The following is a 106,874-nucleotide window of genomic DNA, read 5'->3' as shown; positions in this document are numbered from 1 at the left end:
CGCTTGTTTCGCTTGTCGCTGTAGTCAATGTCTGGCCGATCAGGACGATGCTGGCCCGTCTGCCCATGTTCGCCCGCCGTGTTCTTCGTCTCCCGGCTGAAGCTGTTGCGCTTGCTGCGCTTGCCGCCGACGGCCTTCATGGCGCCGTTGGTTTTCCCGGGCACTCGTTCGCTGCCTTCTTGTTCATCCCAGCCTTCCTGGGCGAGGCGCTCGACTGACGCAGGCGCCAGAGGCTCGGAGATGGCAGCTTGGTCGAAATAGTACTGGCGGGATTTGCTGAGTAGAAAGAGGTACTCGTGGGCCTTGGTGCACCTGTCTCGGACGCTTTCTGGCATGGGGTTTGGCTTGTGCCAGATGATGTCTTGGCGCAGATACCAGCCATCGTCCTGCAGCGCGAAAGCCAGGCGCCAAGGCATTCCCATCAGGTCCTTGTGCTTCAGGCCTTGCGGCGGGCTTCGGCGACGGCCGTGTAAGACTGCGCCTCGCGTGGAGGCTGAAACCGTATCGTGCTTCCCCTTTGAGCCTTTGGGGGCATAGCCGCCAGCTACTGACGCGTAGCTGTCGCCCATGTTCACCCAGCAGGTGCCATCATCGCGCAGCACGCGGTGCACCTCTCGGAAAACCTCGACCAGTCTGGCTATGAAGTCGGACGGGGTTTCCTCCATGCCGATCTGCCCTTCCACACCGTAGTCGCGTAGGCCGAAGTAGGGCGGGCTGGTGACACAGCAGTGAACGGATCGGTCGGGCATCTGGCGCAGCAGCGACAGACAATCACCGACCAGTATTTGGTGGGAAGGCTTCATGCTTTCTCCAGGTCGTCCTACTCCATTCCGCTGGTGCGGATGGATGGGGTGGGTATGGGAGGGGGAAGGTCTAGCGGTGGGTGATGATGCATTCCCAGGTCCCGGCGCCCCGGACCAGGGTTCCGCCGAACTCTTCGCACTGGCCTTGTTACATCGTCCAGAGCCAGTAGACGACCACCATGAAGATGATCATCCCGAGGTCGAACCAGAGGCTTCGCTTCATTGGTCCTCCAGTGCGTTGAGTCTCGCTGCTTCGGCCGCGCCGGCCTGGTTGAGCTGCAGCGCTACGTTTTCCGATATCGTGATTTCGTGGCGCGGCACGACAAGGAACCGCTTGGCGCCATCTGGCCCCAACGCATGGATGTTCATGATCAACAGCTGGATGCACTCGGCTATCTCGCTGATCGCGCCCCAGCTCATGAGGTCCCGCAGCATCGCCAGGATGCCTGGCCGCACGCGGTGCCGGAGCTCAACCTCGCCGCGCTCCTTGCGCCGCGCTGCTGCGTTGGCTGATCGTTGCTGGCTGGTCTTGGCCATGGTCAGCGAGTCTCCGGGAACTGGATTTCGTACTGCTGGCAGACGCGCTTGAAGATTCGCGGGTCCAGCTCGCTCGCCTTGATGGCTTCCCGCCGGGTCAGCCCGATGGCCAGGTAGGCGCGAAGCTTGGCGGCGTGGACCTCATAGCGGGCCAGGTGGGCGCGCCCCCGGCCTTCGAGGAAGGTGATCTCGTGCTCTTCGGCCAGAGACACCAGCCGCTTTCTGCTGATGCCGGTCAGCTTTTCGATCTCGGTAATGCAGTGGGTCGCAGCCAGCTCCCGCACCTGGGTCATCTTCTCTTCGTCCTGTACGGCCTGGATCTGCCGCCGGCTCATGATTTCGATGTCCATCGTCTTGCCTTTGCGGGCCATCAGCTTGGCGTAGCGGCGAGGGAACTTGACCGGGTCGATCCCGGCGGCGCTCCCCAGCATGGCCACCTGCTGCTCGTGGCTACGGATGCATCCGGTGGAGAGCATCACGCCACCTGCTGCGCCCGGTGGCGCTTGAAGCCGAGCACGCACAGGTTGCCGCAGAGCTTGGCGAAGACCGGATCGGTGTAGCCGTGGCGGCGGGCGAGGGCGGCGGTGTCGCGGATGTTTTTGCCGGCGAACTCTTCGATTTCGTCGGCCTGGTGCTGGCGCTGCTGCATATCGTTCTCCTTTGCACTCAACAAAAAGGGCTGTCCAGTGATGCTGGGCAGCCCTGCCTCCGTACCTGGTTGTTCGTCTACTTCATGGCCATTCCCTCCGCAGTTGCACCTGGGTACCGGTGCCGCTCGTGCTCTCGTTGTTGCCCCGCGCGCGGCGTCATGCGTTGCGCGGTGGCGCCCCGTGTCGGTTCGGGGGATAGGTGCAGGCGGCAGGCGCTTCCCTGCTTGCATCTGGACTAGCCATTCCTGGCCCCGGACTCGCCTGCGAAAGCTTTCCGGTAAGTCTTGGTCAGGCCGCCGTCAACTAAGCGGCCCCGCTTGAGAAGGATGCGCGCCAGGGCGGCTCTGTCCTTCTCACTGCTGCCGGCCTGCCTCAGTAGTCCGAAGTAGCTGTTGGCGGTCTCCAGCAGATCCTCCTCAGGCGCCGTTGCGACGCGGCGAAGCGCCTGAGCCACCGACTTCTTCCTGGTGGTGCGCCGCCATGGCTTGATCACGTGCCCGACGAAATCGACGCCTCGATCAACGGGCTGGAGGATGGTCTTCTTGGGGTTCAGCTTCACACCCAGGCTCGGTAGGAACTCCTCGATCTGTGCGAGCCACTCGTTCAGTTGCCGCGGTGATTCGTGCAGCAACAGGAAGTCGTCGACGTATCGGATGTAGTGGCGGCACCGAAGTTGGCGCTTCACGAACTGGTCCAGCGCGTCCAGGAAGACGTTGGCGAAGAACTGGCTACTCAGGTTGCCGATGGGCAGACCCAGGTGAGCAGGTTGCGCAACGAGGCGCTTGTGCTGCGGCACTCTCGCGAAGAGATGGCGCGGGCTGCGCACCTCGTAGTTCTCGCGAGGTTCGTGCATCAGCACCTTTAGCGCTAGCTGCCGCCACCAAGGCTCTTCGATTCTCCTGGCCAACTGCGTCGCCAGCACGCGCTTGTCGATGCTGACGAAGAAGTTGGCCAGGTCGCACTTCAGGTAGAACACTGGCCTGGACCAGTTCTGCGTGGCGCTTCTGATCTTGTGCTCAAGGCGCCTTGCGGCGTACAGCGTGCCGCGCTCGGGGATACAGGCGCAGCTGTCTGCTACGAAGCTGCGCTCGATCCCTGGTCCTATACGGTTGTAGAGCAGGTGGTGGACGATTCGATCCCGAAAGTCTGCCGCCCACACTTCTCTGGCCTTTGGCCTGGTGACGACGAAGCAGATCGACTTCCCTGGTAAGTACGTACCGGCCTGCAAGTCCTCGTAGAGGGCCAGCAGGTTCTCTTCCAGGCGTTCCGCGAACTTCAGCGCGCTGGCGGTGTTGCTCTTGTGCCGGCGGCAGTCGTAGTAGGCCTGGACCAATTCTTCGAAAGGAAACATCGCAACACCTGCATCTGCGGACGGCGCGGACACGGAACTCGTTGTTCTTGTCGTTGTTGTTCGTGTTGCCGTCGGTGAAGTTCGTGTTGAAGGCGTTGTTGGACGAGTACTGCGACATGCCTTGCTATCTACGTCGCCCGGCCGAATGCTCAGCCGAGAAACTGCGCCGGACCTGCCAGTAGCTCTGGTGGTTTCCGTGGTGCGCATGGCGGTGCCCGAAGGCAGCGGCAAGACCAGATTCAGCGCGCAGGTGTGATAGCCGTAGCCATCACACAGCGGGCGCGGTTGCGAACTTCCCTTTCCAGGCGTTGGCCTGCTTTCCAATTGAGGCGGTGAGCTGCATCGCAGAGGCGTGTTGCTTGAGGCTGATGAAGCGCTGATTGGCCAAGGCTCGAAGCAAGTAATTCATCATCCAGATGCTCTCCAGCAACTGGTTCAGGTGAGGCACCTTGTCCTTTGCCATGTTGGCGCGCCCGATCAGCACCATGATCTGCAGAGCCTCGTCACGTAGCTTCGAGCCAATGACCTGTTTCAGGTCTCGCGGGATGTTGCGCACGAGATCGAGGGTGAGGCCGAGCAGGTCTTCGGCTGCTTTGTGGATCTGCAGTTCGGTGTGCATGGCCATCCTGGCCTCCTTGCGGTCGCTCCTGACCGAATGAATGGATTAGCGAATGAATCTGCGGACGGCGCGGACACGGAACTCGCCGTACTTGCCGCTGCTGCTCGTGTAGCCGCCGGTGAAGTACGTGTAGAAGGCGCCGTAGGACGAGTACTGCGTACTGCTCCAGTGCCACTCCTTGCTGAACAGCTCCGGCACGTTGACCCACCCCAGCATCAGCTCGGCCTGGGAGGGTAGGTAGAAGTCGGCATGGCCATCGGCCTCGACGGAAGCCGCGTACTCGGCAGCCGGGTGGCCTCCTTCCTCGATCAGGGCCGTGGTGTTCGCCAAGCCATCCCACTTGCTGGTGGCCTTGGATTCGTTGCCGTAGCCGCCCCACTTGAGGCCCGCTACATCGACCTTGGCGAAGATCAGGTAGTAGTCCGGCTGACCGTCACGACCCCGGCACAGCCCGCCGTTGATTCCGCCTTGCCCAGGCCACTCGGCTCCGATGGGCGGAACATCGGACGGCGCGCCCTGGTCTTGCTGATCTTCGAGTAGCGCCATCGCATACGTGGCGAACTGATGGTCGCTGGTGGTGATGGTGGTCCCGCCGGCGTTGATGGTTATGAGGCTCATGGCGACTCCAAAAAGGAATGAAGGAGCGAATTACTGAAGGATGAGAATCTTGCGGACGGCGCGGACACGGAACTCGCTGTCCTTGTCGGTGCTGCTCGTGTCGCCGTCGGTGAAGTGCGTGCCGAAGGCGCTGCCGGACGAGTACTGCGTGCTCGACCAGTACCAGCGTTCCTGGAAGCCTTCGATCTCGCCGGCCTGCTTGGCTGCGTACAGGGAAGCCAGTTCCAGCACGGAGGGGATGAAGACACCCTCGCCGATCTCCAGGGCCAGCTTGGCGATGGGACTGCCAGCCTCGGCCATGGCGATGGTGTTCGCAGCGCCGTCGCGGTAGGACTGGGCGCCTTCGACGTCCTGGCCGTACTCGCCCCATTCGCCGGAGAACTCACGATCCTTACCCAGATCAACCAGGGCGTACTCCAGGCCGTTGAGCCAGTAGCGGTTTGCGAAGATGCCGTCAGCCAGTGCTTGGCCAATAGCGGGAAGGTCTGCTGCTTTGATTTCAGTGATGGTCATTGCGGTTTCCTTGTCGGTGTTGGGCTACATCCCAAAGCCGCCTCGGCGAAGCGGCTTCAGTGATGCTTTCCGGTATGCGTACTGGCCGACCCGATCTGTCGGCAGGGCTTATTGCTGCATTGGCTGTTTCCTCCTTTGGGTTTGATGGTTGAGAGCTCTCCGGTATGGAGCAGGTCGATCCCTCTTCGGGGCCTGGACCTCGATTCCCCTGGGCCGTGGTAGCCGGTGAGACTCCGGCTTGTGTGCCGGCGGTGTTCTGCTGGCGTGATTAACTATCGCCGCCGGTAATATATAAGTCAATACCGGCGGAGATATAAATTCCGCCGGGTATGAAAAAGCCCGCTCGGAGCGGGCTTCTGTATCGGTAGGAGTTAAAACCGCTCAGGGGCAAGCACTGTCTCGCGCCAGTCTCGGAATTCGTATTTGGGCGGGACGACGCAGCGGAGGGTCAGCGGAGCCAGGCCAGGGCGAATGACCTGCAGCCCTTCCACCCGGCCGAGCACATTCAGGTCGGTGTCCTTCATCTGGTAGTGCCAGGCTCCATCGACCCAATCGTGCCAGATGATGCCGAGGCGGTTGTATGTCATCCCCGTGATGTGTCCCTCCAGGACGGTGCCCAGCAACTGGTCACCGTCCAGCAGCTCGTAGTAGTAGCGGGGGTTGAAGTAGACCTCTGCGGCGATCCCTTCCTCGACGTGGAACGAGTAAGCGCCCAGGGCGCGCGTGACCAGCTCCTGGCGATGTCCCAGGCCGATCACCCCGGAGTGGTAGAACTCGTCGGCTATGTCGAGCATGGCCTGGTAATGGGCGTCAGGGCTATAGCGAAAGGTGAAACTGTCATCGAGGGCGCCCTGCCATCTGTCGAGCAGGATTCGACGACGTTCTTCGAGGTGGCGTTTGTTCATGATGCGGAAAGTTTGCTGTATGGATATACAGTATCCGCCCGCCACCGCAGTTCGGCCACTCTCACCCGACGGGCAGAGGCTCCACCAGGTGTGCGCCCTGGTTGCGCACGTTGCCCACGGCGCGGTCCACCCGATACCACTCGAACACCTCAGGCCCCTCACCGGCGGCCAGCATCTCCTCGGCGCGTTCGCGCGGCGTGGCCGGGTCCAGCCATTCCCGGGCGAGGGCAGGGGAGAACGCCACCGGTCGGCGGTCGTGCACATCGACCATGCCGCCCAGGGCGTCGGCGGTGATTATCACAAAGCCGTCGTCTTCCCTGGGCTCTTCATGCACCTGGCCGATCGATGCGCACAGGGTCGGCTGCAGGTCCTTCCTGCGGATGAAGTAGGGCTGCTTCCGCTTCTCGCCCTCGTCGACCCACTCGAACCACCCCGACACCGGGCAGAGCATGCGATTCGGCCAGATGGCCCGGAAGAACGGCCCGTGCGCCACCTTCTCGGCGCGGGCGTTGATCGGTGCTGCTCGATCAGTAGCCCAGTGCGGCCTCCATCCCCACCGAACCGGTGCGACGCGCGCATCATCCTCGAGCGGCAGCACGACCTGCACCTGGGTGGTGGGAGCGACGTTGTACCGCGGCTCCAGCGGTGCACCTGGCGGCAGGCTGTGGATGTTCAGGAGGTGGTAGATCTCGGCCCAGGACATGAACTGGGCGACGCGTCCGCACATGGGATTCCCCTTCAGCGTGTGCTGGAAGGGTAGACCAGCGCCTGGTCTGAACGTGCTGGTTGAGGCGGCTGCAAAAACCGGTTGAAGCCTTCAACCGGCATGCGTCATCTTCGAAGCGTCAACCCGGCGATAGAGGTGCTATGCCATGAGAGGACCAATAATCGAAGAGGAGAATGGCTACCAGATCATCCAGCGCAATGATGGGTGGGTGGTATTCGGCGACGACGGCACAATCAAGGATCGACTGCCCAGCCTAGAGGCAGCAAGAAAGTTCGCTAGCAGCCTCCCAGCTTATAGGCGCAGAAGAGGCTGGTGAGAATGAAAAAGCCCCGCACTGGGCGGGGCTCATTCGGTCGTGCTCACTGGCTCTGCTTGGCCTTTATCTGCTCGAGGAGATACCTGGTTTCAGCGTTCTGCTGCTTCAATTCCTGAACGATTATCGAGGTCTCTCGTCCACTGTCAAAGCTTGACACGCCATAAGCCATGACGCCTATAACGATGCCAACAATTGCGATAACCGAAACAATAGAATTGATTAGAATGGTGGCCTTTATGCCTCGAAATGCAGACAGGTCTTTCTCTAGCAGCTGCAGAGAATGGTTCATCTGGGTTAGGCCATCAGACACCTTAGATTCAAAATCCTTAAGGCGTACATCGACCTTCAGGTCTTGATTCTGTAGGTGAGCTTTAAGCTCTTCGCGTGAAAAATCGCTCATATTCTCAGTATGTGGCGAAATCCAACGCGTGTCACGTATAGCCTTGAGGTCAGGCCTGCCTGCTGGCCCGACCTTTTCATTGGCTATATCCATCCAATCAGGCGTTTTTGGCTGCATCTTTATCGCCCTGTATTTCCATTCTCACGAAATAGTCGATGCGCGATGCATTAAAGAGTCTTGTATTCCCGCACTGCTGACAAAAAATCGGCAGCACTTGAAGAACGAGGCTCTGCGCATTCGTGCAATGCATCTGAAACAATGGATAGCTAGGGATGTGTGCCCAAGAGCTATGCCCGCATGCCTCGCACGGCCGTCTCGCCTCAACAGAGGACAGGAAACGCTCAATCACCTCGACTGGGAACGTTCCAATTGTTTCTTCGGCTTTTGCCAGCTCCTCATCAGACTTATCGTACATAATTCATCCGTCTTGTATGCACTCGTTCCATGAGCGAAGTGATCCTGGTTGTCACCCTGCCATCTCAAATCAAACATCCTGTCGCGAAGCTTTCGACAATTTATCCCTAGGCCTTTTTCGCATTCCAGATCAGCAGCACCCTGGCGTAGATGGTCACAGGTCGCCGCCGCGCCAGATCACTTGACCGATGACTTCAAAGCACTGCCCTTCTTCGTCCGCGAACGGCATGTCTTGATGCGCCTTTACCGACTTGTCAGGGTTGTCGCTTCGCAAAATCCAAGCCCCTTTCTCTTTCACGGCGCGCTTGACCAGGTTCTCACCTTCGCGGTTGCGGAAGGCGAACACACGGCCGTCCTTAAGCTCCCTCGACTCCTCATTGATGAGGAGAGCGTCGTAAGCATAGAAGGTCGGCTCCATGCTGGTTCCCGTGGCGAAGATCACTGTAAGGCGTGGGATTTTAAGTCCCTTGCGTTTGATCCATGACTTCTTGAAGGCGAGCGTTCCGCGGACCTCTACGTGCGGGTTCTCCTCGCCCTGGCCTGCGGCAACCTTCGCATCCAGCTGGGGGATGTAGACGTGCTCTTCGTCCTCGGTTATCGAGGACTCATTAGCTGAAGCGGCGGTGACCATCGTCACGGGAGCTGCACTGCTGACAACCCCGGTTTCGATCTCTTTGCGCATTTGGCGAGCCATAAGGCGGTGGCCGCCGTCGGCGATCTTGCCCTGGAGTACTGCGGCCTGAATGGCATTCAGGTCCTTGAGCATCTCCAGTTCCTCGACGTTCTTTGAGGTAAGGACTTTGGTTTCAATTGGGCGCGCCCCAGCGGAACGAGCCGCGTCAGCCTCGTGCCAGGCAATGCTCTCGAGCTCCTTGTGGAGTCTCTCGCTGAAGCTCCTAACAGGGACGCCTATCTCCCTGGCCACATAGGATGCGAAGCGCAGGTTAAGAGCGTTGTAGCCGTTCAGGTATGAGCTAACCGAGCCCTGACTCATGTCCAGCGCTTCCGCTATTTTCCCCTGAGTGAGCGAATCCTTCCGGCTCTTGCCGGCATTGAAACGCTCCAGCGCAGCCTTCAGCGCTGAGCACTCGTCCTTCTCTGACTGCGTCAGTTCCCGCTTCTTATCACTCATCCGCGAAGCATATTCCCGCCGGTAATAGTTATCCATTGCCGGCGGTATTGACTAATCCATAGCCGGCGGCAATACTTTCAGAAAGACCACCATGGAGTGTGAATCCATGCGACGCATGAAACTCAGCGATTTCGCTGCAGAGATCGGGCAGACCAAGGCAGCGGAGATGCTCGGCTTGACGCAGGGAGCGCTCAACAAAGCTCTGCGTGTAGGGCGGGAAATATTCGTGACCGAGCACGACGATGGCTCCATTTCCGCCGAGGAGCTTCGCCCATTCCCATCCCAGCAGAAAACCCAGGCCGCGTAGGAGGCAGTGATGATCGACCACGCCCCCCTGCTTGCGCTCTGTTTTGGTTCCCTATTTTGGCTTTCCTCGGCCGTTGCCTATGAGCGCGGTCGCCGCTCAGGCGGCGTTTTCCGGGTTTATCAGAATCGGCCGCTGACTTATGTCCAGTTCGATCCCGCGATGAGTCAAGAAGAAATGGTCGAGTTCCTTGAGGGAGTGGCTGCAAACATTCGAGCGAATGGCTTAGCCGAGTCCTATCGCGGCAAGGATGAGTGCGCCGATGACTAGTCCTGCAAGCCATTTTACAGCCGGGATGACCTGGTGCTTGTGTTCTTCCCAAGCTCTGCGAAGCGGAGGGCGAGTGATTCCTGCCCAGGGAATATCGCCGTCGGTGGTGAAGAAGTCGTCATCCCAGTGTTTTTCCTTCCAGCGCAGCCAGCGCCGCTTAATCCATTTCATGCCGGGCCTCCGTGGCATTCGTTCTGTGTGGAAACAAAACGATATCACGCGGGGCTCGGCTCCTTTTCCCTGTCAGGGAAAACCCCTGATTCAGTGACAACAGAATGGCGTGCCACGTAGCGCGCCGCCACGGAAAGAAGAGCGAGGTTTTACGATGGACAGGTTCCTGCGGTCTTGCCATGACACGGTGAAGGACAACGACGCGAAGCAGCTGGCGGCCCAGATGGGCCTGCCGCATGTAAGCCTTCTGCAGCGTGCCAACCCCGACAACGACGCCCACCGCCTCACGATCAACCACCTCTACACGATGCTGCTGCACACGCAGGACTTCCGGGCTCTGGCGGCTCTGGCCGACGAGTTCGGTTTCCGCCTGGTGCAGAAGGAAGAGGCCGAGGCGAAGGCACTGTCGAGCGCGGTGCTGAGCATGCACGCCGAGGTGGCTGACGTTACGCGCGCCGTGGCTGATGCCCTGGCCGACAACCGTGTCACCGAGCTTGAGAAGAAGATGATCCACCGGGAGATCACTGGTGCCCGTGAGGCGCTCGATGTCCTGGAAGCCTCGGTGAAGGTGGCGTGACATGGCCAACCAGTGGTTCCGCCTCTATTCCGAGTTCGCCAATGACCCCAAGGTCCAGATGCTGAGCGAGGCAGACCAGCGGCGTTACGTCATGCTGTTATGCCTGCGTTGCAGCAACGGCGATGTAACGTTACATGACGAAGCTGTAGCGTTTCAGCTTCGAATCAGTAACGAAGAGTGGTCCCGCACGAAGGCCGTTCTGATCGAGAAAGGGCTGCTCACTGAGGGCAATCAGCCCACCGCATGGGACAAGCGCCAGTATGCCTCCGACTCAAGCGCGGCGCGGGTTAAGGCCCATCGCGAGCGTAAGAAACAGGCATGTAACGTTACCGAAACGCCCCCAGATACAGATACAGATACAGAAAAAGAACCCCCCTTACCCCCCAAGGGGGAAAACGTCGTCCCGCTGCCGACAGCGAAGGACACGAAGCCCAAACGCAAGACCCGAATCCCTGACCCGTTCAACGTCACCGGCGAGATGCGCCAGTGGGCGGCCGACCGCGTGCCGGCTGTGAACCTCACGACCGAGACCGAGAAGTTCGTGAACTACTGGCGCGGCTCGGGTGGCACCAAGGTGGATTGGGTTGCCACCTGGCGTACCTGGATGCTCAAGGCTCAGGACGACCGCCAGCGTCACCCGCCGCGCTCTGCTCCGTCGGCTGGACCTGATTTCGAAGACTCGTCGTGGGCAAACGACCTGGGGGCTCTGTGATGCGTGAAGCCAAGGACATCATCCCTTCGCTGCAGCCGCAGCTCGCAGCTGAGCCTGCCCAGCCCACGCAACTCGACCAGGGCACTGTCGAGGTCGTGAACGGGCTGTTCCGTGAGCTGCAAACGATCTTCACCGGGTGGCGCCAGGCCTGGCCGGACGACAAGACCCTGGCCCGCGCCAAGCGCACCTGGGTCAAGGCGCTGATGTCAGCCAATATCAACCGGCTCGAGCAGATCCGATTCGGGCTGCAGCAGTGCCGTCTGCATGGCGGTGACTTCGCACCGAGCCCTGGCCGCTTCATCGCCTGGTGCACGCCTACTGCGGAGATGCTGGGCCTCCCCACCGAGGAACGAGCTTTTCGCGAAGCCTGCCGCAATGCCCACCCTGGGATGGCCGGTATCGGCAAGTGGTCGCACGACGTGGTTTATCACGCAGCCTGCGAATCGGGTTTCGCCAACCTCAACCGCCTGGGCATGGAAGACAGCCGCAAGCTGTTCTCCCGGAACTACACCATCGCCATCCGCCAGCTCGTGAGCGGGGAGAAGCTGCGCGCGATGCCCCTGGCCCTACCGGCGAAGGTAGACGGCCAGCGCACCCCGGAAGTAGGGCGTGCTGCCCTGGCAGAGATCCACAAGAAACTCAAAGGAGGCCGCAATGGCTGACCATCTGCGCTGGCGCCAGAAGCGCGACCGCGACAACAAGCCGATCAAAGACTGCTGGATCACAGAGTGCGGCTACACCGTCGCGCTGTGCCGGCTGCCGAACAACCGCTACACGATTTCCGCACCTGGTGGCAGCGCCCCGTTCGCTTACACCAACGAGCGCGATGACATCGAGGGGTTGATCCAGGCTCACAAGGAAGCCAAGGCGGTGCCGGCATGATGCAGGGAAGGGCAGTAACCGCCGAGCAGAAGCGCTGGCACGACAAGCTGGTGAGCGAGGTTGGATGCATCGCCTGCCGCAAGGACGGGCGCCTGGGCAACACCCACTGCAGCATCCACCACATAGACGGGCGCACGAAGCGGGGCGCGCACTGGAACGTGATCCCGTTGTGCGGCCCGCACCACCAGACCGGTGGCGAGGGCGTCGCGCTACATCACAACAAAGCGCGATTCGTAGCGCGCTACGGCAGGGAGGGCGACCTCCTCGCCGAGTGCGCCAAGATCCTCGCCACTGAAGGCCATGACATACCCGCCGGCTTCCTGGCCTGGCTGGATGGCGACGAGGTGATGGCGTGAGGCGCGGGCGCGGGATCAGCCCGCTGACTCACAAGCGCCACCCGGACGGCTACACGGTGAACCTGAAGATGCACGACCCGGAGCTGGTGGCGATGGGATGGGTGCGGGTGGAGCAGTACCGGCACGAGAAGCAAGGCCACTCTGTGACAGCAGAGTTCGGCACCCAGGACGGTTTCCCGTGCTGGATGTACAGGACCCGGATGGCGGATGGCCGAAGCTTTGGCGTCTTCCCTACCGCCATTGGCGCGGCCAAGTGGATCGAGCGCGAACTGGTGCGGGAGGTGGTCAATGCTGGCTAAGCGACGCCTCCAGGCTCTGGGCCGCCTGAAAGCCGGGTCCATGAACAAGACCGAGGCGTCCTACGAGTCGATGCTCAAGCAGCGGCTGCTGGCTGGTGAGATCCAGTGGTATCGCTTCGAGGGAGTGAAGCTCCGCCTGGCGAACAACACTTTCTACACCGCCGACTTCTTCGTGATGAACGCCGAGGGATTGCTCGAGGTGCACGAGGTCAAGGGATTCTGGACCGACGACGCCCGGGTCAAGACCAAGGTGGCCGCTGATCAGTACCCGTTCCGGTTCCTCGGCGTACAGAAGGCCAAGGGCGGCGGCTGGGCGATCGAGGAGTTCTGATGGCGATGATCCCGAAGCGGCATGGGCCGGACAGGAAGATCGGCGTGATCCCGCTGGGGCGCTGCGAGATCTGCCAGGGCCTGGGCGTCATCAAGGGGATTTTCTTCGAAGGAGCATGCGCGGCCTGCAACGGCTCTGGCCTGGTGAACCGGGACACAGGCGAGGCGCTGAGCTCTGATTCCATGGTGGTTCAGCTACGGCTCAGGCTCAACCGAGCCAACCGCCTACTCGCTCAGTACGAAGGCGAGAAGAAAGGTGGAGCGCACGAGGACTACACGGGAAGACACAACCCCGCCGGCAAGGGCGGCGGTAACTGGACAGGTGATTGAGGGGGTAACCATGGTTTACAAATCCGTTCTGGCGGCCGTCGTCTCTGCAATGGCATCCGAGGCGCTGGACAACACCAGCAAGCAGTCCTGGCAGAAGCTGATCGACCACATCAACCAGCCTGGCGGGCGCGGTGCATCGGTCAGCCCTGAGCTGCGCATGCAGATCGACTGCTGGGTGCATGCCAGGCTGCACAGTGAGCTCCCGTCTCGACTCTGGTTTGCGCTCGTGGCCAAGTACAGCACGCACCACGCGCGGCGGCTGGAGGCCATCGGTCGACTCGATGCGCTGATCGTGACGCCTGCGCCTGGGCTGTTCCGCAAGAAGGCAGTAGTGGCCTGGGCTGTTCCGCCCATGAAGGGCAAGCCGATCGGGGCTGATGGCCTGAAGCGGTCCACCCAGATCCTGGCCTTGCCGGCCAGCTTCTACGACATGAACACCTGGGACCTCGATGCTTCGCCAGAGCGCACCAAGCGCCGCTGGAGGTCCGGCATCTTCAAGGCTCTAGACGAACTGGTGAACCTGGCGCTGATCGAGGCTGGCGAGATCCTGGATCGTGAAGGGCTGCTGCCTGCGTTCAATGGGGCGGCGGTGGCTTGACGCAAATGGCCGGATGGCCGAGAGTATTTCCATCCTGTCGATCTTACGCGTTGCGAGGACCGACTCCGACAAAGCCCTGGCCATACCGCTGGGGCTTTTTCGTTTCTGGCGCATAGCGCCCCATCTTGCTCTGCGCTGCTCCCCTCATCAGCAGCAGCGCCCTTGCCCCGCCAGGGGCCTTTTATTCATGGAGTACCCGCATGGCAGAGCCGAGCCTCAGCGCCGCCCTTGGCGTGACCGCTGCATCCGGTGCGGTAGCAGGCGCGGCAGTTGTGGGGATGGACCTCAATGCGGTCGTGGGAGCCTTCGCGGGCTCAATGTTCTTTGTGGTGTTTGCTCGTGAGCTCGCAACCTGGGATCGCCTGGGTTACTTCCTCGTGAGCTGGATCGCTGGCTACTACCTGTCCGCTGAACTACTCGGCTACGGCTTCGCTCGAACCTCCGGGTGGGCGGCCTTCGTAGGCGCCCTGTTCGTGGTCACGCTGGGCGTTACTGCCTTAGAGTGGCTGAGGGGAGGCCAGATGCCCCAATGGGTACGCTTCCTCCTCGATCGATTCGGAGGTCGCAATGGCTGAGTTCTGGACTCTGGTGGCTGTGCTCTCGTGCGCCGTTACCTTCCTTCGCATCATCACTTGGCAGCCCGAAGGCGAGCGGTTTCGCATTGGCATGGGCTTGTGCGCCTACGCCTTGGCTGCATGCACTGGATGCTTCGTTCTCACTGCTGTGCTTCACCTGCTGTCCGGCGCCTCGGTAGATCCGGTGTCGCCTTGGCTTGCCCTGGTGCTGGCCTGGCTCGCGGTGCTGGTAGTTCTTGCCCGCGGCAACGTAGCCCGAATCGTCCAGCTCAACTGGTCCAGTCATTGGGACGGCACTGACCGCCGTCGGAGATAGTCATGCCCGCACGCTCCCTGAAGCCATGCGCAACGCCTGGCTGCCGTGAGTTGGTGCGTGGCTCTGCTCACTGTCCTCGCCACCAGGTGCTGGCCGACCAGCGTCGTGCTGAGCATATGAAGAAGGTGCACGCCGCCTACAACCAGCGGCGAGACGTGAGCGACAGGTTCTACAAGTCGAAGGCATGGCAAGCATGCCGGGCTCAGTTCAAGCGCGCGCACCCTCTGTGTGAGGAGTGCGAACAGCGTGGAAAGGTGGTGGAGATGGATATCGTCGACCACCGGGTGCCCTTCAAGGAAGCGCCTCACCTCGCGCTGGACTGGTCCAACCTGCGGTCCCTGTGCAGGGGATGCCACAACCGCGTCGGATGCCGGGTAGGCCTCACGGGAGGCCAGGGGGGAGGGGAAAAACTCTGATCTCTCCGAAGGCCGAACGACGGCGGGAGCCTTTTTTCCATTTCCACAAAATTCGGATTCCCAGAAATGGCCAGGCCACGCAAGCCGACGAACGTGCTTGAGCTGACCGGTGCGTTCAAGAAAAACCCAGACCGCGCCCGCGAGGATGCGCAGACCGTCGGTGCACTGTCAGCACCGCCGCCTCACCTGAACGGGGGCGCCCTTCACGCATGGAATGAGATTGCGGGGTGCGCCCCGCTCGATGTGCTGACCGACTCCGACCGCCTTGCGCTGGAGATCGCCGCCCAGCTGCTCAACCAGTTCCGCACCGATCCGGTGGAGTTCCCGGCGACCAAGCTGGTCCGCCTGGAAGCACTGCTCGGGAAGTTCGGCATGACCCCAGCCGACCGCGCCAAGGTGGCCGGCGGCAGCAAGAAGCCCAAGGGCAACGAGTTCGGAGAATTCTGATGACGACCAAGAAGACCTATCCGTTCGTGCGCGCGGCAGAGAAGTACGCGCGCGACGTGGTGGAGGGGAAGATCGTCGCCTGCAAGATGGTGAAGCTGGCATGCCAGAGACACCTCGACGACCGGAAGCGGAAAGCCTCGCCGTCGTTCCCCTACATCTTCGACCCTGCCAAGGCCGAGCGCGTGGCTCGCTTCCTCCAGAAGCTGCCGCACACGAAGGGCAAGTGGGCTGGCCGGAAGATGAAGGTCAAGCTGGAGCCCTGGCAGCTGTTCTCGGTCTGCATCCCCTTCGGGTGGGTGCACAGGAAGACCAAGTTCCGGCGCTTCCGCGTCATAGTCATCTTCGTCCCGCGCAAGAACGGCAAGAGCATCATCGCCGGAGGCGTGGGGCTCTACATGTTCTGTGCCGACGACGAGTTCGGCGCCGAGGTCTACTCGGGGGCGACCACGGAGAAGCAGGCTTGGGAGGTCTTCCGGCCCGCCAAGTTGATGGTCGAGCGCACGAATCCGTTGCGTGAGCACTTCGACATCGACGTTAACGCCTCGAACATGGTCCGCCTCGAGGACGGTTCCCGCTTCGAACCGGTGATCGGCAAGCCTGGCGACGGCGCCAGCCCGTCCTGTGCCCTGATCGACGAGTACCACGAGCACCACGACAGCTCGCTCTTCGACACCATGGAGACCGGCATGGGCGCCCGCGATCAGCCGGTGCTGCTGGTCATCACCACGGCCGGCTCAAATATCGGCGGCCCGTGCCATGAGCTGGTGCGCGACGCCGAGAAGATGCTGGAGAAGGTCCCCGGCGCCGACCAGCCCGATCTGTGGGCGATGCTCTATTCGATAGACAAGGGCGACGACTGGACCGACCCGGCCAACATGATCAAGGCGAACCCGAACTACGGGGTTTCCGTTGGAGCCGACTACCTGCAGGCCCGCCTGCGCGCCGCCATGCAGTCGCCCCGGAAGCAATCGGTGTTCCGCACCAAGCATCTGAACGAGTGGGTCGGGGCCAAGTCGGCCTGGCTCAACATGTTGCGCTGGGGCGAGGCGAAACCCCGCAAGTCGCTTGCGGAACTGGAGAACAGGCCCTGCTTTATCGGCCTCGACCTGGCGTCGAAGATCGACGTGGTGGCCGCGGTGCTCCTGTTCCCGCCCGTGGTCGATGACCCCGTTTGGCACGTGCATGGCCGCTACTACCTGCCGGAAGCGCGCGTCATCGAGGCCGATGACGTCAACGCCCAGCGCTACGACGAATGGGACAAGCTGGGATTGCTGACCCTGACCGACGGCGAGGTAATCGACTTCGAAGTCATCAAGGACGACCTCCGCGAATTCCAAGGGCGCTTCGACGTACAGCAGATCGGCTACGACCCCTGGCAGGCCACGCAACTCGCCCAGGAGATGGAGCGCGAGAGCATGACCATGGTCGAGGTGGGCGCCACGGTCCGCAACTTCAGCGAGCCGATGAAGGAGCTGGAGAAGCTGGTTACTCAGCGCCTCATGGCCCACGGCGGCTGTCCGGTGCTGTCCTGGATGGCGTCCAACGTCGTCGCGCAGATCGACGCCAAGGAGAACATCTACCCCCGCAAGGAGCGGCCAGAGAACAAGATCGACGGCATCGTCGCCTTGATCATGGCGCTTGGCCGGGCCCTGAGCACGATGGACGAAGCGCCCATCGATGACTTCCTCAACCGACCGATGAGCATGTGATGGCCGATACCGACTACAGCATTGACCTGCGCACCCGCAGCCCCATCTGGGCGCGGATGGCGGCCTTCTTCACGGGAGGCCGCCTGGTGACGCCGGAGAAGGGGTCACAGACCGGCCCCATCTCTGCGAGCGGCGCCGTCGGCGAGTCCATGGTTACCGACGAGCGCATCATGCAGATCTCGACGGTGTGGGCTTGCGTCCGCCTTATCAGCACCGTAACCGCCAGCCTGCCGCTGGATGTCTTTGAGACGGTGAACGGGGAGCGCAAGAAGGTCGGCCTGGATAATCCGCTGGCTCGCCTGCTGCAGTACTCGCCGAATATCTACATGACGGCCCTCGAGTTCCGAGAGGCCATGACCATGCAGTTGGCTGTCTACGGAAACGCTTATGCGTTGATCGAGCGCAACAGTGTGGGTGGCGTCGTTTCGCTGATTCCGATGCTTTCCGCGAACATGGATGTCCGCCTGGAGAACAAGCGCGTCGTCTACAAGTACCGGCGCGACAAAGAGTATGCGGAGTTCAGCCAGAGCGAGATCCTCCACTTGAAAGGATTTGGCTTTAACGGCCTGGTTGGACTTTCGCCGATTGCCTTCGGGGCCAAATCCTCCGGCGTGGCAATCGCAATGGAAGACCAGCAGCGCGACTTCTACGCCAACGGCGCCAAGTCCCCGCAGATCCTCATGACCAACGGGACCACGCTGGGCCGCGAGCAGCGCGAACAACTGGACGAGAACTTCAAGGAGATCGCCGGCGGCCCGGTTCGTAAGCGCCTGTGGGTGCTTGAGGCCGGCTTCACCACTCAGGCGATCGGCGTCAGCCCGCAGGACGCCGAGACCATGGCGGCCCGCAAGTTCCAGGTCAGCGAGTTGGCCCGCTTCTATGGCGTACCTCCGCACCTGGTTGGTGATGTGGACAGGGCTGGCGGCTGGGTAACCGGTCTGGAGCAGCAGAACCTCGGTTTCCTGCAATACACCCTCGCGCCTTACACAGGACGTTGGGAGGCCTCGATCTGGCGCTGGCTGGTGCCGCCGAAAGAAATCACCCGCTATCACGCTGAGCACAACTTGGACGGGCTGCTGCGCGGAGATTCTGCTGCCCGAGCTGCATTTATGGGCGTCATGGTGGACAAGGGGCTCAGAACCATCAACGAACTGCGACGCCTGGACAACCTGCCGCCACTCCCCGGCGGCGATGTCGCGACGCGACAGTCGCAGAACGTACCGATCACACAACTCGGCAACCCAAGCCCCGCACCCAGCGGGGCTTAGTTTTTCTGGAGGCTGTAATGCCCAACATCCACAAGACGCTGGCCTTCGAGCACGCCGAGTTGAAATTCGTCGGCGCTTCCACCGAGGGCGTGTTCGAGGGTTACGCCTCGGTCTTCGGCGTGACCGACTCCGACGGCGACATCATCCTGCCCGGGGCCTTCAAGAACGCCCTGGCCAGCCAGACCCGAAAGGTATCGATGTTCTTCAACCATCGCTCCTGGGAGATCCCGGTGGGCAAGTGGGACAGCATCGAGGAGGACGCCAAGGGGCTGTTCGTGCGTGGCTCTCTCACCCCAGGCCACTCCACGGCGGCTGACATCAAGGCGGCCATGGCGCACGGCACCGTCGACGGCATGTCCGTCGGTTTCGCCGCCGGCCGCGACGACTTCGAGCTGATCAGCACCGGCCGCGCGTTCAAGAACGTGCAGCGCCTGAGCGAGATCAGCATCTGCACCCAACCCGCCAACGAGGCAGCGACCGTCGCGTCGCTCAAGAGCCTCGGCGGCCAAATCACCATCCGCGACGTGGAGCACTGGCTGAGGGACTCGGCTGGCTTCTCCAAGTCCGAGGCGCAGGCGTTGATCGCCTGCATCAAGTCCGCAGTTCGGAGCGATTCCGAAGGCGGCGACGACATCGCCGCGCTCGTTGCGCGCATCCAAAACTTTGAACTGAGGACTTGAACATGAGCGAACTTGCTCAAATCCAGAAGGCCATCGAAGAATCCCAGACCCGAATCCAGGGTCTGTTCGATGCCCAGAAGAAGGAAATCGAATCCAACGGCGCTGTCAGTAAGCAGCTGCAGGACGACCTGGCCAAGGTCAGCGATGAGCTGAAAACCGCCGGTACCCGCCTGTTCGACCTGGAGCAGAAGCTGACCAAGGGTGCCGACGATCCGGCCGTCACCAAGTCGTTCGCCGAACGCACCGCTGAAGACCTGATGAAGGGCTGGGACGGCAAGTCCAGCAAGGTCGACGTCAAGACCTTCCAGAAGGCTATCGGCAGCGGCAGCACTTCTGCTGGCGCCCTGGTGCAGCCGATGGCCATCCCCGGCATCCTGATGCCCGGCCTTCGCCGCCTGACCATCCGCGACCTGCTCGCCCAGGGTCGAATCTCCAGCAACTCGCTGGAGTACGTGCGCGAGAACGTGTTCACCAACAGCGCGGCGCCGGTGGCTGAGGGCGCTCTGAAGCCCGAGTCGAACCTGACCTTCACCAAGGAAACCGCGAACGTGAAGACGATCGCGCACTGGGTGCAGGCCAGCCGCCAGATCATGGACGACGCCCCGGCGCTGGAGTCCTACCTCAACAACCGCCTGCTGTACGGCCTGGCCCTTGCCGAGGAAGCTCAGCTGCTCACCGGCAACGGCACCGGTGACAACCTGCTGGGCCTGAAGCCGGTGGCGGCTGACTACGACACCGCCCTGAACGCCACTGGTGACACCAAGGCTGACCAGATCGCCCACGCGATCTTCCAGGTGTCCGAGTCCGAGTTCGAGGCCAGCGGCATCATCCTCAACCCCCGTGACTGGCACGCCATCGCGCTGCTCAAGGACGACCAGGGCCGCTACATCTTCGGCGGCCCGGCTGCCTTTGCGGCCCGCGTGATGTGGGGCCTGCCGGTTGTGGCCACCAAGGCGCAGCCGCAGGGCCAGTTCACTGTCGGCGCCTTCGATCTGGCTTCCCAGATCTGGGACCGCATGGACGCCACCATCGAGGTCAGCCGCGAGGACCGCGACAACTTCGTGAAGAACATGCTGACCGTTCTCTGCGAGGAGCGCCTGGCGCTGGCTCACTACCGCCCGGCCGCGATCATCGACGGCGCCTTCACCACCCCCACTCCGTAAGGATTGGCGGGACCACCCAACAGCAACGAGGCCGGGGCGGGCAACCGCTCCGGATTGACGCATGGCTACGAAAATCAAAGCGCTGAGGCAGTTCTCTCACTATCACCTCGGGACGGTCGATGCCGACGAGGTGCGCAGTGTTCGCGACGACATCGCCGAAGCCCTGGTGGGCATGGAGTTGGCCGAGGTCGTTGAAGAGCCCAAGGAAGAGAAGAAGCCGAAGGGGTCGAAGTAAATGGTTGCCCTGGAGCTCGTGAAGCAACACCTCCGGGTCGAGCACGGCGAGGAGGACGCGTTGATCCAGGGCTACCTCGACGCAGCCAAGGCGCACGTGGAGAAGTATTGCGACCGCGAGATCGTTGCAGAGCCTACTGATCCCGACGCCCCGCCGATCGACCTGAGCACTCAGATGTTGCTCACCAAGGACGTGGAGCAGGCCATCCTGCTGCTGGTGGGCCACTGGTACAACAACCGGGAAGCGACTGTGTTGGGTGTCTCGACTGCAGCGCTACCCTTCGGCGTTGAAGCGCTGCTCTGGTCACGGAGATCCTTCCGATGAGAGCCGGCGAGATTCGGCACCGCGCCGAGCTACTCGAGCTTGATGGCGACCTGCAAGAGCACTGTCTGGGCAAGGTCTGGGTTGGAATCATCACCCAGGAGAACGCAGCGCCTCCGGCTCCCGCCGGCCTGCGCAACCCGATCCGGGTGGACATCCGGGCCAGGTACAACCCGTCGATCATCATCGGCCGCTACCTGCGCCACGACCAGCGGCTCTTCCACGTGACCAGTGTCCGTGACCCCATCGGTACCCGCGCCGAACTGCGCGTGACCGCCGACGAGCTGATGGGCGCACCTGGTCAGGTGATCCGCCAGCGCCAGGCGCCGAAGTGCTGCCGCGTGTTCCTGGCCTTCGACGTTCCGTACGTCAGCCCCGACAGCGATCAAGGTCCTGTGCTGCGCATCTACGGGGAGGTGGCCCTGATCGAGGCCGGCCGCGTGGAGCAGGACGACATTGTAGTCGTCGGCCGCGATCGCTACTGCGTCCTGTGGCTGGCTGCTGACAGCGACGACGGCGTGGTGCGCGGCCTCTGGCTGGAGAAGGTGTCATGAAGCTGTCCGTCACCCTGGTCGGCGAGGAGATGGCGCGGGCCAGGCTGGCCGCCATTGGCAAGGCCGTCGAACCGATCATTCGCGGAGCGCTGAACACCACCGCCACCAGGACCCGGCGTGACATCTACCTGAAGCCGATCGCGGCATTCATCGCTGACGCCGAGGTCCGCCAGCGGCTGGCCATCAAACGTGCCAACAGCCGCCGGCTGAACGCCAGAATCATCCCGTCCAGCTCCGGCGTGGACGTGATCCGCTACAAGTCCTGGGGCTTCGACGCCATTGACGCCACCCGCGCCCGGGTATGGGTGGCGGGGCTGAACGGGAAGAAGGTCGCCGCCGGCTTCGTCAACCCGTCCAGTGGCAGCAAGCAGCCGCTGTCCACGCGCAGCAGCAAGGCCCGGAAGATCGGGCCGAAGACCAAGAACCCGCAGATCACCAGCTACGAATACGCCCGCGCGCTGCAGAACGCCCAGGCCGTGAGCGTCGCCTACTGGTTCAAGCAGCTGACCGACACCAGCTCAATCCGCTGGGTGAACGCCTTCCTGCAGCAAGAGTTCGAGCGGCGCATCCGACGCGAAATCGACCGTGCCGCCAGAGGATCGAAATGAGCAAAGCCAGCGAGATCACCAGGCAGGTGAAGGAGCGCCTCGAGCAGATCGGCCAGTCCCGGGGCTACAGCATGGATGTGAAGGCCGTCTTCACCGGTAGCGACAACGGCAAGGAAAAACAGGCCCCGCCCTACCTGGTGCTGCGCGTCCTGCAGGACCGGCGCACCAGTACGGCCGGCACCCAGGCGACGCGCCTGCGCACCTACCAGATTGAGGTGGTGTTCAACAGCAGCGCCGACGACAGCCTGCTGGACGATGCCGGCGTCGACATCCTGCGCGCCCTGGGCTTCGGCCAGGACGATTGGGACGAGCGCTTGCCAGGCCTCGTCGATGACGACGACTCGATGGAATACACCTACCGCGCCGCCCAGGGCGTGGCCACTCGATCGCTCTTCGTCACCGTGGGCGTGATCTACGCCGAAACCTACAACTGACGGCCACAGGCCAGGAGATTGACCCATGCTCAACACCCAACTTTTCCGTGGGCCGTGCTTCGTCGCACCCTACCCGAGCTGGAACCTGCAGGAGCTGTTCAAGCTGCAGAATATGACGGCCGAGCCGACCACCACCGAGATCACCATCCCGGACCCGACCCGTATCGGCCTGCCGACCCTGGACTCCGTGACCTCCACCAGCCAGATCGTGCTGAGCGGCGAGGCGGTTTCCTTCAGCGCCGAGGCTGCTGCCATCGTGCTCTATGGCTCCGTCGAGTCCGTGCCCAGCGGCACCGTGACCGATGAGGCGCACGACGCCCGCATCGACCGCGTGATCAAGCTGGACAAGCTGACGCTGGACGTAACCGAAGTCACCGACTCCGCTGGCACCACCACCTACGCCCGCAACATCGACTATTCCGTCCTGCCCGGCGGCGTGCGCATCCTGCCCGGCGGTGAGCTGGCGGCAGACATCGCGGCGGTGAGCGGCACCGACAAGAAGCTGCCCATCCTGATCAGCTACACCCACCCGACCGTGGACCTGATCAAGCCCTTCGTGGAAGGTCAGAAGTTCTACCGCCTGATGGTCGGCCAGAAGAACGAGGGCGGCGATGGCAACATCCGCCGCATCCAGTGCTTCTACGCGAAGATCGCGCTGAACGGCGGTATCCCCCTGAACCAGGGCGCCGAGTTCGGAACCGTGCCGATCCAGATCACCCTCCTGGCCGACCCCGCCATCTTCGACGCGAACGAAGCGGCGATGTGGCAGTGGGAGGTCGAGCGCAAGGCCTGACCGGTGGCGGGAATGCATCTCAAGGGATACATTCCCAGCCATCTGCCACCCAAGGAGGGAAGCCCTGTGCGTCTCTGGATCATCGCTGCAGCCCTGGCATGCAGCACCGCGGCCCATGCCGCTACCGTCGTGAAGTGCACCGACGCCGCTGGCAAGGTGACCTTTGCGCAGAATGTGTGCCCCGGCGACACCCAGGGCGGCGAGGTCGAAGTCAAGTCGGCCGCTCGCCCGAGCGGCGAGGGCCCGGCTGTGAAGCTGGCTGACCCGAGCAAGACCTACGTGGCGCCCAAGCCCAAGCCGAAGCCCAAGGCTCCCGAGCCGGAGATCGTCTACAAGGAGGTTCCGGTGGAAGTGCCGGTGCCGGTGTATATCAAGCCGTGCATGAAAAAAGTGATGGTCCCTTACAGCTACACGGAAGTGGGCAAAGATGGAAAACGGCGAGGTGTCGCAGGCGCCAGGGAAGTCATGGTCCCGTGTAACCAGAAATAGCCACCAGAATCACCAACTAAACCCGCTTCGGCGGGTTTTTTTATGGGAGCTCGCATGAGCGACATCCAGATCCTTTTCCCTGAGCCGGTCCCGGTTACGGTAGGGCGCAAGAAGGTTCGCATCCTGCCGGTGCGCATGCGCCACTTCGAGGCTTTTGGCCAGGCAGCCTCCGACCTGTTCGTGATGCTGGGCAAATTCACCAACGAGGAGATCTACAGCTACGCCAAGAAGACCGGCGGTCTGAAGGTCATCCTGCTGCACTGCACCACCCTCAGCCGGTGGCGCCTGTCCCGGCTGCCGGCCGCTGTGGCCGTCGAGCTGATGATCCACGTCGTCATGGCGAACTCCAGTTTTTTCGGACGGGCCCTGGTGAAGGCACAGCAGTTCGTGGCTGGGCAGACGTCGCCCAGCAACTGATCGGCGCCGGCCACCCCTGGGCCAGCATCCAGGAATACACCCTCCCGCAAATCGAAGCCTTCTGCACGGCCATCGCCACCGATGACCGCCAAGCCGCGCACCTGGCACTGATTGTCGCCCGGGGCGCCCAGGCCGACCGCAAGGGCTTCGAGGCGGTCCTCAAGGAACTCAAGTCATGACCGGCAAGATCACCACCCAGCTTGTCATCGACGGCAAGAACAACTCGAAGAAGGCGTTCGACGAGGCCGAGGGCCAGGTCAAGAGCCTGACCAAGGCCGCGAAGGCAGCCGGCGCGGCGCTGGCCGGAGCGATTGCGAGCGCCGCGATCGTCGACTACGTGCGCAGCAGCATCGACGCCGTGGACATCACTGGCGAACTGGCCGAGCGCGCCAACATGGCGGCCGGCGAGTTCGCGGGCCTGCAGTACGCGGCGAAGTTCGCCAGCATTGAGGGCGAGGCCCTATCGGCCACGCTGTCCAAGTTCAATGCCAACATCGTCGCCGCCGCCAACGGCTCCAAGAAGCAGGCGGCCGCCTTCGACCAACTGGGCGTCGGCCTGCGCAACCAGGACGGCATCCTGAAGGGCACCAACCAGCTGCTGCTCGAGGTCGCTGACAAGCTGGCCGCGCTGCCCAACGGCGCCCAGAAGTCGGCGCTGGCCATGGATGTCTTCGGCAAGTCCGGAGCCAAGCTGCTGCCGCTGCTCAACCGCGGCGCCTCCGGCATCCAGGCGCTGATCGACGAGGCCAAGGAGCTGGGCCTGGTGCTGGACGACCAGGCCTATGCCGACGCCGGGCAGTTCAACGACACCCTCGATGTGCTGGCTTCCTCGTCCGAGGCGGCGGGGCAACGAGTGGCGGTGAACCTGCTGCCGGCCTTGAACGACGTGGCCGGCTACCTGCTGACCTTCTCCAAGGACAGCCGCAAAGCGGCCGAGTCGGCGGGCGTGCTCGGCACTGGGCTGAAGCTGCTGACCAGCGTCTGGATCGTCCTGGCCGGCGCCTTCAAGCAAGCTGGAGGGGTGCTGGGCGCGGTGTTCGCCGCTGCCGTGCAGGCGCTCCAGGGCAACTTCGAGGGCGCCGCCAACACCATCAAGGATGGAGTCTCTGACATCGGCGAGAACATCGGCCAGACCAAGGGCGAACTCACCAGCCTCTGGAATGGCGAGTACGGCGAGCAGGCCATGGCCGACCGCGCCCAGGCTGCCGCCGACCAGTTCGACGCCGCCGTGTCCGGCATGGGCGAGTCCGCCGGCGAAGCGCAGCAGCACGCCGACGACCTGACAGCGATCCAGAAGCAGCTGCTGAACGATTCCAAGGCCTACCTGGCCGAGCAGGTGAAGCAGGAGAGCAAGGCCACCGCTGACCTGGAGAAGGCGAAGAAGGCCCAGCTCGACACCGCCAAGCGCTACAGGGACGCCCTGGCCAAGGTCAACGCTGGACCCGCGGGCGAGGCGAGCTTCGGCCAGGCCAATGCGCTGAAGGTCGCCGCGCGCGATGCGCTGTCGTCCAACGACCTCCAGGGCGCCAAGACCAAGGCCCAGGCTGCGCTCGATGTGCTGCAGAAGATCCAGGAGGAGGGCGGCAATACATACGGCTTCGCCGGGATCATCAAGGAGCTCCAGGCGATCGAGGAGTCGGCGGACAAGATCAAGCTGGACAAGGCCCAGAAGTCCGTCGACGAGGCGAAGGCCTCGGTCAAGGAGCTGAAGGCCGAGATCGCCGATGTCACCAACGTGAAGGTGACCATCAACCTCCCGGACGAGGAGGTGAACGCGATCATGGAGAAATTCAAGAAGCTGGGCGAGAGCATCGGCCAGAGCCTGACCGTCACCCCGAAGATCAACGCCCCGACCACCGCGGGCGGGACATCGGTTCCTATCCAGGCCAACGCCCAAGGCGGCCACATTCGCGGCCCTGGTACCGGGACCAGCGACAGCATCCTGTCGTGGCTCTCGAATGGGGAGTTCGTCGTCAAGGCTGCGGCCGTGCAGAAGTACGGCGTCGGCATGCTCTCCGCGCTCAACGGTATGAGCCTCCCGCGCTTCGCCACGGGCGGCCTGGTCGGCACCGCTGCCGCGGTGAGCGGGGGAGGGGTGGGCAGCCTCGGCACCGTGATCATCCAGTTCCCTGACGGCACCAGTCACAGGCTGTACGCCGATCAACCAACCATCGAAGGGCTCGGCGCCCGCAACGAAGCCCGCAAGTTCGGCGATAGAGGGGTCAGCTGATGGAAGTGAAACTCGGCGGCCTGGCCATCACCCCGCTCGCCAGCGGCGGCTTCCCGGAGCAGAGCTACCAGTCGGCCGGCGACGGCGTAACGGAGGACCGCCGCACCGGCGGCACCCTGGTCAAGATGGTGCACTTCCGCAAGACGGTCATCACCATCAGCGGCGCGGGCCTGATGGGCCTTGGCTTCGACGGCCTCAACTTCGACGAGCCGCTGGAGCTGCTCTGCACAAAGCCGCGCTACCTGATCCCGCTGACGCTGGAAGGGGTCATCCCGGGGCAGATACGTCCGGACGTGGCGCCCTGGGCGCTGGCCCGAATAGGGAACCGCGAGGTCCCGACCGCGATCACGATGACCGGCAACAACTTCGAAATCACGCCCAAGGCAGGCGCCACCAGCTACAAGGTCGGCTGGATGCCGCGCTTCATGGTCAGTTGCGAGCCGCCCGAGGAGGCGCTGCGCGCGGGCCAGTTCCCCTACGCCTGGTCGTTCGACGCCAGGGAGGTCTAATGCAGATCAACGGAATCACGCTGAACGGGGCAACCCTGAACGGCGGGGCCCAGCTCGTCCCAGGAATTGTCACCTGCGAGGTCGAGCCGGCCTTCTCCATCCTCTGGAGCGTGCAGCTGCTGCTAAACGGCGTCGACGCGACCGAGTACCTGACAGGCACCATCCGCATCGAGCGCGAGGAGTTCGCGCGCTGCATCGCCGACTTCAGCCTGCTGCTGGACGCCGGCTCCGTGAACCCCGACAGCTACATCGGCCAGGACGTGGAGATCCACTTCATCCACCACCAGGCGGACGCGGATGTGCAGGTGCTGCGCTTTCGCGGGAAGGTCGAGCGCCCGCGCTTCAGCCTGCAGACCCGGATACTGGCCTGCGAGTGCAGCGACCGCCTCAACGAGGTGGTGGAGCCGATGCCGATCGATCAGATCGACGCCATGGTGGGCGGGCTGTGGTCGCCGGACGTGTTCGAGCCAACCGAGGGCCGGTCCCGCTGGACCTACGCCAAGGAGCGCCTGAGCACCCTGCCGGTGAGCTTCCAGCGCTCGGTCGAGGGGCAGCTGCAGGTCACGCCATGGGCGGCCACCAGCACTCCGCACTGGCTGATCGGCCCCGACACGGCGATCTTCCAGAGCATCGACTACCTGCCGGTAGAGCTGTCCGAGCGAATCAACGTCGTCGAGATCGAGGCGGACTACCGCTTCATCCGTCTGCGCGAGCGGCACCAGGCTTTCACCTGGAAGCATCCAGACATCGTCGGGGACTCCATCGAAACGGGGTTCTGTGTGTGGCGGCACGACTCCAGCCAGGTGCCGACCATTCAGATGATCAAGGACGCCAGTGAGGGCGGCGGTTTCACCGCCATCCTGGACGGCGCTTACTGGCTGCGCCTACCTGAGAGCGGCGTTTATTGCGATCCACCTGCAGGCTGGCGAAACGAGTACCCGGATCTGATTCTGCGTGCCAGCTGGACCAGCGCTATTCGTTGGGCTCAGCGGGTAACCGAGCAGTACACACTGCGCCTCGAGGCGCCTGCCAGCGTCGCTCAGGCCGGCCAAGTCATCACCCGAGACCGCATTGCGATGGACACGGAGAGCGACCAGGAGCAGACCTTCCTCAATGCCACCTACACCTCGCCAGAGCCTGGCGCTGTGCAGGACTCCCTCGGCGATTACGTGGTGGATATCCGCAATGAGGAGCGCCGCCAGCTCGGTCTCAGCACCATCCTGGCGATGGGCAGGGTCTCGATTCTCAGCGCGCACCGCGGCAACCGGTTCGCCTTCACGCTACCAACAGCTGAGGCGGTTGGCATTCGCCTCGAGCACACCGTGCGCATCGAGGACCAGGTGCTGGGCCACCCCATCAGCTGCCAGGCGAAGGTGGTCAACATCATCGACGAGTGGGACCTGAAGAGCGGCCGCTGCTACACAAACTTCCAGTTGGCGGTCAGCCAGGGCGGTAGCAGTGAGACTGACCCGCTGACACCGCCGGCCACGCCGAACAGCACCCCGCCCGGAGAGCCCTGGCCGTTGATAGATCTTCCCACCCAACTTGGGGGGCGTAACGAGAGCCCGATCTACGACCATGCGCTCAACGGGTTCAGCGGTAACTACGACGAGACGGATCTCGACATCAACCCGGGCCTCGAACTCTTTCCCTACAACTTCCGCTTCGAAGTTGGAGAGATACCAGCGGATCACATGGACGAGTTCCCGGTGGAAGCCACCAAGACCTACCGCGTCAGCGTCCCCACCGATCACTTGGAGCTGTAACCCATGACCCTTGCAGACGAGCGCCGCGCCATCGCGGATGGCATGGCAGCTTCGCGCGCTTCGACTTCTGAGGCGTCGCGCGCAGCCACCTCCGAGGCTTCCCGGAACTCTTCCCGCCAGGCGATCGCCGCCGGCCGGGCCCAGTCATCCGAAGCGGCACGCCGCGCGGTTGGCCGGAGCCTCGAGGAGCAGCGCCGCGGCAAGACCCTCCCGGACGACCTGAACTCGCTCAAGCCGCCGGAGCGGAAGGGCAAGAATCTGGCGCCGCGGGAGAAAACTGGAGGCCGTTCAGCAACGCGTGGATTCGGGTACTGGGACCCCTCAACGCCGAGTTCCGGCGGAGCCGGTGGAGGCATCGCCAGCCCGCTGACCGAGCAGACCAAGGTAGTTGAAGGCATCACGGTCCCGGATCGGGACTACTACGGCACACGCATGCTCACCAGCTCGGACGGGATCTTCACGCTCGAGGTGATGCCAATCAAAACGCTGCGGCTGAAGGATGACGCCGAGGCCGACGCGGTGATCTTCCTTGCGGAGCCGCCGGCATGATGAATGTCAAAGGGGTGCTGACCGACAAGGTCAACGTGTGGGGCTGGCCCTGGCACGGCCTGATCCGTCCAGCGTCCAACCCCAGCCAGGGCGAGATCGTGCTGCCCAACGGCGAGACGCGCGAGCACCCGCTCACCGGCAGCACGAACTACCGTATCCACGTCCCCGGGACGCCGCTGACCTGGCGCACGCCGGAGCAGGCGGCCGAGGACGAAGCAGCAGGGCGGCAATGGTGGAACGAGGCGATCCTGAGCGGCACGGCGCTCTACGGGCAGGGCCTGGGCGGCTGGCTCTACTGCTCGCCGGACGGCACGCGCTGGATCATCGACCTGGATGGTGCGCAGGCAAAGCGCATGGGCGAGTTCGGCAAGCCCCCGCAGACCAAGGCCATAACGGTGACCTGGCCGGCGGATAACGGGCAGAGCACCCCGAGCCTGGATTTCGGCGAAGGAGAGCTGCCCTACAACCAATGGCCGGTGCCAATCGACATCAGCAGCGACGGCCGTAAGGCCATCCTAATGCTGTATGTGCGTGATGCGGCCTACGGCCCGCTCGAACGGCCCATGCCGGTGGGGTTCCTGCTGGTTGAGGTCACCGGCGGCGCCGCTACGCCGTTCGCCGCCAACATCACCGTGCTCTACACCCGGGCCGAGACGCTGGGCACCTCGGGCTATGAGTCTGATCTGGTGGTGGAATATGGCACTTCAGGCCCTATATCCGCCCAAGGCACCGAAACCCGGGAGATCATCGATCGGATCTGGGCGGCCTGGTTCAACGAGTCCGGCCTGCCGATTCCGTGCCTGCTGTACCGGCGCGAGGAGGCCGAGCAGCATATGACCGTCGACGGTGGCACGAAGCGCTCCAGGTTCCTCTGGCAATTGAAGGTCGACAGCACGCTGGCCTGCGAGGTGGACCTGGCCAGCCTGTTCAACGAGTCGCCGCCGGGGACCATCACAGCCTTTGGCACCCTCAACGGGGAGACGATCTACAGCCAGACCTTCTCCGGCGAGGAGTCGCCGGTGGACGCAGTCGGGCCGCTGACCCTGCGCGAACGCCTGATGCCCCGCGACTCCATCGGCGGCGTCCTGGCTGGCGATCATGCGGACATCGTGGCGTTCTCCAACAACCTGATCGGGCTCTACGTGAGCCTGCAGGAGACGGGGGCGCCCCAGACAGTGCACCGCTACATCGGCGCTGCCTGCCCGACTACTCCGCTCGGCCCGCTGGTCATGGACGAGAGCCACCAGGCAGCGATCGTCACGTTCCCCGACCGCAACAAGTTGTATGGGCCCAGGCCCTACTGCGCCTGGAACCCTGTAACTCACATCGCCTCCGCCTTGTCGGCGGGGATCGTAGGATGGATCTGATGGCCAAACCCCAGTTCGTGAACAACTGGACTGCGTCGCTGCAGGCCGAGCTGGCGAGCGACGCCACCAGCATGATTATCGAGACCGACCGCGCCGCGCTTCTCACTGGGCTGGCCGTGGGCGACTACTACATGGCGACCCTGATGGGCGTCGATGTGTCGGGCCAGGAAAACGCCTGGGAGATCGTGAAGATCACCGCCAACGCATCGGGCGTGCTGACCATCGCCCGCGCCCAGGAAGGCACCGCCGCCAGGCTCTGGCCGGCCGGCACGGTCGTGAGCGGCCGCGTGACTGCTGGTCTGCTCGCTCTGCTCCGTGACGCCGGCGGTGGCACGGGGCCTGGTGGTGGAATCGAGGAGGTGAACGACGATGGCCGCCTCCACATGCGGCGCTTCGAGGAGTGGGTGGCGGTGCCGGTGTTCGAGATCCCGGAGGACGCCTGGACCGACAGCGTCCCGGTGAGCTTCACGAACTCGACGCAGTTCCTGACCGCGAACACGGTCTACCTGGTGCCGTTCGTGCCTCCGCACGACATGACCGTCGACCAAGTGTCGATGATTATCACCACCGCGGCGGCCTCCAGCGTGATCACCATGCGGATCTACGAGTCGGATGCTGCTGGCTGGCCGGGCGCTGGCATTTCCGGGTCGCTAGGCAGCGTATCGGCTGCATCCACGGGCCAGGCCACCGTGACCCTGGATGTTCCAGCGGTCCTGGTTGGAGGGCGCCGCTACTGGCTGGCCGCTCACCCGAACGGCTCTCCGTTCGTTCGCGCCGCCTCGGTGGGAACTCCTGTGATGGGCGTTTCAGCTGACGGCAACAGCCGCTACACGCTGCTGCAGCGGTCCATCAGCTGGTCCACCGGCGCGCCCGATACCTGGGAATTCCTGCGCTCTGACCTGGCCGCCGCCAACCCGCCGCTCTTCCGCCTGCACCGCGCCGCCGGCGCCTGACACCCCTGACACAAGGAGTAGCCAGCATGACGCCGGCCCGCCTAGACCTGCCCATCATTCCGGGCGCCACCCTGCAGCAGCCGCTCCTGCTGATGCAGCCGACCTACACCTACAAGACGATCACGGCGATCCAGACGACCGCGCCGCTGAAGATGACGGTGCCTGGCCATGGCCTGCCCGGGGAGTGGATGACCTGGGCCGAAGGCATCCAGCAGGGTCAGGGGCTGAACCTGGACAAGGCCACCACTGTGGGCCGCATGACCCGGGTGGTCGACGCCGACACGGTCGAGTTCAACGACATCAATGGGCAGCAGCTGAAAGCAAGCGGCGGCGTGCTGGTGTACCAGCTCCCCGTCGACCTGACCGGCATGGGGGCCCGAGTCGAGATCAGAGGGGAGGGCGCCCCGCCTATCGTCCTCACGCTCGGCGATGGCCTGACCGTAACCGGTCTGGGGCAGCTTCTGATTGTGCTCACCACCGAGCAAACCGCCGCTATCACCTGGACGCGCGGCGAGTGGGACCTGGACCTCACCTACACCGACGGCCGCGTGGAGCGCTGGCTGCGCGGCGAAGTGGTCGTCAGCAGCGGGGGAGGGTGCTGCCATGGCTGACACCCCGCCAGCTGTAGTGGTGGCGCAGCCGGTGGTGATCGTCACCGAGCCTCGGCGAGCCCCGGTCGCGGTTGTTGCTACCGGGCCGCAAGGGCCATCCGGCCGTGACGGCGCCCCGGGCGGAACGACCTTCCAGTGGGATCAGGCCATCGCCCTGGCGGTGTGGACGGTCCCCCACAACCTGCAGCGCTTCCCCAGCGTCACCGTCGTCGACTCCGCCGGCCGCAAAGTCGAGCCGGACATCACCTACATCGACCAGGACATCGTCCAGATCACCCACGGGCGGCCGGAGACCGGAAGCGCCTATTTCAACTAGGAGCACCCATGAAATTTACCAACACGATTGACGCGAACGGGTTCAAGGTCACCGGCATGGCCGACGGCACGAACCCGCAGGACGCGGTCACCAAGGCCCAGCTCGACGCCGCAGTCCAAGGCTATGCCTGGAAGACGCCCGTCCGCGCGGCTACCACGGCGAACATCACGCTGTCCGGCGCCCAGACCATCGACGGCGTCAGCGTCGTGGCTGGTGACCGGGTTCTGGTGAAGAACCAGACCGCAGGGTCGGGCAACGGCATCTACGTTGCGGCCTCCGGCTCCTGGTCGCGCTCTACCGACATGGACACTGCCGCCGAGGCGCTGGGCGCTGCTGTGTTCGTCAGCGAAGGCACGACCCAGGGCAATCAGGTCTGGCTGATGACCACCGATGCCCCGATCACCATTGGCACCACTGCCTTGGTGTGGACCCAGGTCGGCGCCGGCACGAGCTACACCGCCGGGACTGGCATCTCGATCTCAGGCGGCGTCATCGCCGTCGACACCTCGGTTGTACCTCGCAAAGCCTCCGCAACCATCGGTGATGGCACGGCCACCACCATCACCGTCACCCACAACCTGAACACCCAGGACGTGGTGGTGAGCGTGCGCGAAACAGCAACCAATGCCGGTGTGATCACGGACTGGGTCGCCAACACCGCCAACACAGTGCAGCTGACCTTCGGTACGGCCCCAACCTCCGGGCAGTACCGGGCCACGGTGATCGGCTGATGAAGCACGTCGGCAGGAGTACTGATCCCAAGGACATCGCGCGCCAAGATCAGGTGACCCCTATGCTGGTCCGCCAGACGATCTACTCGACTGCTGGATCGTCGACCACCTGGACCCGTGCGGCCGGCACTACTCGCATTGAGGTCGAGGTCTGGGGAGGTGGCGCAGCTGGCGGCAACGGCGCCAACGGGGGCACCTCGTCGTTCGGATCCATCAGCTGCACTGGCGGCCAGGCTGGCAGCGGCGGCTATGGCGGTGCTGGCGGGACTGCGTCCGGTGGGCAACTGAACATGACTGGCGGCGCTGGTTCTGGGGTGGATGTCAATGGTTATGGCTCCCCTGGAGGGTCTGCCCCTCGCGGCGGATCTGGTGGCCTCAGTCGTGCTGGCGGAGGAACCGCGGGCGGCCAACCTGGAGGAGGTGGTGGGGCAGCCGCAAACGGTCTTCAATCTGGAGGGTCAGGCGCCTACGCGTTCTCTTCAATTGCGGCCCCAGCCTCTGCATCAGTGGTTGTTGGCTCGGGCGGGGCAACGTCCGGCGGTGGTAACGACGGCGGCGCTGGAATGGTGATCGTCAGGGAGTACCTGTCATGAGGGCTCGGATCGAGAACGGCATTGTCATGGAGACGGCCAGCTACGACCCCTGGCCCGAGTTCAACCCGTCGCTGCTCTGGGTGGAGTGCCCGGACTGGGTGGGCCAGGGGTGCCGCTACGAGGATGGGGAGTTTCGCCCTGTCGTAGTTGATGAAGTCGCGGTGAGGGCGCAGTGGCTGTCGAAAAATAATCTGGCCTATGAATCAGCAACAACTGCGCTCACGGCTAACTATCCTCAGCTGGAGAAGGACACCTGGCCGACACAGGACGAGGAGTCCAAAGCCTGGGTGGCCGACCCGGAAGGAGCACCTACACCCTGGATCGACCTGGCGGCCAGCGAGCGCGGGCTGGCGCGTGAGGAATACCTGCGCCGCACGCTAGTGAAATCGCGGCAGTTCAAGGTGCTGAGCGCGTTCCTGACGGGCCGCCGGCAGCGATACGAGGACCAGATCAAGGCCGGCGCCACGCCGGCGCTCGACTACGAGCTCACCCTCGAGGTGTTGCTCCAGCTACAGCAGATTGCCACGGATGGCATGAGCCGCCCGGTGGCCGAACTGAGGACGGTGCTATGAGCGTGCAACTGGCGATGTTCAAAGGGAAGGGACAGATCGGTAACGCGGTCATCCGCTGGTGGACCGGGTCCCGCTATTCGCACTGTGAGCTCGTGGTGGATGGCCTCTGCTACTCCAGCTCCGTAATGGACAAGGGCGTGCGCTGCAAGGCCATCGGGCCTGATGACGACCAGATCAGCCTGGATGTCCGCCTCTGGGACATCTTCGATCTACCCTGGGCCGATGAGAATCGAATCAAGGATTACTTCGCGAAGACCGACTCCGACCAGTACGGGTGGCCATCGCTGATCCTGTCGCAGATGCTGAACCGGAACCAGTCGATCAAGCACGCACAGTTCTGCTCTGAATGGTGTGCGGCCGCCCTCGGTCTGCCGGCACCGTCGAGTCTCAGTCCGAGCACCATCGATCAGTGGTGCAAGTACCTGAACCTGGTTCTAGGACCGGGACAGATCAATCCGCAGGCCTGCGCCGCCTGACACAGCCCCGCCAAGTGCGGGGCTTTTCGTTTCTGGAGAACACCATGGATCTACAACAGGTCCGCCGGGAGATCATCGCCCCGGCGTTTTTGCTGCTGCCTGACCGGATGGCGGGCAAGAAGGCTGAGGTGATGCTGCTGGCCATCGGGCTGCAGGAGAGCCGCTTCCTCCACCGCCGGCAGATCAACGGGCCGGCGCGGAGCTTCTGGCAGGGGGAGAAGGGCGGGGGCATGGTCCACGGCGTCCCGCGCCACGTAGCCACTATGCGCACTGCGGCGAAGGTGCTCGAGGCCCGGGGCGTACCTCCGACCGATGACGCCATCTATGCCGCTATCGAGACCGACGACATCCTGGCCTGCTGCCTGGCGCGCCTGCTGCTGATCACTGACCCCATGGCCTTGCCGGAGATCGGGGCGCCGCGAGCGGCATGGGAGATGTACCTGCGCACCTGGCGACCCGGGAAGCCGCACCCTGATACCTGGCCCGCGCTCTACCGGCAGGCCGTGGAGGCGGTGCAGTGACCGCCCAGCAGGTCCGCCTGCTGGCGTTCGTGGTCGCCGGCGCCATAGCGGCGGGTGCCGGGGCTCTGGTGAACGGCTGGCGCTGGGAGGCAAGGCTGGCCACCGCCAACCAGGTGCACGCCAACACCCTGGCCGAGATCGACCGCGCCACGGCGAGGAAGCTGCAGGCGCAGCAGGAACAGCAGGCGGACCTGCAGCGCCGCCTGGAACTCACCGAACAACAGCACTATCAGGAGCTGGCACATGCCCAGGAGAACACTGATCGGCTGCGCGCTGATCTCGCTGCTGACCGTCAGCGGCTGCTCGTCAAAGTCCGAGGTCCGGCCAGTTGCAGTGGAGTGCCCGCCGCCCCCGGCGCCGCCGGCGTGGATGATGGAGCCCGTTACGCCGAACTTCACCCAGCGACTGCAGCAGATCTTGCCGCCCTCGCCGGAGATGCAGACCGCTGCGCCTTGAGGCTGAAGGGGCTGCAGGCGTGGGTAATCGAGTTGCGAAAAGAGGGAAAATAGTTGCCCAGAACGGGCGGGGATGGCTGTCTAATTCTAAGTACCGCTATCCCGATTTATGCGGTCTCTAGGAGCCCTATCTCGGGACTTAGAATTAGACAGCCGAATGCGGAAACGCAGATTAATAAAGGCTCGGAACTCTCAAATCACCATACTGCTGCATCATCGGCGTGTGGTCGGAGAGGTCCTGGGTATCTTTGGCCATCGGTCAGCGCATCTGTCTTGAAAGTGGGGCGGCAAGGACGTTCGGCAGGAGGGCGAAGATGCCCGGCCTTGCGCGCAAAAGGCGCTAGTGTACGGTATCCCGCTTGCCCGCTTTAACCCCGGAGTGCACATGTCCGATATCGATTCACGACTGACCGAACTGGCCGCGCGCCTCGGTGAGCAACTACGCCTCATCGATGCCCAGGTGACAACCGCCGAATCCTGCACGGGGGGCGGCATTGCCGAAGCGATCACCCGTATCCCCGGGAGCTCGGCCTGGTTCGAGGCGGGCTACATCACCTATTCCAATGCCCAGAAGTCCCGCCAGCTGGGGGTTGCGCAGGAGCTGTTCGGTCGCGTCGGCGCGGTCAGTCGCGAAGTCGTCGAAGCCATGGCCCAGGGCGCCCAGGCGGCCAGCGGTGCGCGTTTCGCGGTGGCGGTCAGCGGCGTCGCTGGGCCGGATGGCGGTTCGCTGGAGAAACCGGTCGGCACCGTCTGGCTGGCCTGGGCCGATGGTGGTTCCATCCAGTCGTGCCGCTGCCAGTTCGAGGGTGATCGCCAGTCGGTCCGCCAGCAGACGGTGGCCAAGGCCCTGGATGGGATGATCCGACTAGCTGCAGGAGAAAAAGCGTCCGAGGGGTAGGCGCGCGACTTGCCCTATGGAATAATACTGGCTACTTATACAGTTGTTGGTGGCCGTCAGGCCCTCTTGATTAGCGAGGACTTCAATGGACGAGAACAAGAAGCGTGCTTTGGCGGCTGCCCTGGGCCAGATCGAGAAACAGTTCGGCAAGGGCGCCGTAATGCGCATGGGTGATCACGATCGCCAGGCCATTCCGGCCATCTCCACCGGCTCCCTCGGCCTGGATATCGCGCTCGGCATCGGTGGCCTGCCCAAGGGCCGTATCGTGGAAATATACGGTCCGGAATCCTCGGGCAAGACCACCATGACCCTGTCCGTGATCGCTGAAGCCCAGAAGGCGGGTGCCACTTGCGCATTCGTCGACGCCGAGCACGCGCTGGACCCCGACTACGCCGGCAAACTGGGCGTGAATGTCGATGACCTGCTGGTTTCCCAGCCGGATACCGGCGAGCAGGCACTGGAGATCACCGACATGCTGGTGCGTTCCAATGCCGTCGACGTGATCATCGTCGACTCCGTGGCCGCCCTGGTGCCCAAGGCCGAGATCGAAGGCGAGATGGGTGATTCCCACGTCGGCCTGCAGGCCCGCCTGATGTCCCAGGCGTTGCGCAAGATCACCGGCAACATCAAGAACGCCAACTGCCTGGTCATCTTCATCAACCAGATCCGCATGAAGATCGGCGTGATGTTCGGCAGCCCGGAAACCACCACCGGTGGTAACGCGCTGAAGTTCTACGCCTCCGTCCGCCTCGACATCCGTCGTATCGGCGCGGTGAAAGAGGGCGAGGAAGTTGTGGGCAGCGAGACCCGCGTCAAGGTCGTGAAGAACAAGGTCGCTCCGCCGTTCCGTCAGGCCGAGTTCCAGATTCTTTATGGCAAGGGCATCTACCGCAACGGCGAGATCATCGACCTCGGCGTGCAGCAGGGCATCCTGGAGAAGTCCGGTGCCTGGTACAGCTACCAGGGCAACAAGATCGGCCAGGGCAAGGCCAATTCCGCCAAGTACCTGGAAGACAACCCTGAAGTAGGCAAGGCCATCGAGAAGCTGATCCGCGAGCAGTTGCTCAATCGTGATGCCATCAAGGGCGAGTCCGCTGCCACCAGCGAAGTCGCCGAAACCGAAGCCGACTTCTAAACCCCGTGCCCATCGTGCTCGATAGCCCCGCCGCTGTGCGGCGGGCCGCCATGGACCTCCTGGCGCGACGAGAACATGGGCGGGTCGAGTTGACGCGCAAGCTGCGTCAACGGGGGGCTCTTCCCGAACTGATCGACAGCGCCCTCGACCGCCTTGCGGACGAGGGCCTGCTCGATGAGTCCCGTTACCTGGAAAGCTTCGTGGCCAGCCGTGCCCGTGCAGGCTATGGGCCGCAGCGCATTCGTGAAGATCTCGCTCAGCGTGGCCTGGCCAGGGATGGAATCGAGGCCGCCCTGCGCGAGGCGGATGTCGATTGGGGCAGTCATCTGCGTGACGTCTGGTTGCGCAAGTTCGGCGGCGAACGACCTGCCGATGCTCGTGAGCGTGCCAAGCAGGGCCGCTATCTCGCCTACCGTGGTTATTCCATGGACATGATCAGCCGCCTGCTGCGCGGCGCATCCCTCGACGACTGATTGCCCGCCACTCGGGCCATGCGCGTTCGCGCATGGCCGTCGGATTGGGGCTCAGGCGTGCGTTGCCCAGTGCTGCGGTTCGTTGATGAAGTCGATCAGTTCGCGCAGGCGCCCGTGGTCGCGTCCGTTGAAGGTGAACGCCAGGCGGATGAGATCGCAGAACTCCGGTTCGTCCTTCTCCGACTCGCAATGGGGCCTTTGCTCGAAGCTGCCTTGCAGGCACAGGTCCGCGAAGGTTTCTCGGATTTCCGCCAGCGCAGGTTCGGTCAGGCCGTGATTCATGCGGATCAGGAAGCTGCCCTTTAGCCAGCGGCTGGAGTGGTAGTTGCCGTAGAAGCGCGCAATTTCATCGGCAGCTTCTTCGGCGCTGTGGACCAGCCGCATCAGCTTCATGTCGGTGGGCAGGATGTAGCGGTTCTGCTCCAGCTGGCGATGGAGGAAATCCAGCGCCTCCTTCCAGTAGCTGCCGTTCGGCTCATCGAGCAGCACGATCGGCACCAGCGGGCTCTTGCCGGTCTGAACCAGGGTCATCACTTCCAGGGCCTCGTCGAGGGTGCCGAAGCCGCCCGGGCAAAGCACCAGCGCATCCGCCTCCTTGACGAAGAACAGCTTGCGCACGAAGAAGAAGTGGAACGACAGCAGGTTATCCGTGCCGTCCACCGTGGCGTTGGCGTGCTGTTCGAAGGGGAGCGTGATGTTGAGTCCGAGGCTGTTCTCCAACCCCGCACCTTCGTGTGCGGCGGCCATGATGCCGCCGCCGGCCCCGGTGATCACCATCAGGTCGAGCTTGGCCAGTTCCCTACCCAGTTGGCGCGCAAGGTCGTAGATGGGGTGTTCGACCGGCGTACGTGCCGAGCCGAACACGGTGACCTTGCGGCGCCGCTTGAACTGTTCGAGGACGCTGAAGGCGTGCTCCATCTCGCGGAGCGTCTGCAGCATGATCTTGGCGTCCCAGCGGTTGCGGTCGGCCTGGGCCATGCGCACCACGGTGATCACCATTTCCCGGTACAGCGCGAGGTTGCGGCTGTCGCCCGGGACCGTGAGGTTGACCAGTTCGTCGACCTTCTGGTTGAGGTCGATCCCGCTGGTCTGGAAGTGTCTCGACAGGTAGTCGTCCGGTTCGTAAGGCATAGCGTTCTCCTTGCTCATCAACTGCATCGCGATCCTCGAGCCACCATTGCCGGCGGGCGAATCGCGTCGAGCGTCATCGACGTCACAGGCGCATCCGCGCGCCCTGCGAGCGCTGGAATACAGCTTGCTTCAGCCCCCGGTCGTTTGCCAGCGGGCGTCCGTCGATACCAGAAGCATAGGAGCGCAATTGTTTCGCCGCGGCTATCGGTCGCGCTTGTCGGAATCTGTCGGCGCCGCCCTTTGCAGCGGTGGAGATGTGCCATGCCTCGCCTAACCTGCAGGTATCGGCAAGCCGAGGACAAGGGAGGTTCGGGCCAGCGGATCGGTCCGTGCCGTCTAGGGATATACGGAGGGAGGGGCAGGCATGCCCAAGTTGAGTCTGGAGATCGACCTCGAGCTGTATCGCATGTTGCAACAGGCCGCCTACACCAATGGCCTCAGTCTGGAGGAGGAATGCCAGCGACGCCTGGACGGCGGCCTGCGGCGCTCGCGCTATATGGAAGCATTGCTGGCGGAGCTGCGCGCCGATGACGAGCAGCGACGCGCCGCCGAAGACTGAGCGCCGGGCCTACTTGGCCGGTGCGGTGCTCAGGCCGCAATCGGAGGCGGTGAAGCGCTCGTTGCTGATCGGGCGATTGGTCTTGTACTCGCTGAACTCGTAGCGCAGTGCTGCGCCGCGTGCCAGCAACTGGCGATAGCCGTTGTTGCGGCACACGCTGTTGGCCAGTTGTGCGCGCATGGAGTCCGGATTGGCGCGCATCTGCGCCGCGTGGGCCTCGCGCACGCTGAGGTGGTTCACGAGTTCTGCCCCCGAGACGGTGTAACCCTGGTCCAGGATGTCCTCGTTGATCGCGCGCGGCGTCCCGACGCTGCTTTCCTCGGCCACTTTTTCCAGCATTTTGGTCAGCTCGAAGTCCTTCAGCGAGGCAGCCTGGACAGTGAAGGGCAGGGCGAGTACGAGGGCGATTGCGAGGGGGCGTGACATGAAAATCTCCAACGGTTGGCAGCCTTTGACCCGAGGTCGGCGCCGGTGTTCAGCGGCGACCTGAAATCGTCCGGCGTTATCGTCGGCGCATCCTGAACAAGCGCGGCTGGCAGATCAAGAGGCAATCGATCCGCCCCCGCAGACCCCGCCTCGCCTGGTTTCTTCCTCATGTAGCGGTGTGCATCCAACCCTTGTGGCGATCGCCGCGAAATCCACCGCTTGAATCAATTGCCGCCTGGCCGGTCTGTCCCTTCAGGGGCGGATGGCGACTGGCCAGCCAACGCGCTCCTTTCCCGATTCTTCGCGCCGTCGCGCGTAGCGGCGAAATGATGGCCGCCGCGAGCCCGCTGCGAGGAGCGAGTCCCGGCCGGCGGGACGATCGGTAACACGCATGCCAACGCTCGGTGGATCGCCCGGCCGCTTTGGCTGGGCGTACCGCGTAACGCCTTGTCGGATAAGCGAAACGGCGATTTCGGCCAGCCTTTTGGAGACCCCGCCCCGAGGTGTTACCGCACCGCGCGACCTGGCGGGTCACCACGACTAAAGGTCGGGGATAGCGTGGAAAACACGGACTGTCACAAAAAAGCGGACGTCCCCCGGCGTCCCAGTGAGGTTGGCCTGCCAAACCCCGGAAACACTTGCGTGCCGGCCAAAGAGGAAAGCTGCTTCAACGGTGCCGAGAGGCTCCGTCAAAAAAGTTGGGAGTCGAGAACAATGACAATAACTCGTCCTGCCGGCTGGCTCACCGCGTTCTGCGGCGGCAGTCTGGTGCTTACATTCACCCCCCCGGTCCTGGCGTCCGGGTATCACTTCGGTTCGCAATCCGTCTCTGCCCAGGGCACCGCCCATGCCAATGGCGCGGAAGCCGCCGATCCCTCGGTGATCTTCTACAACCCCGCCGGGCTCGCCCGCCTCAAGGGCACCCAGATGACCAGCGGGCTGAGCATCCTGCTCCCCAAGGGCGAATACGAGGACAAGGGTTCGACCGACGTGTTCGGCAACCCCACCGGCACGGGTGATGGCGATGCCGGTTCCTACCTGCCGGACGCCGCCGCGGCGCCGAACTTCTACTTCTCCAAGCAGATCAACGACCAGGTCACGGTCGGGCTGGGGATCTTCGTGCCCTATGGCGCCAAGCTGGATTACGAAGAGGACTGGAGCGGCCGCTACGGCATCCAGTCGGCGAGCCTGGAGACGGTCAACTTCAACCCCAGCATCGCCTACCGCTTCAACGAGCATCACAGCATCGGCTTCGGTGTCTCGGCCCAGTACATCAAGTCGATCCAGCGTGGCGCGGCCGATGTGAAGGGGGCTTCACGGCAGTTGGCCGGGCAGTTCGTCGCCGCCAACCAGGATGTAACCGAACTGGCCGCGTCGCCTCTCGGGCAGTTCGCGATCCCGCTGCTCTATGGCGTCAACGTGCCCACCGAAATCAGTAGCTGCGACGGGCAGACAGGCGACTCCTTCGTGGATTGCGTGGCCTCCAACTTCGCTGACAACGTCCAGGGCGACGGCTATTTCCGCGCCAAGGGCGATGACTGGGGCTTCGGCTGGAACATCGGGTACCTGTGGGAGCCGACCGAATTCACCCGCTTCGGCATCTCCTACCGTTCCCACATCAAGCACACCCTGGAAGGTGAGTCGAAGTGGAGCTTCGCCGGTGTCCAGGGGGCCGTGCCTTCTCCGACGACCGACCTGAGCGGCGGGATCGACCTCGGGATCATCACGCTGCCGCCGCAGGACGCGCTGGAGCAGGTGCTCGATCCTGCCAACTGGATCAACCCCGGCGACTTCGCCGCCACCCGCTTGCACCCCAACTCCAACGCCAGCACCTCGATCGACACCCCCGAGTCGCTGTCCATCAACGCCTTCCATCAGCTCAACGACAAGGTCGCGCTGATGGCCGACGTGACCTGGACCCGCCACTCGCGCCTGGGCACCATCGGCGTGGGGCTCGACCAGGTTGCCGGTTACCCCTACTTCAATGGCGTCACCGAGGGCGACCTCAGCGTCAAGCAGGACTGGAACGACACCTACAAGATCTCCCTGGGGATGAACTACCAGTACAGCGACGACCTGCTGCTGCGCACCGGTGTCGCCTACGACAAGAGCCCGGTCAGCGGCTCCACCACCCGCCACCCGGGCTTCCCCGACGCGGATCGCTACTGGCTGTCCTTCGGCGCCAACTACAAGCTGTTCAAGGACACCTCGGTGGACCTCGCCTACAGCTTCGTGCAGTTCGACACCGGCAAGATGGACTACACCGACAACTGCTCCCCGGCCGGCTGGGTGCCCGGCAGCGGCGGCCTGTATGTCGACAGCGGCGTGCGCTGCACCGGCAACGGTGGCAACTACAAGGGCGAGTACAAGACCCAGATCCACTTCATCGGCCTGGCACTCAACCACACCTTCTGAGGCGAGGGGTGACGGAAGGGCGGCGGCGGCCGCCCTTTTCCGTGGCGGCGCAGGTAAACTGCGCGGCATTCCCCCGACCTTCAGGAGCCCGCCATGCCAGGCCCGGAAACCGCCCTGCCGCTCGCCCAGCAACGTCGCCCCGTGCGTGTCGCCACCGTGCAGTGGGCGCTCGGCCAGAGCAGCGAGCTGCCGGCCCTGCTGGAGGCCCTGGAACACACGGTGGCGACCCTCGCCGGCTATGGCGTCGAGCTGGCGGTGTTCCCCGAGTTCTTCCACGTCAACCTGCTCAAGGGCGCGCGCTTCGCCCAGGGCCCGGCGCAGATGCGCAAGCTCGCCGAGTACACCGAGCCGCTGCTGGCCGCGTTCTCGCGCCTGGCCCAGCGCTACCGGGTCAACCTCTGCCCGGGCAGCCTGCCGCTGGAGGAGGGCGGGCGCATGCTCAACATGAGCTGGCTGTGCCACCGCGATGGCAGCCAGGACCGCCAGCCCAAGCTGCACATCACCCCCAACGAGCGTGAGGCCTGGGGGCTCGAGGGTGGCAACAGCCTGCAGGTGTTCGACAGCGACGTGGGCCGCGTCGGCATCCTCGTCTGCTACGACGTGGAGTTCCCCGAGCTGCCCCGTCTGCTGCGCGAGCAGGGGCTGGAGATACTCCTCGTGCCGTTCTGGACCGACACCCGCCACGGCTACCTGCGTGTGCGCCTCTGTGCCCAGGCGCGGGCGGTGGAGAACGAGTGCTACGTCGCCATCGCCGGCGGCGTTGGCCTGTTGCGCGGGGTGGACAACGTCGACACCCAGTACAGCCAGTCGGCGATCTTCAGCCCGGCCGACCTGCCATTCCCGCCCGATGCCGTACTGGCCCAGGCGGATGCCAATATCGAATCCTTCGCGATCGCCGACCTGGATCTCGCCCGCCTCGCGCAACTGCGCGAGGCGGGCGCCGTGCGTAACGGCCAGGACCGGCGTCGCGATCTCTATCAGTTGTCCTGGACCGCTATCCGATGAGTCACGCCGTTTCCCGCCTGCGCGCCGAGCTGCTGGCGCGCAGTACCCGCCCCTTTGTCGCCCGTGGTGCCCGCTCGCCACGCTGCCCGGGTTGCCGGGTGATCGCCCCCTACTGTTTCTGCACCCTGCGCCCACAGGTGGAGGCCCGCTCCGGCATGTGCCTGTTCATGTACTACTCGGAGCCGATGAAACCCAGCAACACCGGCTGGCTGATCGCCGACACAGTGGCCGACACCAGTGCCTTCAGTTGGTCACGCACCGAAGTCGACCCGGCGATCATCACCTTGCTCGACGACCCGCAATGGCAGCCGTACCTGGTATTCCCCGGGGAGTACGTCGAGCCGCAGTCGCGGGTGGTCAGTGATGTGCAGGTGGAGGAGGGCAAGCGCCCGCTGTTCATCCTGCTCGACGCCACCTGGAACGAAGCCCGCAAGATGTTCCGCAAGAGTCCCTACCTGGATCGCTTCCCGGTGCTCAGCCTGCAGCCGGAGCAGATCTCCCGCTACCGCCTGCGCCGCTCCAACCGCGACGAGCACCTGTGCACCGCGGAAGTGGCCGCGCTGTGCCTGGAGCTGGCCGGCGACGAACGCGCCGCGGGGGCGCTCAATGCCTACCTGGATGTCTTCACCGAGCACTACATCGGCGCCAAGCGTGCCTTGCCGCTGGACCTCGCCAGCCCTGCGCACCAGGCGCTCGTGCCCTATCTCTGAGCGGGCGCAGCCTCCGCGCGCTCGGCCGCGACCTTCGGTTGCGGCCAGAGCTGCGCCACCAGCATGCCGACGAACATCAGCCCGCAGCCCAGGTAGCCACGGGCATGCAGCGACTCGTCCAGCAGCAGGGCGCCGGCGATGGCGGCGAAGACCGCCTCCAGGGAGAGGATGATCGCCGCGTGGGAGGCGATCGCGTGTTTCTGTGCCACCACCTGCAGGGTGTAGCCGATGGCCACGGCAATGACGCCGCCGTAGAGGATCGCCGGGCCGGCGGTGAGGATGGCGTCGAGGCGGATCTCCTCCAGCAACAGCGCCAGCACCATGCTGATCACCGCGCAGGTGATGAACTGCAGGATGGCCAGGCGGATCGGGTCGTAGCGGCTGGCGAAGAAGCCCACCAGCAGTACATGCACGCCCCAGACGAAGGCGCCGGCCAGCTGCAGCCAGTCTCCCGAGGCGACCTGGAAGCCGTCACCGACGCTGAGCAGGAACATTCCGGCCACCGCCATCGCGGCGCCCAGCCAGGTACCCGTACCGGTGCGGTGCCCCAGCAGCAGCCCGAGCAGCGGCACGATGATCACGTACAGCCCGGTGATGAAGCCCGAGTTGGTCACGCTGGTGAACAGCAGGCCGACCTGCTGCAGGTTGATGCCCAGCGACAGGGCCAGGCCCATGAGCACGCCGCCCAGCAGCATGCCCCGGTTCAGTGGCGCTTTCGGTGCCGGGCGTGGCAGCAGGAACAGCAGTGGCAGCAGCACCAGGGCGCCGAGGGTGAAGCGCAGGCCTGTATAGAGGAAGGGCCCGACGGCATCCATGCCCAGCCGTTGGGCGACGAATGCGGCACCCCAGATGGCGGCGGTGATCAGCATCAGGATATCGGCGCGCAGGGCATGGCTTCGCATGGTGATTCTCGACGGGCAAAGGCGCAGACTTTGCCGTAAAGATGCCTGCTTGACCACCCCGTTGCGGGTCGGCATGCTGGGCGCCGCTTTACGGCCAACCCGTAAGCATTCAGGGCTTGGCAGAGGCGGCACCTCCCCCGTGCCGGGTGTTTCCGACAGGATCGGCAGCATCTCTGGGCCCACAAGAAAAAGGACTCGCCCATGGCCGCATACGAAATCCTCATCGCCGATGATCACCCGTTGTTCCGCAGTGCCTTGCACCAGGCCCTGACCCTCGGTCTCGGCCCGGATGTGCGGCTGGTCGAGGTGGCCAGCATCGCCGAACTCGAATCGCGCCTGGCTGAAAAGGCCGACTGGGACCTCGTCCTGCTCGACCTGAACATGCCCGGCGCCTACGGTTTCTCCGGCCTGGTGCTGTTGCGAGGGCAGTACCCGCAGATTCCCGTGGTGATGATTTCCGCCCAGGAAGAGGCGGCCGTGGTGGTCCGCTCCCGCGAATTCGGCGCCAGCGGTTTCATCCCCAAGTCCAGCCCCCTGGAAGTGATCCAGAGCGCCGTGCGCGCGGTGCTCGATGGGGATGCCTGGTGGCCGCCGCAGGTGGAGGAAAGCGTTGCGGTTTCCGCCGAGGCCAAGGCGGCCAGCGCCGGCCTCGCCAGCCTGACCCCGCAGCAGTTCCGCGTCTTGACCATGGTCTGCGAGGGCTTGCTGAACAAGCAGATCGCCTTCGAGCTCAGCGTGTCCGAGGCTACCGTCAAGGCCCACGTCACCGCGATCTTCCGCAAGCTCGGCGTGCGCACCCGCACCCAGGCCGCATTGCTGTTGCAACAGATGGAATCGATTCCCTCGGCCTGAGCCGGCGGTTTTCACGCAAATTTGATTCGTCGCGGGTTAGCCTGCGGCCTCCTTACCAAGCAGTCCCGCCTCTATGTCATCGCCATTCAAGGGCCAGACCGGCCTCAAGCGTATCCTCAATGCCGCCGGCTATTCCCTGGACGGCATGCGCGCTGCCTTCACCGGCGAAGCCGCGTTCCGCCAGCTGGTGCTGCTCAACGCCGTGCTGATCCCCGTCACCTTCTTCCTCGACGTCAGCCGTGGCGAGCGTGCGCTGATGATCGCCGCGTGCCTGCTGGCGCTGATCGTCGAGCTGCTCAATTCGGCGGTGGAGGCGGCCATCGACCGCATCTCCCTGGATCGCCACCCACTGTCGAAGAGCGCCAAGGACATGGGCAGCGCTGCCCAGTTCGTCGCCCTGAGCCTGATCGCCGCCGTCTGGGCCACCATCCTCCTGGGTTGATCAGGCGATCGATGGCAGCACGATCTGGTCGCTGCGTTGCACGCCCGCCGTCAGTTCGCGGCACTGGTCGAGGAATTCACGCATCGCCGCGGTCTGGTACTTCTGCCGGTGCCAGATGAAGTAGAACTGCCGGCGCAGGTCGATCCCCGGCGTCTCCAGCGGCACCAGGCTGCCCCGGCGGAAGGCGTCGCGCAGCGCCAGCCGCGAGATGCAGCTGATACCCAGCCCCGACTCCACGGCACGCTTGATCGCTTCGGTGTGCTCCAGCTCCAGGCGGATGTTCAGCGGGGTGGGGTGGTGACGCATGGCCTGGTCGAAGGTCAGGCGCGTGCCGGAGCCCTGCTCGCGGAGGATCCAGGCCTCGCGGCTGAGTTCCTCCAGCGAGGCCTGGCCGCTCTCGGCCAGGCGATGGCCGGGGGCGCAGAACACCACGAGTTCGTCCTCCACCCAAGGCAGGACCTCGATATCCGGATGCTGGCAATCGCCTTCGATTAGACCCAGATCAAGTTCGTAGTGGGCGATCTGCTGGACGATATTCATCGTGTTCTGCACATGCAGCCTCACCTGGCACTCCGGGTGGCGTTGCATGAAGCTGCCGATCAGCAGCGTCGCCAGGTAATTGCCCACCGTGAGCGTGGCGCCGACCGCGAGGGAGCCGAAGCCGCTCTTGCCGTTGAGCAGCGCCTCGATCTCCCGGGCCTGGTCCAGCAGCCCCACGGCCTGGGGCAGCAACTGGTGGCCCAGGGCGTTGAGGCTGAGGCGCTTGCCGACGCGATCGAACAGCTGGCAGCCGGATTGCCGCTCCAGCTCGGTCAGCGAGGTGCTTGCAGCGGACTGCGACAGCGACAGCGATTCGGCGGCACGGGAAACGCTGCCCTGCTGGGCGACACTGACGAATACCTGGAGTTGACGGAGTGTGAATCGCATATCGATATAACCGATAACCTATATCTTGATAATCCAGTTAACAGATATTGTGGCTATCAATACAATGTCGCGCAATTGCGCCCCGAGGCGCTGGCGACATCCAAATTTTCGGAGCCCCCGTAAATGAGCAACATGAACTCCGAGCGCGTCCTCAGCGTTCACCACTGGAACGACACGCTGTTCAGCTTCAAGTGCACCCGCGACCCGGGCCTGCGCTTCGAGAACGGCCAGTTCGTCATGATCGGCCTGCAGCAGCCCAACGGCCGCCCGCTCATGCGTGCGTATTCCATCGCCAGCCCCAACTGGGAAGAGCACCTGGAGTTCTTCAGCATCAAGGTGCCGGACGGCCCGCTGACCTCCCAGCTGCAGCACCTGAAGGAAGGCGACGAGATCATCATCAGCAAGAAGCCCACCGGCACGCTGGTGCTCGACGACCTCAACCCCGGCAAGCACCTGTACCTGCTGAGCACCGGCACCGGCCTCGCGCCCTTCATGAGCGTGATCCAGGACCCGGAGACCTACGAGCGCTTCGAGAAGGTGATCCTGGTCCACGGCGTGCGCTACGTGAACGAAGTCGCCTACCGCGAGTTCATCACCGAGCACTTGCCGCAGAACGAGTTCTTCGGCGAAGCACTGCGTGACAAGCTGATCTACTACCCCACCGTCACCCGCGAGCCCTTCGAGAACCAGGGCCGCCTGACCGACCTGATGCGCAGCGGCAAGCTGTTCACCGACATCGGCCTGCCGCCGATCAACCCGCAGGACGACCGCGCGATGATCTGCGGCAGCCCGAGCATGCTCGACGAGACCAGCCAGGTCCTCGACAGCTTCGGCCTGAAGATCTCCCCGCGCATGCGCGAGCCCGGCGACTACCTGATCGAGCGTGCGTTCGTCGAGAAGTAAGCGCTGCCAGCTTCATGAGAAAGCCCGCCGATTGGCGGGCTTTTTCGTTTCGGCGATCCGGTCGTCATCCCGCGGACGCGGGGACCTACCGAATACGGTCAGAGCGGCGAGCCGAAGCGCTGTCCGGAGATCGCCGGGTGGTAGATCGGCTGGATCTTGTTACCCGCCGGGTCCAGCACGTGGAAGCTGTGGGCGCCGTCGCCATGGGCGAAGGGGCGGTCGAGCAGGGTCACGCCGCTGGCCTTGAGGTAGTCGTACCAGGCGCCTAGCTCCTCCGGGCTGTCCACCACGAAGCCGTAGTGGTCCACCGCCTGCACGCCGCTGCTGGGCACGTCGGAGCGGCCCAGGGAAAGGTTGTCGTTGCCGCAGGTGAGGTAGACCAGGTCTTCGTTGGCACGGTTGAGCACCTGCATCCCCAGGATGTCCACGTAGAAGCGCTCGCACTCCTCGAGGTTGGGGACCACGATCGCCAGGTGGCGAAGACCATTGAGGCGGCTCGGACGGACAGGCATGAGCAGGATTCCTTTTTTGTATACAATTTCATGGAAATATAAAACAAAAGGAATCCAACGTGTATTGTCTTCTGCTCAAGACCCAGCTCAAGCCAGGCAGCCTTGACGCCTTCATGGATGCCATGCGCGTCAACGCCGCCGCCTCCGTGCGTGATGAGCCGGGCTGCCTGGTGTTCGATGTAGTGCGGGATCGCAGCGACCCGGACTTGGTATGGCTTTACGAGGTCTACACCGACGAGGCGGCCTTCGACGCGCATATGGAGACACCGCACTTTCTCGCCAGCCGCCCGCTGGTGAACCCGCTGATCGTCCAGCAGGACGTCATCGAGGCGGATGTGCTGGCGCTCAACGCGGCCCGTTAGGGGGCGTTCAGGCCGAAGGGCTGATTTCCAGCACGCGGATCAGCCCCGGGCGCGGGTAGTGCCAGCGCACGTCCAGGTCCCATAGGCGCGCACCGTAGCGGCGTTCCGGCTCCGGCTGCTGGTAGGCCGGGCGCGGGTCCTGGGCCAGGCACTGCTCGATCAGCTCCACCAGCGGCTCGCCCAGGCGCAGAGCGTGTTCGCGGGCCAGCACCAGCGCACCTTCCACCCACACCACCGGTATCGGCTCCGGCGCCGCCTCGGCGATGCGGTTGGTCGCGCCGTCCTGGCGGTCGACGTAGGGGACATAGGGCTTGATGTCCAGGACCGGGGTGCCGTCCAGCAGGTCGATGCCCGAGAGCCAGAGGCGACCGGGCTCGACCTTGTCCAGCTTCACCACCGACTGGCCGATGCCGTTGGGCCTGTGGGTCGAGCGCGTGGCGAACACCCCGAGCGAACGGTTGCCGCCCAACCTGGGCGGGCGCACCTTCAGGCGCGGCTTGTCTTCCAGCGCCTGGTGGAAGAGGAACAGCAGCCAGACGTGGCTGACCTCCTCCAGCCCCTGCACGGCATCGCCGCTGTCGAAGGGCGACAGCAGTTCCAGCACGCCACGCGCGGCGGGCGCCAGGTGCGGCTGGCGGGGGATGGCGAATTTTTCCTTGAAGCAGGAGCGAACGATGCCCACGGGCGAGACGGAATGCGGCATGACGATGGGCTCAGCGGCTGCGGATCGGAGCGTCGAGGGGGACCCGGCAACCGGCGTCGCGATAGGGCCCGCTGTGGCGCAGCCAGCCTTCGCCAGGTTGCACCTGGGCGCAGCTGTAGCGGCCATCCTGCTTGCTCTGCCAGAGGTAGAACGGCGCCGGCGCGGCGAAGGCCGGGGCGACGAGGGCGAGCGAAAGGAGCAGGGTGAACAGGCGCATGGTGCGGGTATCCGGGGCGGTGGCGCGGCTACCCTAGCGCCCCGGTGGCGCCTTGCGCAAGCCGCCGTTGCCCGGCGGCCTGCGCAGTGTCGTCAGAGGTGGAAGCCGCCGTCGATGGGGATGATGTTGCCGGTCATGTAGGCGCCGGCGGTGCTGGCCAGGCTCAGGGCCAGGGCCGACATCTCTTCCGCGCGGCCCCAGCGCTTCATGGGGATATGCGCGACGTCGGCGGCCAGGGCCTCGCTGTCGTTGGCGATGAACTGGGTCATCTTGCTGGGGAAGCGGCCGGGGGCGATCACGTTGACGTTGATATGGTCGGCCACCAGCTCCTTGGCCAGCATGCGCGAGAGCTGGTGCAGCGCCGCCTTGCTCGGGCCGTAGGCGTAGGCCTGTTCGCCCAGGGAGCTGATGCCGGCCACCGAGCCGATGTTGATCACCCGCGCCGGGCTCTGCGCGCTGCCGGCCTTGCGCAGCAACGGCAGCAGTTGCTGGATGCAGCTGAACACCGAGGTGACGTTGAGCTGCATGACCTTTTCCCAGCCCTTGACCGGGTAGCTTTCCAGGGGGGCACCCCATGTGGTGCCGGCGTTGTTGACCAGGATGTCGAGGTGCTCGATGCGCCCGGCCAGCTCGTTTGCCAGGGCCTTGGCGCCTTCCTCGCTGGAGAGGTCGGCGGCCAGGCCGATGCACTCGCCGTAGGCGGAAAGCTCGGCCGCGGTCTCGGCGCAGGCCTCGGCGTTGCGGGCACAGATGAACACGCGGGCGCCGGCTTCGAGGAAGCCCTGGGCGATCATCCTGCCGATGCCGCGGGTGCCGCCGGTCACCAGGGCGGTGCGGCCCTGGAGGCTGAAGTAGTGATGCATGGAAACCTCGTCGCTGATCGGGTGAGGTCGATACCCTAGCCTGGCGCCGCCTCACGCGGCGGCATTATCGAGGGGCGGAATGCGCCGGCATTCCGCCGTTTCGCCTCATTCCGCCTTCTGGCTCTCGGCGAGCGCGACGTCCTTGGCCCTGGCCCGTTGCACCGCGGGGCGGGCGAGGAAGCGCTCGACGTAGGCGCGGAACACGGGCCGCTCGGGGATCAGGCCGAAGGCCATGGTCCAGTTCAGCGCGGTGCCCCAGAGCACGTCGGCGACGCTGTAGCTGTCTCCCAGCATCCAGGTCCGCCCTTGCAGGTGCTCGGCCAGGGTATCGAGCACGGTGGCGAAATCGCCGTAGGGCGAGCGGGAGGGCTCAACGGGCGCGCGTTGCAGCGCGTGGTCCACCACCGCCGGTTCGAAGCAGGTGCCGGAGAACACCATCCAGCGCAGGAAGGTACCGCGCTGCGGGCTGTCCAGCGACGGCGTGAGCCCGGCATCGGCATACAGGTCGGCGAGATACAGGTAGACCGCGACCTGCTCGGTGATGATGGTTTCCCCATGGCGGAGGGCCGGCACCTTGCCCATCGGGTTGATCGCCAGGTAGGCGGGCTGTCGCTGCTCGCCCTTGTGCATGTTCATCAGGTGCAGGTCGTAATCGGCGCCCAGCTCCTCCAGCAGGGTGAGGACGCCGGAGGAGCGGGTGTGCGGGCAGTGGAAGAGGGTGACGTGGCGGCTCATGGCAGGTCTCGCGATCAGTAGAGGTGGGCGTAGCCGTATTGCGGGCCGATCCCCAGGCTGGGTTTCATGCCCAGTTCGATGATGTGCACCTGCACGTCGGTGAAGGTCTGCTTGAAGGCGTTGATGCTGTAGGGCACGCAGGTGCCGCAGCAGTCGATCTCGCTGACCAGGGTCACGTCGGTGAGGTGGCCGATGAAGCCCGGGCGCCCATGGATGTAGTTGATCAGCCGGGGCTCGGTGTGGAACTGGCCCATGCCGCCGCAGGCGAAGGTGCGGATATGGGTCGCCACGTCCGGTACGAATTCCACGCCCCACTCGTGCACCAGCTTGTTAAGCGCCGTCTTGCTGAAGGAGCTCATGGCCGAGAAGGAGAACAGGTTCAGCGGCGGGGCGTTGTTGAAGGTGCAGTGGGCGATGCACAGGTTGTGGGCCTCGGGGTCGAAGTTCGAGAGCTTCTGGTTCTTCTCGAAGGACTCGTTGACGGCGTAGCGCAGGGTGGCGATCAGCTCGTGGGCGTCCTGGTGGTTCATCTTCGGCATATGGGTCTTCCTTGGTCGAGAGCTTCCTGTATAGGCCAGTCTCGCCGGGGTGCAAGGTCGAGCCGACAGCGGGCGCCAGCCAATGCCAACCACATCCCACCGCCGCCCGGACTTCAGCCCGGTTTCCGCCATCCATGAAAAAGCCCCGCATCGGCGGGGCTTCTTCATGGCTCAGGGCTGGCTCAGACGCGCTCGGCCCAGAGGTCGTACTCGTCGGCATCGACCACGCGGACCATCACCTTGTCGCCTGGCTTCAGGTCGGTGCTGTCGATGAACACGCTGCCGTCGATCTCCGGGGCATCGGCGAAGGAGCGGCCGACCGCGCCTTGCTCGTCCACTTCGTCGATCAGCACTTCGATCTCCTTGCCGATCTTCAGCTGCAGGCGCTCGGCGGAGATCGCCTGCTGGTGCGCCATGAAGCGCTCCCAGCGCTCCTGCTTGATGTCGTCCGGCACCGGCTCCAGGCCCAGGTCGTTGGCCGGGGCGCCTTCGACCGGGGAGTACTGGAAGCAGCCGACGCGATCCAGCTGGGCTTCGCTCAGCCAGTCGAGCAGGTACTGGAAGTCTTCCTCGGTCTCGCCGGGGAAGCCGACGATGAAGGTGGAGCGGATGGTCAGCTCGGGGCAGATCTCGCGCCACTTCTTGATGCGCGCCAGGGTCTTGTCCTCGAAGGCCGGGCGCTTCATGGCCTTGAGCACCTTCGGGCTGGCGTGCTGGAAGGGGATGTCCAGGTAGGGCAGCAGCTTGCCGGCGGCCATCAGTGGGATCACGTCGTCGACGTTCGGGTACGGGTAGACGTAGTGCAGGCGCACCCACACGCCCATGCTCGACAGCGCCTGGCACAGCTCCAGCATGCGGGTCTTCACCGGCTGGCCGTTCCAGAAGTCGGTCTTGTACTTGACGTCGACGCCGTAGGCGCTGGTGTCCTGGGAGATCACCAGCAGCTCCTTCACACCGGCCTTGACCAGGCGCTCGGCTTCGCTCAGCACGTCACCCACCGGGCGGCTGACCAGCTTGCCGCGCATGGACGGGATGATGCAGAAGCTGCAGGTGTGGTTGCAGCCTTCGGAAATCTTCAGGTACGCGTAGTGGCGGGGGGTCAGCTTGATGCCTTGCGGCGGCACCAGGTCGATCAGCGGGTTGTGCTCGGCTTTCGGCGGGACCACCTCGTGCACTGCGTTGACCACCTGCTCGTACTGCTGCGGGCCGGTGACGGCTAGCACGCTGGGGTGCACGTTGCGGATGCTGTCCTCGGCCACGCCCATGCAGCCGGTGACGATGACCTTGCCGTTCTCGGCGATGGCTTCACCGATCACGTCCAGGGACTCGGCCTTGGCGCTGTCGATGAAGCCGCAGGTGTTGACCACCACGACGTCGGCATCCTGGTAGGTCGGGACGATTTCGTACCCTTCCATGCGCAGCTGGGTAAGGATGCGTTCGGAGTCGACCGTGGCTTTTGGGCAACCAAGGGATACGAAACCGACTTTGGGCGTTGCGGTGGACATTGGCGACTAACCTCGAAGGGCACCTCGCTGGGTGCCTCTGATCAAAAAGTGCGCAATTCTAGCGGCAGCCCGCGCACTTGACCAGCTTCTTTGGGACAAGCTGTCGCAGGCCGGTCAAGGCTCGTGATACCCGGTAATTGTAGGGGGCAGGCTCTATAGTCAGTCAGGACGACACCGCCCGACTCTTGCATCGACGAATGGGTCGGAGCAGGATGCGCGGAATTTTTTCGAGGAATCTTGTTACATGTCCGATGCAAGCGCCGGCACCGTTGAGCATGAGCAGCCCCATTCCAGCTCCGCGATCGGCCTGATGGCAGGCGCCGTGGGCGTCTGCTATGGCGATATCGGCACCAGCCCCCTGTACACCCTGAAGGAGGTCTTCATCGGCGGTTATGGCGTGCAGGCCAACCACGATGGCGTGCTCGGCGTGCTGTCGCTGATCTTCTGGTCGCTGATCTGGGTGGTGTCGATCAAGTACGTGATCTTCGTGCTGCGCGCCGACAACCAGGGCGAGGGCGGGGTGATGGCGCTGTCCGCGCTGGCCCGCCGTGCCGCCACCGGGCGCCGTCGCCTGCAGGCGATGGTGGTGATCGCCGGCCTTATCGGCGCTGCGCTGTTCTACGGCGACAGCATGATCACCCCGGCGATCTCGGTGCTTTCCGCCATCGAGGGCCTGGAGATCGCCTTCGACGGCCTGGAGCACTGGGTGGTGCCGATGTCGCTGGTGGTGCTGGTCGGCCTGTTCCTCATCCAGAAGCATGGCACGGCGCGTATCGGCATCCTGTTCGGCCCGGTGATGGTGGCCTGGTTCCTCGCCCTCGCGGCCCTGGGCATCTATGGCGTATCGCAGGAGCCGGAAGTGCTCAAGGCGATGAGCCCGACCTGGGCGATCAATTTCTTCGTCTCCCACCCCGGCATAGGCGTCGCCATCCTCGGCGCCACGGTGCTGGCGCTGACCGGTGCCGAGGCGTTGTACGCCGACATGGGCCACTTCGGCCGCAAGCCCATCGCCCGCGCCTGGTTCGCCCTGGTGCTGCCGGCGCTGGTGCTGAACTACTTCGGCCAGGGCGCGACCATCCTGGTCAACCCGGAGGCTGCACGTAACCCCTTCTACCTGACGGCCCCCGGATGGGCCCTGCTGCCGATGGTGGCGCTGTCCACGGCGGCGACCGTCATCGCCTCCCAAGCGGTGATTTCGGGCGCCTTCTCGCTGACCCGCCAGGCGATCCAGCTCGGCTACGTGCCGCGCATGTTCATCCAGCACACCTCCAGCCAGGAGCAGGGGCAGATCTACATCCCGGCGGTGAATTGGGCGCTGATGGTCGGCGTGGTGCTGCTGGTGCTGGGCTTCGAGTCCTCGGCGGCGCTGGCCTCGGCCTATGGCGTGGCGGTGACCGGCACCATGCTGATGACCACCCTGCTGATGGGCGTGGTGATCTGGCTGCTATGGAAATGGCCGCTGTGGCTGGTCGTCCCGTTCTTCCTGCTGATGCTGCTGGTGGATGCGCTGTTCTTCGCCGCCAACCTGCCCAAGGTGGTCCAGGGCGGCGCCTTCCCGGTCATCGCCGGCCTCGCGCTGTTCATCCTGATGACCACCTGGAAGCGGGGTCGCCAGTTGTTGGTGGATCGTCTCGACGAGGGTTCGCTGCCCCTGCCGCTGTTCATCGCCAGCATTCGCTCGCAGCCACCGCACCGCGTGCAGGGCACCGCCGTGTTCCTCACCGCGCGCTCCGATGCCGTGCCCCACGCGCTGTTGCACAACCTGCTGCACAACCAGGTGCTGCACGAGCAGGTGGTCCTGCTCACCGTGGTCAACGAAGACAGCCCGAGGGTTCCTCCGGAGCGACGCTTCGAGGTGGACGCCTATGGCGAGGGCTTCTTCCGCGTGGTGCTGCACTTCGGCTTCATCGAGGACCCGGACATCCCCCAGGCCCTGAAGCTGTGTCACCTCAACGACCTGGATTTCAGCCCCATGCGCACCACCTACTTCCTCAGCCGCGAGACGGTGATCCCGTCCAAGCTGATCGGCATGGCGCGCTGGCGCGAGGCCCTGTTCGCCTTCCTGCTGAAGAACGCCAACGGCAACCTGCGCTACTTCAACCTGCCGCTCAACCGCGTGATCGAGCTCGGCACCCAGGTAGAGATCTAGCCGCCGACGGGGTTCGCCACGACGAAAGAAGCCCGGGCATGCCCGGGCTTTTTCATGGATGGGATCAGCCTGCGGGCCGTGCTCGGGCCCCCAGGGCAGGACTCAATTCCGCCCCGGCAGCATGCGCCGCACGGTGTCGTCCTTGCTGATGAAGTGGTGGAACAAGGCCGCCGCCGCATGCAGGCCGATCAGCCAGTAGCCGAGCACGGCCACGGTCTCGTGCACCTCCTTGATCTGCCCGGCGAGGTCGGGATTCTTGTCGATCAGCGGCGGCAGCTCGAAACCGAAGAAGGGGATCGGCTTGCCGGCAGCGCTGAGGATCAGCCAGCCCGCCAGCGGCAGGCCCAGCATCAGGCCGTACAGCGCCAGGTGCGCGAGCTTGGCCAGGGCGTTCTGCCAGGCCGGCGGGTTCGGGGTGATCGGCGGGGTGGGTGAGAGGAAGCGTGCGGCGATGCGCACCAGTACTAGGGCGAACACCGAGAGGCCCAGCATGAAGTGCCATTGCTTGAGCAGTTCGCGGGTTTCGCTGCCCTTGGGAAAATTGCCCTTCAGCTCGATGGTGGCGTAGACGGCGGCGATCAGCAGCAGCATCAACCAATGCAGTGCGATTGAGAGTTTCCCGTAGCGGGACGTTGGGGTGGTCATCACGGCTCCTTGTTGTCCCGCATCGTAGCGGCGGGCTTGTCCCCAGTTTAGCGGCCGTGGCTTAAGTGAAAATGAAGCAGATCAAGCGTCGTGCTGCCCGCTACCTGGCGGGTAGCGGGCAGGCGGCGTCATGGGGCGGGCTGGCGCTTGGCGATGGCGGCGACCAGGCGCTGCGCCAGGGCGGGGTAGTTTTCGTCGTAGTGGTGGCCGCCGGGCAGCGCCAGCACTTCGCCTGGGGCGCCGGGCTGGGTGCAGCCGCTCTCGCTGGCCTCTTCCTTGCCATAGACGCAGAGCACCTTCTCGGCCGGCAGCTTGATCAGTTCAGGGCCGGTGGGTGCTTCCTGGCCGGCCTTGCCAAGCCAGCCCTGTACCTCGATCTCGAAGCTACCACTGCGCGCCAGCGCCAGCAGGAGGACGGCGTCCACCTGCTGCTGGTCGGCCTTGGGCAGGCGGTTGTAGAAGGCCGGCAGCACATCGGCACCGAAGGAGTAGCCCGCCAGCACGAAGCGCTGGGCCCCCCACTTCTCGCGGTACTGCTTCATCAGGCGGCTGAGGTCGGCGGCGCCCTGCTCGGGGCTCTTGTGCTGCCAGAAGTAGCGCAGCGCATCGATGCCGACCACCGAGTGGTCGCGCTTGGCCATTTCCTCGGCCACGGCGCGGTCCAGGTCACGCCAGCCGCCGTCGCCGGAATAGAACAGGGTGACGGTGGAGGAGGGCTTGGCGGCGGGCACCTCGACCACCGGCATCGGCGTGCCTTCGCCTTGCAGCAAGGCGCGCAACTGCTCGTCGAGCAACTGGGGCAGGGTGGTGTCGTAGTCGCTGATGCTGGTGTCGGCGTTGGCCTGGTCCCGGGCGAAGGCGGCACTGGGGTCGTCCGGGTTGTCGTTCCAGGCGATGGTCCAGTGGCCGTGGGGGGCGGCCTTGGGCAGCGGGGTCGGGCAGTCGGCGTGTTCCAGGCTGAAGTCGATGGACAGGGCGCGTGCCTCGTCCTTGTCCTGGCCGGCCAGCCACCGCCAGGCGAAGGCGGCTCCCGGGCCTATGCCCGCCACCAGGGTGGGTTCGCCCTGGAGCAGCTCCCGCGCGTTCTGGAGCAGGTGCTGCTGGGCATCGCAATCATTGGCCGGCAGGGCGAGCTGGACGATGCGCGCCGCACCGTCGTGGGCCAGGGCCAGCAGTTCGGCTTCCTTCAGTTGCTGGTCGCGATCCACCAGGACCAGTACCCGCGCCTTGGCGTCCGCCGGTGGGCTCGCCAGCGTCGCGGAGCTGCCATCCGCCAGGCGCTTCTGCTCGACCCTGGCCTGGGGCGCGGGGCGGCTCCAGAGCAGCAGGCCGATGCCGATGGCGAAGAGGACGGCGACGACCAGGATGCGCTTCCAGTTGCGTTTGAGCATGGTTCCCTCAGCGTTTGACCAGTCCGGTGAAGCCGCCGGCGATGAGCGCGGCGGTATCGGCCAGCGCCACCAGCGGGTCGAGGCCCGCAGGCACCGCCATGTAGCGCGGCTCCCACTCGGGCTGGAACTTGTCCTTGAAGCGGCGCAGGCCCTGGAAGTTGTAGAACTGCTCGCCACGGCGGAACACCAGGGCTCCCAGGCGCTGGGTCAGTGGCGCGCCACGGCGCGGCTGCAGGCCGGCCAGGGGCACCATGCCGAGGCTGAAGCGCTCGTGCCCGCGCTCCTTGAAGTGCAGCAGCAGGTTGAGCATGAGGAACTCCATGGTCAGCTTGGGTGCCTCGGGGTGCACACGCATCAGGTCCAGGCTGGCCAGTTCGCTGCTCCTGGTCTCCAGCAGGTTGGCGAAGGCCATGGGCTTGCCTTCGAAGAAGACCACGGCGATGCGGAAGTGCTTGAGGTAGTCGGGGTCGAAACGGCCCAGGGAGAAGCCCTTCTCGCGCACCTGCTTGCCCTGCATCCAGGCTTCGGAGATGGCCCGCAGCGCATCCAGCGGCGCCAGCCCGGCGTCGAATATCTCCATCGACAGGCCGTCGCGCTGGCCCCGGCTGAGGGTGTAGCGCAGGTCCTTCATGGCCTTGTTCTTGGCTTCCAGGTCGAAGCGGCGCAGGTCGACCCGCGCCTCTTCGCCGAGCTTCAGGGCGCTGAGGCCGATATCCATGTAGTACGGCAGGTTCTCCGCACGTACCTGGTAGAACACTGGGCGCGCATGGTGCACGTCGCAGAGGTCGCGGAACTGCCAGATCAGCTCGGCACGGTGGTTGGCCTTGCCGATGGGGTCGAACAGCGCCACCAGGCTGCGCCCGCGGCGGGCGAACATCAGGAAGGCGTCCTCCTCGGGGTGGAACAGCAGCGCCTTGTCGCCGGTGAGCACCAGGCCGCCGTCGGGCTGGCCGGATGCCTTGACGATATCGGCGGCCTTGAGCAGTTCCTCCTCGGTGGGCTCGTGGATCACCAGGGGGACCGGCCGCAGCAGCCAGATCAGCGCCAGGCCCGCCAGCAGCAGGCCGCTGCCCAGGGTCGCACGTAGGGTGCGCGGGGCGTCGGCGTCCACGGCGAACTGCCAGAACAGTTCATGGCTGTAGGGCACGTCCTGGTAGGCGAAGAACATCAGCCACAGCGACGCGGCCAGTACGCAGGCGCTGGCGCCCAGGTTGACCGGCGAGAAAGGCATCTCCAGCAGGCGGCTGGGGCGATAGAAGGCATTGCGGAACATCGCCAGGAGGGTCGCGGTGAGCACCAGCAGGCTGGCCTCTTCCCAGTCGAAGCCCTTGAGCATCGACAGCCCGGCACCGGCGAGCAGCAGCACCACCGTCAGCGCCCAGGCTGCCGACAGGCGCCGGCGCAGGCCATGGGCGAGCAGCAGGCAGAGCACGCCCACCAGGCTGGCGGCCAGGTGCGAGGCGTCGATCAGGCGATGGGGGATGAGGAAACTCAGGTGCTCCAGGCGGGTGTCGATGGCCGGGGTGGCACCGGAGAACAGCAGCACCACGCCAGAGAGGAACACCATCAGCGACAGCACCGGCGCGGCCAGGCCGGAGGCGGCGCGCACCGCCTGGCGCCCGGCGGGCAGGAAGCGTTGCGCCTCGTTCGCCAGCAGCAGCAGGCAGGCGAGGATCAGCGGCAGGCCCACATAGATGAGGCGATAGAGCAGCAGGGCGGCGGCCAGGGGCGCTGCACCGAGTTGCCCCGCGAAGGCCGCCAGCAGCACGGCCTCGAACACGCCGACACCGCCCGGCACATGGCTGAGCACGCCGGCTGCCAGGGCCAGCAGGTAGACCAGCAAGAAGGCGCCCAGAGGCGGCGCTTCCGGCAGCAGTACATAGAGCACGGCAGCGGCGGCGCAGACGTCGACCAGGGTGATCACCAGCTGCAGTGCGGACAACTGCAGGCCCGGCAGGCGCAGGGTGCGGTGGCCGATGCGGATGTTCACGCAACCCGGTGTCGGCGCCACCGGCTCGCGCAGGCGCGACAGCCAGACCACGGCGATGACGGTGGCGGCGAGCACGGCGCTGGCGATGATCGCCACCAGGCTGGTGGAGATGCGCAAGGCCTGGGCGGCTGCGGGCAGGTCACTCAGCGCGGCCACGGCGGCCAGGGGGGGCAGGGCGCTGCCCAGGGCCAGGCTGGCGAACAGGGTGATGCGGGCGATATCGCCGGTGCCGACGTTGTCGCGGCTATAGAGGCGGTAGCGCACCGAGCCCCCGGTGATCACCGAGAGGCCGATGGCGTTGCCGATGCCCGTGGCGCAGAAACTGCCGAGGGCCATGCGCGGGAAGGGCAGCTTGACCCCGGCGAAGCGGCAGCCGGACCACTCGTAACCCATCAGCGCGATGAAGCCGATCGCCGTGGCGCCAATGGCCATCAGCAGGCTGGTGCCGGGTACATCACGCACGGCCGTGCGCAGCGCGTCGGGGTCGAGCTCGCGCAGCAGGTGCCAGCAGGCGACCAGGCCGATGGTGAACAGAAGAAGGGTGAAGGCCAGCCCGATGGGCTGTCGGTAGGCGCTTATGCGATCGAGCCAGCGCAGTTGCGCGGGTTCGTCCTGCAGCGTGGAATCGTCGGGGAGCGGATTTTCAACGGTGGGGTTGGCGCGCATCGAGCACCTCATGCAATGTGCGCCACAGGATGTGGGCAGCGCGGGCAAGTTCCAAGCCCTGTAATGCAATATTTTCCTTGGCGCATGGCCTGACTGAGGGGCGGGCGGCTTCAGCCTAAGAAAAGACGCCCAAACGAAAAAGGCCACTCTTTCGAGTGGCCTTTCCGTATTTGGTTGCGGGAGCTGGATTTGAACCAACGACCTTCGGGTTATGAGCCCGACGAGCTACCAGACTGCTCCATCCCGCGTCTGTGGGTCGGCATTCTAGCGATTTAATTCACCCTGTCAACGCCTGATTGAGAAAAAAGTGTTTTTTCTTCAGATGCTTAGCGTGATCCGGGTGGTCAGATAGTCCTCCAGCCCCTGCCGGGCGGGGTTCTTCAGGCTTTTCGGGGCGAGGTGCGCAGGTGCGGGAATGGGCCGGATGAACCTCGGGCCCGGAACGGGGAACCGGGCCCGAGGGCGGCAGGAGGTCCATTTCCTGGCCGCTGGACGAGCGTAACGGGGAGACGCTGTAGGAGAGTTCCAGACACCGGTAGGCTCGGGCTGATTCCGCCACGCGTCCGTTGTAGAGATTTGGGCCCCGGCGATACTGCTGCGCTTCAACGGGGTGCCGGTGGTGCCCCATCCGCGTTGGTCGCGCCTCGTTCCACGGGGCGTTTCGTTCCGGAGTTCCCATGACGCTCGATTCCTTCAGCCGCCTCGTCATCGAGCCGGCCCTGGCCCTGCTGCCCGATGAGATGAACAGCCCCGAGGCGCAGTTGATGCTGCTCGCCATCGCCTTGCAGGAAAGCGGCCTGGAGAAGCGCCCGTTGGTCACGGGCGGGCCTCACAGCTATTGGCAATCGGAGTCGCCCGATGAAATGGTCCACTTCGTCCTACGCTGCCCGGTGACCCGGGATGTCGCCGTCGAGGTATGCGACGCCCGCCAGGTGCCGCCGGTGGATGAGCGGGTTCGCGTTGCGCTGGGGCATGACGATACGCTCGCAGCCGCTTTCGCGCGGCTTTTGCTGTGGAGCGACCCGGCGCGTCTGCCTGCGCTCGATGAGGTGGAGGCGTCCTGGGACCTCTATATAAGGACCTGGCGCACCCCCGACCCACGGCCCGAGCTCTGGCCGGAGCATCACGCCCGGGCCGCCCAGGTCGTGAGCACATCCGGCCGCTGAAACCCGCCTGGCAAATCGGCTAGACTTGCCCGCCTCCCGTCCGTGGAGGCTCCCCCGGCGGCATCCGCCCGCCCGAGCGTGCTTCCTTCGCTCCACCGGTAACCAGGCGTCCATGAGTCAAAGGAAGATCATCCACATCGATTGCGACTGCTTCTATGCAGCCATCGAGATGCGCGACGACCCGTCGCTGGCCGGCCGTCCCCTGGCGGTCGGCGGCTCGGCGGACCGGCGCGGGGTGATCGCCACCTGCAACTACGAGGCGCGCGCCTATGGCGTGCGTTCGGCCATGTCGTCGCACCATGCGTTGAAGCTGTGCCCGGATTTGCTGATCGTGCGGCCGCGCTTCGACGCCTACCGCGAGGCATCGCGGGAGATCCACGCCATCCTTCGTGATTTCACCGAGATCATCGAGCCGCTGTCCCTCGACGAGGCCTATCTCGACGTATCCGCGAGCCAGCACTTCAGTGGCAGCGCCACGCGCATCGCCCAGGAGATCCGCCGGCGGGTGTGGCAGGAGCTGCGCATCACCGTTTCCGCCGGGGTGGCACCGAACAAGTTCCTGGCCAAGATAGCCAGCGACTGGCGCAAGCCCGACGGCCTCTTCGTGATCACGCCCGACCAGGTGGACGACTTCGTCGCCGAGCTGCCGGTGAGCAAGCTGCACGGCGTGGGCAAGGTGACGGCGGACAAGCTCGGCCGCCTGGGCGTGATCAGTTGCGCGGACCTGCGCGAATGGAGCCGCCTGGCCCTGGCTCGCGAGTTCGGCAGTTTCGGCGAGCGCCTCTACGGCCTGGCGCGTGGCATCGATGAGCGTGCGGTGCAGGTGGACAGTCGCCGCCAGTCCCTGAGCGTGGAGAACACCTACGACCAGGACCTGCCCGATCTCGCCGCCTGCCTGGCGCGCCTGCCGGAGCTGTTCGAGGAGTTGCAGCGGCGCCTGCAGCGGCTCGACTCCAGCTATAAGCCCGGCAAGCCCTTCGTGAAGCTGAAGTTCCACGACTTCTCCCAGACCACCCTGGAGCAGGCCGGCGCCGGGCGTGACCTGGATAGCTACAGGCTGTTGCTGGGCGCGGCGTTCGCCCGGGGTGACAAGCCGGTGCGGCTGATCGGCATCGGCGTGCGCCTGCAGGATCTGCAGGGCGTCGCCGAGCAGCTCAAGCTTTTCTGAAACTCAGCGTTCCGGCCACAGGCGCAGCGGCTTGCCTTCGGCGGGCCACAGGCGCAGTTGCTCGATCGCCGAGAAGTCCCAGCGCTGCACGCCCGGCAGGGCATCGAGGAAGCGCTGTTCCTGCTCCATCAAAGCCGGTGCGCACATCTTGCGGGTGCTGCCGACCGGACCGAAGCTGATCCTGTCGTCCTTCAGCTCGTAGGAGGCGAACCAGTGGTTGCAGCCGCCATTGCCATAGGCACGGCCGTCGCGGCCCAGGGTGATGGTCAGGTGGCTGTTGTCGATCAGCGGGCGTTCGCCGATCCACTCCACCTGATAGGTACGTTCGGTCTCGATGCTCGGGCCTTCGCTGGCGCAGCCCACCAGGGCCAGGGCGCCGACGGCGGCACTGATTGCGTTGCGGTTCATGGGGTCTCCTGACGGCATTTCGGGCAGAGGTGCTTGTCTTCCCTGTTCAACCAGCCCAGCTCGGCGATGCGGGCTTCCGCGGCCGGTGCCTGCGCGCTCTTGCCGAGGCTGGAGTCGACGGCGAACTCGAAGTCCAGGCGCTTGGCGCAGGCGTCGCAGTCCACGTGCCAGTTGAGGATGGACAGTTCCTTGAAGACCGGGCCCTTGGCCACCGCCAGCCACTGGCCGGGCGGGTTGATCAGGTGGCGGACCTTCTCCACCTCCAGGCGCATCGCCAGGTCGCGGCTGCCCTTGAGGGTGACGACCAGGGTGTCGCCATTCTGGATCGAGCCCCCGGTGCCGGTGACCTGATAGCGGCCCGGAGCGAGCGCACGGCACTCGCTGAGGGTGTGGGCGGGGTTGAGCAGGTTGTAACGGAAATCGTGTTCGGCCATAGGTCCTCCAGAAACGCCGCGCATCCTATCACGGCCTAGGCGTCGACCTGGTTGCACGGCCGCCCGGCGGCCCAGGCGGCGATGTTGTCCAGCGTGGTGCGGGCGATGGCCGCCAGCGCCTCGCGGGTGAGGAAGGCCTGGTGCGCCGTGACGATGACGTTGGGGAAGGTCAGCAGCCGGGCCAGCACGTCGTCCTGCAACGGCAGGTCGGAGCGGTCTTCGAAGAACAGGTTGGCCTCCTCTTCATAGACGTCCAGGCCCAGGTAGCCGAGCTGGCCGCTCTTCAGCGCCTCGATCAGCGCCGGGGTTTCCACCAGCGCGCCGCGGCCGGTGTTGATGAGCATCGCGCCGGGCTTCATGTGCTGCAGGCTGTCGGCGTTGATCAGGTAGCGGGTGGCGTCGTTGAGCGGGCAGTGCAGGCTGATGATGTCGCTCTCGGCGAGCAGCAGGTCCAGTGGCAGGTAGCGTGCCCCCATGGCTTCCACGGCCGGGTTGGGGAAGGGGTCGTAGGCCAGCAGCTGGCAGCCGAAGCCGGCCATGATGCGGGCGAAGGTCTCGCCGATCTGCCCGGTGCCGACCACGCCCACGCGTTTGCCCACCAGGTCGAAGCCGGTGAGGCCGTGCAGGCTGAAGTCGCCTTCGCGGGTGCGGTTGTAGGCGCGGTGAAGGCGCCGGTTGAGGGCGAGGATCAATGCCACCGCATGTTCGGCGACCGCGTGGGGTGAGTAGGCCGGCACCCGCACGACGGTGAGGCCGAGCGCGCGGGCTGCCGTGAGGTCGACGTGGTTGTAGCCGGCCGAGCGCAGGGCGATCAGGCGCGTGCCGCCCGCCACCAGGTGCTCCAGCACCGGCGCGGACAGGTCGTCGTTGATGAAGGCGCAGACCACGTCGAAGCCATTGGCCAGGGCCGTGGTGTCGAGGGTCAGCCGTGCCGGCTGGAAATGCAGCTCGATGCCTGCCGCGGCGCCGAGGAAGCTGTCGCGGTCATAGTTCTGGCTGCTGAAAAGAATGGTGCGCATGGGCTCTCCTTTTATTCCCCGGCCATTCTAGACCGCCGGGGAAGAGGCGCCCTGCATCAGGTCAGTTCAAGCGTTCACCCGCGTTTCCCCGGCCAGGCGGACGATGGCCACGTCGAGCTCGTCGAGCGCCTGGCGATAGGCCGGGTCGTTCTTCTTGAGCAGGGTTTCGCTGCGCTGGCAGGCCGCGCGCAACTGTGGCACGCCGCAATAGCGGGTGGCGCCGTGCAGGCGGTGGACGCGCTCCAGCAGGGTCGCGTGGTCGTCGCTGTCCAGCGCCTGGCGGATGGCCTGGCGGTCCGCTGCGAGGGAGGCCAGCAGCATCGCCAGCATGTCGGCGGCGAGATCGGCCTTGCCGGCGGCCAGGCGCAGGCCTTCCTCCGGGTCCAGCACGCTCGGTTCATCCTCGTTGGCCGGGTGCTCGGCGCCTCGCTCGGGGGCCGGGCTGTGCAGGACCAGGCCGGTCCACTTGAGCACCACCTGGGCCAGTTGGCGCTCGCCGATGGGCTTGGTCAGGTAGTCGTCCATGCCGCCTTGCAACAGGGCGCGTTTCTCGTTGGCCAGGGCGTGGGCGGTGAGGGCGACGATGGGCACCGGGCTCAATTCGCTGCCGGCTTCCAGGCGGCGGATTTCCTCGGTGGCCTGGCGCCCGTCCATGCCGGGCATTTGCACGTCCATGAGGATCAGGTCGAAGTTGTGCTGCTGCGCGGCCTCGACGGCGGCATAGCCACTGTCCACCGCGGTCACCTGGGCGCCCATGTCGCCGAGCAGGGTCTCGACCAGCAGCAGGTTGGCCGGGTTGTCGTCGACGCAGAGGATCTTCGGCGCGCGCGTGCTCTGTGGCTGCGGTGCCTCCAGGCGCGGCTGCTGGCGCGGACTGACCAGGCCGGTGAGGGCACGGTGCAGCTTGCGCGTGCACGCCGGCTTGGCCTGCAACTGGTTGTGCGAGTCGGGCAGCACCTGGTGATACAGCGCCTGCTCGGTGGTGGGGCAAAGCACCAGGCTCTTGCAGCCCAGCTGGTCCAGTTCCCAGATGTACTGGCTGAGGCGATCCGGCGGCAGGTCGCGGGCGGTCACGCCCATAACCGCGAAGCCGATGGCGCGGGTGCCGTTGCGCTGGGTCTCGACCGCCTCCAGCAAGGCCTCCAGGCTCGGGTAGTCCTGCACCTCCAGGCCGCAGTCCTCGAGCTGGTGGTGCAGCGCCTGGCGGGCCAGTTCCTGGGGCTCGAACACTGCGGCGTAGCGCCCGGCGAGCAGGGCCTTGGGCAGGTCGTCGGCGTCGTCGCGGGCCTTGGGCAGGCTGACGCTGATCCAGAACTCGGAGCCTTCGCCCGGGGTGCTGGCCACGCCTATCTCGCCGCCCATCTGCTCGATCAGGCGCTTGGAGATGACCAGCCCCAGGCCGGTGCCGCCGGCCTGGCGCGACAACGAGTTGTCGGCCTGGCTGAAGGCCTGGAACAGGGCGCGCAGGTCCTCGTCGGAAAGGCCGATGCCGGTGTCCTGCACGCTGATGCGCAGTTGCACCAGGTCGGCATCGCTGTCGTCCTCGAGCATCGCGCGCACGGCGATGGTGCCCTCGCGGGTGAACTTGATGGCGTTGCTCACCAGGTTGGTCAGCACCTGCTTGAGGCGCAGGGGGTCGCCCACCAGCTGCAGCGGGGTGTCGCGGTAGACCAGGCTGACCAGTTCCAGGCGCTTCTCGTGGGCGGCGGGGGCGAGGATGGTCAGGGTGTCCTGGATCAGGTCGCGCAGGTTGAAGGGGATGTTCTCCAGCACCAGCTTGCCGGCCTCGATCTTCGAGAAGTCGAGGATCTCGTTGATGATCCCCAGCAGGTTGTCGGCGGACTTCTCGATGGTCGACAGGTAGTCCTGCTGGCGCGGCGACAGCTCGCTCTTCTGCAGCAGGTTGGTGAAGCCGAGGATGCCGTTGAGCGGGGTGCGGATCTCGTGGCTCATGTTGGCGAGGAACTCGGACTTGATCCGGCTCGCCTCCAGGGCCTCCTTGCGCGCCAGGTCCAGCTCGATGTTCTGGATCTCGATGGTCTCCAGGTTCTGGCGGACGTCCTCGGTGGCCTGGTCGATGTTGTGCTGCAGTTCTTCCTGGGCGCTCTGCAGCGCCTCGGCCATGCGGTTGATGCCCCCGGCCAGCTCGTCCATCTCGTGGTTGCCGAGCTGCGGCAGGCGGGTTTCCAGGCGACCTTCCTTGAGCAGCGCGACGCCCTGCTTGATGCGCCGCAGCGGCTCGTTGATCTGGTGGCTCATGCGCAGGGCGAGCAGCGCGGTGACGGCGAGGCCGGCGGTGATCAGCAGCAGGCTGGCGAACAGGCTGCGATAGCCCTTGAGCAGCGTGCCGTGGTGCGACATCTCCAGCTCGACCCAGCCCAGCAGCTGGTCGTCGCCCAGCTTGGCGGTGTCGCCGGAAAGCACGCGGTGGCGTTCGAACACCGGCTGCATGAAGCGCGTTGCATCGGTGTTGCTGGTCAGGCTGAGGTGGCTGCCGTCGCTGTCGGGCGTGCCGTTGAGCATGCTCGGCCCGGCGTGGGCGAGGCGTGCGCGTTCCAGGCTGAGGAAGCTCACGGCGCGCACGTCGGGCTGGTCCAGCGCGTGGTCGGCGATGCGCTCCAGCAGCACCGCGTCGCCACGGACCAGGGCCGGCGCCGCCAGGGGGGCCAGTTGCTCGGCGATCATCTGGCCGCGCTGCAGCAGCTGCGCCTGCATGTCGGAAAGCTGCGCCCAGATGAAGTAGCCGCCCAGCACCAGGGCCAGCAGGCTGGTGGGCAGCAGGGTGAGCAGCAGAACGCGGCCCTTGATGCCTAGATCCTTGTACACGCTCGTTCCTTCGGTCAGTGAATGCCGGAAGTGTAGCGATTCGGCCGGTCGGAATCCTCCCGCTTATAGGCGGGAATCCAGGCGGTGATATGGGAATCCAGGCGGCGATTTGCCAGAATGCGACTCTATTAACGAATAATTCGCATTTGCTGGTGATTCCATGAACGTCAGTAGCCCCCCGAGCGCCCGCATCCTCGCCATCGAGGACGACCCCGTCCTGGCCTCCCATCTCTGCGATCACCTCGGTCGCCGGGGGTTCGACGTGACCTTGCGGCGGGACGGCGAAGAGGCCCTGGGCCTGGCCTGCGCCGAGGATTTCGACCTGATCCTCATGGACATCCTGCTGCCCGGGCGCAGCGGCCTGGAGGTGCTCGCCGAGCTGCGCCGCCGCCGCCGCGTGCCGGTGATCCTGATGTCCGCGCTGGGCGCCGAGCAGGACCGCATCGCCGGCTTCAGCCAGGGGGCGGACGACTACCTGCCCAAGCCCTTCAGCATGGCGGAGATGCAGGTGCGGGTGGATGCCGTGCTGCGTCGCGTAGCCTACGAACGGCGTGAACCGGAACCGCCCAGCGATGCGCTGGAGCTGAAGTTCGACGAAGGGCGCTCGGATATCAGCTATCGCGGGCGCTGGGCCGAACTCACGCCCACCGAGTACCGCCTGCTGGTCACCTTCTCGCGGCACATGGAGGAGGCGCAGAGCAAGGCGTTCCTCTACCAGCACGTGCTGCACCGCGCCTACTCGCAGCACGACCGCAGCCTGGACATGCACGTCAGCCACATCCGTCGCAAACTGGCGCGGCTCGGCTATGCCGAGTGGCGGCTGGAGACCGTCTGGGGCAAGGGCTACGTGCTCACCAGCGGGAAAGGCTGATGCCCGGTCGCCATTCGCTGTTCTGGAAGCTGGCGATCATCCTCGTCGGCTTCTGCCTGGTGATGATCGCCCTGACGCTGTCGTTCGGTCAGCTCATCGGCGAACGCACCTCCTACCTGTCCGACACGGCGCGCACGACCCTGCGCGGCTACGCCCGTGAGGCCGAGCAGGCCTGGCGTGAAGGAGGACGGGCCGGCGTCGATGCCTTCCAGGTCGACCTGGAGCGCCGCGAGGGCAGCTGGGTGCTGGTGCTCGACCAGCACCTGTTCCCCCTGGGCAGCCGCCCGGTCAGCGAGGAGCAGCGCCGTCGCCTGGGCTTCATGCGGCAACTGGAGTGGCCGATGGGGCGGCAGACGCCGGAACCCCGCACGCTGAGCATTCCCTTCGAGGGCCAGGACGGGCAGCTGGTGATGCTCCTGCCGCAACGCTTCAGCCCCTGGGGCCCACGGCCGCTGTTGTTCTTCATCGCCCAGAAGGTGGTGCCCGGGCTGCTCGCCCTGCTGCTGTGCATGCTGCTCTACCGGCTGTTCATCGCCCCGCTGGCGCGCCTGCGCGAACAGGCCAATTCGCTGAAGGCGGACGACCTCGGCGCGCGTCTGGGCGAACCCTTCGTTTCGCGACGGGACGAGCTCGGAGAGCTGGGCCGGGCCTTCGATCACATGGCCGATCGCCTGCAAGGCACCGTGGTCTACCAGCGCCGGCTGCTCAGCGACCTCTCTCACGAACTGCGAACCCCGCTCAGCCGCCTGCGTGCGGCCAGCGAGCGCGAGGACGACCTGCCGGCGCTGCGCCAGCGCCTGGAGCGCGAGATCGGCGTGATGCAGCAACTGGTGGAAAACACCCTGGAGCTGGCCTGGATGGATTCCGAGCGCCCGCATTTCCCCCAGGAGGCGGTGCCGTTGCGGCCACTCTGGGACGTGCTCACGGAAGACGCCTGTTTCGAGACGGGATGGCCCCGGGAGCAACTGCGTTTCGAGCTGGACGAGCGGTGCGTGGTCAAGGCCCACCTCAACAGCCTGGCACAGGCCCTGGAGAACATGCTGCGCAATGCCATCCGCCATTCACCTGCGGGCGGGCTGGTCACGCTGTCCGGCCACCAGGAGGGCGAGCACTGGCTGCTATGCCTCCACGACCAGGGGCCTGGGGTGGCGGAAGAACACCTGGAGCTGATCTTCGAACCCTTCTCCCGGCTCGACGAGGCGCGGCCCGGCGATGGCGGTTTCGGCCTGGGGCTGAGCATCGCCCGCAGCGCCATCGAACTTCAGGGCGGCCGACTGTGGGCGTGCAACCTGGATCCGGGGCTGGGCTTGCACATGCGCCTGCAAGCCTGGCCGGGCGGCGCCTCGGGTTCGGGCTAAGAACGCCATAGGACTCGGGCCCCGAGGCTTCCTGGCGGTCATCCGAATGTCTCCCTGAAAGGGCGGACGGCCGAGCTAGTTGAGAATATTCATACCGTCGCCGTCCTGGGCCAGGAAACGCTGCTGGGCCTGATGGTCGCTGTCGTCGCCGAGTTCGCTCGCGCGCTGGTGGAAGTCGCCGGCCAGGGCCCGTATGCGCGGGTCGCTGGCCTGGGCCAGGCTGGCACGGCTGGTGCGGAGGAAGTTGAGATTGCCGGCGGCCAGCGAGCGTCGCAGCCAGTCCAGGGCCTCGTCGATCCGCCCCTGGGCCGCCAGTACCGCGGCATAGCTGAACTGGCCGCGGAAGTCGCCGGCCTCGGCCGAGCGCCGGTACCAGTCCAGGGCGATTCCGGCATCGCGTGGCACGGCGATGCCCTCTTCGAAATAGCGCCCCACCAGGTTCATCGACTTGGCGTGCCCGGCTTCGGCCGCCTGCAGGTAGAGGGCGAAGGCGGCCGCCTGGTCGAGCTCGACTCCGCGTCCGGTGGCCAGAAGGCCCGCGTAGTTGTACAGGGCCCAGTCGAGCCCACTGGCGATGGCCTGCCGGTACTGGTTGGCGGCTTCCACCAGGTCGACGTCACCGCCCCAGCCGTGCTCCAGGCAGCGGCCGAGCATGTTGCGCGCCATGGCGTCGCCGTTGTCGGCGGCGATGCGGAACCAGGCGCGGGCCAGGGCCGGGTCTTTCTCGATGCCCTTGCCATCGAGGAGGATCTGCCCCAGCAGCGTCTGCGCATCGGTCATGCCGTCGCGGGCGGCACCGAGGATGATCCGTGCGGCCTGGCGAGGGTCGCTGGCCAGCCGCTCGCGCAATTCTTCAACGCTGAGGGTTTCGGTGCGCCTGAGGGTGACGTGCATTTCAGGTGTCCGCCCAGCGCCGCAGCAGGTTGTGGTAGGTGCCGGTGAGCTGGATCAGCGCGGGGTGTTCGGGTACGTCGCGGGTCAGGCTCTGGATCGCCTGGTCCATCTCGTAGAGCAGGGTGCGCTGGCCGTCGTCGCGGACCATGCTCTGGGTCCAGAAGAACGAGGCGATGCGTGCGCCCCGGGTCACGGGCTCCACCTTGTGCAGGCTGGTGGAGGGGTAGATGACCAGGTCTCCGGCGGCGAACTTCACGCGCTGGGTGCCGTAGGTGTCCTGGATCACCAGTTCGCCGCCGTCGTAGCTATCCGGTTCGCTGAAGAACAGCGTGGCGGAGACGTCGGTGCGGACCTGCTCGGGGCTGCCCTGGATGCGGCGGATGGCGTTGTCGATGTGGTAGTCGAAGGTGCCACCGCCCGTGTAGCGGTTGAACAGGGGCGGGAAGACCTTCAGCGGCAGCACGGCGGAGACGAACAGCGGGTGGGTCCACAGGCGCTGCAGCATCGCCGCGCTGATTTCCTTCGCCAGGGGATGGCCTTCCACCAGTTGCTCGTTGTGCTTGGCCTTCGCCGACTGGTGCCCGGCGGTGACGCGGCCATCCGCCCAGTCGGCCTGTTCCAGCGCTTCGCGGATGCGGGCGGCCTCTTCGGGCGTGAATACACCGGGTATGCGCAGGAGCATGGTCTGGGGCCTCCGGATGGGAAAAAAGCGCAAATGTTAGTGATTTACATTTGTTGCTGGCAAGGGGATTTGCCGGGCCTGCCGACGGCCTGCGCGGACGAGTGTAAAGTTTGTAAAAAAGATGCAAATGAGAATGTGTGGCAATTGATAGTGTAAACGTTTTGAAATAGATTCCGCGGCCTCTGAGATCCCTGGGGAGGGAAAACGATGTCGCGTCAGTCACTCGAATCCACCGCTTCTGCCCAGCGCCTGCTGGCATCCGCCATCGGCGTTGCCCTCTCGGCCGCCTCCCTGGCGCCGGTTGCCCATGCCGCGCAAGCGGAGAAGAAGGACGGCGAACAGGACGGCGTGATCTCGCTCGATGCCACCTCGGTGGTCGGTGAGCAGATCGGGGGCGAGGACTACCAGGTCCAGCGCTCCGCCTCGCAGAAGTACACCGCGCCGCTGGTGGACACGCCGCGCTCCGTGACCGTGGTTCCGCAGCAGGTGATCAAGGACACCGGCGCGCTGAGCCTGCAGGACGCGTTGCGCACCGTGCCCGGTATCACCATGGGGGCGGGCGAGGGCGGCAACCCCCAGGGCGATCGTCCCTTCATCCGCGGCTTCGACGCCCAGTCCGATACCTACCTCGATGGCGTGCGCGACACCGGTTCGCAGACCCGCGAGATCTTCGCCATCGAGTCCATCGAGGTGAGCAAGGGGCCGAACTCTTCCTTCGGTGGCCGTGGCTCGGCCGGTGGCAGCCTCAACCTGGTGACCAAGAAGGCGCACCTCGGTGATTCCATCGACGGTGGCTTCACCTGGGGTTCCGACCAGACCCAGCGCTACACCGCCGACATCAACCAGCAGTTCCTCGACACCGCCGCGTTCCGCCTCAACCTGATGAGCCACGAGAGCAATGTCGCCGGTCGCGACAAGGTCAACTACGACCGCTGGGGCGTGGCCCCGTCGCTGGCCTTCGGCCTCGGCACCGACACCCGCGTGAACCTCGACTTCTATCACATGGAAAGCGACGACCTGCCGGACTCGGGCATCCCCTACGGCTACTCGGTGGGCACCACCCACACCGCGGGCAGCCCGGACAAACCCGTCGACGGCGGCGACAGCAGCAACTTCTATGGCCTGACCAGCCGCGACTTCCGCAAGACCCGGGCGGACATCGCGACCATCGCCATCGAGCACGACCTGACCGATTCGCTGACCCTCAAGAACACCCTGCGCCACGGCAACAGCATGCAGGATTACATCCTGACCCAGCCGGACGACAGCAAGGGCAACGTGATCAATGGCACCGTCTGGCGCCGCGCCAACAGCCGTGTGAGCAACACCGCCACCACCACCAACCAGACCGACCTGTTCGGCGATTTCCAGCTGGCCGGGCTCAAGCACAGTTTCTCCACGGGCATCGAGCTGTCCCGCGAGGAGTCCGATCGCTCTTCCTACACGGTCGCCAACTCGGTGGGGACCGGCAACCTGAACTGCCCGACCACGGGTGCCGGCACCGGCTACAACTGCACCTCGCTGGGCAATCCCAACCCGGACGACCCCTGGGCCGGCAGCGTCGCGCGCAACTACGCCGCCACCGTCACCACCGGCGATACCCGTGCGCTCTACGCCTTCGACAGCATCGAGCTGGACCCGCAGTGGATCCTCAACCTGGGCCTGCGCTACGACAACTTCCAGACCGAGTCCAGGACCAAGTCCGCCGCTGGCGCCACCACCTTCAAGGCGTCCGATACCGCCGAGTTCGTCAACTACCAGGTGGGCCTGGTATGGAAGCCGGCCAGCAACGGCAGCATCTATGCCTCCTACGCCACGTCCGCGACGCCGCCGGGCTCCATGCTGGGCGAGGGCACGGAAGGCAACGCCCTGCCGACGTCCGTGGGCACGCCGACCAGTATCGTCAGCGACCTGGAGCCGGAAGAGACCACCAACTACGAGCTGGGCACCAAGTGGGACCTGCTCGATGAGCGCCTGTCGCTGACCGCCGCGATCTTCCGCACCGAGAAGGAAAACACCCGCGTCCTGGTGAGCAACTACACCTACGAGAACGCCGGCAAGACCCGCGTCGACGGCCTCGAGGTGACCGCCAGCGGCAAGATCACCGACAAATGGCAGGTGTTCGCCGGCTACAGCTACCTGGACAGTGAGCTGGTCGACCCGGGTGCCGTGGGCAACCGTACGGGCCTGGTGACCAGCACCGTCAACGCGGCCAAGGGCAACGAGATGCCCAATACGCCGAAGAACAGCTTCAGCCTGTGGACCACCTACCAGGTACTGCCGAAGCTGACCCTCGGCGCCGGTGCCTTCTACGTGGATGATGTGTTCGGCGACAACAACAACTCCGTGTACGTCCCGTCCTACTGGCGCTACGACGCGATGGCGGCCTACCAGCTGACCAAGAACGTCGACCTGCAGCTGAACGTGCAGAACCTCACCGACGAGACCTACTACGACAAGGCCTTCACCACCCACTTCGCCAACCAGGCGGCGGGTCGTACGGCGTTGCTCAGCACCAACTTCCACTTCTGATCGGCACGGCCCTGCCGCCCCGCCAGGCCACGGAGCCCCGGTCGCGATCGCTGCCGGGGCTTCGTCGTTCTCGCGTACCTATATAAGGAGGGACGGGGTCGCGACGCGGGCCGGACCGGCCCTGCAATAGCCGTCGGTTCCATGCATATAGCCTCATGGCATAACGCGACACCTTCCCGCGATATGGCCATCGCCGGTTTGCCGGTATCATGTGCACCCCCTGCGTCTGGATTGCGAACCCCTGCCATGACCCTGCAGTACCCAACCATCGCCGACTGCATCGGCAACACTCCGCTGGTGCGCCTGCAGCGCCTGGGCGGAGCCACCAGCAACACCCTCCTGGTCAAGCTCGAAGGCAACAACCCCGCCGGTTCCGTGAAGGACCGCCCGGCCCTGTCGATGATCACCCGCGCCGAACTGCGCGGTGCCATCCAGCCCGGTGACACCCTGATCGAGGCGACCTCGGGCAACACCGGCATCGCGCTGGCCATGGCGGCGGCGATCAAGGGCTACAAGATGGTCCTGATCATGCCGGACAACATGAGTGCCGAGCGCAAGGCGGCGATGACCGCCTATGGCGCCGAGCTGATCATCGTCAGCAAGGAGGAGGGCATGGAGGGCGCCCGCGACCTGGCCGAGCGCATGCAGGCCGAAGGCCGCGGCAAGGTGCTGGACCAGTTCGCCAATGGCGACAACCCCGAGGCCCACTACGTCGGCACGGGCCCCGAGATCTGGCGCCAGACCCAGGGCACCATCACCCACTTCATCAGCTCGATGGGCACCACCGGCACCATCATGGGCACCTCGCGCTACCTCAAGGAGCAGAACCCCGCTATCCAGATCGTCGGCCTGCAGCCCCAGGAAGGCTCGGCCATCCCCGGCATCCGTCGCTGGCCCGAGCAATACCTGCCGAAGATCTACCAGGCCGACCGCGTCGATCGCGTCGTCGACATGGCCCAGGTCGAGGCGGAGCAGACCATGCGCCGACTGGCCCGCGAGGAAGGCATCTTCTGTGGCGTGTCCTCCGGCGGCTCGGTGGCGGCCATGCTGCGCCTGTCCCTCGAGGTGGAGAACGCGGTGATGGTGGCGATCATCTGCGATCGCGGCGACCGCTACCTGTCCACCGGCGTGTACGACCCGATCCCGTGAAACTCGTCATTCCCCGTCCCGATGGCTGTGCAGGCCGCTACTCGCTGCGCGCCTATCGCATTCACCTGCACCCCGTGTGTGGCACCAGCCGGGGCCTCGCCCTGGGCGCCGCTGCGTCCGTTTCCCGCTATGCGCCGTCGGCCCTGCTGCAGCGCTCCTGGTATCTGCCCAAGGATGTGAAACATGGCCAAGCGTAGCGGCGGCCTGCGCTTCCAGCCCAGTGGCGGCACGCGCTCGACGCAGCAGGTGCCGACCGGCAAGAAGCAGCGCCTGTCCATCGAGCGCCTGGCCAACGACGGCCGTGGCATCGCCTTCGTCGAAGGGCGTACCTGGTTCGTTTCCGGTGCGCTGGCGGACGAGCAGGTCGAGGCCCGTGTACTCGGCGCCCGCGCCCAGATCGTCGAGGCACGCGCGGAGAAGGTGCTGGTGGCCAGCCCGCTGCGGCGTGCCGAGCCCTGTGCCCATGCCGGCCAGTGCGGCGGCTGCACCCTGCAGCACCTGCCCCATGCCGAGCAGCTCGCCCTGAAACAGCGCACGCTGGCCGAGCAGTTGTCGCGCGTCGCCGGGCTCGAGCCCGAGGCTTGGGCCGCACCGCTGGTGGGGCCGGAGTTCGCCTACCGCCGCCGCGCCCGCATCGCCGTGCGCTGGGACGCCAAGGCCGCGCGCCTGGACGTCGGCTTCCGCGCCGCCGCCAGCCAGACCATCATCGGCATCGATGACTGCCTCGTGCTGGTACAGCCCTTGCAGTCGATCGTCCGTGCGTTACCGCAACTGCTGCGCAGCCTGGAAAGGCCGCAAGCCCTCGGTCATGTCGAGCTCTTTCACGGCAATGCCTCGTCGCTGCTGCTGCGCCACATCCAGCCACTGGGTGAGGCGGACCTGCAGCGCCTGCGGCATTTCTGCGCCGAACACCAGGCCCAGCTGTGGTTGCACGGTGCGGGCGAGCCGCACGCGGACGACCCGGCCATGCGCCTGGGTTACCGTTTGGAACAGTGGGGCCTGGAACTGGAATACCGGCCGGGTGATTTCGTCCAGGTCAATGCGCCGGTCAACGAGGCGATGGTCGCCCAGGCGCTAGACTGGTTGGCACCGCAGGCGTCCGAGCGGGTGCTGGACCTGTTCTGCGGGCTCGGTAATTTCGCCCTGCCGCTGGCGCGCCAGGTGCGCGAGGTGGTGGCGGTGGAAGGTGTGGACGCCATGGTCGAACGCGCCCGTGGCAATGCGGTAATCAATGGTCTGGAGAATGCGCACTTTTTCCAGGCCGACTTGTCGAAGCCGCTGGCCGAGGCCCGGTGGGCCCGGCAGGGGTTCGATGCAGTGCTGCTGGACCCGCCGCGCGACGGCGCTTTCGAGGTCGCCCGCCACCTGGGCGGGCTCGGCGCGAAACGCGTGGTGTATGTGTCCTGCAACCCGGCGACGCTGGCACGCGACAGTGCCGAGCTGGTCCGGCAGGGTTATCGGCTCAGGAGAGCCGGCATCCTCGACATGTTTCCGCAGACGGCCCATGTCGAGGCCATGGCGTTATTCGAGGCGGGCTAGGATGCTCGCGTAATCCGACTGGCCCAGAGAGGCTGGCGAACATTCGGCGTGACGGGCGTACGTCGTAGGGAAGGTAAGGCAAGATGGTACAGGTCAGAGCGCAACAGCCGGTCAACACCGACGGCAGTATCAACCTCGAGGCGTGGCTGGACCATGTCCTCAGTCTCGATCCGGTGTTGGACCGCGAGGTGCTGAAACAGGCCTGCGAATTCGCCCGGGACTCCGAGCAGCAGGCCAACGCCGCGCAGAACCTCTGGGCCGAGGGCACCTCCAGTTTCCAGACCGGCCTGGAGATCGCCGAGATCCTCGCCGACCTCAAGCTGGACCAGGAGTCCCTGGTGGCGGCAGTCATCTACCGCGGCGTGCGCGAGGGCAAGATCCAGCTCGCCGACGTCAACCAGCGCTTCGGCCCGGTGGTGGCCAAGCTCATTGAGGGCGTGCTGCGCATGGCCGCGATCAGCGCCAGCCTCAACCCGCGTCATTCCCTGGTGCTGGGCACCCAGGCGCAGGTGGAGAACCTGCGCAAGATGCTGGTGGCCATGGTCGACGACGTGCGCGTCGCGCTGATCAAGCTGGCCGAACGGACCTGCGCCATCCGCGAGGTCAAGAACGCCGACGACGAGAAGCGCCACCGCGTCGCCCGCGAGGTCTTCGACATCTACGCGCCCCTGGCCCATCGCCTGGGCATCGGCCATATCAAGTGGGAGCTGGAGGACCTGTCTTTCCGCTACCTGGAGCCTGACCAGTACAAGCAGATCGCCAAGCTGCTGCATGAGCGCCGCCTGGATCGCGAGCAGTACATCGCCGATGTGATGAACCAGCTGCGCGAGGAACTGGCCGCCACGGGCATCAAGTCCGACATCAGCGGTCGCGCCAAGCACATTTATTCCATCTGGCGGAAGATGCAGCGCAAGGGCCTGCAGTTCAGCCAGATCTACGACGTGCGCGCCGTGCGCGTGCTGGTGCCGGAGGTGCGCGACTGCTACACCGCGCTCGGCATCGTGCACACCCTGTGGCGGCACATCCCCAAGGAATTCGACGACTACATCGCCAACCCCAAGGAGAACGGCTACCGCTCCCTGCACACGGCGGTGATCGGCCCGGACGGCAAGGTGCTGGAGGTGCAGATCCGCACCCACGCCATGCACGAGGAAGCCGAGCTGGGCGTCTGCGCCCACTGGCGCTACAAGGGCACCGACGTCAAGTCCAGCTCCAACCACTACGAAGAGAAGATCTCCTGGCTGCGCCAAGTGCTGGAGTGGCACGAGGAACTGGGCGACATCGGCGGGCTGGCCGAACAGCTGCGGGTGGATATCGAGCCCGACCGCGTCTACGTCTTCACCCCCGATGGCCACGCCATCGACCTGCCCAAGGGCGCGACACCGCTGGACTTCGCCTACCGCGTACACACCGAGATCGGCCACAACTGCCGGGGCGCCAAGATCAACGGCCGCATCGTGCCGCTGAACTACAGCCTGCAGACCGGCGAGCAGGTGGAGATCATCACCGGCAAGCAGGGTTCGCCCAGCCGTGACTGGCTCAACCCCAACCTGGGCTATATCACCACCTCGCGGGCGCGGGCGAAGATCGTCCACTGGTTCAAGCTGCAGGCGCGAGACCAGAACGTCGCCGCCGGCAAGGCCATGCTCGAGCGCGAGCTGGCGCGCCTGGCGCTGCCGCCGGTGGATTTCGAGAAGCTCGCCGAGAAGTGCAACCTGCGGACCGCCGAGGACATGCATGCCGCCCTGGGCGCCGGAGACCTGCGCCTGGCCCATGTGGTCAATTGTGCGCAGCAACTGGTGGAGCCGGAGCGTGGCAGCAGCGAACAGCTGGAGCTGATCCCCCGTCGCGTCGCCGGGCAGCACAAGCCGGGCAAGCGTGGCGATGTGCAGATCCAGGGCGTCGGCAACCTGCTCACCCAGATGGCCGGCTGCTGCCAGCCGCTGCCGGGTGATCCGATCGTCGGCTACATCACTCTCGGTCGCGGCGTCAGCATCCACCGCCAGGACTGCGCCTCGGCGCTGCAACTGGCGGGTCGCGAGCCGGAGCGGATGATCCAGGTCAGTTGGGGCCCGGTGCCGGTGCAGACCTACCCGGTGGATATCGTCATCAAGGCGTACGACCGGTCCGGCCTGCTGCGCGACGTTTCCCAGGTGCTGCTCAACGAGCGCATCAACGTGCTGGCGGTGAACACCCGCTCGAACAAGGAGGACAACACCGCCTCCATGCTGCTGACCATCGAGATCCCTGGGCTGGATGCGCTGGGGCGTCTGCTGGCGCGTATCTCGCAGCTACCCAATATCATCGAAGCCCGCCGTAACCGCGCCGCCTGAGCTGCTGCGCTCGGTCTGGCGTTGTTGGAATGGGACCGGAAAATGCTCATTGGCACTAGCCAACTCCGCTTTTCCGGCCCCATTCCGCCTAGCCAGCCCTTCGCTCGCGACGCTCAGGGCGTCAGCGTGGCCATTCACAGGATTTTGTCATGTACCAACTCAATGACCTGCTGCACCTGATGGCCCGGCTGCGTGACCCGCAGTACGGCTGCCCCTGGGACCTGAAGCAGGATTACGCGACCATCGTCCCGCACACCATCGAGGAAGCCTACGAGGTGGCCGATGCCATCGAGCGGGGCGATTTCGAGCAACTGCCGGGCGAGCTGGGCGACCTGCTGTTCCAGGTCGTCTACTACAGCCAGCTGGCGCGGGAGGAGGGCCGCTTCGAGTTCGCCACCGTCGTCGATGCCATCACCCGCAAGCTGGTACGTCGCCACCCTCACGTGTTCCCCGATGGCGACCTGTACGGCGCGCCGGACATGGCACGCCTGGAAGAGGCTGCCATCAAGCAGCGCTGGGAGGCGATCAAGGCCGAGGAGCGCGCCGAGAAGGCCGCAGCACCCGAGCAGCTGTCCCTGCTGGATGACGTACCCGCCGTGCTGCCCGCCCTGAGCCGCGCCGCCAAGCTGCAGAAGCGCGCCGCCCAGGTCGGTTTCGACTGGCCCGAGGCGCTGCCGGTGGTGGACAAGGTGCGCGAGGAGCTGGACGAGGTGCTGGAGGCGATGGCCGACAACGACCCTGCCGCCGTGGCCGATGAGATCGGCGACCTGCTGTTCGTGGTGGTCAACCTGGCGCGCCATCTGAAGGTGGACCCGGAAACCGCCCTGCGCTCGGCCAACGGTAAATTCGAGCGGCGCTTCCGATTCATCGAACAGGCATTGCGCGAAGCGGGTCGTCCCATCGAAGATTGCACCCTGGACGAACTGGATGCCCTGTGGGGCGAAGCCAAGAAACAGGAAAAAGCCGCCCTTGGCTGCTAAGCAGAGAGACTGAATTACCCATGAGCCTTTCCCTCCGTGACCAACTGCTGAAAGCCGGGCTGGTCAATGAAAAGCAGGTCAAGCAGGCCGGCAAGCAACAGCAGAAGCAGCAGCGCCTGGAGAAGAAGAACCAGGTCGAGAAGGACGATTCCCAGCGCCAGGCCGCTCTCAAGGCCCAGGCCGAGAAAGTCGCCCGGGACCAGGAGCTGAACCGCCAGCAGCAGGAGAAGGCCGAGCAGAAGGCCCGGTCGGCGCAGATCAAGCAGCTCATCGAGAGTTCGCGCCTGCCCAAGCTGACCACCGAGGACTACTACAACTTCGTCGACGACAAGAAGGTCAAGCGCATCGCCGTCAACGACATGGTCCGCGACAAGCTGAGCCGTGGCTCCCTGGCCATCGTCCAGCACGGCGGCGGCTACGAGATCATCCCGCGTGACGCGGCGCTGCGTATCCAGGAGCGCGATCCGCGCCGCATCCTGCTGCTCAACACCCCCACCGAGGAAGCGGATGCGGACGATCCCTACGCCGCCTACAAGGTGCCGGACGACCTGATGTGGTGAGTGCGGGACGGGTATGAAGGAAGCCGGGCGATGCCCGGCTTTTTCATGGGTGCCTGGAGTCGGCAGTAGGGCGGATGAAGCTCGCGGGGCCCGGTGTTCGCTGCTTGTCGGGTTGCATCCGACCTACAGGGATCCATGGCCTGTAACCCGACTACAGCCAGGGAGGTGGATCATCAGCAGATCTGGTTGCCCAGCAGTACCCGGCCGAAGCTCGCGCCTTCGGTCAGCGGGGTGATGGCGGCGATGTGGTCCAGGCGCAGGCGCTCGCGACCGGCTTCGCCCTGGACGATGAAGAACTCTTCCTTTGCCGGCGTGGTTTCGGTACTCACCGCGCGGGCTTCGAGGCTGGCGCCGTCGTCCAGCTCGATCAGCAACTGATAGCGGTGCATGCAGGCGATCTCGATGAAGTCGTAGAGCTCGCAGGACAGGGGCAGGTATTGGCTCATCTCGGCCTCCTCGGGCGGGAGTCTCGATCCAGGGTTCCGATCATCCTATACCCCCGCCGGCACGCTGCCAGCCCACCTTTGTAAGGGCATGAAAAAGCCGGGCATCGGCCCGGCTTCTCGGTGTCGCTTGCGCCTTACTGGGCGCCTTCGACCTTGCGGCCGTCGACCGTGCCTTCCTTGAGCATGATCTGGTATTCCTTGCCGTCCTTCTCCACCTGGTTCAGGCGCACCAGCAGGTAGCCCCAGTCCTTGGCGAACCAGAGCATGGTCTTGCGGTTGCTCTGGGTGGGGTCGCGCACGCGCTCGACCTTGATGGCGTCGACCGTGCCGGCCTTGGTTTCCACCTTCTCCTCGCCGAGCACGCGGAAGTCGTAGGTCTCGACCTCGTCACCGTCGATCACCTGGTAGCTCATGCTCTTCTTGCCGGCGGCGACGTCGTGCTGGAGCACCAGCTGGTAGGTGGACTTGTCCACCAGGCCACGGTTGAGCGGTACGCGCACCTGATTGCCGCGATCGCTGCCGATCACCTGCTTCTCGCCCCAGTCGAAATCCAGCTCGATCTGCTTGCTCTTGCCCAGGCCGCTGCGGTTGAAGCGGTAGGTCTGCGGCAGGAAGGCATTGTTCTCCAGACGGAACACGCTCGTTTCGGTGAGGCTGGCCACCAGCATGGAGGCCTCGAAATCCAGCTGCCAGCGGCCATCGTCCAGTTTCTTCAGGCTGCGCCCGGCGGTGCCGCTGATGGGCATCGTCTTCCAGTCGGCGGTGTAGCTGGCCTCGAAGGGCTTCAGCTCGGCCGCCGTGACCGGCAGGGTGAACAGGGCGAGGAGCAACAACAGGGCACGACGCATCGGCAAAATCTCCTAGTTACGCAGTTGCTGCCCGCAGGGGGGCAGCGCTTGGCCATCCAGTAGCGCGCCTTGCTCGCCCAGGTGCAGGCGACCTTCGGCGAACCAGCGCATGGCCAGCGGGTAGATACGGTGTTCCTCGGCATGCACCCGTCTGGCCAGGCTTTCCGGCGTATCGCCAGACTCTACCGGGATTACCGCCTGTACGACCAGAGGGCCTCCATCGAGTTCCTCGGTGACGAAATGCACGCTGCAGCCGTGCTCCGCATCGCCGGCTTCCAGCGCACGCTGGTGGGTGTGCAGGCCCTTGTGCAGGGGCAGCAGGGACGGGTGGATATTGAGCAGGCGCCCCTGGTAGTGGCGCACGAAGCCGGGGGTGAGGATGCGCATGAAGCCCGCCAGCAGCACCAGGCGTGGTGCGTAGGCGTCGATGGCCTCGACCAGCGCCGCATCGAAGGCTTCGCGGCCTGCGTACTGCGTATGGTCGAGCACCCGGGTGGCGATCCCCGCCTGGCGGGCGCGCTCCAGCCCGTAGGCATCGGCGCGGTTGGATATCACCGCGCGGATGCGTGCCGGGCTGTCGGCGTTGGAGCTGCTGTCGATCAGGGCCTGGAGGTTGCTGCCGGAACCGGAGATCAGCACCACCACATCACAGCGGTCGGACATCAGTGGCTTTTCAGGTTGTTCAGGACGACGCGTTCGCTGCCTTCGGCGCCTGCGGCGATCTGGCCGATGACCCAGGGCTGCTCGCCGGCGGCGCGCAGGGTTTCCAGGGCCACCTCGACCTGCTCGGGGGCGATGCAGATGACCATGCCGACGCCGCAGTTGAGAACGCGGTGCATCTCGCGCTCGTCGACGTTGCCCTTCTCCTGCAGCCAGTCGAAGACGGCCGGGCGGGTCCAGCTGGCGACGTCGATCACCGCCTGGGCGCCTTCGGGCAGGACGCGCGGGATGTTCTCGGTCAGGCCGCCGCCGGTGATGTGGGCCATGGCCTTCACCGCGCCGGTGTCCTTGATCAGCTTGAGCAGCGGCTTCACGTAGATACGGGTCGGCGCCATCAGCAGGTCGGCCAGGGGCTTGCCGTCGAGCTGCACGTTCTCGATGTCGGCACCGCTGACTTCGATGATCTTGCGGATCAGCGAGTAGCCGTTGGAGTGCGGGCCGGAGGAGGGCAGGGCGATCAGGGTGTCACCGGTGGCAACCTTGGAGCCATCGATGATCTCGGCCTTTTCCACGACGCCGACGCAGAAGCCGGCCAGGTCGTAGTCTTCGCCTTCGTACATGCCGGGCATCTCGGCGGTCTCGCCGCCTACCAGCGAGCAGCCGGCCAGTTCGCAGCCGGCACCGATGCCGGTGACCACGGTGGCGGCCACGTCGACGTTGAGCTTGCCGGTGGCGTAGTAGTCGAGGAAGAACAGCGGCTCGGCGCCACAGACGACCAGGTCGTTCACGCACATGGCGACCAGGTCCTGGCCGATGCTGTCGTGCTTGTTCAGGTTCAGCGCCAGGCGCAGCTTGGTGCCGACGCCGTCGGTGCCGGAGACCAGCACGGGCTGCTTGTAGCCGGCCGGGATTTCGCAGAGGGCGCCGAAGCCACCCAGGCCGCCCATCACTTCAGGGCGCGCGGTGCGCTTGGCCACGCCTTTGATGCGTTCGACCAGGGCTTCGCCCGCGTCGATGTCCACACCAGCGTCCTTGTAGCTCAGGGAGGGTTGCTTGCTCATAAATCCAGGCCTATAGGGGAAATTCGAGGATCGACCGGCAAGTCTGGCTGCCGGTTTGCGAAGGCGCGCGATTTTATCAGGCTTGACCCACAGCGGCCATCGGCAGCGGTCGGTGTTGGCGAAAAGCGTTCAAATAAGTGCTCGCCCGGTATCCGGCCCGTTGCCGGTGAGGTTGGGCCTGTTTAAGGTATAGCCCTTCACTCGCGGCCAGCCGCCGTCCAACAGAATGTCGAGAGTCCCAATGCGCCTGATCGCCCGCCTGCTCATGGTCTGCCTGCCGTTGTCCAGCCTGCCGGCCTTCGCCGAAACGGTCGGCGGCCTCTACCAGGTGCGCGAACCTGTCGCCTCGCAGCAGCCGGCCGAGCGTGACCAGGCTTTGAATCGCGCCCTGGAGACCCTGGTCATCCGCCTCGCGGGCGATGCCAAGGCGCTGGATAACCCGGCCCTGGCCGAGGCGCGCAAGAATCCGCAGCAATTGATCAGCCAGTTCGGCTACGAGGGCCAGTCCCTGCTGGTGGACTTCGACCCGGTGACCACCGAGCGCACCCTGCGCCAGGCCGGCGTTCCGCTGTGGGGCGCCAATCGCCCGGCGATCCTCGCCTGGTGGCTGAACCAGGGCAGCGACGGCGCGAGCCTGGTGGGGGATGCCCAGGAGGCGGCCAAGCCGCTGCGTGATGCCGCCCAGCACCGTGGCCTGCCCCTGCGCCTGCCGCTGGCGGATCTCAGCGAACAGCTGGTGGCCACGCCCGAGACCCTGGTGGCGACCGACCCGGAGGCGCTGCGTCCGGCCTCCGAGCGCTATTCCGCCGACGCCCTGCTCGCCGTGCTGGCCAGCGAGGCCGATGGCAAGTGGAAGGCCCAGTGGCACCTGTGGCTGGGCGACAACCGCGACCAGGGCAACGTCGAGGGAGCCGACCAGGCCGCCGTCGCCGACGCCGTGCTGCTCGCCGTGAGCCAGCGCCTGGCGCCGCGCTTCGTCGTGGCGGCGGGTGTCGGCCAGAGCCAGGTCCTGGAAGTGAAGGGCGCCGATCTCGCGCGCTACGCCGAACTGTCCCGCGCGCTGGAACCTTTCGGCGCCCGCCTGGTGCAGGTCGAGGGCGACCTGCTGCGCTACCAGATCAACGCCAGCAGCGAACAGCTGCGTGCCCAGCTGGCCCTGAGCGGCCTGCAGGAGTCCGCTCCCGAAGCCGCTCCGGTGGATGCCGGCCAGGCTCCGGCCACCCCGGGGGCGGCGCCGCAGGTGCAGCCGCGCGACCCGGTATTGCGATTCCATTGGTGAGGGCCCGGACGGCCGCTCCCGCAACTCAAGGCTGAGGTTTCTCCATGACCGATTCGCGTCGCTGGCTCTGGCTGGGGGGCGTCCTGCTCCTGTGCTGGCTGCTGTACCTGCTGCACCCGATCCTGTCCCCCTTCCTGATCGGCATGCTCCTGGCGTACCTGGGCGATCCGCTGGTGGATCGCCTCGAGCGCCTGGGACTGTCGCGCACCTGGGGCGTGGTGGCGGTATTCACCCTGTTCAGCCTGATCCTCCTGGCCCTGCTGCTGGTGCTGGTGCCCATGCTCGGCCGCCAGCTGGTGCGCCTCTACGAGCTGGCGCCGCAGATGCTCGACTGGCTGCAGAACAGCGCGCTGCCCTGGGTGCAGGCCAAGCTGGGCCTACCACAGGGGTTCTGGCGTTTCGACAAGCTCAAGGAAGTGATCAGCGGCCACCTGGGCCAGACCACCGACGTGGTCGGCGTGCTGCTGGCCAGCGCCACCGCCTCGGGCCTGGCGCTGGTGGGCTGGGTCGGCAACCTGCTGTTGATCCCGGTGGTCGGCTTCTACCTGTTGCGCGACTGGGACCTGATGGTCGCCAAGCTCCGCGGGCTCCTGCCGCGTGCCCGCGAGGGGCTGGTGGTGAAGCTCGCCGGTGAGTGCCACGAGGTGCTCGGCGCCTTCATCCGTGGCCAGTTGCTGGTGATGCTGGCGCTGGGGACCATCTACGCCGTGGGCCTGATGGCCATCGGGCTCGATCTCGGGCTGCTGATCGGTCTGCTCGCCGGGCTCGCCAGCATCGTCCCCTACATGGGCTTCGTGGTCGGCTTCGGCGCCGCCGTGGCGGCCGCGCTGTTCCAGTTCAGCGGCTTCGACCTGTATCCGCTGATCGGCGTCGCGGTGGTGTTCGGCGTCGGCCAGTTGCTCGAGGGCATGCTGCTGACCCCGCTGCTGGTGGGCGATCGCATCGGCCTGCATCCGGTGGCGGTGATCTTCGCCATCCTCGCCGGTGGCCAGCTGTTCGGTTTCACCGGTGTGCTGCTGGCACTGCCGGTTGCCGCCGTGATCATGGTTTTGCTGCGCCATGCGCATGATTTCTATAAACTTTCCCAACTTTACGGAGAGACCGGCAGCGGTTCCGACGAACCCAGCGACTCGGCATGAAACCCATTCAGCTTCCCCTCGGCATCCGCCTGCGTGACGACGCGACATTTGCCAACTACTACCCCGGCGCCAACGCCGCGGCACTCGGCTATGTCGAGCGCCTCTGCGAGGCCGATGCCGGTTGGACCGAAAGCCTGATCTACCTCTGGGGCGGGGAGGGCGTCGGTCGCAGCCACCTGCAGCAGGCGGCCTGCCTGCGCTTCGAGCAGCGGGGCGAGCAGGCGGTCTACCTGCCGCTGGCGGAGCTGGCGCCATACGGGACGGCGATCCTCGACAACCTGGAGCAGTGCGAACTGGTCTGCCTCGATGATCTGGATGCGGTCGCCGGGCGCACGGACTGGGAGGAGGCGCTGTTCCACCTGTTCAACCGCCTGCGTGATTCGGGTCGCAAGCTGCTGCTGGCGGCCAATACCGCGCCGCGGGAGCTGGCGGTGAAGTTGCCCGACCTGAAGTCGCGCCTGACCCTGGCGCTGATCTTCCAGCTGCAGTCGCTGTCCGACGAGGACAAGCTGCGCGCCCTGCAACTGCGTGCCTCGCGCCGTGGCCTGCACCTGACCGACGAGGTCGGGCGCTTCATCCTCACCCGCGGCTCGCGCAGCATGAGCGCCCTGTTCGACTTGCTCGAACGTCTCGATCAGGCCTCCCTGCAGGCCCAGCGCAAGCTCACCATCCCCTTCCTCAAGGAAACCCTGGGCTGGTGAACCCGGCGCGGCCCTGGCCGCGCCGCTTCGCGTCCCTGCTCAGTTTTCCCCGGCCAGCTTGCGGTTGTACTGGAAGCGCCAGCGCGTGTAGAGCAGCGCGGCGCAGAACAGCAGCAGGCTCAGCCCGCCCATCAGCCAGCCGAACAGCGCGCGGTTCGGGTCGGTGGCCGCCAGCACGCCCTGGATGAAGTACAGGTTGATCACGAAGCAGGCCCAGGCATGCGCGCGGGCGTTGCCGAGGACCATGCCCGGCGCCAGCAGCGCCAGTGGCAGCAGCTCGATGCTCAGTACCACCCAGGGGCGGGCGCCGTTGAGTTCGGCGTACACCAGGGTCCAGACCACCAGCAGCAGGGCCAGGCCGAAGAAGGCGATGAGGCTGAGGGCTCGGCTGATGGCCAGGCGCGGGGCGAGCCAGTCCAGTTCGGGGAGCACTTTGGGTTTCTTAGCCACGGGGCTTCTCCAGGCGGATCGCCGTCGTGGCCAGGCGTTGGCCCAGGGCGCGGCAAAGGGTGGTTTCGTGTTCGTCGAGGGTGCGCTTGCCGTCGGCACCGGCGTAGTGGCTGGGGCCGTAGGGGGTGCCGCCGCCGCTGGTGGATAGCAGGGCCGGTTCACTGTAGGGCAGGCCGGTGACCAGCATGCCGTGGTGCAGCAGCGGCAGGAGCATGGACAGCAGGGTGGTCTCCTGCCCGCCGTGCAGGCTGGCGGTGGAGGTGAAGACGCCGGCCGGCTTGCCGACCAGTTCGCCGCTGAGCCAGAGGCTGCTGGTGCCGTCGAGGAAATACTTCATCGGCGCGGCCATGTTGCCGAAGCGCGTCGGGCTGCCGAGCGCGAGGCCGGCGCAGTTCTTCAGGTCGTCGAGGCTGGCGTAGAGCGGGCCGTCGGCGGGGATGTCGCTGGCCACCGCCTCGCATTCGCTGGAGACGGCGGGCACGGTGCGCAGGCGCGCCTCCATGCCGCCCAGCTCCACGCCACGGGCGATCTGCCGGGCCATCTGTTCGGTGGCGCCATGGCGGCTGTAGTAGAGAACCAGGATGTAGGGCGTGCTCAAGGCAGGATCTCCAGGACCTTCTCCGGCGGGCGACCGATCACGGCCTTCTCGCCGACCACCAGGATGGGGCGCTCGATCAGCTTGGGGTGGGCATGCATGGCGGCGATCAGCGCGGCGTCGTCGAGTTGGGTGTCATCCAGGCCGAGCGCCTTGTAGTCGTCCTCGCCGGTACGCAGCAACTGGCGGGCGCCGATGCCGAGGCGGCGCAGCAGGGTCTCGATCTCGCTGACGCTCGGCGGGGTTTCCAGGTAGCGCACGATATGCGGCGAGAGGCCTCGCGCCTCGAGCAGTTCCAGGGCGCCGCGGGATTTCGAGCAGCGGGGATTGTGATACAGCGTCATTTCGGTCATGGCGGGGGTCGCAAGGCCTTGTGGGAGGCGGCTATTCTAACCGCGTCCGGGCGCAGGCCTGAACCTTGCGTGTCGAGTCGGCCGGCGGACAGGGCACCCAGCATTAAGGAGATGGAATGCGCCAACGCATCAAAGACGTGGAAGAGTTCTGGCGCTTCCTGTTGCATCGCTTCATCAGCGACCACGGTTTCAACAGCGCTGCAGCGCTGACCTACACCAGCCTGTTCGCCGTGGTGCCGATCATGACGGTGACCTTCACCATGCTCTCGGCGATCCCGGCCTTCCAGGGCATGGGCGAGCAGATCCAGCGCTTCATCTTCCACAACTTCGTGCCATCGACCGGCGAGGCGGTGCAGGAATACCTGCAGGGCTTCACGCTGCAGGCGCGGCACCTGACCTGGGTGGGCGTGGCGCTGCTGGCGGTGACGGCCTTCACCATGCTGGTGACCATCGAGAAGGCCTTCAACACCATCTGGCGGGTGCGCCAGCCACGGCGCGGGGTTTCCAGCTTCCTCCTGTACTGGGCCATTCTCAGCCTGGGACCACTGCTGCTGGGGACGGGGTTCGCGGTGAGCACCTACATCACCTCGCTGTCGATGCTTTCCAGCCTCAACGAGATCGCCGGCACCCGCATCCTCCTCGGCTTCACGCCGCTGCTGTTCAACGTGGCGGCGTTCACGCTGCTCTACGCGGCGGTGCCCAATGCCCGCGTACCGCTGCGCCATGCATTGACCGGGGGCGCTTTCACCGCGCTGCTGTTCGAGTCGGCGAAGGCGCTGTTCGGTCTCTACGTGAGCTTCTTCCCGGGCTACCAGCTGATCTACGGTGCCTTCGCCACGGTGCCGCTGTTCCTGCTGTGGATTTACGTGTCCTGGCTCATCGTGCTGTTCGGCGCGGAGCTGGTATGCAACCTCACCAGCTCACGCCACTGGCGGCGCCAGGCGATGCCGCGCCTGCTGGTGCTGATGGGCGTGCTGCGGGTCATGCACGACCGCCAGCAGCGAGGCCTGCCCACGCGGCACCTGGATGCGCAACGTGCCGGCTGGCTGCTGCCAGAGGATGAGTGGCTGGAGCTGATGGAGCTGCTCGAAAGCCAGCACCTGGCCTGCCGCGTGGGAGGCGGCTCATGGGTGCTGTCGCGTGACCTGAACCACTACAGCCTGCACCAGTTGCTCAGCCATTGCCCCTGGCCGTTGCCGCGCCCATCGCAACTGCCGGCGCATCTGGACGAGGCCTGGTACCCACCGTTGAAGGCCGCGCTGGAGGGGTTGCATCAGGAGCAACAGGCCTTGTTCGACGGGAGCCTGGCCGGCTGGCTGCGCCCTGCGCCCGAGTGACAAAAAAAGGCAGTTTGCGGCACATTGCCAGCGGCTCCCCAGCGACAGGGCCGCTGCCAGGGCCCGAAGGCGCTGCTGGCAGAATGTGGCACGTTTCTGGCAATCACAGGCAGAGTCTGCTGTCACTCTGCTATCAGACAGGGATTAGCCAAGGAAGTATGTGTTCTATGAGCAAGGCCAAGGGCAAAGTCGTCCATCTTCATGAGCGTGATCCGCAGGAGGCGCTCGAGCGTCTGAACCGGATCACCGGCCTGCAGTTCTCGCAATGGCCCGAATCCCTGGTGCCGCCCACCCCCGTGCCCGAAGCCCGTCGGGACGAGGACCAGGAGCCGCCCACCCCAAGCAACGGCGCTGCGCGCGCCTGAGCCGAACGCCAATGAAAAACCCCGCGACAGGCGCGGGGTTTTTCGTTGCAGCCTGGCGTGTTCAGGCGAGGGCTTGGCGGCTGTCGGCTCCGGCCTGCTCCACGGCCTGGACGAAGAGCTCCTCCACCAGCAGGCCCTGGACGGGCACCGCCGATCTCAGGCGGACCTGCATGTCTTCGATCTTGTGCTTGACCGTCATGCGGGCGATGCCCGAGAGCAGGATCTTGCCGTGGGCGTTGACCTTGCCGTGGTCCACCGAGACTTCGCGGCGGATCTCGCCGTCGCGGTAGTTGATCAGCAGCGACACCGGCAGGTTGGCCAGGCCTGGCAGTTGCAGCCAGGCGGCGACGTTGAACTCGGCGACCCGCCCTTCATAGGGGGTGACGATCAGGCGAGCCGCCTCGACGATGCGGGAAGGCACGGGGCCGATCAGCTTGTCTTGGTTCTGGGACATTGGGCGATATTTCCAGGCTGATAGCGGTACGTTCGTACGGTTAGTGCGGGGAATTATAAGGAGGGCACGCGGACGAAACTGTGCGCTTGGCCGATGGGCGGCGTGACCGGTCTCGCACTTTCGCCGATCAGGCCATTTTCAGCGGATAGCGCGTGACCATCGAGGTGCTGAGGTTGGGCTCGGGTAGCGGCAGGATGGCCTGGTTGTGCACGCTGGCGAGTTGCAGCCAGAGGTGTTCGCCGCTGACGAACTGGTCCTTCGGCAGCCACAGGCCGTGGTGCCAGCCGTTGCCGGGGGCGGGGGTGCTCTGCAGTACGCCGGGGTGGGTCTGCGAATTGGGGGCGCGGCGCAGCCAGACCGCGCGCGGCAGGCCCTTGAGGTAGCGCAGGCCCAGGTGCAGGCCTTCCTGGTTGGTGTGTCGCCAGCGCACCATGGCCAGCGTCGGGGTGCCGCTGTTGAGCAGCAGGGTCAGTTGGCCTACCGGCAGTTGCGGGCCCTGGTCCGAGTGGCACAGCAGGCGGGCGCCGCCGGCGCTGGCGTCGAGCATCTGCGCATCGAGGCTGACCGGACGTTGTGCCAGCAGCTGGGCATGGATGGCGGGCAGGCCTACCACCATGCTGCAGGAACCTTCGTATTCGGTGCGGGGGTGGCGACGCTGCTGGCGCCCCAGCCAGTTCTGCCTCACGCGTTCCAGCAGGTCGTGCTCGGCGGCGCTGCGCAGGGGCGCGGGTTCGTGCAGGGCGATCAGCAGCGGGCCCAGTTCCAGGCGACGCAGGTAGGGGCCGCCGGTCAGCGCCTGCTGGCGATCGTAAGGTACGTAGGGCTGTGCGTCGGTGAGGTCGATGGTCGGGCCCTCGCTCTCGTCTTCCTGGTCCCAGGGCAGCAGGTGGGCCAGCCCGGCCAGGGGCGCGAGGGCGCCGAACAGCAGGGTGCACTCGCCCTCGGTGAGGTGGAAGGGGTTGCTCAGGGCCAGCAGCAGCACTTGCTGGTAGAGGCCACGCAGGGTGCTGGCCGGGACCGGGCGGAAAGCGGCGGCGACCGGCTCGTCCAGGCAGCCCTGGTGCTCGCCGATCCAGTACAGCAAGTGGCTGTCGCGCCACAGCGCGCCGGGCGGCTCCTGGTAGTGCTGGTAGTGGCGCATCAGCGTCTGCGCGATGAAGTGCTGGGCCATGTACAGGCACCAGGCCAGGTGCGGCAGCGAGGGCTGGCGACCCTGGAGGATCTGCAGCAACAGGCGCTTGAAGCCGGCGGCCAGTTCACTGCACAGGCGCAGGAACAGCATCGGCGGCAGGGCGCCGTGCTCATAGGCCGTGGCGTAGTGGCGGTATTCCTCGCTGAAGCTTTGCAGCGCGCGCTGTCTTTCGAGTAAGGTCACCGCACTTCGATTGAGCCGGAACAGCTGGCCGAGCACCTGCTGCAATGCGCCGTCCTGCGGCTGCTGGCGGGCGTCGGCGAGGAACTGGTTCAGGCCCGCCAGGATAGGGGTGTCCTCTTCGAGGATGTCCGGCACTTCCAGGCACAGGGCATCCAGCGTCATATCAACCCTGCATATACGAGGATCGATTGCATGGGATCACGACTCCAGGCTGTTTTCGGGGCGCTCATTCTCATGGGTGCCGGGCTGTTGCTGGGAGGCTGTTCGGACGATATCGGCCTCGACCAACATGGACAGAAGGTAGCGACTGCCGGCCTCGAAAACCAGTGGTTGGTGATTAATTACTGGGCGGAGTGGTGTGGCCCCTGCCGCACGGAGATCCCCGAGCTCAACGCGTTGGCCGGCCAGTCCGAGGGCAAGGGCGTACGCATACTGGGCGTGAACTTCGACGGCCTGCAGGGGGCCGAACTGGAGAAGGCGGCGAAGCAGATGGGCATCACCTTCACGGTGCTCGCCCAGGACCCCGCGGAGCGCTACCAACTGCCGCGCAGCGAGGCATTGCCGGTGACCTATATCATCGATCCCCAGGGCAAGGTGCGCGAGCGCCTGATGGGTGAGCAGACCGCCGCCGGACTCAATGAGCGCCTGGCCGCTCTGAAGGAAGGGGAATGAGCATGGCGCGCATCTGTCTGCACGGCTATGTCAGCGGCAAGGTCCAGGGTGTCTCCTACCGCCAGTCGACCGAGGATCAGGCGGACCGCCTCGATCTGGATGGCTGGGTGCGCAACCTGGCGGACGGCCGCGTGGAGGTGCTGTTCGAGGGGGAGGAACCGGCGGTGCGCGAACTGGCCGCCTGGCTCGAGCAGGGCCCCGGCGGGGCGAAGGTGACGGCGGTCGAGCTGCAAGAGCAGCCCTTGCAAGGGATCGCCGGTTTCATCGTGCGCCGCTAGGGGCGTACGTACCAGATGTCCTGCCACAGCCCGACCACCTTGGCCGGGTACCAGCTTTCGCCGAGGCTGCCGTTGTAGCGCGCCAGTGCCCGGTTGATGTCCCCCCGTTCCTTCTTCAGGTAGTAACTCAGGATGGTGCAGCCGTAGCGCAGGTTGGTGGCGTTGTCGGTGAGGTTGTCCTGGGGGCGGCCCAGCTCGGCTTTCCAGAAGGGCATCACCTGCATCATGCCCTGGGCGCCCACTGCGGAGATGGCGAAACGGTCGAAACGGCTTTCCGTATGGATCAGCGCCAGCACCAGGTCCGGCCTGAGGCCGGCCTTGCTCGCCTCGTGGTGCACCTGCCTGAGCAGTTCCAGGCGCTCGGCCGGGTCGGGCACGTAGCGCTTCAGGCGGGTGGACATGTCGAGCAGCCAGACTTCGGCGTCGAATCGATCGCCGAAGCTGTCGGCCTCGGCGACCGTGCGTTGCAGCAATTGCCGCAGTTCGGGCTCCGGCGCCTGGCGCAGGCTGCCGAAGGCGGGGGCCGCCAGCGCCAGCAGGCCGCTGAGGAGCAGCGTTGGCCAGGGCGCGGGCATGGTGGGGTCAGTCGCTTTCGCCGGGGTCGGCGGCCAGGCGCCCTGCGTCTTTCATCAAGGCCTTGAGGAATTCCTGCTGCAGCTCGGGGTCGTTGCGGGTCAGCTCGATCAGGCTCTGTTCCAACTCGCTGGCTTCCTCTTCGAGGCCCAGCTCGGACAGGCGCTTGACCCGATGCACCCACTGCGGCACTTCATCGTCTTCCAGGTCCTCGAAGATCAGTGCGTGGGCTTCCTGCAGCTTGCCGCGCAGGGAGCGGCTGACCATCAGGCTGGATTCGGAGCGGGTGCCGTCGAGCGGGTCTTCCACACTGAGCAGCAGCTTGCCGATGCGGCTGGTGTCCTGCTCGGCGAAGGGGCCATCGAGCAGGTTCAGGCGCAAGACGCCGTGGCGGTCGGTGAGCAGCTCGTTGCTCTGCTTGCCGGCGGTCACCAGAACCGGGCGCTCGGCCCAGGGCAGGCTGGAGTATTCGACGCGCTTGTCGCGCTGCTGCTCGTCGATATCGGCCAGGTTCTGTTCGGAGCGGCCATTGGACTCGACGTTCATGAAGGGATTGAGGCCGGCGAAACCGTAGCTGATCCAGTCCTTGGTCGCGGTATCGGGCAGGCTGCCCAGAAGCACCACGTTGAGCACGTTGGCACCGACACCGGCCACCACGGCCACGGCGCCCAGCGGGATCTCGTAGATCTCGCGCCAGGGCTGGTAGGGCGTGTAGCGGTCGTAGCGACGGGTGACTTCGAACTCGGTCACCTCGAAGGTCTTCTGTTCGTTCACACGCACGCGGCGTTGCGGCAGTTCCAGCACACGTGGCTCGCCGACGTCGATCTGCAGCTCATGGCTCAGCAGCTTGCGCTCGACGCGCTCCTCGTGTTCGGCCCGTTGGGGCAGGTGGTTGGCGCAGCCGCTGAGGAAGAGGGCGCCGCCGAGGGCGGCGCCGGTGAGGCGGATGGAACTACGCTTGAACATTTCTTCTCGATCAGCGACGGACGCGTGCTGTGATGTAGGACAGAACCTCGTCGACGGCGACAGCCTGGCTATCGGTCTCGCGGCGGCTCTTGTATTCCAGGTTGCCTTCGGCCAGGCCGCGCTCACTCACCACGATGCGGTGGGGGATGCCGATCAGCTCCATGTCGGCGAATTTCACGCCGGGGCTGGTCTTCTTGTCGCGGTCGTCCAGCAGCACTTCGATGCCGGCGGCGGTGAGGTCGGCATAGAGCTTGTCGGTGGCTTCCTTGACCGCCGGCGTCTCGTACTTGAGCGGCACCAGGGCGACCTGGAAGGGCGCCAGGGCGTCCGGCCAGAGGATGCCGCGCTCGTCGTAGCTCTGCTCGATGGCGGCGGCCACGACGCGGGAAACGCCGATGCCGTAGCAGCCCATGATCAGGGTGACGGGCTTGCCGTTCTCACCGAGCACGCTGAGCTTCATCGCCTCGCTGTACTTGGTGCCGAGCTGGAAGATATGACCCACTTCGATGCCACGCTTGATCACCAGGGTGCCTTTGCCATCAGGGCTGGGGTCACCGGCGACGACGTTGCGCAGGTCGGCGACTTCCGGCAGGGGCAGGTCGCGCTCCCAGTTGACGCCGAAGTAGTGCTTGTCGTCGACGTTGGCGCCGATGGCGAAGTCGCTCATCAGGGCTACGGAACGGTCGACGATGCAGGGCATCGGCAGGTTCAGCGGGCCGAGGGAGCCGGCACCGGCGCCGATGGCGGCACGCAGTTCTTCTTCGCTGGCGAATACCAGGGGGCTGGCGACCAGGGCCTGGTTGGAGGCCTTGATTTCGTTCAGCTCGTGGTCGCCACGGACGATCAGGGCGACCAGCGTGCCTTCCTCGGCGCCGTGGACGACCAGGGTCTTGATGGTTTTCTCGATGGGCAGGCCGAACTTCTCGACCAAGGCTGCGATGGTCTTGGTATCGGGGGTGTCGACCAGGCGCAGTTCCTCGGTGGCGGCGCCACGAGCGGTTTCACGCGGTACGGCTTCGGCCTTCTCGATGTTGGCGGCGTAGTCGGAGCTGTCGCTGAAGACGATGTCGTCCTCGCCCGATTCGGCGAGTACGTGGAATTCATGGGAGCCGCTGCCGCCGATGGAGCCGTTGTCGGCCTGCACGGGGCGGAAGTTCAGGCCCAGGCGGGTGAAGACCTTGCAGTAGGCGCCGTACATCACGTCGTAGGTTTCCTGCAGGGATTCCTGGGTGCTGTGGAAGGAGTAGGCGTCCTTCATGATGAATTCGCGGCCGCGCATCAGGCCGAAGCGCGGACGGATTTCGTCGCGGAACTTGGTCTGTACCTGGTACAGGTTGATCGGCAGCTGCTTGTAGCTGTTCAGCTCGTTGCGCGCGAGGTCGGTGATCACTTCCTCGTGGGTCGGGCCGACGCAGAAGTCGCGGCCGTGACGGTCCTTCAGGCGCAGCAGCTCGGGACCGTACTGTTCCCAACGACCGGATTCCTGCCAGAGCTCGGCGGGCTGGATGGCCGGCATCAGCACCTCGAGGGCGCCGGCGGCGTTCATTTCCTCACGTACGATCGCCTCGGCCTTGCGCAGCGCGCGCAGGCCCATCGGCAGCCAGGTGTAGAGACCGGAGGCCAGCTTGCGGATCATGCCCGCGCGCAGCAGCAGCTGATGACTGATCACCACCGCGTCGGTGGGGGTTTCCTTCAGGGTGGAGAGCAGGTACTGACTGGTACGCATGTTTGGCCGTTTCGTCGGTTGCGATGGGTTTTATTGGCTCGGCATTGTACGGCGCTCGTTGGGGCGCGTACAGGTTGCGGCCCGGTAATCGGAAAGGGGAGGGGCGATGGGCGGTTTGAGTGCTGGGCAGGTGGAGGCATTGATCCGCACGGGGGTGCCGATGGCGGAGGATATCGACTTGCGTATCGAGCGCCTGGACGCGACGGGTGCACTGGCGCGGGTCCCGTTCCAGCCCAAATTGGTGCGCCCGGGCGGCACGCTTTCCGGCCCGACCCTCATGGCGCTGGCCGATGCGGCGATGTACGCGGTGGTGCTGGGTCGCCTCGGTCGGGTGGAGATGGCCGTGACCAGCAACCTCAATATCAACTTCCTGGCCCGGCCACAGCCGCTGGACCTGATGGCGGAGGCTCGGATACTCAGGTTGAGCAGGAGGCAGGCGGTGTGTGAGGTGTCGCTATATTCACAGGGAATGGAGGAAGAGTTGGTAGCCCATGTAACCGGGACTTATGCGTTGCCACTCTGACCGATATGACAAGTTTTTAGTTGGTGATAGCTTTCAACTACGCGTGCGTAGACATATATAAAGAAAGAGCCCGGCATAAGCCGGGCTCTTTGTATCGAAGTAACAGCTGGTCCTGTATTACAGGATGTCCAGCGGGTACTCGGTGATGACGCGGACTTCGTCAATAGCGCTGCTGCCGCTGGAGTAGAAGCCGCCCATGTCGTTGTTGGCGCGCCAGGTGGAGTGACGGATGCGAACCGAGAGGTCCTTGGCCGGACCGTCTTGCACGACGTATTTGGCTTCCAGGTTGCGTTCCCATTCTTTGCCGTCTGAGCCAAAGGCGCCAGCGTAAGCACCGTTCGGGTCTGCCTTGGTGCCGTCTGCATCAGAGCCGGTGATGTAACGAGCCATGAAGCTCAGGCCAGGAACGCCGAGGGTGGCCATGTTCAGGTCATAGCGCAGCTGCCAGGACTTCTCGCCAGGAGCGTTGAAGTCGGAGTACTGCACGGAGTTGGCCAGGAAGATGGAGTCGCCGGAGTTGCCGCCATCCATGCCGATGTAGTCGAACGGCTCGTCGCCATTGACGCGCTGGTGGGCCAGGGTCAGCTTGTGAGCACCGATCGAGTAGGACGCGGCGAGAGAGAACGCGGTGTTCTCGATTTCGCCTGCTTTCGACTGGCCTTCGTCGAGGGTGCGATAGATGTTGAAGTCGAAACCGAGGGCTTGGTCTTCGGCCAGCGGAATGGTGTAGTTCGCGTTGGCGTAATACTGACGGTAGATATCTTCCAGCTCTGCACCGTAGAGGCTGACGGACAGCTGGTCGGAAATAGCGTAGGTGCCGCCAATGTAGTCAGCGCTCTTCGCATCAATCGCACCACCATAAGCAAGGGTGATGTCGCCGTCTTTGTTCGTGGAGAGGCTGCCGTCACGAATAGAGGTGAAGTGACCTGCATCGACGGTCAGGCCTTCGAGCTCGCTGCTGAGAATCTGGAAGCCTTCAGCAGTGCCCGGGAACAGGCGTGCGGTACCAGTGGCGAAGACCGGAGCGGTCGGAATCAGGTTGCCGTATTTCAGTTCGGTATTGGATACGCGAACCTTTACGGCGCCGCCAGCGTACGAGTAATCATCCTGGGCTTTGCCATCGCTGCCGATCGGCATCAGGCCGGTGCCGGAAGTGCCGCCACCGCTGTTGAGTTTGATACCCAGCGCGCCATGAGCATCAACGCCGAAGCCAACGGTACCTTGGGTGTAGCCCGACTGGTAGTTGGCCAGGATGCCGTGGGCCCACTCGTTACGGTAGTTCTGGTTGGTAGCGCTGCCGCCGTTGTTGACGCCGTTGTTACGGAAGTCACGGTAGAAGGCGTAGTTCTTGTTCAGAACGGACAGCTTGCTGTCTTCCACGAAGCCCTTGGACTCGTCCTGGGCGCTGGCGAATGCCAGTTGGGTGGTACCGGCGGTCACGGCCAGGGCCAGTGCGCTCCACTTCATCACTTGCATTGTGATTGCTCCTTTGGTTTTGAAGATTCTCGCCGCTTTCTTATATATGGAAGGCGGTTCTTTCTTTTTGTGTCGGCGCTAACTTATAGCACGACGTCTATGTTGGCGATAGTTCAACTCTATTCCTTACGAAATCTTCACGGCCATGTCGCAAATTCGGTGTGAGCATGTCGCATATTCGTAGTTTTCGCCTTGCAATCCCTTCGTTTCGTATTTTTATGCGGTCTGGCCAGGCACTTAGGGCAACTAAGCCTGCACTTCCGTCCTTCATTGGTTGTGCGCTTCCGATGGCTGTTCGACAGCCTTCTGGCAGCACTCCGAAGGCGGTGCGCATGCACGCGTGAGTGCCTGCTGCGACCTTGTCCGGTCTAAAGCAACAACCGTGCTCAAAGTGGGGTTGTCGACAGGAAAATTTATCGGCATGAGACGGATGGCGTGTTCCTGAGTGGCATCCTCATCCGGCTCGCTCTGCCGTGGTGGCTGGCGAACGGCCGGTTGGGCGGCCTTTTTGTGCTTTCCGGGGGTTGCGGCGTCACGCCGTGTCGGCTAGACCCGTGCTCCGTCGTGGTGCGAGTGTGAAGGTGGGTAACGGTCGGGGTGTGGGTGGGCGATTTTGGTGCGTCACGGTAACCGGTGCGCACTTTCGGAACGCATCGTCTCTGCCTCTATATAAAGGAGGGCGTTGTGATGATTCCGCTGCCCGGATTCCTTGGGTATCCTGCGCGCCGTTTTCCACCTCGTCGTTCAGCTTTGCCTGTCGCCGGGGCGGGACTAAGCTCGGGGCTCACCCCGGTAGAACAGGAGAGGTCGCTATGTTCGCCCTGGATCAGAGACTGCAGCAGGATTGCCTGCCGGTGGGGGATTTCCCCCTGTGCCGCCTGCTGCTGATGAATGACTCGCACTACCCCTGGTTCATCCTCGTGCCCCGTCGCGAGGAGGTCAGCGAGCTGTTCCAGCTCGACGCCGACGATCAGCTTCGCCTCTGGAACGAAACCACGCGCTTGGCGGAGGTGCTCAAGGACAGTTTCGGTGCCGACAAGATGAACGTCGCCACCCTCGGCAACGTCGTGAGCCAGTTGCACATGCATGTCATCGTACGGCGTCGCGAGGATGCCGCCTGGCCGGCTCCGGTCTGGGGCCGCCATCCGGCACAGCCCTATTCGCCGGAGCAGGTCGCTGAGGTGATGGCCAGGCTGCGCCTGGTGCTGACCGGAGATTTTCGCTTCGCGGAGGTCGAGCCATGAGCCTGGAAGCACGTATCAACGAACTGGAGACCCGCCTGGCTTTCCAGGATGACACCATCCAGGCGCTCAACGACGTGCTGGTAGCGCAGCAGCGGGTGGTCGAGCGTTTGCAGCTCCAGCTTGCCGCGCTGGCCAAACGCCAGGAGGAACTGCTCGGTCAATTCGGCGGCGGTGAGGAAGAGGCACCGCCCCCTCATTATTGAAAGCATGAAAAAGCCCGCCATCTGGCGGGCTTTTCTTTACTGCCGGATTCAGCGGCGGCCGGGCAGCGCGGCGATCACATCCTCGGCTTGCAGGCCCTTGTCGCGCTGCATGACGGAGAACTCCACGCGCTGGCCTTCGATCAGCACCCGGTGGCCTTCGCCGCGAATGGCACGGAAGTGCACGAAGATGTCATCGCCGGAGTCGCGGGAGATGAAGCCGAAGCCCTTGGACGTGTTGAACCACTTCACCGTGCCCGTCTCGCGGTTGGACATGTCCTGGGGCAGCGGTGCGGCCTGGGTGACCTTGCGCAGATTGATCGCCAGGTGCAGCAGGACGGCGGCGATGACGGCCAGCAGGCTGAGCAGGATGGCGGGCTGGTCGCCGATGGTAGACAGCGGCGCCAGCAGGATGAGGGTCTGCAGCACGACGGCCAGGACCAGCAGGGCGGAGACGACGCCCTGCAGCTGGTTGTGCAGGCCCTTGGCCCAGGTAGGCACTACAGGTGCGAGTAGCAGGTTGAGCGCACCGAGCAGCGCCAGGTAGATGGCATCGGGTTGTTGCAGGTAGGGCAGGGCATCGGTTCGCAGGCTGGGAATGAAGGACAACAGCAGGGCGGCAGCGCCCGTCAGCAGATGGACGATCTTCAACATGTTCAATGGACTCACCTTGATAACGCTCACGTCGGAAAGACCGTCCAGTAGCGTATCCAGGTGAAGGGAGGGCTGGGCTGGGCGGTCGTTTCCGGGCCTCGGCAACTTGAGGCCGGGAGCACCGGGCCGTATTTAACAGCAAAGAGGAGGGCTACTCAAATCAAGCGGTTAGGGCCGCTTCCGGGGCTTGCGGATGGACCTGGTTGCGGCCATTGCGCTTGGCCTGGTAGAGCGCATCGTCCGCGCGGGTCAGCAGGCTTTCGAGGTTGTCGCCGGGCTCTGCCAGGGCCAGGCCGAAGCTGGCGGTGATGGTGTCGAGGATCTGGTCCGTGCGGCGTACCTTCACCCGCAGGGCCTGGAATTTCTGGCGCAGGGTTTCGGCGAACTGGTGGGCGGTGGCCAGGTCGTGGCAATCCCGCAGTACCACGCAGAACTCCTCACCGCCGTAGCGTGCCGCCATGGCACGGGGTGGCAGGAGTTCGCGCAGCAACTGGCCGACATGCTGCAGCACGCGGTCCCCCAGCGGGTGACCGAAATGGTCGTTGAACTGCTTGAAGTGGTCGATATCCAGCATCACCAGGGCCAGCCCTTCATGGGTGCTGGCCAGGGCCTGCTCCAGCAGTCGGGTGAAGGCGTGGCGGTTGAACACCTGGGTCAGGCTGTCCAGGGTCGCCGCCATCTGCGCTTTCTCCAGCTGATTGCGCAGGTTCTGGATCTCCGACTGGGCGGCACGCAGGCGGTAGAGGAACTGCTCCTGCTGCTCCTGCATCAGCTGGGTGCTCTGTTGCAGTTCGCCGAGGACGCTGGGCAGGTCGTCGATGATCGGATCGTGCAGCGCGGCGAGGCCGAGGGTGAGGCTGTGCTGATAGGCGGTGCTGCCCACCACGCTGCGGCTCACGCCGGACTCGATGTCGTCGACCAGTTCGATGACCTGTTGCTGCCCGGCGCGGGCGGCGTCGAGCTCTCCGCGGATGATGTAGTCGCGGAACAGCTTGATGGCCGAGTCGGGCGGGAAGCTGTCGAAGTCCTTGACGATCTTGTCCAGGCGCCGGTTGAGGTCGGGCTCCAGGCCTTTGCTGTAGGTGTACCAGAGCGCGTAGTGGACGGGATTCGGCGGAATGTCGTGGCGCACCATGAGGGGGACCGCCTGCTTGAGCAACTCGGCTGCCTCGCGGGTTTCTTCGGGGAATAGCTCGATGAGCAGGGGAGGTTTCGGCGGCTGACTCATTCGCGTCACTGTGTCGGGAGCGGATTGCCAGAGCATAGTTCAGGCCGGCTTTTGCGCATAGCGAAAGGCCCGGAGAACCGGGCCTTTGCACGCGTCCGTCAGGGTCAGCTGGCGAGCAGGCTGCGCAGCATCCAGGCGGTCTTCTCATGGACCTGCATGCGCTGGGTGAGCAGGTCGGCAGTCGGCTCGTCGCTGACCTTGTCCAGCAGCGGGAAGATGCCGCGAGCGGTGCGCACGACGGCCTCCTGGCCCTGGACCAGCTGGCGGATCATGTCGTCCGAAGACGGTACGCCTTCCTCTTCCTTGATCGACGACAGGCGCGCGTAGGCGGCATAGGTGCCGGGTGCCGGGAAGCCCAGTGCACGGATGCGCTCGGCGATGGAGTCCACGGCCAGCGCCAGTTCGGTGTACTGCCCTTCGAACATCAGGTGCAGGGTGTTGAACATCGGCCCGGTGACGTTCCAATGGAAGTTGTGGGTCTTGAGGTAGAGGGTGTAGGTGTCCGCCAGCAGGCGGGACAGGCCCTCGGCGATCGCGGCGCGATCCTGTTCGGCGATTCCGATATTGATTTCCATGCCTTTACTCCTCTCAGTGGCCGGGGCCTGGCTGGGGCCCGTGATGCGGCAGAGCCTAGCATAGAGCGCCCCAGGGTCGATCCTGGCGTGTGTCAATCGTTGCGATGCTTTGAGGCTATCGATCGCCGGGAGGTTCAACGGCGGCCGAGCAGTCTTGCCAGGGCGCGTGGATAGCCGGCCGGTAGCAGCCGCTGGATGCGGTCGAGCAGGCGCGCGTCGGCCCCGATGAGAATGCGCGGGCGCTGCCGGCGGATGCCTTCGATGATCACCCGGGCCGCTTCCTCGGGCGTCGTGCGGGCCACCTTGTCGAACTGCGCGGCGGCGCGGGCGGCATCCTGGCGCCCATCCGGGCCCTGGTAGAAGCGCGCGGCCCTGGCGATGTTGGTGCGGATGCCGCCGGGGTGCACGCAGCTGGCGCGTACGCCGGTGTGCGCCAGTTCCTGACGCAGGGCTTCGGTGAAGCCGCGCACGGCGAACTTGCTGGCGTTGTAGGCACCCTGGGTGGGCAGGCTGATGATGCCGAAGATGCTGGAGACGTTGACGATCTGCCCTTCGTTGTTCTTCAGCAGGTGGGGCAGGAAGGCCTTGGTGCCATGCACCACGCCCCAGAAGTTGATGCCCATGATCCATTCGAAGTCGTCGTAACGCAGTTCCGCGACGGTCTGCGAGAGGGCGACGCCTGCATTGTTGATCACCAGTTGCACGCTGCCGTGCGCCGCGAGCACCTCGTCGGCGAAGGCATAGACCGCTGCGCGCTCGGCCACGTCCAGGAGGTGGGTGGTGATCTTGAGGTCGTGGCGATCGAGTTCCCGGGCGACTTCGGCGAGATTTTCCCGATCAAGATCCGCCAGCGCCAGGTGGCAACCCTCGGCAGCCAACTGATGGGCCAGTGCCCGGCCGATGCCCGATCCCGCCCCCGTCACCACCGCGACCTTCCCTGCTAGCGCCTGCATCTGGACTCCTCGATTCATTCTGCCCCGCCGCGAGTGGTCGGGCTGCGTGGGCAGCTTAGTCAGGCGCCGTGGGGGCGACAACCGAGTCAAAGGTGGGCGAGGGTGGGGTCTTCCTGCAGGCAGAGATTGAAGATGTCGACCCAGTAGGCGCTGAACTGGCTGCCGCCCAGGCCGTTGATTTCGAGTATGGCGCGCAGCAGCGGGCGCTTGCTCAGGGTCTGGTGGGCCCGTTCGTGGGTGCGGGCGTCGAAGGTGTCGACGATGTTCAGGATCAGTGCGCCGGGGCTGATCTCCGTTTCGCGCAGGCCCTTGGGGTAGCCACTGCCGTCGGCGTGCTCCTGGTGCTGCAGGATGATCTCGGCGGCGTCCTCCCATTGCGGCATGCGCTTGAGCAGTTCCGCCCCCATGCGCGGGTGGGATTGCATGCGCCGGCGCTCGTCATGGTTCAGGGGTTCCTGCTTGTGCAGCAGTTCCAGCGGCAGCAGCGCCATGCCCAGGTCGTGCAGGCACACGGCGGCGGCCAGCTGGCGGGGCGATACGGGGCGCCCGGCGCGCTCGTTCATCGCCAGGGCGAGTTCCAGTTGGCGCTGGCCACGGCCCAGCCAGAAGCGCGAGCGGTTCTCCGCCGCGGCCATGAGTTCGACGAAGAAGCGCAGGTCGGGCTCGTCTTCCAGGTCGTGGCGAGCCAAGGGACCGTCGCTCTTCGCCTCGGGTTCCGGGGGCAGCAGGCGGGTGCTTGGGTCCAGCCGGTGCAGCAGGGCGCTGCGCAGTTCCGCCTGGCGTTGGGCGGGGGCGCTGGCCAGGGTCCTGAGGGCCTTGCTCAGCGGGCGTACATCCTCCTGCTCCTGGGTGTCGCCGCTCAGCGCCTGCTCGATCTGCGCGCGCAGGCGGTCCTGCAGCAGCAGGAGGATGTCGCCCAGCAGGCTGTCGAAGGCCAGGCTGCCCTCGCGCAGCCTGGCGAGCACATCCTCCAGGGCCTGCGGCAGGATGTTCAGGCGGTCCAGGCCGACGTAGCCGAGGTTGCCCTTGAGCGTGTGCACCAGGCGGAACAGTTCGCGCAGGCGTTCGTCGTCATCGGGGTGACGTTCCAGCTCGATCAGCAGGTGCTCGCAGCGGGAGAACTGTTCGCGGGTTTCCTGGCGGAAGTCATCCAGCAGGTCTGCGGTGATGTCGACGGGGCGCGGCGTGGCCATGGGCGTCCTCCACGGGCTTGGGCTCTTGAGTATAGAAAGGCTTCCGGCGGGCGGCTGCGCGGTATCGATTAACCATATATAATCCGCCCCTTTGCCACCGGTCCCCGGCCTGCGGCAGTGTGGTCCCGATGCCCGGCGGCGATTCACCGCCCGCCCGCGGTCATCGACGGCACGCACACTGGCGGCCCGACGAATTCAAGACTCAAGAGAAGCGAAACACGACCATGATGCGCAGCCACTATTGCGGCCAACTGAACGAGAGCCTGGACGGCCAGGAAATCACCCTTTGCGGCTGGGTCCACCGTCGCCGTGACCACGGCGGGGTCATCTTCCTCGACATCCGTGATCGTGAAGGCCTGGCCCAGGTCGTGTTCGACCCGGATCGCGCCGAGACCTTCGCCAAGGCCGACCGCGTGCGCAGCGAATACGTCGTCAAGGTCACCGGCAAGGTGCGTCCGCGCCCGGCTGGCGCCGTCAACGCCAACATGGCATCCGGCGCCATCGAAGTGCTGGGCTACGAGCTCGAGGTCCTCAACCAGGCCGAGACTCCGCCCTTCCCACTGGACGAATACTCCGACGTCGGCGAAGAGACCCGCCTGCGTTATCGCTTCATCGACCTGCGTCGCCCGGAGATGGCCGCCAAGCTGAAGCTGCGTGCGCGCATCACCAGCAGCATCCGCCGCTACCTAGACGAGAACGGCTTCCTCGATGTCGAGACCCCGATCCTCGGTCGTCCGACTCCGGAAGGTGCGCGTGATTACCTGGTGCCGAGCCGTACCTACCCGGGCAACTTCTTCGCCCTGCCGCAATCGCCCCAGTTGTTCAAGCAACTGCTGATGGTTGCCGGCTTCGATCGCTACTACCAGATCGCCAAGTGCTTCCGCGACGAAGACCTGCGTGCCGACCGCCAGCCGGAATTCACCCAGATCGACATCGAGACCAGCTTCCTCGACGAGAGCGACATCATCGCCATCACCGAGAAGATGGTGCGCCAGCTGTTCAAGGAAGTCCTCGACGTCGAGTTCGACGAGTTCCCGCACATGCCCTTCGAGGAAGCCATGCGCCGCTACGGTTCGGACAAGCCCGACCTGCGCATCCCGCTGGAACTGGTCGATGTCGCCGATCAACTGAAAGACGTCGAGTTCAAGGTCTTCTCCGGTCCTGCCAACGATCCGAAGGGCCGTGTCGCCGCACTGCGCGTGCCGGGCGGCGCGAGCATGCCGCGCAAGCAGATCGACGACTACACCAAGTTCGTCGGCATCTATGGCGCCAAGGGCCTGGCCTACATCAAGGTCAACGAGCGCGCCAAGGGCGTGGACGGCCTGCAGTCGCCGATCGTCAAGAACATCGCCGAGCCCAACCTGAACGTGATCCTCGACCGAGTCGGTGCGGTCGATGGCGACATCGTGTTCTTCGGCGCCGACAAGGCCAAGGTCGTCTGCGACGCCCTGGGTGCGCTGCGCATCAAGGTCGGCCATGACCTCAACCTGCTCACCAAGGAGTGGGCGCCGATGTGGGTCGTGGACTTCCCGATGTTCGAAGAGAACGACGACGGCAGCCTGACCTCGCTGCACCACCCGTTCACCGCGCCCAAGTGCACCCCGGAGGAGCTGGAGGCCAACCCGGCCGGCAAGCTGTCCCGGGCCTACGACATGGTGCTCAACGGCACCGAGCTGGGCGGCGGCTCCATCCGTATCCACGACAAGTCCATGCAGCAGGCGGTGTTCCGCGTACTGGGCATCGACGATGCCGAGCAGGAAGAGAAGTTCGGCTTCCTCCTCGACGCGCTGAAGTACGGCGCCCCGCCGCACGGCGGCCTGGCCTTCGGCCTCGATCGCCTGGTCATGCTGATGACCGGCGCCGCCTCGATCCGCGAAGTGATCGCCTTCCCGAAAACCCAGAGCGCCGGTGACGTCATGACCCAGGCGCCGGGCACCGTGGATGGCAAGGCACTGCGCGAGCTGCACATCCGCCTGCGCGAACAGCCCAAGGCCGAGTAAATCGTTCCACCCCGACGGCGGCGCCCGATGCGCCGCCGCCACCAGAAAGCACGGAGTCAGTTATGGCGGGTCATTCCAAATGGGCCAACATCAAGCACCGCAAGGAGCGTCAGGACGCCAAGCGCGGCAAGATCTTCACCAAGCTCATCCGTGAGCTGACCGTCGCGGCCAAGCACGGCGGCGGCAACCCGGCGGACAACCCGCGTCTGCGCCTGGCCGTGGACAAGGCGCTCACCGCCAACATGACCCGCGACACCATCGATCGCGCGATCGCCCGCGGCGCCGGTTCCAACGAAGCCGACAACATGGTCGAGCTGAGCTACGAGGGTTACGCGCCGAGCGGCGTGGCGATCATCGTCGAAGCCATGACCGACAACCGCAACCGCACCGCCGCCGAAGTGCGCCACGCATTCAGCAAGTGCGGCGGCAACCTCGGCACCGATGGTTCGGTGGCCTACATGTTCGACCGCAAGGGCCAGATCAGCTACGCCCCTGGCGTGAACGAAGACGCCCTGATGGAAGCGGCCCTGGAAGCGGGCGCCGACGACGTGGTCGCAGCGGACGACGGTTCGGTGGAGGTCTACACCTCGTTCGCCGACTTCCTCAGTGTCAACGAAGCGCTCACCGCCGCCGGTTTCAAGGGCGACGAGGCCGAAGTGGCGATGATCCCCTCGATCACCGCGCCGAT

Annotated in this window: 127 protein-coding genes, 1 tRNA gene and 1 pseudogene (2 of these 129 only partly in view); 75 read left to right on the top strand and 54 right to left on the bottom strand. The window is 65.2% G+C overall.

Annotated elements, in window-relative coordinates; translation table 11 throughout:
- The 13 genes from WFQ67_RS05285 to WFQ67_RS05225 form a co-directional block, all read right to left on the bottom strand.
- Window positions 1–803, bottom strand: the 5' portion of a protein-coding gene (locus WFQ67_RS05285) for a DNA-methyltransferase (RefSeq protein WP_337056332.1). Its footprint begins 292 nt before the window's first position; 803 of the gene's 1,095 nt are visible here — the first part of the coding sequence; it begins with the start codon at window positions 801–803; its stop codon lies beyond the left edge, outside the window.
- Window positions 804–1,022: 219 nt separating this feature from the next.
- Window positions 1,023–1,340, bottom strand: coding sequence for a hypothetical protein (locus tag WFQ67_RS05280; protein WP_337056331.1), 318 nt, complete (start codon window positions 1,338–1,340; stop codon window positions 1,023–1,025).
- 2 nt (window positions 1,341–1,342) lie between these two features.
- Window positions 1,343–1,819: a hypothetical protein gene (locus WFQ67_RS05275; RefSeq protein ID WP_337056330.1), complete on the bottom strand. Its 477-nt coding sequence runs from the start codon at window positions 1,817–1,819 to the stop codon at window positions 1,343–1,345.
- Window positions 1,816–1,989 carry a hypothetical protein gene (locus WFQ67_RS05270; protein ID WP_337056329.1) on the bottom strand — a complete coding sequence of 58 codons (174 nt, stop codon included), beginning with the start codon at window positions 1,987–1,989 and terminating at the stop codon, window positions 1,816–1,818. The genes WFQ67_RS05275 and WFQ67_RS05270 overlap by 4 nt, the downstream gene beginning before the upstream one ends.
- 236 nt (window positions 1,990–2,225) lie before the next feature.
- Window positions 2,226–3,341, bottom strand: a complete 1,116-nt coding sequence (locus tag WFQ67_RS05265) for an RNA-directed DNA polymerase (RefSeq protein WP_337056328.1) — start codon at window positions 3,339–3,341, stop codon at window positions 2,226–2,228.
- Between the two features lie 268 nt (window positions 3,342–3,609).
- Window positions 3,610–3,966, bottom strand: coding sequence for a four helix bundle protein (locus WFQ67_RS05260; protein WP_337056327.1), 357 nt, complete (start codon window positions 3,964–3,966; stop codon window positions 3,610–3,612).
- Between the two features lie 39 nt (window positions 3,967–4,005).
- Entirely contained in the window at window positions 4,006–4,578 is a 573-nt protein-coding gene (locus WFQ67_RS05255) for a DUF1566 domain-containing protein (RefSeq protein WP_337056326.1), read from the bottom strand.
- A 30-nt stretch (window positions 4,579–4,608) separates the two neighbouring features.
- Window positions 4,609–5,091 carry a hypothetical protein gene (locus WFQ67_RS05250; RefSeq protein WP_337056325.1) on the bottom strand — a complete coding sequence of 161 codons (483 nt, stop codon included), beginning with the start codon at window positions 5,089–5,091 and terminating at the stop codon, window positions 4,609–4,611.
- A 371-nt stretch (window positions 5,092–5,462) separates the two neighbouring features.
- Complete coding sequence (locus tag WFQ67_RS05245) at window positions 5,463–5,996, bottom strand: hypothetical protein (RefSeq protein ID WP_337056324.1); 534 nt, start codon at window positions 5,994–5,996, stop codon at window positions 5,463–5,465.
- Between the two features lie 61 nt (window positions 5,997–6,057).
- A complete protein-coding gene (locus WFQ67_RS05240; RefSeq protein ID WP_337056323.1) occupies window positions 6,058–6,723 on the bottom strand; it encodes an SOS response-associated peptidase in 666 nt (221 codons plus the stop codon).
- A 359-nt stretch (window positions 6,724–7,082) separates the two neighbouring features.
- Window positions 7,083–7,556, bottom strand: a complete 474-nt coding sequence (locus WFQ67_RS05235; protein WP_337056322.1) for a hypothetical protein — start codon at window positions 7,554–7,556, stop codon at window positions 7,083–7,085.
- Window positions 7,537–7,854, bottom strand: coding sequence for a hypothetical protein (locus WFQ67_RS05230; protein ID WP_337056321.1), 318 nt, complete (start codon window positions 7,852–7,854; stop codon window positions 7,537–7,539). Before WFQ67_RS05230 ends, WFQ67_RS05235 begins: the two co-directional genes overlap by 20 nt.
- Before the next feature lie 153 nt (window positions 7,855–8,007).
- On the bottom strand, window positions 8,008–8,985 hold the full coding sequence (locus WFQ67_RS05225) for a LexA family transcriptional regulator (RefSeq protein WP_337056320.1): 978 nt from the start codon (window positions 8,983–8,985) through the stop codon (window positions 8,008–8,010).
- A 106-nt stretch (window positions 8,986–9,091) separates the two neighbouring features.
- Here WFQ67_RS05225 and WFQ67_RS05220 point away from each other — a divergent pair, with 106 nt between their 5' ends.
- Window positions 9,092–9,292, top strand: a complete 201-nt coding sequence (locus WFQ67_RS05220; protein ID WP_337056319.1) for a Cro/CI family transcriptional regulator — start codon at window positions 9,092–9,094, stop codon at window positions 9,290–9,292.
- A 9-nt stretch (window positions 9,293–9,301) separates the two neighbouring features.
- Window positions 9,302–9,559, top strand: coding sequence for a hypothetical protein (locus tag WFQ67_RS05215; RefSeq protein ID WP_337056318.1), 258 nt, complete (start codon window positions 9,302–9,304; stop codon window positions 9,557–9,559).
- Here WFQ67_RS05215 and WFQ67_RS05210 read toward each other — a convergent pair.
- Window positions 9,515–9,730 (bottom strand): hypothetical protein, encoded by a 216-nt coding sequence (locus WFQ67_RS05210; protein WP_337056317.1) that lies wholly within the window; start codon window positions 9,728–9,730, stop codon window positions 9,515–9,517. The two genes, WFQ67_RS05215 and WFQ67_RS05210, sit on opposite strands and share 45 nt — an antisense overlap.
- A gap of 154 nt (window positions 9,731–9,884) precedes the next feature.
- On the opposite strand from WFQ67_RS05210, the gene WFQ67_RS05205 reads away from it, so the two are divergent.
- The 41 genes from WFQ67_RS05205 to recX all read left to right on the top strand — a co-directional run bounded on the left by WFQ67_RS05205 (window position 9,885) and on the right by recX (window position 38,394).
- Window positions 9,885–10,307, top strand: coding sequence for a phage regulatory CII family protein (locus tag WFQ67_RS05205; RefSeq protein WP_337056316.1), 423 nt, complete (start codon window positions 9,885–9,887; stop codon window positions 10,305–10,307).
- 1 nt (window position 10,308) lies between these two features.
- Window positions 10,309–11,019 carry a hypothetical protein gene (locus WFQ67_RS05200; RefSeq protein WP_337056315.1) on the top strand — a complete coding sequence of 237 codons (711 nt, stop codon included), beginning with the start codon at window positions 10,309–10,311 and terminating at the stop codon, window positions 11,017–11,019.
- Entirely contained in the window at window positions 11,019–11,681 is a 663-nt protein-coding gene (locus WFQ67_RS05195; protein WP_337056314.1) for a replication protein P, read from the top strand. Before WFQ67_RS05200 ends, WFQ67_RS05195 begins: the two co-directional genes overlap by 1 nt.
- Window positions 11,674–11,901 carry a hypothetical protein gene (locus WFQ67_RS05190; RefSeq protein ID WP_337056313.1) on the top strand — a complete coding sequence of 76 codons (228 nt, stop codon included), beginning with the start codon at window positions 11,674–11,676 and terminating at the stop codon, window positions 11,899–11,901. The genes WFQ67_RS05195 and WFQ67_RS05190 overlap by 8 nt, the downstream gene beginning before the upstream one ends.
- Window positions 11,898–12,257 carry a Ref family recombination enhancement nuclease gene (locus WFQ67_RS05185; protein WP_337056312.1) on the top strand — a complete coding sequence of 120 codons (360 nt, stop codon included), beginning with the start codon at window positions 11,898–11,900 and terminating at the stop codon, window positions 12,255–12,257. Before WFQ67_RS05190 ends, WFQ67_RS05185 begins: the two co-directional genes overlap by 4 nt.
- A 56-nt stretch (window positions 12,258–12,313) precedes the next feature.
- Window positions 12,314–12,556 (top strand): hypothetical protein, encoded by a 243-nt coding sequence (locus tag WFQ67_RS05180; protein ID WP_337056311.1) that lies wholly within the window; start codon window positions 12,314–12,316, stop codon window positions 12,554–12,556.
- A gap of 40 nt (window positions 12,557–12,596) precedes the next feature.
- Window positions 12,597–12,887, top strand: coding sequence for a DUF1064 domain-containing protein (locus WFQ67_RS05175; RefSeq protein WP_337056310.1), 291 nt, complete (start codon window positions 12,597–12,599; stop codon window positions 12,885–12,887).
- Entirely contained in the window at window positions 12,887–13,216 is a 330-nt protein-coding gene (locus tag WFQ67_RS05170; RefSeq protein WP_337056309.1) for a hypothetical protein, read from the top strand. Before WFQ67_RS05175 ends, WFQ67_RS05170 begins: the two co-directional genes overlap by 1 nt.
- Before the next feature lie 10 nt (window positions 13,217–13,226).
- Complete coding sequence (locus tag WFQ67_RS05165) at window positions 13,227–13,814, top strand: hypothetical protein (RefSeq protein WP_337056308.1); 588 nt, start codon at window positions 13,227–13,229, stop codon at window positions 13,812–13,814.
- Between the two features lie 200 nt (window positions 13,815–14,014).
- Window positions 14,015–14,389 (top strand): putative holin, encoded by a 375-nt coding sequence (locus WFQ67_RS05160; RefSeq protein ID WP_337056307.1) that lies wholly within the window; start codon window positions 14,015–14,017, stop codon window positions 14,387–14,389.
- Window positions 14,382–14,705 carry a phage holin family protein gene (locus WFQ67_RS05155; protein ID WP_337056306.1) on the top strand — a complete coding sequence of 108 codons (324 nt, stop codon included), beginning with the start codon at window positions 14,382–14,384 and terminating at the stop codon, window positions 14,703–14,705. The genes WFQ67_RS05160 and WFQ67_RS05155 overlap by 8 nt, the downstream gene beginning before the upstream one ends.
- A gap of 2 nt (window positions 14,706–14,707) precedes the next feature.
- The gene (locus tag WFQ67_RS30325; protein ID WP_442969570.1) at window positions 14,708–15,121 is read left to right on the top strand and encodes an HNH endonuclease; all 414 of its coding nucleotides are present in this window, start codon (window positions 14,708–14,710) and stop codon (window positions 15,119–15,121) included.
- A gap of 66 nt (window positions 15,122–15,187) precedes the next feature.
- Window positions 15,188–15,568 (top strand): hypothetical protein, encoded by a 381-nt coding sequence (locus WFQ67_RS05150; RefSeq protein WP_337056305.1) that lies wholly within the window; start codon window positions 15,188–15,190, stop codon window positions 15,566–15,568.
- Complete coding sequence (locus tag WFQ67_RS05145) at window positions 15,568–17,277, top strand: terminase large subunit (protein WP_337056304.1); 1,710 nt, start codon at window positions 15,568–15,570, stop codon at window positions 17,275–17,277. The genes WFQ67_RS05150 and WFQ67_RS05145 overlap by 1 nt, the downstream gene beginning before the upstream one ends.
- Complete coding sequence (locus tag WFQ67_RS05140; RefSeq protein WP_236204566.1) at window positions 17,277–18,545, top strand: phage portal protein; 1,269 nt, start codon at window positions 17,277–17,279, stop codon at window positions 18,543–18,545. Before WFQ67_RS05145 ends, WFQ67_RS05140 begins: the two co-directional genes overlap by 1 nt.
- A gap of 17 nt (window positions 18,546–18,562) precedes the next feature.
- Window positions 18,563–19,225 carry an HK97 family phage prohead protease gene (locus tag WFQ67_RS05135; protein ID WP_236204565.1) on the top strand — a complete coding sequence of 221 codons (663 nt, stop codon included), beginning with the start codon at window positions 18,563–18,565 and terminating at the stop codon, window positions 19,223–19,225.
- Between the two features lie 2 nt (window positions 19,226–19,227).
- Window positions 19,228–20,388 (top strand): phage major capsid protein, encoded by a 1,161-nt coding sequence (locus WFQ67_RS05130; RefSeq protein ID WP_337056303.1) that lies wholly within the window; start codon window positions 19,228–19,230, stop codon window positions 20,386–20,388.
- A gap of 61 nt (window positions 20,389–20,449) precedes the next feature.
- The gene (locus WFQ67_RS05125; protein ID WP_337056302.1) at window positions 20,450–20,623 is read left to right on the top strand and encodes a hypothetical protein; all 174 of its coding nucleotides are present in this window, start codon (window positions 20,450–20,452) and stop codon (window positions 20,621–20,623) included.
- Window positions 20,624–20,947, top strand: a complete 324-nt coding sequence (locus WFQ67_RS05120; protein WP_337056301.1) for a head-tail connector protein — start codon at window positions 20,624–20,626, stop codon at window positions 20,945–20,947.
- Complete coding sequence (locus WFQ67_RS05115; RefSeq protein ID WP_337056300.1) at window positions 20,944–21,498, top strand: hypothetical protein; 555 nt, start codon at window positions 20,944–20,946, stop codon at window positions 21,496–21,498. The genes WFQ67_RS05120 and WFQ67_RS05115 overlap by 4 nt, the downstream gene beginning before the upstream one ends.
- Window positions 21,495–22,106, top strand: a complete 612-nt coding sequence (locus WFQ67_RS05110) for a hypothetical protein (RefSeq protein WP_337056299.1) — start codon at window positions 21,495–21,497, stop codon at window positions 22,104–22,106. The genes WFQ67_RS05115 and WFQ67_RS05110 overlap by 4 nt, the downstream gene beginning before the upstream one ends.
- Window positions 22,103–22,540: a hypothetical protein gene (locus WFQ67_RS05105; protein ID WP_337056298.1), complete on the top strand. Its 438-nt coding sequence runs from the start codon at window positions 22,103–22,105 to the stop codon at window positions 22,538–22,540. Before WFQ67_RS05110 ends, WFQ67_RS05105 begins: the two co-directional genes overlap by 4 nt.
- Window positions 22,541–22,565: 25 nt before the next feature.
- On the top strand, window positions 22,566–23,333 hold the full coding sequence (locus WFQ67_RS05100) for a hypothetical protein (protein ID WP_337056297.1): 768 nt from the start codon (window positions 22,566–22,568) through the stop codon (window positions 23,331–23,333).
- 66 nt (window positions 23,334–23,399) lie between these two features.
- Window positions 23,400–23,822, top strand: coding sequence for a DUF4124 domain-containing protein (locus WFQ67_RS05095; protein ID WP_337056296.1), 423 nt, complete (start codon window positions 23,400–23,402; stop codon window positions 23,820–23,822).
- A gap of 54 nt (window positions 23,823–23,876) precedes the next feature.
- The gene (locus WFQ67_RS05090) at window positions 23,877–24,239 is read left to right on the top strand and encodes a hypothetical protein (RefSeq protein ID WP_337056295.1); all 363 of its coding nucleotides are present in this window, start codon (window positions 23,877–23,879) and stop codon (window positions 24,237–24,239) included.
- Between the two features lie 175 nt (window positions 24,240–24,414).
- The gene (locus WFQ67_RS05085; protein ID WP_337056294.1) at window positions 24,415–26,469 is read left to right on the top strand and encodes a hypothetical protein; all 2,055 of its coding nucleotides are present in this window, start codon (window positions 24,415–24,417) and stop codon (window positions 26,467–26,469) included.
- Window positions 26,469–26,978 (top strand): hypothetical protein, encoded by a 510-nt coding sequence (locus WFQ67_RS05080; RefSeq protein ID WP_337056293.1) that lies wholly within the window; start codon window positions 26,469–26,471, stop codon window positions 26,976–26,978. The genes WFQ67_RS05085 and WFQ67_RS05080 overlap by 1 nt, the downstream gene beginning before the upstream one ends.
- Window positions 26,978–28,744: a hypothetical protein gene (locus WFQ67_RS05075; protein WP_337056292.1), complete on the top strand. Its 1,767-nt coding sequence runs from the start codon at window positions 26,978–26,980 to the stop codon at window positions 28,742–28,744. The genes WFQ67_RS05080 and WFQ67_RS05075 overlap by 1 nt, the downstream gene beginning before the upstream one ends.
- Window positions 28,745–28,747: 3 nt before the next feature.
- Complete coding sequence (locus tag WFQ67_RS05070; RefSeq protein WP_337056291.1) at window positions 28,748–29,293, top strand: hypothetical protein; 546 nt, start codon at window positions 28,748–28,750, stop codon at window positions 29,291–29,293.
- Window positions 29,290–30,660, top strand: coding sequence for a hypothetical protein (locus tag WFQ67_RS05065; RefSeq protein WP_337056290.1), 1,371 nt, complete (start codon window positions 29,290–29,292; stop codon window positions 30,658–30,660). The genes WFQ67_RS05070 and WFQ67_RS05065 overlap by 4 nt, the downstream gene beginning before the upstream one ends.
- Entirely contained in the window at window positions 30,651–31,613 is a 963-nt protein-coding gene (locus tag WFQ67_RS05060; protein ID WP_337056289.1) for a hypothetical protein, read from the top strand. The genes WFQ67_RS05065 and WFQ67_RS05060 overlap by 10 nt, the downstream gene beginning before the upstream one ends.
- Before the next feature lie 26 nt (window positions 31,614–31,639).
- Window positions 31,640–32,224: a hypothetical protein gene (locus tag WFQ67_RS05055; protein WP_337056288.1), complete on the top strand. Its 585-nt coding sequence runs from the start codon at window positions 31,640–31,642 to the stop codon at window positions 32,222–32,224.
- Window positions 32,217–32,540: a hypothetical protein gene (locus tag WFQ67_RS05050; RefSeq protein ID WP_337056287.1), complete on the top strand. Its 324-nt coding sequence runs from the start codon at window positions 32,217–32,219 to the stop codon at window positions 32,538–32,540. The genes WFQ67_RS05055 and WFQ67_RS05050 overlap by 8 nt, the downstream gene beginning before the upstream one ends.
- Before the next feature lie 8 nt (window positions 32,541–32,548).
- On the top strand, window positions 32,549–33,271 hold the full coding sequence (locus WFQ67_RS05045; protein ID WP_337056286.1) for a head decoration protein: 723 nt from the start codon (window positions 32,549–32,551) through the stop codon (window positions 33,269–33,271).
- Window positions 33,272–33,860: 589 nt separating this feature from the next.
- Window positions 33,861–34,436 (top strand): hypothetical protein, encoded by a 576-nt coding sequence (locus WFQ67_RS05040; protein WP_337056285.1) that lies wholly within the window; start codon window positions 33,861–33,863, stop codon window positions 34,434–34,436.
- On the top strand, window positions 34,433–34,912 hold the full coding sequence (locus WFQ67_RS05035; RefSeq protein ID WP_337056284.1) for a hypothetical protein: 480 nt from the start codon (window positions 34,433–34,435) through the stop codon (window positions 34,910–34,912). The genes WFQ67_RS05040 and WFQ67_RS05035 overlap by 4 nt, the downstream gene beginning before the upstream one ends.
- Window positions 34,913–34,956: 44 nt before the next feature.
- Window positions 34,957–35,433, top strand: a complete 477-nt coding sequence (locus WFQ67_RS05030) for a hypothetical protein (protein WP_337056283.1) — start codon at window positions 34,957–34,959, stop codon at window positions 35,431–35,433.
- Window positions 35,430–35,942: a lysis system i-spanin subunit Rz gene (locus WFQ67_RS05025; RefSeq protein WP_337056282.1), complete on the top strand. Its 513-nt coding sequence runs from the start codon at window positions 35,430–35,432 to the stop codon at window positions 35,940–35,942. The genes WFQ67_RS05030 and WFQ67_RS05025 overlap by 4 nt, the downstream gene beginning before the upstream one ends.
- Window positions 35,943–36,273: 331 nt before the next feature.
- Complete coding sequence (locus WFQ67_RS05020) at window positions 36,274–36,786, top strand: CinA family protein (RefSeq protein ID WP_337056281.1); 513 nt, start codon at window positions 36,274–36,276, stop codon at window positions 36,784–36,786.
- Window positions 36,787–36,871: 85 nt separating this feature from the next.
- Window positions 36,872–37,921, top strand: coding sequence for a recombinase RecA (gene recA, locus WFQ67_RS05015; RefSeq protein ID WP_111261759.1), 1,050 nt, complete (start codon window positions 36,872–36,874; stop codon window positions 37,919–37,921).
- 5 nt (window positions 37,922–37,926) lie between these two features.
- Window positions 37,927–38,394, top strand: coding sequence for a recombination regulator RecX (gene recX / locus WFQ67_RS05010; protein WP_173171771.1), 468 nt, complete (start codon window positions 37,927–37,929; stop codon window positions 38,392–38,394).
- Between the two features lie 51 nt (window positions 38,395–38,445).
- On the opposite strand, the gene WFQ67_RS05005 is transcribed toward recX, so the two are convergent.
- On the bottom strand, window positions 38,446–39,525 hold the full coding sequence (locus WFQ67_RS05005) for a TIGR00730 family Rossman fold protein (protein ID WP_263150858.1): 1,080 nt from the start codon (window positions 39,523–39,525) through the stop codon (window positions 38,446–38,448).
- Window positions 39,526–39,889: 364 nt separating this feature from the next.
- On the opposite strand from WFQ67_RS05005, the gene WFQ67_RS05000 reads away from it, so the two are divergent.
- Complete coding sequence (locus WFQ67_RS05000) at window positions 39,890–40,084, top strand: hypothetical protein (RefSeq protein ID WP_111261756.1); 195 nt, start codon at window positions 39,890–39,892, stop codon at window positions 40,082–40,084.
- Window positions 40,085–40,093: 9 nt separating this feature from the next.
- Here WFQ67_RS05000 and WFQ67_RS04995 read toward each other — a convergent pair whose 3' ends face one another.
- Entirely contained in the window at window positions 40,094–40,510 is a 417-nt protein-coding gene (locus WFQ67_RS04995; protein WP_173171775.1) for a quorum-sensing-regulated virulence factor family protein, read from the bottom strand.
- Window positions 40,511–41,224: 714 nt separating this feature from the next.
- On the opposite strand from WFQ67_RS04995, the gene WFQ67_RS04990 reads away from it, so the two are divergent.
- The 3 genes from WFQ67_RS04990 to WFQ67_RS04980 all read left to right on the top strand — a co-directional run bounded on the left by WFQ67_RS04990 (window position 41,225) and on the right by WFQ67_RS04980 (window position 44,640).
- Window positions 41,225–42,925, top strand: a complete 1,701-nt coding sequence (locus WFQ67_RS04990) for an OmpP1/FadL family transporter (RefSeq protein ID WP_173171777.1) — start codon at window positions 41,225–41,227, stop codon at window positions 42,923–42,925.
- 93 nt (window positions 42,926–43,018) lie between these two features.
- Complete coding sequence (locus tag WFQ67_RS04985) at window positions 43,019–43,930, top strand: carbon-nitrogen hydrolase family protein (protein WP_213625895.1); 912 nt, start codon at window positions 43,019–43,021, stop codon at window positions 43,928–43,930.
- Window positions 43,927–44,640, top strand: a complete 714-nt coding sequence (locus WFQ67_RS04980) for a tRNA-uridine aminocarboxypropyltransferase (RefSeq protein ID WP_213625894.1) — start codon at window positions 43,927–43,929, stop codon at window positions 44,638–44,640. The genes WFQ67_RS04985 and WFQ67_RS04980 overlap by 4 nt, the downstream gene beginning before the upstream one ends.
- Here WFQ67_RS04980 and WFQ67_RS04975 read toward each other — a convergent pair.
- Window positions 44,631–45,617 (bottom strand): DMT family transporter, encoded by a 987-nt coding sequence (locus WFQ67_RS04975; protein ID WP_397468685.1) that lies wholly within the window; start codon window positions 45,615–45,617, stop codon window positions 44,631–44,633. The two genes, WFQ67_RS04980 and WFQ67_RS04975, sit on opposite strands and share 10 nt — an antisense overlap.
- A gap of 126 nt (window positions 45,618–45,743) precedes the next feature.
- On the opposite strand from WFQ67_RS04975, the gene erdR reads away from it, so the two are divergent.
- A complete protein-coding gene (erdR, locus tag WFQ67_RS04970; protein WP_111261750.1) occupies window positions 45,744–46,394 on the top strand; it encodes a response regulator transcription factor ErdR in 651 nt (216 codons plus the stop codon).
- 73 nt (window positions 46,395–46,467) lie between these two features.
- The gene (locus WFQ67_RS04965; protein ID WP_337056280.1) at window positions 46,468–46,836 is read left to right on the top strand and encodes a diacylglycerol kinase; all 369 of its coding nucleotides are present in this window, start codon (window positions 46,468–46,470) and stop codon (window positions 46,834–46,836) included.
- On the opposite strand, the gene WFQ67_RS04960 is transcribed toward WFQ67_RS04965, so the two are convergent.
- Window positions 46,837–47,763 (bottom strand): LysR family transcriptional regulator, encoded by a 927-nt coding sequence (locus WFQ67_RS04960; protein ID WP_173171789.1) that lies wholly within the window; start codon window positions 47,761–47,763, stop codon window positions 46,837–46,839. It lies immediately after the preceding gene.
- 123 nt (window positions 47,764–47,886) lie between these two features.
- Here WFQ67_RS04960 and fpr point away from each other — a divergent pair, with 123 nt between their 5' ends.
- Entirely contained in the window at window positions 47,887–48,666 is a 780-nt protein-coding gene (fpr, locus tag WFQ67_RS04955; RefSeq protein WP_111261748.1) for a ferredoxin-NADP reductase, read from the top strand.
- Window positions 48,667–48,764: 98 nt separating this feature from the next.
- Here fpr and WFQ67_RS04950 read toward each other — a convergent pair whose 3' ends face one another.
- Window positions 48,765–49,178 carry a VOC family protein gene (locus WFQ67_RS04950; protein WP_337056279.1) on the bottom strand — a complete coding sequence of 138 codons (414 nt, stop codon included), beginning with the start codon at window positions 49,176–49,178 and terminating at the stop codon, window positions 48,765–48,767.
- A gap of 59 nt (window positions 49,179–49,237) precedes the next feature.
- On the opposite strand from WFQ67_RS04950, the gene WFQ67_RS04945 reads away from it, so the two are divergent.
- The gene (locus tag WFQ67_RS04945) at window positions 49,238–49,540 is read left to right on the top strand and encodes a putative quinol monooxygenase (RefSeq protein ID WP_213625890.1); all 303 of its coding nucleotides are present in this window, start codon (window positions 49,238–49,240) and stop codon (window positions 49,538–49,540) included.
- A gap of 7 nt (window positions 49,541–49,547) precedes the next feature.
- Here the strand turns inward: WFQ67_RS04945 and tsaA are convergent, their stop codons facing one another.
- The 6 genes from tsaA to rimO all read right to left on the bottom strand — a co-directional run bounded on the left by tsaA (window position 49,548) and on the right by rimO (window position 54,102).
- Complete coding sequence (tsaA, locus tag WFQ67_RS04940) at window positions 49,548–50,243, bottom strand: tRNA (N6-threonylcarbamoyladenosine(37)-N6)-methyltransferase TrmO (RefSeq protein WP_213625889.1); 696 nt, start codon at window positions 50,241–50,243, stop codon at window positions 49,548–49,550.
- A 10-nt stretch (window positions 50,244–50,253) separates the two neighbouring features.
- Window positions 50,254–50,460 carry a hypothetical protein gene (locus WFQ67_RS04935; RefSeq protein WP_173171797.1) on the bottom strand — a complete coding sequence of 69 codons (207 nt, stop codon included), beginning with the start codon at window positions 50,458–50,460 and terminating at the stop codon, window positions 50,254–50,256.
- Between the two features lie 92 nt (window positions 50,461–50,552).
- Window positions 50,553–51,323 carry an SDR family oxidoreductase gene (locus WFQ67_RS04930; protein ID WP_213625888.1) on the bottom strand — a complete coding sequence of 257 codons (771 nt, stop codon included), beginning with the start codon at window positions 51,321–51,323 and terminating at the stop codon, window positions 50,553–50,555.
- A 105-nt stretch (window positions 51,324–51,428) separates the two neighbouring features.
- A complete protein-coding gene (locus tag WFQ67_RS04925) occupies window positions 51,429–52,058 on the bottom strand; it encodes a glutathione S-transferase family protein (RefSeq protein WP_213625887.1) in 630 nt (209 codons plus the stop codon).
- A 14-nt stretch (window positions 52,059–52,072) separates the two neighbouring features.
- On the bottom strand, window positions 52,073–52,597 hold the full coding sequence (locus tag WFQ67_RS04920) for a hypothetical protein (RefSeq protein WP_263150849.1): 525 nt from the start codon (window positions 52,595–52,597) through the stop codon (window positions 52,073–52,075).
- 182 nt (window positions 52,598–52,779) lie between these two features.
- Complete coding sequence (rimO, locus tag WFQ67_RS04915) at window positions 52,780–54,102, bottom strand: 30S ribosomal protein S12 methylthiotransferase RimO (RefSeq protein WP_213625885.1); 1,323 nt, start codon at window positions 54,100–54,102, stop codon at window positions 52,780–52,782.
- A gap of 244 nt (window positions 54,103–54,346) precedes the next feature.
- Here rimO and WFQ67_RS04910 point away from each other — a divergent pair, with 244 nt between their 5' ends.
- A complete protein-coding gene (locus tag WFQ67_RS04910) occupies window positions 54,347–56,251 on the top strand; it encodes a potassium transporter Kup (RefSeq protein ID WP_213625884.1) in 1,905 nt (634 codons plus the stop codon).
- Between the two features lie 102 nt (window positions 56,252–56,353).
- On the opposite strand, the gene WFQ67_RS04905 is transcribed toward WFQ67_RS04910, so the two are convergent.
- From WFQ67_RS04905 to WFQ67_RS04890, 4 genes are all read right to left on the bottom strand, one after another.
- Complete coding sequence (locus tag WFQ67_RS04905; protein ID WP_173171809.1) at window positions 56,354–56,896, bottom strand: cytochrome b; 543 nt, start codon at window positions 56,894–56,896, stop codon at window positions 56,354–56,356.
- 128 nt (window positions 56,897–57,024) lie between these two features.
- On the bottom strand, window positions 57,025–58,287 hold the full coding sequence (locus WFQ67_RS04900; protein WP_337056278.1) for a virulence factor family protein: 1,263 nt from the start codon (window positions 58,285–58,287) through the stop codon (window positions 57,025–57,027).
- Window positions 58,288–58,294: 7 nt separating this feature from the next.
- The gene (gene mprF, locus WFQ67_RS04895) at window positions 58,295–60,943 is read right to left on the bottom strand and encodes a bifunctional lysylphosphatidylglycerol flippase/synthetase MprF (RefSeq protein ID WP_337056277.1); all 2,649 of its coding nucleotides are present in this window, start codon (window positions 60,941–60,943) and stop codon (window positions 58,295–58,297) included.
- 171 nt (window positions 60,944–61,114) lie between these two features.
- Window positions 61,115–61,191, bottom strand: a tRNA-Met gene (locus tag WFQ67_RS04890).
- Window positions 61,192–61,620: 429 nt separating this feature from the next.
- Here WFQ67_RS04890 and WFQ67_RS04885 point away from each other — a divergent pair.
- Window positions 61,621–62,109 carry a hypothetical protein gene (locus WFQ67_RS04885; protein ID WP_213625881.1) on the top strand — a complete coding sequence of 163 codons (489 nt, stop codon included), beginning with the start codon at window positions 61,621–61,623 and terminating at the stop codon, window positions 62,107–62,109.
- Window positions 62,110–62,221: 112 nt separating this feature from the next.
- Window positions 62,222–63,277 (top strand): DNA polymerase IV, encoded by a 1,056-nt coding sequence (gene dinB, locus WFQ67_RS04880; RefSeq protein ID WP_337056276.1) that lies wholly within the window; start codon window positions 62,222–62,224, stop codon window positions 63,275–63,277.
- A gap of 3 nt (window positions 63,278–63,280) precedes the next feature.
- On the opposite strand, the gene WFQ67_RS04875 is transcribed toward dinB, so the two are convergent.
- The 4 genes from WFQ67_RS04875 to WFQ67_RS04860 all read right to left on the bottom strand — a co-directional run bounded on the left by WFQ67_RS04875 (window position 63,281) and on the right by WFQ67_RS04860 (window position 67,964).
- The gene (locus WFQ67_RS04875) at window positions 63,281–63,685 is read right to left on the bottom strand and encodes an META domain-containing protein (RefSeq protein ID WP_213625879.1); all 405 of its coding nucleotides are present in this window, start codon (window positions 63,683–63,685) and stop codon (window positions 63,281–63,283) included.
- A complete protein-coding gene (locus WFQ67_RS04870; protein WP_213625878.1) occupies window positions 63,682–64,119 on the bottom strand; it encodes a hypothetical protein in 438 nt (145 codons plus the stop codon). The genes WFQ67_RS04875 and WFQ67_RS04870 overlap by 4 nt, the downstream gene beginning before the upstream one ends.
- Before the next feature lie 35 nt (window positions 64,120–64,154).
- Entirely contained in the window at window positions 64,155–65,138 is a 984-nt protein-coding gene (locus tag WFQ67_RS04865; RefSeq protein WP_213625877.1) for a 2-hydroxyacid dehydrogenase, read from the bottom strand.
- A gap of 66 nt (window positions 65,139–65,204) precedes the next feature.
- Window positions 65,205–67,964, bottom strand: a complete 2,760-nt coding sequence (locus tag WFQ67_RS04860) for a response regulator (RefSeq protein ID WP_213625876.1) — start codon at window positions 67,962–67,964, stop codon at window positions 65,205–65,207.
- 160 nt (window positions 67,965–68,124) lie between these two features.
- Here WFQ67_RS04860 and WFQ67_RS04855 point away from each other — a divergent pair, with 160 nt between their 5' ends.
- The gene (locus WFQ67_RS04855) at window positions 68,125–68,835 is read left to right on the top strand and encodes a response regulator transcription factor (RefSeq protein ID WP_337056275.1); all 711 of its coding nucleotides are present in this window, start codon (window positions 68,125–68,127) and stop codon (window positions 68,833–68,835) included.
- A complete protein-coding gene (locus tag WFQ67_RS04850; RefSeq protein WP_337056274.1) occupies window positions 68,835–70,193 on the top strand; it encodes a sensor histidine kinase in 1,359 nt (452 codons plus the stop codon). Before WFQ67_RS04855 ends, WFQ67_RS04850 begins: the two co-directional genes overlap by 1 nt.
- Window positions 70,194–70,268: 75 nt before the next feature.
- Here WFQ67_RS04850 and WFQ67_RS04845 read toward each other — a convergent pair whose 3' ends face one another.
- Entirely contained in the window at window positions 70,269–71,087 is an 819-nt protein-coding gene (locus WFQ67_RS04845) for a tetratricopeptide repeat protein (protein ID WP_337056273.1), read from the bottom strand.
- Between the two features lies 1 nt (window position 71,088).
- Entirely contained in the window at window positions 71,089–71,769 is a 681-nt protein-coding gene (locus WFQ67_RS04840) for a Fe2+-dependent dioxygenase (RefSeq protein ID WP_285961016.1), read from the bottom strand.
- Between the two features lie 207 nt (window positions 71,770–71,976).
- On the opposite strand from WFQ67_RS04840, the gene WFQ67_RS04835 reads away from it, so the two are divergent.
- The 7 genes from WFQ67_RS04835 to WFQ67_RS04805 all read left to right on the top strand — a co-directional run bounded on the left by WFQ67_RS04835 (window position 71,977) and on the right by WFQ67_RS04805 (window position 80,862).
- Window positions 71,977–74,301, top strand: a complete 2,325-nt coding sequence (locus WFQ67_RS04835; protein ID WP_213625871.1) for a TonB-dependent receptor — start codon at window positions 71,977–71,979, stop codon at window positions 74,299–74,301.
- A gap of 246 nt (window positions 74,302–74,547) precedes the next feature.
- Complete coding sequence (cysM, locus tag WFQ67_RS04830) at window positions 74,548–75,450, top strand: cysteine synthase CysM (protein ID WP_263150828.1); 903 nt, start codon at window positions 74,548–74,550, stop codon at window positions 75,448–75,450.
- On the top strand, window positions 75,447–75,647 hold the full coding sequence (locus WFQ67_RS04825) for a hypothetical protein (RefSeq protein WP_337056272.1): 201 nt from the start codon (window positions 75,447–75,449) through the stop codon (window positions 75,645–75,647). The genes cysM and WFQ67_RS04825 overlap by 4 nt, the downstream gene beginning before the upstream one ends.
- Complete coding sequence (gene rlmD, locus WFQ67_RS04820) at window positions 75,634–76,989, top strand: 23S rRNA (uracil(1939)-C(5))-methyltransferase RlmD (protein WP_213625868.1); 1,356 nt, start codon at window positions 75,634–75,636, stop codon at window positions 76,987–76,989. Before WFQ67_RS04825 ends, rlmD begins: the two co-directional genes overlap by 14 nt.
- Window positions 76,990–77,072: 83 nt before the next feature.
- Entirely contained in the window at window positions 77,073–79,322 is a 2,250-nt protein-coding gene (gene relA / locus WFQ67_RS04815) for a GTP diphosphokinase (protein WP_111261721.1), read from the top strand.
- Window positions 79,323–79,471: 149 nt separating this feature from the next.
- Window positions 79,472–80,302: a nucleoside triphosphate pyrophosphohydrolase gene (gene mazG, locus WFQ67_RS04810; protein WP_173171841.1), complete on the top strand. Its 831-nt coding sequence runs from the start codon at window positions 79,472–79,474 to the stop codon at window positions 80,300–80,302.
- Between the two features lie 20 nt (window positions 80,303–80,322).
- Window positions 80,323–80,862: a DUF2058 domain-containing protein gene (locus WFQ67_RS04805; RefSeq protein WP_111261719.1), complete on the top strand. Its 540-nt coding sequence runs from the start codon at window positions 80,323–80,325 to the stop codon at window positions 80,860–80,862.
- Window positions 80,863–81,035: 173 nt separating this feature from the next.
- Here WFQ67_RS04805 and WFQ67_RS04800 read toward each other — a convergent pair whose 3' ends face one another.
- From WFQ67_RS04800 to purM, 4 genes are all read right to left on the bottom strand, one after another.
- On the bottom strand, window positions 81,036–81,308 hold the full coding sequence (locus tag WFQ67_RS04800; RefSeq protein ID WP_337056271.1) for a Rho-binding antiterminator: 273 nt from the start codon (window positions 81,306–81,308) through the stop codon (window positions 81,036–81,038).
- A 134-nt stretch (window positions 81,309–81,442) separates the two neighbouring features.
- The gene (locus WFQ67_RS04795) at window positions 81,443–82,156 is read right to left on the bottom strand and encodes a DUF3108 domain-containing protein (RefSeq protein WP_213625867.1); all 714 of its coding nucleotides are present in this window, start codon (window positions 82,154–82,156) and stop codon (window positions 81,443–81,445) included.
- Between the two features lie 12 nt (window positions 82,157–82,168).
- Window positions 82,169–82,819: a phosphoribosylglycinamide formyltransferase gene (gene purN / locus WFQ67_RS04790; protein WP_173171847.1), complete on the bottom strand. Its 651-nt coding sequence runs from the start codon at window positions 82,817–82,819 to the stop codon at window positions 82,169–82,171.
- Window positions 82,819–83,877, bottom strand: coding sequence for a phosphoribosylformylglycinamidine cyclo-ligase (purM, locus tag WFQ67_RS04785; RefSeq protein ID WP_173171849.1), 1,059 nt, complete (start codon window positions 83,875–83,877; stop codon window positions 82,819–82,821). Before purM ends, purN begins: the two co-directional genes overlap by 1 nt.
- A 241-nt stretch (window positions 83,878–84,118) precedes the next feature.
- Here purM and WFQ67_RS04780 point away from each other — a divergent pair, with 241 nt between their 5' ends.
- Genes WFQ67_RS04780 through hda form a run of 3 tightly spaced genes read left to right on the top strand, consistent with a single transcriptional unit; the run spans window position 84,119 to window position 86,996 of the window.
- Window positions 84,119–85,156 carry a DUF2066 domain-containing protein gene (locus WFQ67_RS04780; protein WP_285961018.1) on the top strand — a complete coding sequence of 346 codons (1,038 nt, stop codon included), beginning with the start codon at window positions 84,119–84,121 and terminating at the stop codon, window positions 85,154–85,156.
- Between the two features lie 44 nt (window positions 85,157–85,200).
- Window positions 85,201–86,295: an AI-2E family transporter gene (locus tag WFQ67_RS04775; protein WP_173171853.1), complete on the top strand. Its 1,095-nt coding sequence runs from the start codon at window positions 85,201–85,203 to the stop codon at window positions 86,293–86,295.
- A complete protein-coding gene (hda, locus tag WFQ67_RS04770) occupies window positions 86,292–86,996 on the top strand; it encodes a DnaA regulatory inactivator Hda (protein ID WP_213625865.1) in 705 nt (234 codons plus the stop codon). The genes WFQ67_RS04775 and hda overlap by 4 nt, the downstream gene beginning before the upstream one ends.
- Before the next feature lie 39 nt (window positions 86,997–87,035).
- Here the strand turns inward: hda and WFQ67_RS04765 are convergent, their stop codons facing one another.
- The 3 genes from WFQ67_RS04765 to arsC are packed head-to-tail and all read right to left on the bottom strand — an operon-like array spanning window position 87,036 to window position 88,394.
- The gene (locus WFQ67_RS04765) at window positions 87,036–87,446 is read right to left on the bottom strand and encodes a DUF2069 domain-containing protein (RefSeq protein ID WP_173171858.1); all 411 of its coding nucleotides are present in this window, start codon (window positions 87,444–87,446) and stop codon (window positions 87,036–87,038) included.
- Window positions 87,439–88,044, bottom strand: a complete 606-nt coding sequence (wrbA, locus tag WFQ67_RS04760) for an NAD(P)H:quinone oxidoreductase (RefSeq protein ID WP_213625864.1) — start codon at window positions 88,042–88,044, stop codon at window positions 87,439–87,441. The genes WFQ67_RS04765 and wrbA overlap by 8 nt, the downstream gene beginning before the upstream one ends.
- On the bottom strand, window positions 88,041–88,394 hold the full coding sequence (gene arsC, locus WFQ67_RS04755) for an arsenate reductase (glutaredoxin) (RefSeq protein ID WP_173171860.1): 354 nt from the start codon (window positions 88,392–88,394) through the stop codon (window positions 88,041–88,043). Before arsC ends, wrbA begins: the two co-directional genes overlap by 4 nt.
- Before the next feature lie 116 nt (window positions 88,395–88,510).
- On the opposite strand from arsC, the gene WFQ67_RS04750 reads away from it, so the two are divergent.
- Both WFQ67_RS04750 and WFQ67_RS04745 read left to right on the top strand, forming a co-directional pair.
- Window positions 88,511–89,731 carry a YihY family inner membrane protein gene (locus tag WFQ67_RS04750; protein WP_213625863.1) on the top strand — a complete coding sequence of 407 codons (1,221 nt, stop codon included), beginning with the start codon at window positions 88,511–88,513 and terminating at the stop codon, window positions 89,729–89,731.
- A 167-nt stretch (window positions 89,732–89,898) separates the two neighbouring features.
- Window positions 89,899–90,096 (top strand): hypothetical protein, encoded by a 198-nt coding sequence (locus tag WFQ67_RS04745; protein ID WP_111261707.1) that lies wholly within the window; start codon window positions 89,899–89,901, stop codon window positions 90,094–90,096.
- 61 nt (window positions 90,097–90,157) lie between these two features.
- Here the strand turns inward: WFQ67_RS04745 and WFQ67_RS04740 are convergent, their stop codons facing one another.
- A complete protein-coding gene (locus WFQ67_RS04740; RefSeq protein ID WP_173171864.1) occupies window positions 90,158–90,550 on the bottom strand; it encodes a hypothetical protein in 393 nt (130 codons plus the stop codon).
- 127 nt (window positions 90,551–90,677) lie between these two features.
- Entirely contained in the window at window positions 90,678–92,087 is a 1,410-nt protein-coding gene (locus tag WFQ67_RS04735; protein WP_337056270.1) for a PilZ domain-containing protein, read from the bottom strand.
- Window positions 92,088–92,117: 30 nt separating this feature from the next.
- On the opposite strand from WFQ67_RS04735, the gene WFQ67_RS04730 reads away from it, so the two are divergent.
- A complete protein-coding gene (locus WFQ67_RS04730) occupies window positions 92,118–92,597 on the top strand; it encodes a TlpA disulfide reductase family protein (protein WP_213625860.1) in 480 nt (159 codons plus the stop codon).
- A 2-nt stretch (window positions 92,598–92,599) separates the two neighbouring features.
- Entirely contained in the window at window positions 92,600–92,875 is a 276-nt protein-coding gene (locus WFQ67_RS04725; protein ID WP_337056403.1) for an acylphosphatase, read from the top strand.
- Here WFQ67_RS04725 and WFQ67_RS04720 read toward each other — a convergent pair.
- From WFQ67_RS04720 to WFQ67_RS04710, 3 genes are read right to left on the bottom strand one after another with little or no spacing between them, the layout of a single operon-like run.
- On the bottom strand, window positions 92,872–93,450 hold the full coding sequence (locus WFQ67_RS04720; RefSeq protein ID WP_213625858.1) for a lytic transglycosylase domain-containing protein: 579 nt from the start codon (window positions 93,448–93,450) through the stop codon (window positions 92,872–92,874). The two genes, WFQ67_RS04725 and WFQ67_RS04720, sit on opposite strands and share 4 nt — an antisense overlap.
- A 7-nt stretch (window positions 93,451–93,457) precedes the next feature.
- A complete protein-coding gene (locus WFQ67_RS04715) occupies window positions 93,458–94,414 on the bottom strand; it encodes a hypothetical protein (protein ID WP_111263856.1) in 957 nt (318 codons plus the stop codon).
- A 10-nt stretch (window positions 94,415–94,424) separates the two neighbouring features.
- Window positions 94,425–96,140, bottom strand: a complete 1,716-nt coding sequence (locus tag WFQ67_RS04710; protein ID WP_213625856.1) for a proline--tRNA ligase — start codon at window positions 96,138–96,140, stop codon at window positions 94,425–94,427.
- Window positions 96,141–96,255: 115 nt separating this feature from the next.
- Here WFQ67_RS04710 and WFQ67_RS04705 point away from each other — a divergent pair, with 115 nt between their 5' ends.
- Window positions 96,256–96,663, top strand: coding sequence for a PaaI family thioesterase (locus WFQ67_RS04705; protein WP_213630655.1), 408 nt, complete (start codon window positions 96,256–96,258; stop codon window positions 96,661–96,663).
- Window positions 96,664–96,780: 117 nt separating this feature from the next.
- On the opposite strand, the gene WFQ67_RS04700 is transcribed toward WFQ67_RS04705, so the two are convergent.
- Window positions 96,781–98,139, bottom strand: coding sequence for an OprD family porin (locus WFQ67_RS04700; RefSeq protein WP_337056269.1), 1,359 nt, complete (start codon window positions 98,137–98,139; stop codon window positions 96,781–96,783).
- Window positions 98,140–98,951: 812 nt separating this feature from the next.
- On the opposite strand from WFQ67_RS04700, the gene WFQ67_RS04695 reads away from it, so the two are divergent.
- Together WFQ67_RS04695 and WFQ67_RS04690 are read left to right on the top strand one after the other, a co-directional pair.
- A complete protein-coding gene (locus WFQ67_RS04695) occupies window positions 98,952–99,383 on the top strand; it encodes an HIT family protein (RefSeq protein ID WP_173171874.1) in 432 nt (143 codons plus the stop codon).
- Window positions 99,380–99,586 (top strand): SlyX family protein, encoded by a 207-nt coding sequence (locus tag WFQ67_RS04690; RefSeq protein ID WP_111263851.1) that lies wholly within the window; start codon window positions 99,380–99,382, stop codon window positions 99,584–99,586. Before WFQ67_RS04695 ends, WFQ67_RS04690 begins: the two co-directional genes overlap by 4 nt.
- Before the next feature lie 48 nt (window positions 99,587–99,634).
- On the opposite strand, the gene WFQ67_RS04685 is transcribed toward WFQ67_RS04690, so the two are convergent.
- The 6 genes and pseudogenes from WFQ67_RS04685 to WFQ67_RS04660 form a co-directional block, all read right to left on the bottom strand.
- Window positions 99,635–99,859: a cold shock domain-containing protein gene (locus tag WFQ67_RS04685; RefSeq protein WP_164488216.1), complete on the bottom strand. Its 225-nt coding sequence runs from the start codon at window positions 99,857–99,859 to the stop codon at window positions 99,635–99,637.
- A gap of 54 nt (window positions 99,860–99,913) precedes the next feature.
- Window positions 99,914–100,237, bottom strand: a pseudogene (locus WFQ67_RS04680) (cold shock domain-containing protein membrane protein); the annotation flags it as partial.
- A 160-nt stretch (window positions 100,238–100,397) separates the two neighbouring features.
- Entirely contained in the window at window positions 100,398–101,465 is a 1,068-nt protein-coding gene (locus WFQ67_RS04675; RefSeq protein WP_173171878.1) for a GGDEF domain-containing protein, read from the bottom strand.
- A 104-nt stretch (window positions 101,466–101,569) separates the two neighbouring features.
- Window positions 101,570–102,040, bottom strand: coding sequence for a Dps family protein (locus tag WFQ67_RS04670; protein ID WP_111263849.1), 471 nt, complete (start codon window positions 102,038–102,040; stop codon window positions 101,570–101,572).
- 134 nt (window positions 102,041–102,174) lie between these two features.
- Window positions 102,175–102,993: an SDR family NAD(P)-dependent oxidoreductase gene (locus tag WFQ67_RS04665; protein WP_337056268.1), complete on the bottom strand. Its 819-nt coding sequence runs from the start codon at window positions 102,991–102,993 to the stop codon at window positions 102,175–102,177.
- Window positions 102,994–103,079: 86 nt separating this feature from the next.
- Window positions 103,080–104,186 (bottom strand): HD domain-containing phosphohydrolase, encoded by a 1,107-nt coding sequence (locus tag WFQ67_RS04660; protein ID WP_337056267.1) that lies wholly within the window; start codon window positions 104,184–104,186, stop codon window positions 103,080–103,082.
- Window positions 104,187–104,410: 224 nt separating this feature from the next.
- Here WFQ67_RS04660 and aspS point away from each other — a divergent pair, with 224 nt between their 5' ends.
- A complete protein-coding gene (gene aspS, locus WFQ67_RS04655; RefSeq protein ID WP_173171884.1) occupies window positions 104,411–106,186 on the top strand; it encodes an aspartate--tRNA ligase in 1,776 nt (591 codons plus the stop codon).
- A 62-nt stretch (window positions 106,187–106,248) separates the two neighbouring features.
- A protein-coding gene (locus tag WFQ67_RS04650; RefSeq protein WP_111263845.1) for a YebC/PmpR family DNA-binding transcriptional regulator crosses the window boundary here: on the top strand, window positions 106,249–106,874 show its 5' portion. It continues 124 nt past the right edge of the window; 626 of the gene's 750 nt are visible here — the first part of the coding sequence; the start codon lies at window positions 106,249–106,251; its stop codon lies beyond the right edge, outside the window.

Source organism: Pseudomonas sp. USHLN015 (genome assembly GCF_037153275.1).
In the GTDB taxonomy this organism is placed as follows: Bacteria; Pseudomonadota; Gammaproteobacteria; order Pseudomonadales; family Pseudomonadaceae; genus Metapseudomonas; species Metapseudomonas tohonis.
This window is presented reverse-complemented; position numbering and strand designations above follow the sequence as displayed.

Coding starts and splice junctions, on each gene's coding strand:
- WFQ67_RS05280 (WP_337056331.1), bottom strand. CDS start 1,340: ATGGCCAAGACCAGCCAGCAACGATCAGCCAACGCAGCAGCGCGGCGC.
- WFQ67_RS05270 (WP_337056329.1), bottom strand. CDS start 1,989: ATGCAGCAGCGCCAGCACCAGGCCGACGAAATCGAAGAGTTCGCCGGC.
- WFQ67_RS05265 (WP_337056328.1), bottom strand. CDS start 3,341: ATGTTTCCTTTCGAAGAATTGGTCCAGGCCTACTACGACTGCCGCCGG.
- WFQ67_RS05260 (WP_337056327.1), bottom strand. CDS start 3,966: ATGGCCATGCACACCGAACTGCAGATCCACAAAGCAGCCGAAGACCTG.
- WFQ67_RS05255 (WP_337056326.1), bottom strand. CDS start 4,578: ATGAGCCTCATAACCATCAACGCCGGCGGGACCACCATCACCACCAGC.
- WFQ67_RS05250 (WP_337056325.1), bottom strand. CDS start 5,091: ATGACCATCACTGAAATCAAAGCAGCAGACCTTCCCGCTATTGGCCAA.
- WFQ67_RS05245 (WP_337056324.1), bottom strand. CDS start 5,996: ATGAACAAACGCCACCTCGAAGAACGTCGTCGAATCCTGCTCGACAGA.
- WFQ67_RS05240 (WP_337056323.1), bottom strand. CDS start 6,723: ATGTGCGGACGCGTCGCCCAGTTCATGTCCTGGGCCGAGATCTACCAC.
- WFQ67_RS05235 (WP_337056322.1), bottom strand. CDS start 7,556: ATGCAGCCAAAAACGCCTGATTGGATGGATATAGCCAATGAAAAGGTC.
- WFQ67_RS05230 (WP_337056321.1), bottom strand. CDS start 7,854: ATGTACGATAAGTCTGATGAGGAGCTGGCAAAAGCCGAAGAAACAATT.
- WFQ67_RS05225 (WP_337056320.1), bottom strand. CDS start 8,985: ATGAGTGATAAGAAGCGGGAACTGACGCAGTCAGAGAAGGACGAGTGC.
- WFQ67_RS05220 (WP_337056319.1), top strand. CDS start 9,092: ATGCGACGCATGAAACTCAGCGATTTCGCTGCAGAGATCGGGCAGACC.
- WFQ67_RS05215 (WP_337056318.1), top strand. CDS start 9,302: ATGATCGACCACGCCCCCCTGCTTGCGCTCTGTTTTGGTTCCCTATTT.
- WFQ67_RS05210 (WP_337056317.1), bottom strand. CDS start 9,730: ATGAAATGGATTAAGCGGCGCTGGCTGCGCTGGAAGGAAAAACACTGG.
- WFQ67_RS05205 (WP_337056316.1), top strand. CDS start 9,885: ATGGACAGGTTCCTGCGGTCTTGCCATGACACGGTGAAGGACAACGAC.
- WFQ67_RS05200 (WP_337056315.1), top strand. CDS start 10,309: ATGGCCAACCAGTGGTTCCGCCTCTATTCCGAGTTCGCCAATGACCCC.
- WFQ67_RS05195 (WP_337056314.1), top strand. CDS start 11,019: ATGCGTGAAGCCAAGGACATCATCCCTTCGCTGCAGCCGCAGCTCGCA.
- WFQ67_RS05190 (WP_337056313.1), top strand. CDS start 11,674: ATGGCTGACCATCTGCGCTGGCGCCAGAAGCGCGACCGCGACAACAAG.
- WFQ67_RS05185 (WP_337056312.1), top strand. CDS start 11,898: ATGATGCAGGGAAGGGCAGTAACCGCCGAGCAGAAGCGCTGGCACGAC.
- WFQ67_RS05175 (WP_337056310.1), top strand. CDS start 12,597: ATGAACAAGACCGAGGCGTCCTACGAGTCGATGCTCAAGCAGCGGCTG.
- WFQ67_RS05170 (WP_337056309.1), top strand. CDS start 12,887: ATGGCGATGATCCCGAAGCGGCATGGGCCGGACAGGAAGATCGGCGTG.
- WFQ67_RS05165 (WP_337056308.1), top strand. CDS start 13,227: ATGGTTTACAAATCCGTTCTGGCGGCCGTCGTCTCTGCAATGGCATCC.
- WFQ67_RS05160 (WP_337056307.1), top strand. CDS start 14,015: ATGGCAGAGCCGAGCCTCAGCGCCGCCCTTGGCGTGACCGCTGCATCC.
- WFQ67_RS05155 (WP_337056306.1), top strand. CDS start 14,382: ATGGCTGAGTTCTGGACTCTGGTGGCTGTGCTCTCGTGCGCCGTTACC.
- WFQ67_RS30325 (WP_442969570.1), top strand. CDS start 14,708: ATGCCCGCACGCTCCCTGAAGCCATGCGCAACGCCTGGCTGCCGTGAG.
- WFQ67_RS05150 (WP_337056305.1), top strand. CDS start 15,188: ATGGCCAGGCCACGCAAGCCGACGAACGTGCTTGAGCTGACCGGTGCG.
- WFQ67_RS05145 (WP_337056304.1), top strand. CDS start 15,568: ATGACGACCAAGAAGACCTATCCGTTCGTGCGCGCGGCAGAGAAGTAC.
- WFQ67_RS05140 (WP_236204566.1), top strand. CDS start 17,277: ATGGCCGATACCGACTACAGCATTGACCTGCGCACCCGCAGCCCCATC.
- WFQ67_RS05135 (WP_236204565.1), top strand. CDS start 18,563: ATGCCCAACATCCACAAGACGCTGGCCTTCGAGCACGCCGAGTTGAAA.
- WFQ67_RS05130 (WP_337056303.1), top strand. CDS start 19,228: ATGAGCGAACTTGCTCAAATCCAGAAGGCCATCGAAGAATCCCAGACC.
- WFQ67_RS05125 (WP_337056302.1), top strand. CDS start 20,450: ATGGCTACGAAAATCAAAGCGCTGAGGCAGTTCTCTCACTATCACCTC.
- WFQ67_RS05120 (WP_337056301.1), top strand. CDS start 20,624: ATGGTTGCCCTGGAGCTCGTGAAGCAACACCTCCGGGTCGAGCACGGC.
- WFQ67_RS05115 (WP_337056300.1), top strand. CDS start 20,944: ATGAGAGCCGGCGAGATTCGGCACCGCGCCGAGCTACTCGAGCTTGAT.
- WFQ67_RS05110 (WP_337056299.1), top strand. CDS start 21,495: ATGAAGCTGTCCGTCACCCTGGTCGGCGAGGAGATGGCGCGGGCCAGG.
- WFQ67_RS05105 (WP_337056298.1), top strand. CDS start 22,103: ATGAGCAAAGCCAGCGAGATCACCAGGCAGGTGAAGGAGCGCCTCGAG.
- WFQ67_RS05100 (WP_337056297.1), top strand. CDS start 22,566: ATGCTCAACACCCAACTTTTCCGTGGGCCGTGCTTCGTCGCACCCTAC.
- WFQ67_RS05090 (WP_337056295.1), top strand. CDS start 23,877: ATGAGCGACATCCAGATCCTTTTCCCTGAGCCGGTCCCGGTTACGGTA.
- WFQ67_RS05085 (WP_337056294.1), top strand. CDS start 24,415: ATGACCGGCAAGATCACCACCCAGCTTGTCATCGACGGCAAGAACAAC.
- WFQ67_RS05080 (WP_337056293.1), top strand. CDS start 26,469: ATGGAAGTGAAACTCGGCGGCCTGGCCATCACCCCGCTCGCCAGCGGC.
- WFQ67_RS05075 (WP_337056292.1), top strand. CDS start 26,978: ATGCAGATCAACGGAATCACGCTGAACGGGGCAACCCTGAACGGCGGG.
- WFQ67_RS05070 (WP_337056291.1), top strand. CDS start 28,748: ATGACCCTTGCAGACGAGCGCCGCGCCATCGCGGATGGCATGGCAGCT.
- WFQ67_RS05065 (WP_337056290.1), top strand. CDS start 29,290: ATGATGAATGTCAAAGGGGTGCTGACCGACAAGGTCAACGTGTGGGGC.
- WFQ67_RS05060 (WP_337056289.1), top strand. CDS start 30,651: ATGGATCTGATGGCCAAACCCCAGTTCGTGAACAACTGGACTGCGTCG.
- WFQ67_RS05055 (WP_337056288.1), top strand. CDS start 31,640: ATGACGCCGGCCCGCCTAGACCTGCCCATCATTCCGGGCGCCACCCTG.
- WFQ67_RS05050 (WP_337056287.1), top strand. CDS start 32,217: ATGGCTGACACCCCGCCAGCTGTAGTGGTGGCGCAGCCGGTGGTGATC.
- WFQ67_RS05045 (WP_337056286.1), top strand. CDS start 32,549: ATGAAATTTACCAACACGATTGACGCGAACGGGTTCAAGGTCACCGGC.
- WFQ67_RS05040 (WP_337056285.1), top strand. CDS start 33,861: ATGAGGGCTCGGATCGAGAACGGCATTGTCATGGAGACGGCCAGCTAC.
- WFQ67_RS05035 (WP_337056284.1), top strand. CDS start 34,433: ATGAGCGTGCAACTGGCGATGTTCAAAGGGAAGGGACAGATCGGTAAC.
- WFQ67_RS05030 (WP_337056283.1), top strand. CDS start 34,957: ATGGATCTACAACAGGTCCGCCGGGAGATCATCGCCCCGGCGTTTTTG.
- WFQ67_RS05020 (WP_337056281.1), top strand. CDS start 36,274: ATGTCCGATATCGATTCACGACTGACCGAACTGGCCGCGCGCCTCGGT.
- recA (WP_111261759.1), top strand. CDS start 36,872: ATGGACGAGAACAAGAAGCGTGCTTTGGCGGCTGCCCTGGGCCAGATC.
- WFQ67_RS05005 (WP_263150858.1), bottom strand. CDS start 39,525: ATGCCTTACGAACCGGACGACTACCTGTCGAGACACTTCCAGACCAGC.
- WFQ67_RS05000 (WP_111261756.1), top strand. CDS start 39,890: ATGCCCAAGTTGAGTCTGGAGATCGACCTCGAGCTGTATCGCATGTTG.
- WFQ67_RS04995 (WP_173171775.1), bottom strand. CDS start 40,510: ATGTCACGCCCCCTCGCAATCGCCCTCGTACTCGCCCTGCCCTTCACT.
- WFQ67_RS04990 (WP_173171777.1), top strand. CDS start 41,225: ATGACAATAACTCGTCCTGCCGGCTGGCTCACCGCGTTCTGCGGCGGC.
- WFQ67_RS04985 (WP_213625895.1), top strand. CDS start 43,019: ATGCCAGGCCCGGAAACCGCCCTGCCGCTCGCCCAGCAACGTCGCCCC.
- WFQ67_RS04980 (WP_213625894.1), top strand. CDS start 43,927: ATGAGTCACGCCGTTTCCCGCCTGCGCGCCGAGCTGCTGGCGCGCAGT.
- WFQ67_RS04975 (WP_397468685.1), bottom strand. CDS start 45,617: ATGCCGACCCGCAACGGGGTGGTCAAGCAGGCATCTTTACGGCAAAGT.
- erdR (WP_111261750.1), top strand. CDS start 45,744: ATGGCCGCATACGAAATCCTCATCGCCGATGATCACCCGTTGTTCCGC.
- WFQ67_RS04965 (WP_337056280.1), top strand. CDS start 46,468: ATGTCATCGCCATTCAAGGGCCAGACCGGCCTCAAGCGTATCCTCAAT.
- WFQ67_RS04960 (WP_173171789.1), bottom strand. CDS start 47,763: ATGCGATTCACACTCCGTCAACTCCAGGTATTCGTCAGTGTCGCCCAG.
- fpr (WP_111261748.1), top strand. CDS start 47,887: ATGAGCAACATGAACTCCGAGCGCGTCCTCAGCGTTCACCACTGGAAC.
- WFQ67_RS04950 (WP_337056279.1), bottom strand. CDS start 49,178: ATGCCTGTCCGTCCGAGCCGCCTCAATGGTCTTCGCCACCTGGCGATC.
- tsaA (WP_213625889.1), bottom strand. CDS start 50,243: ATGCCGCATTCCGTCTCGCCCGTGGGCATCGTTCGCTCCTGCTTCAAG.
- WFQ67_RS04935 (WP_173171797.1), bottom strand. CDS start 50,460: ATGCGCCTGTTCACCCTGCTCCTTTCGCTCGCCCTCGTCGCCCCGGCC.
- WFQ67_RS04930 (WP_213625888.1), bottom strand. CDS start 51,323: ATGCATCACTACTTCAGCCTCCAGGGCCGCACCGCCCTGGTGACCGGC.
- WFQ67_RS04925 (WP_213625887.1), bottom strand. CDS start 52,058: ATGAGCCGCCACGTCACCCTCTTCCACTGCCCGCACACCCGCTCCTCC.
- WFQ67_RS04920 (WP_263150849.1), bottom strand. CDS start 52,597: ATGCCGAAGATGAACCACCAGGACGCCCACGAGCTGATCGCCACCCTG.
- rimO (WP_213625885.1), bottom strand. CDS start 54,102: ATGTCCACCGCAACGCCCAAAGTCGGTTTCGTATCCCTTGGTTGCCCA.
- WFQ67_RS04910 (WP_213625884.1), top strand. CDS start 54,347: ATGTCCGATGCAAGCGCCGGCACCGTTGAGCATGAGCAGCCCCATTCC.
- WFQ67_RS04905 (WP_173171809.1), bottom strand. CDS start 56,896: ATGACCACCCCAACGTCCCGCTACGGGAAACTCTCAATCGCACTGCAT.
- WFQ67_RS04900 (WP_337056278.1), bottom strand. CDS start 58,287: ATGCTCAAACGCAACTGGAAGCGCATCCTGGTCGTCGCCGTCCTCTTC.
- mprF (WP_337056277.1), bottom strand. CDS start 60,943: ATGCGCGCCAACCCCACCGTTGAAAATCCGCTCCCCGACGATTCCACG.
- WFQ67_RS04885 (WP_213625881.1), top strand. CDS start 61,621: ATGACGCTCGATTCCTTCAGCCGCCTCGTCATCGAGCCGGCCCTGGCC.
- dinB (WP_337056276.1), top strand. CDS start 62,222: ATGAGTCAAAGGAAGATCATCCACATCGATTGCGACTGCTTCTATGCA.
- WFQ67_RS04875 (WP_213625879.1), bottom strand. CDS start 63,685: ATGAACCGCAACGCAATCAGTGCCGCCGTCGGCGCCCTGGCCCTGGTG.
- WFQ67_RS04870 (WP_213625878.1), bottom strand. CDS start 64,119: ATGGCCGAACACGATTTCCGTTACAACCTGCTCAACCCCGCCCACACC.
- WFQ67_RS04865 (WP_213625877.1), bottom strand. CDS start 65,138: ATGCGCACCATTCTTTTCAGCAGCCAGAACTATGACCGCGACAGCTTC.
- WFQ67_RS04855 (WP_337056275.1), top strand. CDS start 68,125: ATGAACGTCAGTAGCCCCCCGAGCGCCCGCATCCTCGCCATCGAGGAC.
- WFQ67_RS04850 (WP_337056274.1), top strand. CDS start 68,835: ATGCCCGGTCGCCATTCGCTGTTCTGGAAGCTGGCGATCATCCTCGTC.
- WFQ67_RS04845 (WP_337056273.1), bottom strand. CDS start 71,087: ATGCACGTCACCCTCAGGCGCACCGAAACCCTCAGCGTTGAAGAATTG.
- WFQ67_RS04840 (WP_285961016.1), bottom strand. CDS start 71,769: ATGCTCCTGCGCATACCCGGTGTATTCACGCCCGAAGAGGCCGCCCGC.
- WFQ67_RS04835 (WP_213625871.1), top strand. CDS start 71,977: ATGTCGCGTCAGTCACTCGAATCCACCGCTTCTGCCCAGCGCCTGCTG.
- cysM (WP_263150828.1), top strand. CDS start 74,548: ATGACCCTGCAGTACCCAACCATCGCCGACTGCATCGGCAACACTCCG.
- rlmD (WP_213625868.1), top strand. CDS start 75,634: ATGGCCAAGCGTAGCGGCGGCCTGCGCTTCCAGCCCAGTGGCGGCACG.
- relA (WP_111261721.1), top strand. CDS start 77,073: ATGGTACAGGTCAGAGCGCAACAGCCGGTCAACACCGACGGCAGTATC.
- mazG (WP_173171841.1), top strand. CDS start 79,472: ATGTACCAACTCAATGACCTGCTGCACCTGATGGCCCGGCTGCGTGAC.
- WFQ67_RS04805 (WP_111261719.1), top strand. CDS start 80,323: ATGAGCCTTTCCCTCCGTGACCAACTGCTGAAAGCCGGGCTGGTCAAT.
- WFQ67_RS04800 (WP_337056271.1), bottom strand. CDS start 81,308: ATGAGCCAATACCTGCCCCTGTCCTGCGAGCTCTACGACTTCATCGAG.
- WFQ67_RS04795 (WP_213625867.1), bottom strand. CDS start 82,156: ATGCGTCGTGCCCTGTTGTTGCTCCTCGCCCTGTTCACCCTGCCGGTC.
- purN (WP_173171847.1), bottom strand. CDS start 82,819: ATGTCCGACCGCTGTGATGTGGTGGTGCTGATCTCCGGTTCCGGCAGC.
- purM (WP_173171849.1), bottom strand. CDS start 83,877: ATGAGCAAGCAACCCTCCCTGAGCTACAAGGACGCTGGTGTGGACATC.
- WFQ67_RS04780 (WP_285961018.1), top strand. CDS start 84,119: ATGCGCCTGATCGCCCGCCTGCTCATGGTCTGCCTGCCGTTGTCCAGC.
- WFQ67_RS04775 (WP_173171853.1), top strand. CDS start 85,201: ATGACCGATTCGCGTCGCTGGCTCTGGCTGGGGGGCGTCCTGCTCCTG.
- hda (WP_213625865.1), top strand. CDS start 86,292: ATGAAACCCATTCAGCTTCCCCTCGGCATCCGCCTGCGTGACGACGCG.
- arsC (WP_173171860.1), bottom strand. CDS start 88,394: ATGACCGAAATGACGCTGTATCACAATCCCCGCTGCTCGAAATCCCGC.
- WFQ67_RS04750 (WP_213625863.1), top strand. CDS start 88,511: ATGCGCCAACGCATCAAAGACGTGGAAGAGTTCTGGCGCTTCCTGTTG.
- WFQ67_RS04745 (WP_111261707.1), top strand. CDS start 89,899: ATGAGCAAGGCCAAGGGCAAAGTCGTCCATCTTCATGAGCGTGATCCG.
- WFQ67_RS04740 (WP_173171864.1), bottom strand. CDS start 90,550: ATGTCCCAGAACCAAGACAAGCTGATCGGCCCCGTGCCTTCCCGCATC.
- WFQ67_RS04735 (WP_337056270.1), bottom strand. CDS start 92,087: ATGACGCTGGATGCCCTGTGCCTGGAAGTGCCGGACATCCTCGAAGAG.
- WFQ67_RS04730 (WP_213625860.1), top strand. CDS start 92,118: ATGGGATCACGACTCCAGGCTGTTTTCGGGGCGCTCATTCTCATGGGT.
- WFQ67_RS04725 (WP_337056403.1), top strand. CDS start 92,600: ATGGCGCGCATCTGTCTGCACGGCTATGTCAGCGGCAAGGTCCAGGGT.
- WFQ67_RS04720 (WP_213625858.1), bottom strand. CDS start 93,450: ATGCCCGCGCCCTGGCCAACGCTGCTCCTCAGCGGCCTGCTGGCGCTG.
- WFQ67_RS04715 (WP_111263856.1), bottom strand. CDS start 94,414: ATGTTCAAGCGTAGTTCCATCCGCCTCACCGGCGCCGCCCTCGGCGGC.
- WFQ67_RS04710 (WP_213625856.1), bottom strand. CDS start 96,140: ATGCGTACCAGTCAGTACCTGCTCTCCACCCTGAAGGAAACCCCCACC.
- WFQ67_RS04700 (WP_337056269.1), bottom strand. CDS start 98,139: ATGCAAGTGATGAAGTGGAGCGCACTGGCCCTGGCCGTGACCGCCGGT.
- WFQ67_RS04695 (WP_173171874.1), top strand. CDS start 98,952: ATGTTCGCCCTGGATCAGAGACTGCAGCAGGATTGCCTGCCGGTGGGG.
- WFQ67_RS04690 (WP_111263851.1), top strand. CDS start 99,380: ATGAGCCTGGAAGCACGTATCAACGAACTGGAGACCCGCCTGGCTTTC.
- WFQ67_RS04685 (WP_164488216.1), bottom strand. CDS start 99,859: ATGTCCAACCGCGAGACGGGCACGGTGAAGTGGTTCAACACGTCCAAG.
- WFQ67_RS04675 (WP_173171878.1), bottom strand. CDS start 101,465: ATGAGTCAGCCGCCGAAACCTCCCCTGCTCATCGAGCTATTCCCCGAA.
- WFQ67_RS04670 (WP_111263849.1), bottom strand. CDS start 102,040: ATGGAAATCAATATCGGAATCGCCGAACAGGATCGCGCCGCGATCGCC.
- WFQ67_RS04665 (WP_337056268.1), bottom strand. CDS start 102,993: ATGCAGGCGCTAGCAGGGAAGGTCGCGGTGGTGACGGGGGCGGGATCG.
- WFQ67_RS04660 (WP_337056267.1), bottom strand. CDS start 104,186: ATGGCCACGCCGCGCCCCGTCGACATCACCGCAGACCTGCTGGATGAC.
- aspS (WP_173171884.1), top strand. CDS start 104,411: ATGATGCGCAGCCACTATTGCGGCCAACTGAACGAGAGCCTGGACGGC.